Here is a 115343-nt window from a genome sequence, read left to right on the forward strand (position 1 = left end):
TGTTACAGATATTGATCCTGATGCACAGGTAAAAGAAGCCATGAACCGTATTAATGCCTCAGAACGCGAAAAAATAGCAGCACAATTTGAAGGAGATGCTGCAAGAATTTTAATAGTTGAAAAAGCAAAAGCTGAAGCCGAAAGTAAGCGTTTACAAGGGCAAGGTATTGCAGATCAACGACGCGAAATTGCACGTGGATTAGAAGAGTCTGTAGAAGTATTAAACCGCGTTGGGATAAATTCACAAGAAGCCTCTGCTTTAATTGTTGTAACGCAACATTACGATACATTGCAGTCTTTAGGTGAAGAAACCAACAGTAATTTAATTCTACTACCAAATGCACCACAAGCGGGAAGCAATATGCTTAACGATATGGTTGCAAGTTTTGCAGCTAGTAATCAAATAGGTGAAGCTATGAAAAATGCCAAAAAGAATAAGGAGTAAAACCCCCATCTTAATAATAACAAGAGGCTGTCTAAAAAGTCATTATAATTTCATTTGTCAGGTTGAGCCTGTCGAAACCGATATTGATTATCAGTAAGTTAAAAATATTTCGAGAAGCTCAATATGACATCGAACTTACTTTTTAGACAGCCTCTTCTTTTTTAAATCTACAACTTCTTAAAATTGGGGTTCTTTTTTTTCGGTTCCTCCTCTACTTCACTATTTATACTTCCTGGAAAAGATAAAGATGTACTAGCAAAAGTAGACCCAAAATTAATATTTGCGTAATACACTTGGCTCACTGCGTCTTTTACTTGGTCTTCAGACAATTCCTTTAAAGGGTGAATAAATACAACCCATAAGACGCCATCTGAAACAGCATATTTAACATCTAGAGCTGTATGAAAGTTAGCAACTAGAGCAGCTTTAAGCAATTTGTCGCTTACACCATTTGAGTCTGCAATTGGAGAAATTATACGCATTCTATTGTGATTAGCATCAGTTATAGACATCATAGGGATATCTTGTATATAAAATTGCCATGCACCCAGATTTCCATGAATAGAATCACTAACCGTAGTGTAAATGGTTTCTAGCTTTTCATTATCCATTTCTTGCGAAAAAAAGACCTGCGGTAAAATTGCCAAAAGGAATAATAACTTCTTCATAGTGTTTGATTTATATATTAAGTCGATAAAAACTAATAATCTAACAATACGCTAAGTCAAATTAACTAAAAGGATGCCTCTCCTCCCACTTTTGAATGGGGTTCATGTACTTGACTATACATCTTAAAATAGTGTTCGCTACAAAATTATTGGTGTGTTTCAAGTAAATGTGCATGGTTTTGGGTTTAGCACCAATTGAACTTTTAATCTCCATGGCTGTTCTAGCATAAACAATAGATTTAAACTTGTTCTCAATACCAAAAAAGGCCATATCAAATATCATGTTTAAATACATTTGATGCTGATTTTGTAAATTTTTATTATAACCTAAAAAATACGTTTCTAATATTTCATTATTAAGTATTAATGTATAAAAGCCAACCAATTCTTCATTTATAAAGTACCCAAACACTCTAAATCTATCTTTTAAATGGTTTTTTAGACATGTAAAATGATGTTTTTGAAGTTTAAAAGAATTTACCTTGGCATTATCTGAAACAGTCTCATATAACTCAAAAATAGTTTTAGAATTAGTTTCTATATATTCTGCATCTAACTCTCTGCTTTCAATGTTAGCAAACTTCTTTCTAGCAGTTTTATAGCGTCTCCTATATTTTTTATTAAAGGCCGTAATATAATCCTCTGGATGCTTCCATTCCTTATCAATTGACAACACCATATTAGGCTGAACCATAGCCCTATAAAGATTATTTTTCTTGAAAAATTGATAACTTTTGTGAATATTATCGTCTTCAAAATAATCCTTAAAGGCTATGATACGTATTTTTTTATTGAACCTTGTTCTAATATGCAACGTTAACTCTTGAATAGCTTTTTCAAGTGTATTTAAAAATTGATCTTGACTTAATTTTTCTATTTCGAAATAAAAACCATGCTGTCCAGTATGCATTAAATTACCAATTACTAATGCGTTTCCTTTTACTATTTTTGAAACCAACTGTTTAGCTAATTGTTTTAACCTATTATTTGAGCTTTTTCTAAATATATCGTCGGCATACATTTCAACTCGCTGGATAATCGCTACACCAACTAGCTCATTCGATTTAAAAATACCAATGTAATATGAAGAAATGTTCTTAGGAGCCGATTTTTCGAGGCCTCCTAAAAAGCTGGTTTTTAAAAAAATGTCCCTTGTGGAAAGTTCATCCCATGACACTGGAAGACTCTTAACTGTGTTATATATTTTATAATCTATCAATAGAAAAAAGAAAAGACTGAAAATTACAATTCTCAGTCTCTAAATATGTTAAAAGTTTACAAAAAGTTTATTTCCATCCACAAATTATAGTTCCCATTACACCAAGGGTAACAACCCAGTAACCTGCATTTATAAATATATACTTCGCTCCTTTTCTCTCAAACAAAGCATTTGTGCCAATAATAGGTAGTGCTATAAAAACTCCTGCTAATACACCATGTAATGCCCCATGCTTGAAGGTTCTAAACGCGTCACCATAATCAGCCATAAATGCAGCATAGGAAGGAAGTGCCTTAGTAGAATCGCCCCCAACTAAACTTAAAGCTCCTGTTTGATGAATACTCATCTGCATCATAGTCATAGCAAGTAGAAAAGCAAAAATAAAGGCAAGAATAAAGATTTTTGCCATGTTACCTCCTTTAACCTGTTCATCTGTCATGCCTGCCGCTTTCATCCAAGCGGTCCCAAATACCTTTGGGTTATACCAAATAAAACCGACAACTAGTGCCGAAACTGCTGCAACAAGAATTGCAGGAAAATTCAAAAAATCCATATTAATTAGTTTTAGGTTGAAGTTAAATATAATTAAAATACCAATAAAACTTGTTTTTTTAACATTATGATTAATGGTAGAATCTTTTAATTACTCATCCATAATTTGAAAAAAAACACTTTTGCTTTTATTGTAATAAATATTTTTAACCTCTAATAAATCCAATAAACTATGATACAATAAATCAGTTGTAAACCGTTTATTTTTATTATTCTTTAAGGCTTTTATCTTATTTGGAAATCTCTTTTGAAACTCATCAGAATACCATACTATTGCAGCAGGATTTTTACTAAATTCACTCTCTTGAGCATGTAACCATTTCCCTTCTTCTCCTAAAACCTCTCCATGATCTGATAAGTAAATTAAAATAGATGGATAGTTCTTTCTATCCTGAATTTCTATGACTTGATTTAGAAAATTATCGAGATAATATATAGTGTTGTCATAAGAATTTATTATTTCTTCCTTACTTAAGGAAGGGATGTACTTAGAGTCAATAACTGGCTTAAACTTTCTATGCGACGGTGAATATCTATTTTCATACCACCAGTGGCTTCCCAACATATGTAACGAATACAATGCATTAGCTTCATTTTCTAAAAAACTGTTTTTAAAAGGAACCAAAAGTTCTTCATCTAAAACTTTTTTAAAGCTCATATAAGACCTCAAACTATCTATTAACACTATCTGTTTATTTGTTCTTGTAATGCTTTCAAAACTGATTTCCAATTCTTGATTTCCAAACCAAATGGTTTCATATTTACAAGCATTAAATACATCAAAAACTGAAGTTATCTCTTTTAAATTTTCATCTTCAACACTTGCATTAGTCATAATTCTGGGCAAACTAGCCCCTGTGTATGTGTATGGTGTAAAAACATTTGGAAAACTCACGATTTTGTTTCGTTTACTTAATAAAGGGGTTGTTTCTCTACTATATCCATTTATTTGTAAATGATCCGCCCTCACTGTTTCTCCTAAAACAAAAACAATTTTTAAACTATCAATAGGGCTGTATACTGTTTTAGGTATTTCATTTAAATTATATTTATCGGAGACTAAATATTCCTTAATGCCAAAAAATACACTATATGGTAATCTCGTTTTTAGTGTATTTGGTCTTCGGCTTTCTATTGTATTATATAAAAAAATAGATGCCATAGTTAAAACAATAAATGGGATATTAATCTTAACTGGCAAAATTGCTTTATACATTTTAGCTATCACAAATAACATAATTATAACAAAAAAAATAAAGATTATATAGTGAACTGACAATAGATCAAAGACAATTGATGATTTCGTTTCAATAACAGCTTGTATTAAAGATTTAGTGACTGAAATATCTTGTACATAAACCCAAAAAGAAAACAATGAAAGGATAAAAAAACAAGGAATAAAAAGAAACCTAAACAACCATTTATTAAGTGTTAATATGTAAATATACCCAGCAATTGATGTTTGTAGTAGAATAAGGTGGGCTGCATATAAAAAACGATCCTTATAACCAGAAAGAGGTATGTGTATGTATGAAGAAAAAGTAATAAATAGGACAAAAAAAGTATTTAAAAACAAATAGAATATTATTTGTTTTTTATTGTCTTTTATAAAAAATCTTACGCTATTTTTTATTCCTACCATTCAATATTGGCATATATTTATTTACAAAAATAATAACAGGTATAATTAATAATACTTGCACAAATGCTAATATAAGTTTTATAGGTTCGCTAAATGTAAAAGTATTAATTCCTATAACTATCAATATAAGCTTTATAATGGTTAAAGATCTAAACTGAAGAGCCAATAAAGGAATTGTATTTCTTCCTAAAAAAGCTACTATTTTAGGGAATTTAACCCATTTAAAAAGAAATAGCACAAACAATGTTCCCATAAAACCATTTAAAATGAATAGTGCTATATTTCCATACTGTGATCTATACATATCAATCTTTGAATTAACCATAGACATTGAAACACTTAATAATAAGCAACAAACCGTTAGTAGAAATAATTTCTTAGCTGAACGGAGTTCTATTAATCTATTTTTAAGAAAGCTCCCTGCCGAATAAAAAATTAATGAAACACAGGCAACATCTATACTCCAAGGTAATTTAAATTCGAAAAAAACAGGGTAAACAAGACCTAATGTTACTAAAATTATTAAAACAAAACCCTTTAGCATATCGAATCTAATTTTGTTTACAAACGAAAAGAGCAAAAAGGTTAAAAATATACAAGGCAAAAACCACATAGGAATTCCCCAATCCATAAACTGAACATCCCCTTGCGCATAAAAAACACCTATAAACCCTTGTAATGGATCTAAATTATAATTTGTACTGTTTCCAAAATGTCTGCCTAAAAACAGCCAAAATATATATAACAATAAACTCCATATAAAATAAGGTATTAAAATACTTTTTGCGCGTTTAACAATTGAATATTTAGTAATATTTTTTGGGTGAAACATTCCTGCTATAAAGAAAAATAGCGGCATATGAAAACTATAAATATACGATTCCAAAAAGGGGTAATTATGCCCATATATAACTAAAAAGATACCTAAACCTCTAGCTTGATCTACCCATTCGTACCTATCGTTCATTTAATTTCTCGATTTAAGCTGGCTAACCTCAGCAACCAATAAATCGTTTTTGTCCTCTAAGGCTTTATTTATAAACGCATTTATTTTATCATTTTTTGTTAGCCCGTTCTGCAACAACACATTTAATGTAAGTACAACAGCAATGCGTGTTCCAACCTTTTTTACAGCCGTATTAAATAAAGGCTCTAAGTCAATATAACTTACATCTTTTGCAAGTTCTTGTATTTCAGCTTTTACCTTTTGTTGTTTTGGCTCAGGTAAATTTGTGTATTTCTTACCTAGTTTCTGAATAACATCAATAGCCTTTCTTTGTGGTTGTTGCTTGGGTTTTTGCAGATTATTATTCTGATTTGGTTGTTGTTTTGGTTTAACCTTAGCCCAAGAATCTCTAAGTCCAACCGTTTTATTAAACACTAATTTATCTGAAGATGAATCGTCATCCACATTAAAATATCCTAAACGTTGAAATTGAAACCTCTCGCCTGCTTTAGCATTTTGTAAACTAGGTTCTAAATATGCTTCAATAATTTTTAAGGAATTCGGATTGATAAAATCCATAAAGTCCTTGTCTTGGTGGCTATCTGGAGCTTCATCCATAAACAACCTATCATATTCTCTAACTTTAGCTTTTATAGCATGTTTAATGGATACCCAATGTAGCGTCCCTTTTATTCGTCTTGAAGTATCTTCAGAATAAGTACAGTGAATTTCTTTTACCTCCCCTTTTTCATCCTTTATTACACTCTCTGCTTTAATTATATAAGCGTTTTTTAATCTTACTTCTCCGCCAAGTTTCAGTCTAAAAAACTTATTACCAGCTTCCTCTTTAAAATCTTCCTTTTCAATATATAATTCGCGTGAAAAAGGCACTTTTCTAAATCCTGCACTTGCATCTTCTTGATTATTCTCGGCTTCTAACCATTCTTCTTTCCCCTCTGGGTAATTAGTGATAACCAATTTTACTGGATCTAAAACCGCCATAACACGAGGTGCCGTTTTATTTAAATCTTCACGAATGCAAAATTCTAAAAGCGATACGTCTATTACATTATCTCTCTTAGCAACACCAACGGTTTCAACAAACTTCCTAATTGCTGTTGGTGTGTACCCTCTTCGTCTTAAACCAGAAATTGTCGGCATTCTGGGGTCGTCCCACCCATTAACAATACCATCTTCTACAAGTTTTAAGAGCTTCCGCTTGCTCATAATGGTATAGCTTAAGTTTAAACGCGCAAACTCGCGTTGTTTAGGTCTAAGCAGAGTTGGATTAATAACTTGATCTAAAAACCAATTGTATAACTCTCTATGGGGTTTAAACTCTAAAGAACAAAGCGAATGTGAGATTTGCTCTATATAATCGCTTTCGCCGTGTGTCCAATCGTACATAGGGTAAATACACCAGTCGTTTCCTGTTCTATGATGATGTTTCTTTAAAACACGATACATAATAGGGTCACGCATTAACATATTGGTGTGTTGCATATTAATTTTTGCACGCAAAATATGTTCTCCTTCGTCAAACTCTCCTTCTTTCATACGTTCAAATAAATCAAGGTTCTCAACAATACTCCTGTTTCTAAATGGGCCATCAACCCCGGGTTGGGTTGGTGTTCCTTTCTGTTCAGCCATAGCTTCGCTAGATTGTGAGTCTACATAAGCTTTTCCTTCTTTTATAAGTTGAATCGCCCAATCATACAGCTGTTGAAAATAATCTGAAGAAAACAATTCCTTATCCCATTTATATCCTAACCAAGCAATATCGCGTTTAATAGCATCTACATATTCTTGTTCTTCTTTAGCTGGGTTGGTATCATCAAATCTAAGGTTTACTGGTGCATTGTAATATTCGCCTAGACCAAAACTAATTCCAATAGCCTTTGTATGTCCTATATGCAAGTACCCGTTTGGCTCTGGCGGAAACCTAAAACGCAGTTCGTTTTTAGACATTCCATTTGCCAAATCCTCCTCAATAATTTGTTCAATAAAATTTAATGATTTTCTATCTTCAGACATTCTATTCTTTGTTTCATCAAAATAAGCCTCAAAATTACGGAAATTCCATTTATTTTATCATAATAACTTGAATAAGCGTAACAAATAATAATTGAAAATGACTTATATATTAAAAGTTACAAATCTTTAAAATATTTATAATATGCAAAAAATAAAATATGTCTGTCCTAAATGTGCTAATACGACATGTGAGGTTGGTGAAATGCGTGCTACAGGCGGTACACTTTCTAAGATATTCGATGTTCAAAATAAAAAATTTACATCGGTAACATGCTTAAGATGTACTTATACCGAATTTTATAAAACAAAAACTAGTGCTATTAGCAATATTTTTGATTTCTTTACAGGCTAATGGGAACAATTAAAGTTGAAAATATTCGCGTATTTGCCTATCATGGTTGCTTAAAAGAAGAAACCAAAATAGGCAGTGATTATCGTGTTGATTTAGAGGTGAAAGCAAACTTGCAAGCATCTGCAGTGTCTGATAAACTAACAGATACTGTTGATTATGTTTTTTTAAATCGCATTATAAAGGAGGAGATGAATACCCCTTCTCATCTACTTGAAACAGTATGTAGGCGTATCCTTGATAGGATTTTTAATGAAGATGATTTAGTAAAAAAAGCTACTGTTTGTGTGAGCAAATTAAACCCCCCTATTGGTGGTGATGTAGAACGGGTAACTATAAAAATGAGTGATAAACGTAAAAAATAGTTTTAAGGCTTAAAAAGTGTTATTTTTTTTTACATTTGCACTAGTTTCCCGATGTCTCGGGAATAACAAATTTAAATGATACATCAAAGCTTACTTTGATGTATTTTTTCAAAAGGCGTCATGGCCGAGTGGCTAGGCAGAGGTCTGCAAAACCTTCTACAGCGGTTCGAATCCGCTTGACGCCTCAAAAAAGAGATACTATTTTAGTGTCTCTTTTTTTTGTTTTTTTTTAAAAATTATTAAACTTGTTGTAGCGATTGGAATTAAGGCAGCGCCTCAAAATAAGCTTCTTATTTTATTGGGTTTATTTGCTCTAACTTCTCTTTGTTTTTCTCGTATACATCAGGAAATAACCCTTGTACAAAAAGTAAAACACCAAAACCTAGTATTACCATAGCAATTACTTTCTTTGTTTTAAATATAAGTCTTGGGGTTAATTTTGCTTTAAGCTTTTTGGCAACTACTATTTTAAATAAATCAGTTACAAAATAAGCTGTCAACATTGCTATAATAAATATGATATCGCCATTTTTTGAAGTGGTAAGCGAGTCTCCAAGAACCATAAACCCTAGCCAACCTAACAATACACCAATATTTATAAAATTAAGTAAAAAGCCTTTTACAAAAAGCTTCCCATAGTCTTTTTGTATTTCTACCTTATGATACTCCTTAACAATAGCTCTAAAAGATTTTGATGTTTTTATAAATGAAATAACACCATACACCATCAATAAAACACCTCCAAAAATTAAAAAATTAGGGTCGTTCCCTATTTTGCCTCTAAGGTTATTTGTACTATAGAATGCAATAATAATAAAGATAATATCTGCTAGAATAACACCCAAATCAAATATTAAAGCGCTTCTAAAACCTTTTGTTGCGCTTGTCTCTAAAAGTACAAAAAAGACTGGACCTATTGTAAATGCTAGAATAATACCAAAAGGAATGGCTGTTAAAATATCGTCAAACATAAATTTGTGATGCTTTTCACAAAGTAAAGAAATATTTTAAAATAGGGGAGAGTCTTTATAAAGTAAAAAACCTCGGAGCAAGCCACGAAGTATTTAACCTGAGATCCCGCTATAAAAGCGGGATTAGTTCAAATAACTATTTTAAGCTTGTTGCTTTGCAACTTTTAAAACAGAGTTTCTCTAATAAAAAAAGGCGCTTTTATAAATAAAAACGCCTTTTGCAAACAACTAAACTAAACAGTTTTACTGCTTAATAAGTTTTAAACTACTTATACCAGAAGCTGTTTTAATTTGAGCAAAATATAAACCTTTATTTAAACTAGCTCCGTCTATTGTTGCTTCGCTTGTATTAGGTGATAACGACAATACATTTTTACCTAATACGTCGAATACTTTAATGGAAGAGATATTAGCACTCTGTGTTTTTACTGTCCAACTATCTTGAGTTGGATTAGGAAAGATTTTAAATGAAGCTTTCGCTACGTCGTCTATACCTAAAACACATTCTTCGCCTACTGTATAAACAAAATCTTCAGTCACACCAAATCCACCATCTGCCCATACAAATTTAGCTCCATATGTAATATCAACGCCAGGTGTAGGTGCTATAATCGTTTTCGTATATGCTTGTCCTACGTTGCTATCAAAATTACCTTCTGAAAAAGGATCTCTATTTTGAATATAAGCAACTAGTCCAGCTACAGGATCACCTAACAAGGTGAATGTGATTTCTACATCTCCATTACCTAAAGTCTCAAACTTATATGCGTAACCATTTGGAAATGTTCCTTCTTTAACACCAAAAGACTGTCCTTCACACTCATTACTTGGATCTGCAATTGTAGTACCTCCCACTGTAATAGCATTATTTGCTGCAGAGTTTCCCGATGCATCACTAGCTGAGACATCAAAACTATACATAGTTTCAGGTGTTAGTCCACTTATTATATAGGAAGTTTCAACTCCTGAAGCTCCTATTGTTTGTGCGGTAACATCCCCTGCTATATCATAAGTTATATTGGCCGATGTTTCATCGGTAGCTGTTAACAACAATTCAATTGAAAACGGGTCAATGGCACCTATTGTTGCAGTAAAACCTGATGGTGCTGTAACATCGCAAGGAGCACAGACACCGCCACAATCAACTCCTGTTTCGTCTTGATTTTCAATACCATCAGAGCAGGTTTCAGGGTCTGGGCCAGGTGCAGAGATACTATGAACCCAATAAGTGCCTGTACTTTGATTATTACTACTACCATCACCAAAAGTGCCACTATCTGTGTAAAGTTTCATATTTCCATAACTACCAAGGTTAGACGGGAAATTTAATTCTACAGTTGTTAGTTCTTTACCAACTGTTTCAAAATTTACCTCCGCAACATTACTCTGAAAACCCAAACCATGTTGACGTACTTCAAGATCAGGGCAATCTCTACATTCCATAACTACAGTAATTGTATTGTTCACACTATTACTTAAATCAACAGGTACGGGAAAATTTATTTGTGCGTTATCCCAGTTGTTGGAAGCACCTACAATTTGTAGAACATCATTAGTTGTACTGCCATCGTCAATAATTGTAACAGTTGCTCCGCCATCACCTAACATTAACTGATTTGGATTTTCAAAATCAAACGGTAATTCTTGAGAATATCCTAATGATACAACCAAAAGGAAAAATAATAAAGTAATTTTTTTCATCATAAAATTGTTTTAACCAATAATTTAAATACTAAATTATTTCGTAGTTTCTTCAAGGTAGAGCCAATCCTTGTTAAATCGCTAACAACGACCCATACAAGAAACATACACTAGGAAATTATAATGTTTCGTTAGTTGTTTTATAAAAGAGTGAGTGATACCAGCACTTCTAACGTTATCTTGTAACCAAAACAATATTAGAGAAATTAGGAAACTTAGAAATGTAGGGGTAATGTAGTGGTGCGGTCTCTAAGTTTAATGATTATTTAAAAAACTCTAGGGCAATCTAGCAGCTATTGAGTCAGAATGACTCAAGAAAAACAAAGAATAAGCAATGAAAATCAGTTATTTCTCCAGCCTAAAGGTAGATAAAGGATGGTTGTTATTAGCAACAAGAATAATGCTCTTGTTCCCCGAACTTAAATACTTAACATCTCTACTATCGAAAGGAACATAAAATCCGCTTTGTAAAGCATCTAAATATTTAAAATTATTATTACCATCACCTAACAATACGGCTCCAATGCCAGCATCATAACGTGTGGTTTCAACCTCAACACCAAAATGATTGCCTACGGTAATAATATCCTTATTACCATCGCCATTAACATCCAAAACTAAAGCAGACTTAATTGGGGCAATTTGTAATTCGTTGGGCAATACTACCTTCTTTAAACTACCATTATCGTTAATCAATAAAATACTTTCAAAACTTTTTATTTCACGTACAACGGCATCCTCAACTTTGTCTTCTGGTAGTATTTCAACCAATTTAGAAGATGCAAATGTGTGATAGTCTTTAAATTTTTCGGCTACATAAGGCATCTGCTGACTTGTACATTCACGGCCTCTTACAGGCACATAATCGTCCTTATAAAACTTTGCTAAAACGACGTCATTCGTGCCATTGTCATCAAAGTCGTTCACATATAATTTAAAAGGATGTTCTTCTGAAGCTTTAAATTTATTATTTAAACCTAAGTTACCTATAATATAATCGTCGTCCCCATCATTGTCAAGGTCGCTAGCGGTAATAGACCACCAGATACCTGTTGAATCTTGAAGTCCAAATTTGGCTGTACTATTTTTAAAAATCCCATCTTCATTAATTAACACTTCAATGCCCATCCATTCGCCGACTATCATAAGATCTTCGTCTTCATCATTATCAATATCCGTAAAAACAGCATCTGTTACCATCCCTTTATTTTCTAGACTTGGTGCGATATTAGAAGGGGCTTTGGTAAACCTACCAGCGTTATTAATAAGTAAATAACTGGTAGGAGGGAAGCCATACTTTCCAGATATTAAACGTGTGCCAACAAAGACATCTAAATCGCCATCTTTATCAATATCTGCTGTTTTGATGCATTGCGAGCTTTCAAAAATATTAGGCAAGGCATTGGCACTTTTTGTAAATGAGCCCGTGCCATCGTTTAGGTACAGCCTATCTTTTAACAACACATTACCTCTTTTATATTCGCTTCCTCCACTAGCCACATACAAGTCTAAATCGCTATCCTTATCGGCATCAAAAAATAGGGCTTGTAAATCTTCTGAATCTTTATCTGATTCCCATGGTTGCGATTTTGCTTCAACAAAACCACCGTCCTGGTTTTGTAGATATAAAATTCCGCTTTGTCCCGCGGCTCCACCTATAAACATGTCTTGCAAACCATCATTATTAACATCTTCAACAGCCATAAATGGTCCGTTTTGAGATATGTTATGTGGTAACAGTATTTCATCTTGATATTCTTCAAAAGGATTTTCTTTGTGTGTAAAATTTATTCCTAAATCTTCTGGTTTTGCATGTAATAGGAGCGTAGTAGAAGTAGTTTCATTTTTATTAGCCTGAACCGCCTTGGAGTACTTTGCTTCTAACTCAATATTAGCGCTCACATTTTCAAAAATATTTGATTTGCCATCAGGCCAAATGACTTCAACTTTATCAACTGTTGTTTCCTTGCCCAACCCAAAAAACAACCCTGGTTCTACAGAAGATAAATAACCTCGGCTAACTGTGTGGTTTGCTATTTGCTTCTTTCCGTTATAATGAATTACAGCCTTTGCACCGTATCCAAACCTATTATTTTGAGATCCTTCTAAATCAATTTTCAAAAAGTTTCCAGTGGCATTATTTTCATAAACAAAAGCAGCAGACTCCATATTATTGATGACAATGTCTAAATCGCCATCATTATCTAAATCGCCATAGGCCATTCCGCTCGAAAAACTAGGCATATCGAAACCCCAATCTTTTGTTACTTTCTCAAATTTTAAATCACCGGTGTTCTTAAAGGCATAATTTGCAAGTGGTACAGAAGGTGCTTTTTTAGCAATGGCATAAAAATCTTGAGAACCCTCTGCAAGTTTTGCATTCACGCCTGTTAAAAAATCATTATTCCTAACATCCTTCTTAACACCATTTGAAATTATAATATCTCTATTTCCATCATTATTCAAGTCTACCAGAAGTCCCGCCCAACTCCAATCTGTTTTTGCAATACCAGCAATATTAGAAATGTCTGAAAAACTTTTGCCACCTATATTAATTTGTAAGGTGTTTGTCATGTATTGGTGGTGATCACCAATAGAAACCATTTCATTAAATTTTTCTGAGCTCATAGAACCCATATTAGTTTTAGATCTGTAATGGTCTGCAGCAGCCATATCTAAAGTAATGAAGTCTGTAAAGCCATCGTTATTAATATCTCCAGTATCTGTTCCCATACTAAACTGCGAAATGTGTTTTACTTTTTCGTGAATCACATTTCTAAATGTTCCGTCCCCATTATTGTAATACAAGAAATCTGGATCATCGTAATCGTTGGCTATGTAAAGGTCTTCCCATCCGTCATTATTAAAATCGTCTGCACTAACACTTAAGCCATAAGACAACTCTCTAGAAATACCTGATACCGCGGAAACATCAACATACCTACCCCTTTCATTTTTGTACAGCTTATCGGAATAATACTTTTCACGCTCCTTAGGAATGTTTATATACCGACTAAAAAGTCTTGCATCTGGAAGCTGATTTACTTGGTACATGTCTAAATCGCCATCATTATCCATATCGAAAAATACAGCCTGTGAAGAGAACCCAGCATCGGCTAGCCCATAAGCCATAGCAGATTCCGTAAAAGTAAGATCTTGATTATTGATATATAATTGATTTTTTCGCTCTTCAGGTACCATAGACTCACCGTTTCTTGAAACATATATATCTAAATAACCATCTGAATTTACATCTGCCATGGTAACGCCCCAAGACCAACCTGAGTTTCTTGCTGCTCTTGATTTTTTTGTGATGTCTTCAAACTGAAAATTTCCTTTATTTAAGTATAATCTATCTGACACCTGATTTCCGCAGAAAAAAATATCTGATAAGCCATCATTATTGATGTCACCAATGGCTACGCCCGCGCCACTATATATTTGATTATAATAGAGATGATTTACTTTTTCAGACTCCACAATGGCATTATTGAAGTCGATTCCAGTATGCTTTGAATCGTGTAAAGTGAATCCTTCGACAAGAGTTTCTGGGTATAAATCGCGTATTGGCCCTTCACAAGAACTTAAAAAAAGAACTAATAATACACCTATTTTGTATTGAATGCTATTCATCTTCATTTTTAAGGTTTAATTGAAAATTAGGCTATTTATAATATTAAAATAATCCGAATAAAACCATAAAGGTTATGAGGCAAAAGTACTCTTAAAGAAATAATTTGCTGCCTTTTAATTTAAGTCGATTTGTATAAAACTTAGGGTTTTCATCTTTATCCCAAATACCCCAATATGCCCCTACATCTCCCTCGGTTCCAACTTTCCATGACTCATCAAAAGATGAAAAGTAAAAAACGTCTATCTCTTCTTCTTTGGACCATAACTGCGTATTGATAAAATACTTTATGGCGTTTTCTTTTGAAGGAAATGCGCCATTTAAACCTTCTCCTTCACTAGGCCACCCTGTTTCGGTGATAATAACCTTTTTACCTTTTCCTGCCTTAACCGCTTGGTGGTACATATCCTTCATGTAGATTAGGGAATATTCGATACTGCAACCTTCCCAATATGGATAACAGTTTGCTAAAATAACATCGCATGCCTCAGTAATTTTAGGCCTGTGGGCAAACTCGTAATAAGCATCTACGTAACCTACGGGCACATTTGTAATGTCTTTTTTAACATCGTAGATGAAATCTAATAACTCATCTTCTGTTAAATCACCTCTGTACATCACTTCATTTCCAACAGCTGCAACATCTACAAGTCCTTCATTTGCTAATCTCTTTAATCCTTCTATTTCCTTTGCATTAATCTTCGCATTGTCTCCTAACCATGCACCCACCATGGTTTTCATACCCATTTCCTTGGCGATCTTGGGTATTAGTTCATTGCCATCTGTACATGAAAAAGACCGCACCCATTCCGTATAGGGCTTAATAAGTTTCAAACGTCTTCTTATCTGTTTTTCGGTAAGCTGATCTCCAGGTTCTTGTCCTTCTTCATAAGGACTAAAGCCTATGCCATGCATACCTCTTTTTAAAATTCTTTTGAATACGTTCTCTAATCCTTTTGGTGTCTTGTTATCTAAATCATATCCAGATAATGACAGCATTTTATGTGATCTGTAAGACGACATTTTATTCTGTAATTATTATATTATATTTCGTTTTTTCTTTTATCTAGTTCTGCTCTAATCTCATTGGCGCGTTCTTCGGTAACATCATAATTACGCATAATATACATGGCAACAAGCGTGCCTGCCATAGGAAAAAAACAAAAGAAAGCATGAAGCCCATTCACAGCCAATTGTTGGTCTGTGGTAACAAGATCTGGATTGAACCCAACAATTGCAATAATAACACCGCTTAGACCTCCTGCAATGGCGAATCCTACTTTAACCATCCACCAATATATGGCGCCAAATATACCTTCTCTACGCAAACCCGTATTTAATTCGTCAATATCTATTACATCGGCAGTCATTGACATCATTATAGTAAATAAACTTCCAATTCCAAAGGAAAAAAAGGGTAGTGCTACAATGTATAACCATGGTTTGCCTGGAACAAATAAAAACCAAAGCATGATATATCCTATAACCGATATTCCTTGAGACACCAAGAAAGCTTTTTTCTTTCCCATAACCTTAGACATCCTCGTTACTACTGGTATAACTATAAATGTAGTGCCTAATGCGCCTAAACATCCAAATAACGACACCCAGATACCACTAGCACCCGTGTCTCCATTAAACAGTTTATATACAATGACAAAAAAAGTAAGTGATGCAACAGTATTGAATGCGTTAAATACTAAAAATGTCGCTGCACACAATTTCCTGAATGCTTTAATCTTAAATGCTTCAATAAAACTAATATATATGTTTTTTAAACTACTTCCTATATTCGATAAATTTAATGGCTTATAATTTTCATTTAAGGTAGATTTGCTCTTTATGAATATTGCAGGCACCATGGCACAAATGGTACAAGGTATAGCAACCCATACTGCCAATTGTCTGACAGCTACTTCTGCCGATGGGAACCATTCTGGATCATACATAATAATCCAAAATAAAGGCGCTATTACCCAAGCCCATTGTCCAATCCATTGTGCCACCGCCATAATACTTGTGCGCTCATGAAAATCGTCACTCATTTCATAACCCATAGCTACATATGGAACACTAAAGAGTGTAAGTCCTAAATAAAAAACTACAGACCAAATAAAGAAATACCAAAAATTAAATTGTAATGTGTTCTCTTTAAAAAGTTGCCACATAAATATGTAAGCAATGCCCATCATTATTCCGCCAATTAAAACATATTGTCTTCTACGACCCCATTTTGATTTTGTGTTATCAGAAATATAACCCATTATTGGGTCTGTAATGGCATCAAAAATTCTTGGGAAAAAATAAATAAGAGACCACATCCAACCTGTAAAGCCTAAATCTTGCACTAAAACAACCATAAATATCCCTAAAATTGCAGGAAACATTTGGTTGGCTAACATGCCTACTCCAAATGCTACTTTTTGCCCTAAGGGAACTTTATCTTTTGATGTTATATTTATTAGTGACATGAATTAGTATTAGTTAGTCTATACTTAAAATTTCAGATTCTCATGTTTATCCCACAACCCCCAATAAGCACCAACATCTCCTTCATCCCCAGTTTTCCATGACTCATCAAATGATGAGAAATAAAATAAAGGAATCTTATTTTCTTTAGTCCATCTTACTGTGTCTATAAAGTATTTCATAGCTGCAGTATCGCTAGCAATAGCCCCATCAAGACCTCCGCCTTGACTTGGCCACCCCGTCTCTGTAATAATTATAGGCTTTCCTTTTGCTGCATCTACAACAGAGCCAAACATGGCTTGCATATGCCCTAATGCATACTCTATTGGACATCCTTCCCAATAGGGGTATAAGTTAGCCAAAACAACGTCTGTGCTTTCAACTAAAATAGGGTGTCTAGAAAATTCGTAATAGGCATCTACATAACCCACTGGAATATCTAATCCTGCTAAAGCTTCTTTAACACGATTGATATACCCTACTAACTCATCCAAAGTCAAATCGTTTCGATATAACACTTCATTACCTACAGCTGCAACATCTACATTGCCCGCCTTAGCCAGTGTAATTAAACCTTGTATTTCTCTTTCATTATCTTCTTTATCATCACTTAACCATGCGCCAACTAATGTTTTAAGGCCATGCTTTTTTGCCATTATTGGTACATATTCATTTCCTTCAATACAAGAAAACGAACGGATAGCACCTACATAAGGTTTTAATATTTTTACACGTTGCTCTACCTGCTCCATACTTATGTCATCTCCTGGCGATTGCCCGTCCTTATACATGCTAAAACAGATACCATGAAACCCTTCTTGTATGGTTTTATGCCATAAAACTTTTAACTCCTCTAATGAATAATCTGAAAGATTAATACCTTGGGTAGCTATTTGGCTGTATTTTGATTTATAATAAGACTCTTCTCTATAAGACATGCTTTTCTTGTTTATTTATTCAATTTAAAAACCAACTATTTAACTACTTTTTGTAAAAAACTATGAGCATCTAAAAGACGCCTCTACAATTTTTTCTTGTATATATTTTTATTTTATCTACTTCCTTAGCTCCAGATGGTATTTCTTCAAGTTTTAATCCTGGATAGTCTTCAGTTTCTTTCCATTTTGCTATCGTAGAACTAAAAAATGATGAAGCCGTAGAATCTGCTTCGTAAATAATCAAATCATAGGCCTCGCCTTTATCTCCACCAAAACGTGTAACAACTTGCCATTGACCATCTCTTTTATAGGAGGTATTTGTATGATCTGATTGCGGGTAATAACGATCGTCTGTTGGGCGAATTAACACCCAAATATCATTTTTATTGGACTCTGGATAAACCCCCATTGTTAATATTCTACAATCAACAGAATCTTTATCTATTGGAGACACCACTTTCACAGCATTTACTGGTTCGCTAATTATTAACTTATTTCCTGTTGAAACTTGTTCAATTTGGCTATTATAATTGACTAAATCTGACGAATAACTACCAAAAATCATCATTAAAATACCAAGGATTCCTAAAGGGATTCCTAATTTGGAACTGCCTTTTTTACTTGCGAGTAGCGCAAATAAGACAAATAAAACGCCTATTATTAGTATTACTATTTTAGTTGACATATTATTATTTTTTTAGTTATATAAATTCACTTAACAATTCAAGATTGTTATAACACGCCTCTTCTTTCTTCTAGCTGCGCTTTAATATCTTTTGCTCTTTCTTCAGATAAGCCATACTTCCACATAATCCAAATAGCTAAACCTGCAGTTACAACAGGAATAACGATATCTGCAATTCTTAACTTTGTTAAAGTATCCACTGTCTGTGTAGCTGCATTGCCGTCAAAGCCTATTAGTTTTAATACTAAACCTCCTAATACGAGAGCTAATCCTTGTCCAAGTTTTACAACCCACCAGTATAAGGCACCAAAAGTCCCTTCTTTCCTTGGCATTCCATTAACCAGTTCGTCTAAGTCACAAACATCGGCAGTCATACTCATCATTAGTGTAAATAAACTTCCTAAACCAAATGACATTAGTGGTATTGGAACAAAAGAAAGCCAAATATTGTCGGGAGTAAAAGCCCACCACTTCATGGCGTATCCAACTATAGAAAGCGCTGTTGAAATAAGGAAGGCATTCTTTTTTCCCCATTTGGTTGCCATTTTTGAAACAATTGGAATTACTAAAAATGCTGAGACTAGAGCTCCTATAGAGCTAAACCATGCTGGCCACGTTGAGGTAGCTTCATAACTTCCATTAAAAATATAAAAAACAAAAATGAAAAAACTGAAGGAAGCTACAATTTGATAACCGTTAAATATTAAAAAAGTAGCACCACACAATTTCATAAAAGGTTTGTTTTTTACAGCTTCTTTTATACTGACTATCAAATCTTTTAAATTACTAAATACAGTCTTAAAACTTAATTTCTTTCTATTTCCCATATTAGCAGAGTCCATACCTCTACAAAAAATAGCAGGTAAAAGCCCTAGAAGCAAACAAGCAACTCCAACATACAAGGCCATTGTTCTTACACCTTCAGCTTGATTGCTAAAAAAATTTGGGTCAGCAATAATTACCCAAAACCAAGGCACTATTACCCATGCTAATAGTCCAACCGTTTGAGAAAACGCCATTAAACGAGTACGTTCGTTATAATCTGAAGTCATTTCGTAACCTAAACCAACCAAAGGCGTAGCGAACATGGTATTTCCAATAAGAAAAACCATGGACATAATTAGAAAGTACCAAAAATTGTAGTCTGCTGAATTATTTTCATCAAGTTGCCAAAGTAGAACAAATGTGATAGCACTTAAAACACCTCCTACCAGAATGTATGGTCTTCTTCTTCCCCATTTAGAGCTAGTATTATCGGAAATAAATCCCATAATTGGGTCGGTTACTGCATCAAAAAATCGAGGCAGTCCTCCTAAAAGCCCCGCTAGAAATGGATCCATTCCAAAAGCTGTTAGTAAAAAAAACATAAAGAAACCCAAGGCTCCTGGATATAAATTCAAAACCAAATGGCCAGCTCCAAAAGCTGCTTTTTGACCAAGTGGTACCCTATTTGTTGCGGCTGTTTTTACGTTTGACATAATTTTATTTTTTTAGTTAGTTAGGTTAGTTTATGATTTAGGAATGACAATAGTTTGAATAGCTTTCGCATCTATTGAAATGTCTATTGCTTTTTCGTTTAATGATAGGCTAATACTTATTGGAGTTTTATATTGATTAAATAACACCACTGCAATAGTCCCATCTGGGTTTTGAGCTGCTGTAGCCATAAGCGAATTATCAGAACTCTCTAACCCAATGACTTTAGCATTTGGTCTTATGTACTTACTAAAATGTGCCATGGTATAATACAAAGGTGTAAAGTAAACTTCATCAGTATCTGGGTTAACAATCACAGGCGCAATACACCAGTTTTTAAACCAATTAGGACCTCCTTTTGTATCTAACACCATATTCCAATCTACCCATCCGTCAACCCAATTATTTAGGCAACCAATGATATCTCTAGCGTATCTATTAACTGGTGCATACTTGGGGTGCCTGTGCTTATCTTCTTCTGGAGCCCATTGAAAGCCCCAATCAGTCGCTTCTTTTTTCCAATACCATGCATCGTCTTCCCAAACAGGAACTTCGGCATCCACACAAGCTTCAGATTGAATTAAAAGTTTATTTGGTGCTTTATTATGGGCATATTGTAATTCTTCAGGAAACACTTCAAAAGTACTTGCATACCAATGAATAGCTGTTCCATCAAAATACTTTGATGTTTCTTCATTTTTATATTGAGAGTCAACCCATTCTTTTAAATGTTCTCTATTTTGGTCATATCCTAAAATTTTCAAATCGCCTTTACCGTCTGCTTCTAGTTTTGGTCCCAAATGATTTTGAACAAAATTGGTCATTTCGTTTGGTGAATAATGCATGCTTTCCCAGTTATTGCCATTACCTAAAGGTTCATTTTCAACTGTAAAACCCCATATATCAATCCCTTCTGCTTTGTAAGCATCTACATATTTTGAGAAGAATAACGCCCAGGTATCATAATATTCTGGTAGTAGTTTGCCGCCAACCCATTTGTTATTATCTTTCATCCAAGGAGCTGCTGTCCAGGGAGAGCCAAAAATTTTAAATCCATCTGTGGAAGCCGCCATAGCTTCTTTTATAAATGGGATTAAATCCTCTTTATCTTCTTCAATAGAGAAATGCTCCAAATTTTTATCCCCTTCAACAGGTGTATATGAATAATTACTTACTGAAAAGTCGCAGGAATTCATGTGTGTTCTTGTTAATGAATAATGTGCACCATCTTCACTAAAATAAGCGTCAATAATCTTCTTGCGATTTTCTTTACTTAGCTTATTCAATAAATATGCTGAAGACTCTGTAAACGCTCCTCCAAAACCTGTAATAGTTTGAAATGTTTGTTTTGGATTTAATTTGATAGTTACTAAACTATCGGTTTTTACAAACTCAGAAACTTTTGTTAGTTTATTACCTTTTGCTGAAGTTTCATATACATCAATCTGTAAATTATGGTTTGCTTGTTTATTAGTTTCTTTACAACTCATAATGACTAAAAAAAGACAGGCTATATTTATTTTTAAAAACTTCATTTTATACATTTTTTAATGAGATTGATTAATTTCTGCCACAGTTGGAGGCACTAACACCTCTTTCATTAAAGCTTCTTTATCTCCATTATATGTTTTTGTAATTGGATTGCCATTTCTTGTTAATCCTTTAAAAGTGCCATTATCTACTTCATTCCAAAGCGCATATTTTGCTTTACCATCTACTGTAAATAATCCAAAATGCTTTTCGGAATTCCCTGGATTATCGCCACCTTTCCATGGTTCGTCAAATCCTTCAAAATAAAAACACGACATACCAGCTTCATTGGTCCAATCTCTCATGTGTTTGTAATACAATGCTTCTTTATACTCATCGCATGCTTTGGAACCCTTTGCTCCATATTGCCCAGAAGAAAAGCTTGCCCATCCTGTTTCGCCTATATGAATTGGTTTATTAACACCTAGGCTCTCCATGTATTTCTTTACATTTCCTGCTTGCATTATGGCATAATCTTTTGCGCTTAACATGGCTATTTCAATTTTTTCCATATCGGTTTTACCTTCCAAACCTTCTTGATTTAACCAAAATTCTGGTTGATAGTGTGTATCATGCATAGGGTAGGTGTGTACCGAAAGAAAATCTACTGCTTTGATTAATTTATTTAAATCTTCAACGTGGTATTCTTCGCCACCGCCACCCCAAGAGGCAAAATTATCAGAGCTTGTTACCCATAAATCTTTAGGTAGCTTTCCTTCTTTCTTTAAATCTTGAAGGTGATTAACCCATTTTAAGATTACCCAAGGTTCCACATAATAAGTTGCAGCCCATTTAACCATAGCCTCGTTACCAACCGCAATAACTTTTACGATATCTGGGTATTGATTTGTTAATGCCACTACTTTTTCAATTTGTGGTTTGTTGTCTTCGCTTTCTTCGTTATGAATAGGCTCTTGATCTGTCCAAGCGTTTTTACAGTCTATCCAAGCTCCAAGCATGACATACATTTCAAAATTTGAGTCTTGTTGTTTTAACTCATGAATCACTTTCAAAAGATTTTCAGCCTGAGGTAAATGCACTTTATACGTACGAAGCATCCTAACACCTAAAGCATGTAAAAGTTTTACATCTTCTTGTAACTCTTCTAATGTAGGTTCTATACTATGATCTGCATGTCGGTAAGCCCCAAAAGACATGGCTAAATAATCTGGGTTTCCTAAAATATCTTTGGCAGAAACTTCTTTATTTGAAAGGTCTTCTTTCACGTCGTTCTTTTTAACTTTACCACAAGACCATGCTATACAGATTAAAACAATCAGCAAGCAATTTCTTATGATTGATCTATAATTTTTCATAATTAATAATTTAACTAATTACTGTGCTAACGGAGGAACAAGAGCCTCCAATAGTAAATCTTCTTTAACACCCATAAACGTTTTAGATATAGGTTGTCCGTCTCTAGTTAAGCCTTTAAACACACCTTTGTCAACTAAATCCCAAATAGCATATTTTGCTTCTCCTTTAAGGTTTATTAATCCGAAATGATTTTCAGAACCTTTTTCGTTTTCTGCATCCTTCCATTGTTCATCAAAAGCCTCGAAATAAAAACAAGTCACTTTTTCTTTATTACTCCAATCTCTAATGAGCTTAAAATACTTTCCAGACTTATACTCGTCAGCAGCTTTAGATCCATCGGCTCCATAAGAATCATTAGAAATTGTTGCCCAACCCGTTTCTCCGATATGAATAGGCTTATCTACTCCTAAGCTTTTAACATAGTTTGTAACATCCTCATATTGCTTTGTAGCAAAGTTTAAAGCGCGTTGCATACTAGACTCCATTTTCTGATTATTGGACAACCCGATTTCATTATTAGGAACCAACCAAAAGGCAGGATTATAGTGAGAGTTATGCATTGGGTATGTATGCATAGAGATATAATCTACTGCCTTAATTAGGTTAGTTAAGTCTTCACAGTGATAACTCGGATCGCCAGCGCCCCATGATGAAAAATCATCGGAACTTGTAATCCATAAGTCTTTTGAAAGCGCTCCTTTATGTTTTAATTCTTGTAAATGATTTACCCATTTTAAAATTACATTAGGACGCACAAAATAACTTGTTGCCCAACGTACCATAGCTTCATTACCAACCGCTATAATTTTAACAATGTCTGGATACTGTTTAGCCAAAGCTACTGCTCGATTAATTTCTCCAGCATTCTGTTCGCTTTCAACTTCATGATTAGGTTCTAATCCTGTCCATGCATTTTTGCAATCAATCCAAGCGCCTAACATGACATACATTTCGAAAGAAGTATTTTCTTTTTTTAACTCCGTTATAGCTTTTAACACATTTGATGCCTGAGCTAATTGAACATTATATGTTCTTAATATTTTAATCCCCATTGCAGCAAGGATTTTCATATCTTCCTTTAACTGCTTTATTGTAGGTTGATCATCACGCGTTTTACTACGGTAACCTCCATAAGAAATAGCTTGGTATTCTGGATTTCCTAATATTTCGGCTGCTGTCATTTAATCTACTTGTTTACTGAAACTATAATTTGATTTACTGCTCCTTTTCTTTCAAATATTGAACTCGAAGTTTCTACATCTAAGCTCGAACTGTCTATCTTTTTAATGTTTCCATTATTATAAATAATTTCTACACCCCTATCTGAGGCTTTTTTATAAATAATGGGTACTTGGCAATAGGTAAAACCAAGTGTATCATTATGCAAATGAATCTCTTGCGATTCACCTTGAGCATTAGTTAATTTAAATGTTGAAGGCGTGTTTAAAAATTCTTTTGTTTGAAGTAAACTTGGATTGAAAATTAACTTTCCATCTTCTACAAAGACCCCTAATTCACCAAAACGACTCAAAATGTCTTCCTTAACCTGCCCTGTCATTCCTGGTTGCTGAGCGCCTTTGGTTGCTGGTGTATGCGAATACGGGTCTGTTGGGAAAGCACCGTAAAGCTCAGGTGATTTATGCACGCCTATGCCAGCATTTATTTCGTAATAATGATCCAACAGTTTCCCAATTATTGCTTCGCTTTCTCCAGTATTAATTGCTAACAAACAGTTTTCTTGCACAGCGAGTAATAGCTTTGAAACCATGTGCCAATAAATGGATCCAAGACCTTCATAGCCAAAGAATGTTCCTGAGCGACCTGTAAATGATTTGTGGTCGAAAATATCCTCAAAAATTTGAAGCACTTGTTCTTCTTCCAAAGCAATTAAGTTATCGTATTTCGAGTCTAAATTATCTAATGCCTGTTTTAAACTACTCGCGTTGTTGAAATTGCTATTAAAATGATAGTCTCCTTTAATGTCTTGCTCTACAATATGACGATTTCCATCTGCTACAAGTTGTTTAAGAAGGTTCGAGTTTTCAAGTTTTTCTTTCGGAATATTATTCTTTTTTGTGAACCTTGGCAGGTCTTTATCTGGATATAAAATATAGCTGTATTGGTCGTCTCTAAAAAGTGCGCTGTTTTTGAGTCCATCTAACAAACTTAAGGCTTGAGTAGGAGAGAGGTAGCCCGCACTTAATGCAGCCACTTGGCCTTCCAACATTTCGCTTAAGTAGGAAATGGACACTTCTGTATCACTTTCAACGGTCATTAAGTTATAAGCATGATACATACTATCGTCACGCTTATTAGCATCAATACTTTGCTCTAAATACGCCTTAGTTACCTCAATAAACTGAGCAACATCTTTAAGAGCTATTGACGATTTTCTATTTTTAAATCCGTTGTTATAAATAGTGGTTCGATAATCGCTACCCGCTTTACCTAAACCATCTAATACTGTTTTTCGGTCTGTATCTGAAATAGCTCCAGATAATATATGTGCATTATTATTCAAGGTATTCACGATGCTATCAAAAAACGTCTTTAGTTCTTCTGAAATCTCTACGTTATCAAGATTAGACTTCGCAACTACTTTTTCAAAGAAATCTAAAAATCTATATAAATAGTAAAGCGTTACCATAGACACCCCATTCCCAACAAGGGCGTTATTAGCGTCGTTCCATTCTGGACGTTGCGTGTTTAACCAAATACCACCTTCTGGAATAAAGTTTGATACTTTAGAAAGTACTGTTGCCAGTAATTTTTCAATAAGATTAACACGATAAATAGCATTGTTCTTATCCATTAATAAGGCGCCATCTACACCAATTTCAGTTCTTCTTTCATTTATTTTATGGTCTAATTCATGATTAAAATCAATCGTATCTTTAGGGTTTTTTAAGGTATCTTCATAACTTTTAATCACATATGGCACATTTGCATAAACAAATAGGTCTTGATTAAATCGCTTTTCTAACGCTCTTGGGTAGTGGTCTTCTATGAATTCTAAGAACTTAAGCAAGTATATTATTTGATGATCTCCCCAATACCCAATGTAAGACCATGGATCGTTTTCTTCAATCACTTCCCAATCGAAACCGCCTTTAGTCACACGATACGGATTGTAGCCCTCAAAAGTTGTGGCATTTAAAAACTTATGAATCATGCCTTCTATATACTCGGGATAGGCATGTGCTAACGCTTCCCAATTTTGGAAAATATCTCTCCAGTTTCCTTCGTAATCCAAAACCTTAGAGCCATCTATTTCACTTCTTGTATTAATAGAAAACTTATTCCATGGTCTGCTTGGATCGCCATGTCGTCTACTGAATTTTAATGGTAGATACTCAAAACATAACCGTTGAAAATCTTTATTCTCATCATCTTCAGCAAGTTTTTGAATTTCTTCCAATGTAAAGGTGTCTCCTAATCTATTTAAAAGGGAAACCTTTTCTTTAAAAACCTCTTTATTTGCTTTGGAAATATATTTAACAAAATCACCCTTTTCAATAGTATAAGCATCGTCAAAAATACCACCTCGCATGATATTAAACAGCGTATTTGAGAAATGCCTCATATTTGTTAGCGGATCTTCTGTAAGCTGTAAACCATCTGAAGCTGCTGTTAATTCTATAAGATTTTTTGTTCCTAATTCAATATCTTCTTGGATTAATTGCTGAATTTTATTGTTTGCTTTTATAAGTTCAGAAATTTTCACTACATCTGAAATGGACTGATTTACATTCATAACAAACATCCAGTCTTCTTTTGCTCCAGCAAAAATTTCTATATCTGTTGAAACAAAGTAAGCCCCTTTTTCAGCTTTAATATCAACCTCTTGCTTTACTGTTTCACCTCTTCTAAAATTATCTAACTGTAATGATGACAATAAATAAGTTGCATTAGTTATGCCCGTAGACCAAACAATATTGGACTTTAAAGATTCACTTGGCTCCGCTTTATCAACAATAACGGCACTTAAGGCATAAATACCCAAACCAACCTCTTCTTGTAGCTCGTTTCTCTTGTAGGCGTCTACTAAATTGCTTCTACTATTCTGTAAATCGGAAGTTACGTTGCTAGGTAGTATGTTTTGAACACCATCCAAAATCCTAATCTGAACTGAAACATCTGATTCGTTAATTAAAGTCGACTTCTTAACAAACCCAAATTTATTACTTGAGTTCCACTCGTAGCGATAGCTTAATGCTAAATCTAAATTCTTTTCTTCAAAGACAATTTTATTCCCGTAGATGTTTTTATAAAGATTTATTTCCGTTTTATAGATCCCCATTTGTCGAATTGAAAACGGTTCCCAAAGCTTAATACTCCCTTCTTTTTTAACTTGAAAAACAGCTTTACACCCTGTGGTTTCTGCCATTTCATTAATTTTATCATCTGTATAATAAGGAAATAGTGAAGATTCCGCATTTTTTCTTCCTGCGGTTAAGCCTCCATTACTTGAGATAAACATCCAATGATTAGAATCGCTTACAATGCTCATAAAAAATGGGCGCATCAAGTTGCTATTGGAAATCTTATAGAATCGTTCTCCGTTAAGATTTACTAATTTTCCCTTTACCTCTCTCATTTGGTTAGAAAATTTTGGTTTGTCTTTAAAAATTGTTGTACTCATTATAATTTTGGTGAAAAAAGGCTAGCCAGTTAACTTGAGCTAGCCTTTTTTTATATATTCATTTGATTAATTATTATTACTCCAATCTTATATCATCGAAATAGTGAATAGCGCCTACACTCACCGTATCGCTTCCTTCATCATCTGGCTTAATAACAAAATTGTTATGACCTCCAGGAGGGACATTAGGAAAAGTAACCTGTACTTCTGTCCATTCATTCGCATTTGCAACAACTATTGGAATTCCTGCTGGGTTTCCAACACCATTATCGTTTGGATCATTAGAGATTTCAAATACATATCTTACATTCGGTTTTGTTGTATAAATCTTCACCTTAAATGTTAATGAAGAATCAAAATCTGTAGGAAAGCCATTTTGAACTCCTTCCCAATGGCTTGCTCCTGCTGGTTTATCAACTTTTAACACAAAATCTGATGTATTAATGCCAGATTGTGAAGGATTAGCAGCTAATTCTGCACTAATAGCATCCCCAAATTTAACAGATCCGTCTGTAGCCATAAAAGTTTCACATCCTTCAAAGTTTACTGGAAAACCAGTAGCGCTAACAAGTGTACCAGTACATCCGCCGGTACCACCTCCACCACCGCCGCCTCCACCTCCGGAGCCACGGTTAAGTTTCAAGTCATCGAAATAATAGGTGTTTCCATTCTGAGTTTCTAGATCAAAGAATATAACAATTCTATCGTATTCATCACTCTTTAATTCTCCAACATTAAATGTTAGTTCCTCCCATTCATTGGTTTTAGTTGTAGCTGATGTTGATGGTATATCGCCAGAATTTATGTTTTGCCCATCTAATTTGTTTTCAAGCTTAATTGTTACCTTATAACCAGACTGTGGAGAATATACCTTCATAGTGATATTATCGCCAGACGAAAAGGTAAATTTATCAGCAAAATTCATTTGTAAATTATCCCAAGCGTTCTGATTACCATTTGTTACTTTACCTACTTTACATGAGGTATTTACACTTCCGCTAAAATCTGGATTGTCAGCATATTCATAAACAACATCGTCTTGAAAAAACTGATTAACGCCATTATCTTTATCTGCAGTAGTAGCTGGATCAGACATAAAGGTTATATCCAGATTCGAAGAATTTATTTCCTGCATAGTCTCTGGAACGCAGTTGCCTCCACCACCTCCACCGCCGGAGTTTAGTTTTAAATCATCAAAATAATAGGTATTTCCATTCTGAGTTTCTAAATCAAAGAATATGACAATTCTATCGTATTCATCACTCTTTAATTCTCCAACATCAAATGTTAGTTCCTCCCATTCATTGGTTTTAGTTGTAGCTGATGTTGATGGTATATCGCCAGAATTTATGTTTTGCCCATCTAATTTGTTTTCAAGCTTAATTGTTACCTTATAACCAGACTGTGGAGAATATACCTTCATAGTGATATTATCACCAGACGAAAAGGTAAATTTATCAGCAAAATTCATTTGTAAATTATCCCAAGCGTTCTGATTACCATTTGTTACTTTACCTACTTTACACGATTTGTTTACATCGTTATCTACATCTGGATTATTGACATACTCATAACCAACATCGTCTTGAAAAAACTGATTTACACCATTATCCTTATCAGTGGTAACACCTGGATCAGTTAAAAATGTTATGTTAAGGCCTGCTGCACTTAGGGTTTGTTCTGTATCATCCTCACATGCTATAGCCGAAACGATAACCGTTCTCTCAACTTCTATTGCTGCGTTACCTTGTGCATCAGACACATTATACGTTATTACATAAGTACCCTCTGTACTAGTGTCTACAGTATCGCCTCCAACAACGATATTTGCCGTTATATCACCATCAACTTCATCAAGAGCTGTAGCGCCTGGATCTGTAAAAGTATCGCCTAATGTCAAATTTATTGTTGCATCTCCTAATAAAGCAATTAGCGGTGCATCTTTGTCTAATACCATTATTGTTGACTCAAACGTGTCAGATGAACCTGCGACATTGATTGCAGTTAATTTTACCGTGTAAGATCCAACAGCATAAGCAAAAACAGGATCAATTAAACTTGAGGCAGTATTGTTTTGATCACCAAAACTCCAAGTATACTTATTAGCATTCTCTGATATGTTAATAAATGTAGCTACCCCTGCATCGCTTAGCGTATAAGTAAATCCTGCAGTAACTGTTGGTAAAGCCGCATCGTCATCTTCGCAACCAATAAAAGCTATCGCCAAAATTAGTATTGAAATTTGTTTAAATTTTCTAAATAATTGTTTCATTGTTCTTTTTTTTAGTTGTTACTGTTTGTATACTCGTACATAATCCACAAGCATTGTTTGTGGAAATACTGTTTCGTCGTTAGGAGCACCCGGTAAAGCACCGCCTACAGCCATATTTAATATGATATGAAAAGGTCCTCTGTTAAACACCCATTCTCCAGGAACATCTTCTGGCGTAATTTGGCTATATAAATCGCCATCTACATACCAATTGATATAATCTGGACCCCATTCTATTCCAAAAATGTGGAAACCAGCATCAAACCTGTCCCCTTCTAATTCATAAGATTTACTTATTGATTCACCTCCAGAGTATCCCGGTCCATGTACTGTGCCAAATACTGTAGTAGGTTCATCTCCTACGTATTCCATAATGTCTATTTCGCCAATTTGTGGCCAAATCTCTGTACCATTGGAATCATCGCCTAAAATCCAAAACGCTGGCCAAATACCTTTCCCATTAGGTAATTTAATTCGTGCTTCAAAACGTCCATACGTTTGCTCGAAATTTCCTTTAGTAAGTAATCTTGCTGAAGTATAGCTTGATCCTTGAAATTGCTCCTCTTTGGCAGTTATAATCAACACACCATTTTGAACTGTTACATTTTCTGGGCGATCTGTGTAGTATTGCAACTCATTATTACCCCACCCGGCTGGTAAACCATTTGCTGTGCCGTCTCCAATATCATAATTCCAAATAGCACTATTAGGCGCACCGTCTACATCAAACTCATCTTGCATAACAAGATTGCTAAAAGTGGCAACCGTTTGTGTTTCATCTGTTTCACAACTATAGATAACTAAAACTGCTACCAATAGAAAAGACATAAACAGCAAGGTTTTTTCTTTTATTTTATATTTTATTGTTTTATTCATCTTTTATCTTTTTGAATTTTATATTATCTAAGCTTATTCTTTGTAGAAGTAAATGTTATCTAAAATGAAGTCTGGTCCTCCAGCTAATATTAATGCTCCAAGATTATTTCTTTGCGTGGCTAAATCCCCATCTAATGGAATATCTATAGATGTCCAAGCTCCAACAGTTAAACCAGTAGCATCAAATCTTTTATCCTTATCATCTCCATCTGGGAAACCAGTAAAAATATTTGTTTCTATTTCACCGTTAGCTCCAACATCTCTAATTTGTATGTTGATATTGGTTCCCGGTTCCTCTGTATAAATATCTACATGCATGTGTGTTAGAGTTGTGGCGTCTACCGGATTATTAAAGATAATTCCTGTAAAATTATTATTGGCATAAACTTGAACCAACTGTCCTGGAGGTCCAACCTCTGTAACCTCTGTGGTTGAACCGCCAAAACCAGGGTTAAAACTACTTTCAGTGACCACTGTATAAGCATCACTATATATAGATTTAACATTGGCAGCTGGTCTCATTGGCACTGGAGCTAGAGGCAACGCACCGCTAGAGGTTACGGTTAAAGAACCTTCTGCTTCTACACCTGTTAGCTCTGCTGTTATTTCAGTCGCTCCTTCTCCTATAACATTAGCAATACCAAATTGGTTTACAATAGCAACGTCTGTGTTTGAGGAAACAAAATTGAAATAAGCAGGAGCCCCACTAACTTCTATATTTTCCCCAGCAACATCATATTTTATTGATAGACCTTGCGATACAATATTTATTTCGCTTCCAGTAAACGTTTGTTGCGCTATATTTTGACCATTGAAGATGATTGGTCTTGGTTGAGAAACCGTTCCTAGTTTTTCAAATTTTAACTCATCGATCCAGAATGTCCAAGCTATTTCATTTCCATTAGGGCCATCTCCAAGAGGGTCAAAACCGCCCGCAGCAAAGAAGAACATTCCTGTTTCTTGAATTAACTTTGAAGCATCTGGTATTGGAATGACATACTTCTTCCATCCAGATGTCATTTGTACAGAGGTAGCAACATCGTAAGAAGGCTCACCTTCCAATGTATCAAAATCGGTTCCAAAACCAACTGCTATGGTTCCAGATGTAGTTCCTTGTGCCCAAAACGTCAGTGCGTCGTATCCTGTAAGGTTTCTTCCTGCTCCACGGTCTTCAAAAACCCCTCCTATAAAGTTTCCATTAGGGTCATTAGAAGAAGGTACATCAATTCTGATAGACGTAGTTCCTTCGTAGAATGTATTATTATCCACTCCAAAACCGCTAGTATTTGCGCCCGCTGCCGGATCAAAAGATCTAAAAAATTGATCAGTAAGCCCTACTGGAGCATCTATAAAAACTTCTGCTGTTGTTGGAAATGTGGCAAATGTTGCTTCATCTGAAAGTTCTCTATCACAACTTAAAACAAGAGCAAATACACATCCTAAAAAGAATGTTAATTTTATATATGTGAGTTTTATATTTTTCATTTTCGTCTTATTTTCCAATGTTAATATGTATGTATGTTCTAATCTCCCACTCGTTTCCATCATCGAATCCAACAGGGCTTAAAACCGGAAGTGCTGGAACCGTATTTGGTGGAACTGCAGTAGGTGCATATCTTGGCGAGAACTCATCAAGTGATCTCCATATACCGCGAATACCAATTTTGGTCGCTGGCATAATAAACCAATCTGGTTTGCTAATTGAGGTGGAAATATCAATCATGTTCTGCACAGGGAATGTTAAGTTGAAATCACGATGGTAATCGAAAGGTCCCCAATCGTTAATTTTACAACTATATTCTACTTTCCACTTTTTGTAAATCATTTTAATATCACCTCCAAAGCGATCTATAGTTCTATCACTATCACCTAAGGCCTGTGCTGTACCACCATAGAAATTACCAATAATTCCAATATCTGGACTTATTTTAGATACCATTCGTGAGCTTATCTCCCATAAATCTTGTGCCGGAGCTGCCTGTGGAAACGCAAAAAACTGTCGATTGGCCAAAAACCCAATATGTGCATCTTGTGCTGTTGGATGGTGTCTGTAAACAAAACCAAGATTGAAAGCAAACTTAGCATCTTCCGCTCTATCGTTATCCCATTCGTAGAACCATGATCCTGGTGTTGGGTCGAAGGTTAAAAGTAACTCTCCTGCTGTTGTCTCTCTATTTCCTCTTACTGCAAAAGGGTCGTCAATAAAGTTTCTTAATCTTCCTGGAGCAGAAACATCACTTGGCATTGGGTCTACCAAAGGTTTTTGCCAAAGGAAGTTTGGCGCTATTTGCCAATTACCTGTTAAAAATGTGAAACCTGTAAGGATATTGGTTTGGTTTCCGCTTCCAGAATCCTTTAGTTTCCAACCAGTAAATGTTCTTGTTGCATCTGCTCCTCCGCCTGCAACTAAGCCCATATAAGCCGCTTGCCCATACCAGTTGAACTTTCCTCCTTCATAAGTTATCTTTGCTTTCCCACCCCAGTTATCGTCTGAGTTTATTTTATCTTGATACACCACATAGTTGCCTGGGCCTCCCGTGACATCTTGGAACGTACTCCCATTTAAAGGGCTTCCTCCCCAAATACCACCAAGCGAAACACCAAATTTGCCAAATTCCTTTTCAATAGCTATAGTTGCTCGTTCTGTTGGCCATGGTGGAATCACACCTGATCTAACCTGATTTGCGTCCAAAATTCGACGACCGTTTTCGTCAAAACTTAACGAAGTATTTAAGTCTCTGTGATAAATCCCTGTGATATCCCAGTGTTTAAAATGTGTACGGTATTTTAACAGAACCGTTGGATTTGCACCCCACCATAATTGAGGACCAAAGGCCGCTTTTAAGCCTTTAAAAGCACGCTTTCCGTCTATTTCCACACCTAAAATCTCACCGTTATAAATATCTAAATTAGGACCGTAATTAGCTTCTGGGTATAAGCCAAAGAAATCCCCTTCATAACCCCAATGGTAATGACCTGTTCGGTAAAACCCTCTAACATCGGCATGTTTTGTTTGCCAATCAAATTCGGCATTGTATACTCTTAAGCGATTGTTATCTGTAATGACAACTTCTTCACCATTACTATTAACCACACTAACAGGGCGCCCCACATTTTCATAGAAAATTTCATTTATGGGATTCTGAGCCACATTGCCCAGAATGTTGAAGTTGACCTCGGCTGTCATATTTGACGTTGGCTTACCTTCAACACCTACAAAATAAGATTGCATGTGATCGAAACCAAGCTGATTAGGAAATGTATTTGCATCAGGACCCACATTGTCTGGGGTAGTAATTAAGCTCCCTCCTGTGTTAAATGTTGTAAACTCTGCTCTAAGATTGCTTAGTTTAATTTTTGCGCCATCCTTAGCATCAAGAGCTGCTTTATCACCTCGGGCTCTTAAAACGGCATCCATTAATTCAATACCATTAAAATGATTTTGAATAAAATCGGCATCAACGCCTTCTCTGTAAGGATCTAATTGATGTGCTTCTTTTAAGGCATAATATGCTGCACGCGGATATAAATCGTATAAACCTCTTGAACTTGTTGGGCCTTTGGCACAAATACCAAACCACTCCTCATTCATGTTATTTTCACCTGGCGCCAAATCAATACCATATCCTCCGTTAGCCCATGATGCATTATTATCGTGTACATCTGCATTTTCTCTTTTATCAAACCCATATTTCCACCAGCCATCACTAAACTGAAAAGTAAAACCACCAAGGGAATTTTGTGCTTTTCCTAAACCGGCTGCATTTGCATAAATCTCTCTCCAATTCTCAACCATATAATAAGCCTGTGCTTTTTGATCTTCCTTGTCCTCAACAGCATTATAAGCATCTGCACCAAATTCTGTAAACATGATAGGCTTGTTAAGCTTCTTTTTTACTACATCGAACATATCGGTAAAAGAGGCTCCACGATACGAGTTAACCCCATAGATATCTACATCCTTACATTCTTCTGCAACGATGTCAATAAATAGTACATCTCCATTACATATAGCAACAGGGTGTGAAGGATCCATTTCCTTAATCATTTTAGACACCTCGTTCATCAACCTATACATGGGCCGCCCTCGACTTTCCCCTATAAAATTTATTCGACCTTCATCATCTGGAAAATCTTCGGTTTCTGCACCTGCCCAGAACAAGCCATAATTGTTTTCGTTTCCTAATAAGTAGAGTAGTAGTCCTGGTGTGTTTTTATAACCTTCAACCAAATTCTTCATGTCTGTTACTAATTGATCTTTAGTAACGGGGTCGTCGTAAATGGTAACAGGTGTCCAAACCCCATTCAACGTTAATCCGTAACGACCAAACGAATGGTTAAGCATGGTATAAATACCATATTTTTCGTAGATGTATTTAATCCATCTTGCTGGCACACCAGTATATTGACGAATTACATTTACATTCATATTTTTTAAAAGCGACATTTCGGTATCTAATCCCGCTTTTATAACATCGTCTGATTTGTTCCAAAAATCAGCATTTACAGTATTGGTTCCAATAGGGATATAATCCCAGTTCATACCATTAATCATGAAGTCTTTGCCATCGACAACCAATTTCTGGCCTTCTTCATTATTAACAACCTCTACCTTACTTGCCTGAGCAAAAACAGCACATGTGAACAAGAAGAAAAAGAATCTTAGAAATTTGTTTTTCATAGTTATAGTTATTTTAAGTTGTTCGTTTTTAATGAATATTGTAATTCCCAATTATATCTATTAATTGAAATTATATAGCTTGTTAAAACTATCTTAAAAATTTAAGGATTCCTTAAAAAACACCACAACAAAAAACATACATCGCAAAAAAAGAGACGGTAAATTGTTAGAACCCTAATAAAAACACTATTTGTTAGTTACTTGATTTATAAAAACACTACATGCTTTAGAAGCAAAAAGCACGTTTTGTATTGGTGTTGTATAGGTATATTACTACTGTGTTGTGTTCTTAAAATGAACTGATTATATAAAAACATCTAGAAACAATGATGTTTTACCTATTATCTTAAAACCATGTTGCATATCTTATATTTTCAAAAAAAGTGTTTACCCCTATTGACTTGAGAAATAAAAGGATAGAGACAGTAAAAATATTTTTGTTGTGTCTTTAAATAAACAAGGAGGAGCTAGTTAATAATTCCTCCTTGTTCGTTGATCTTAAATTTAGTTTAAATAACTTAACTTTTACCGTACTGGTTTCTCCGTTTGAAATTTGCAATACCATGCATTATCTGTAACAGCAGCGTCTAATACTCTCACTTCAAGTGTTGATGATGTTAATTTTATAATTTCAAACTTACTAACACCTGAATACCAAGACATAAAACCATCATTCGAAAAACTCATGGTTGTCCCTCTATACTCTCCATCAATAGTTGCTACAGAAGAAGATGGAATCATAGTTACCGTTTTTACTCCAACAAGAGACGGCGCTACATCTTCACCATGACAAGACTCTCCATCAACTCCAATCGTTGCGGCAAAATCTCCAGGGGTATAAGCAGATCCTGCTGTTTGTTCGTATAATAGCTCTCCTTCTGTAATCTGTGAAAAAACAAATTCTGCATCATACATACACAATTTATCTTCGTGCCATGGATTCGATCTAAACCTTTCAGGGAAAGTATGTCTGTTTTCAATGTCTGGTGTATTCGTACCCAAACCAATATTTACTGCTTTATCTGCAGCCCAATACCATGTTTTACTAAAACCCGTTCCACCACTTAGCAAATCTTTAGCTTCTTGGTCTTCAAATGTACTAAGAACATCTAATTGCATTGATTGGCTAGAAGTAATACCGCCTGCCCCAAAAGCTAATGCTGTAACGGTATATGTATTAACGCCTAATTCGGCAAACACAAAACTTGCGTTTCCCTGAGGTGCAGCAATTCTTTCTCCATTTATCATGTATTGATAAGAAAGCGCATTATCTGCAGTAACACTAAAGTTTACCATGCCGCTTCCGTCTCCGTTAGGATTGCTAGCATCTGCACCAACAATACTTGACGTTATTTGAATATTTGTAGGTGCTACAATATCACCTACTTCATAATCATCTTCTTGACATCCTATAAGAGTTCCTGATAATAAAATAAGCGCCATTAAAATATTAATATTTTTCATAATAATTAGTTTTTAAATTAATTTGTAAGTTTAAACTCATCAAAATAATAGACCGTACCGTCTCCTGGGTTATTAGGGTCGAAATCAAAGAATAATACAATTCTATCATAGTTAAAAGACTGAGCATCTGTAAAATCGAATACTAATTCTTCCCAAGAATTTGCTACCGTTGTAAGAGCATCTATTTCATGAAATTCATCACTATTGTTCGAGTTTTCTATTTTTAAACGAACATTTACTCCTGTTCTTGGCGACCATGTTTTAACACTTATACTTTTGAAGGTGTCTAAATCTAATGGTTCTGCTAACCCAAAAAACGTTCCTCCCCAAAACTGAGCCCCTGAAGACTTAGTAAACTGTGCTACATTAGCACTTGAGTTTATTCCTGAAGCATCCGGATTCGCTATTACCTCGGTTGGCGCGATATCTCCAAAATCGGTAAAAGCTGGTGCAACTCCTTCAAAATCTTGTAAAGGAAAATCTAATACTGTTGCTACGAGTTGTATTTCATCAAAATAATAAACCGTACCGTCTCCTGGATTATTAGGATCGAAATCAAAGAATATTACTATTCTATCATAATTAAAAGGTTGTGCATCTGTAAAATCGAATTCCAATTCTTCCCAAGAATTTGCGACCGTTGTAAGTGCATCTATTTCATGAAACTCGTCTGAATTATTCGAGTTTTCTATTTTTAGACGAACATTTACACCTGTTCTTGGAGACCAAGTTTTAACACTTATGCTTTTGAAAGTATCTAAATCTAAAGGCTCGCTTAAACCAAAGAATGTACCTCCCCAGAACCGAGCCCCTGAAGACTTTGTAAACTGTGCTACATTAGCGCTCGTATTAATACCTGAAGCATCTGGATTTGTTATCACCTCTGTTGGAGCTATATCTCCAAAATCTGTGAAAGCTGGTGGAGTTCCCTCAAAATCTTGAAGCATCTGAGACACCACAACGCCAGCGAAATCTTGTTTAATATTATCTACATAGAACGTCCAATCTGCACTTCCATCACCTGCTGTCCCAAAATCAAAGAACCAAACTAATTTTTGATATGTTTGAGATGTGTCAATATCGCTAAAGTCTATAGTAACCTCTTCCCAGGCGCTATTACCTGTTAATGTAACTTCTTTTTCAATAAAAATATTGGCATCGTCAAGGTTTTCTAGCTTGAACAGTAATTTGCCTCCAGCTCTTGGGGACCAAACATTTAATTTAATAAGCTTCTTAACACTAAAGTCTATAGGAGCAGAAGCTACAATTACGTTACCAGCCCAAACTTCTGGCCCTCCCTTAACTATTTTTGCCACTTTAGCTGATGAATTACCATTTGTATCTGGGTTATCTATAACTTCTCCTGAAGCACCATCAAAGCCAAAGAATACAGTGGTGTCAAAAATTTCAAAATCTATTGGTAATTTTGTTGGTGTTGTAACTGAAATCACAACTTCTACTTCCGTGGTTTCAACGCCACCACTTAAAGCAATAACTTTTATAGTGTAATCGCCCACCAAAGGATACTCAAAGCTTACTGTTTCGCCTAAAGCTAAATCTGTAGCTACTTCGTCTACATTTGATGCGTCGAAAAACACTTGAAAAGCGGCTGCATAATCTGCAGTAGCAGACACGTTAACTTGAAATGGGTTAGCAGGGTCTATCTCTGCTTTAATTTCTAGGTTCTCTGGAGCTCGAAAAGAAACTACTAGTTCTTTAGTAACTTCTTCACTAACCAAACCTGTTATACCGACTGCAACAAAACTAACGGTGTAAACTCCTTCTTCATAAATGTGCTCAGCAGATTCGCCTTGCATTACGACTTCGCTTACATCTGAGCCATCACCAAATGAAGTTATGTTATAAGATGCAGCACCCTCCGCATTAGGTGTTATTTTTACAAGTCCTGAGTTGTCTGGTATTAACCTAAAGTCTACTGATACATTTGTAGGCGCAACAACTTTATCGACAAATCCTAAATCGTTATCATCTTCGGCACAACTTACAAGAAAAACCAAAGCTAAACTTAATATGTATTTTAATGTTTTCATATTGTCTTTTTTTAAAATTAGTAATTAGGGTTTTGCTCCCATCTATTACCTGCTAATTGAATTTCAATTAATGGTATTGGAAATACTTCGTGCTTTCCAGACACAAATCCGTCTATTTCATTTGCAGCTCTTCCTGTGCGGACTAAATCAAAGAAACGATGGCCTTCACCAACTAATTCTACACGACGTTCTTTATATATATCATTGGTTAAATTAGATCCTGAAGTAGAAACAGCTTCAAGCATAGCTCTTGTTCTTACTCTATTTAGATAAGTTCTAGCTCTTTCGTCGCTAATACTCCCTCTATTTAATGCCTCTGCAGCCATTAACAAAACGTCTGCAAAACGAATAGCTCTATAATTATTGGGGTTTGTTAAGTTGGCGTCTCCCGTATTTAGGTCGCCTTGGCGCGAAATGTATTTTCTATTAAAATACCCCGTATGTTCATTGCCTTTCCCAAAAGTAGCGCCAGTTTCTAGTGCCCATGCCTCAATATCTAATATGGAATACTCTAAACGGATATCTCCGTCTTCGAATGCGTTAAACGCCTCCTGCGTTGGTACATTGAAACTAAATCCAGATTCGAATTCTGGACCATCATATTTTCGTATGCCATTAAAACCTACAGCAACATTACCTTCGCTACATTGTAAACACTCAAAACTTGCTCCTTCTTCATCAGTATATTGTACCTCGAAAACAGATTCTATGTTATTTTCATTGTTGTTTTCAAACATAGTTTTTGCTAGTTCTGATGACAATAAATCCATAGGTATTGAGGGTGCGTTGCCAATTAAATCCTCAAGTACTGTTCCTGCCTCGGTAAATTTATCTTGGTATAAATAAGCTTTACCCAACAACGCTTGTGCTGATGCCTTAGTTACTCTACCTTTTTGAGCTTGCGTATAAGGTAAGTTTGACACTGCAAATTTTAAATCGTCTTCTATTAGAGCATAAACATCTGCTTTAGGCGATTTATCAATGGTGGTTTCTTCTCCAAATTGAACTCTTTTATCAATAATTAATGGAATGTCACCAAACCATTTTACTAATTCAAAATAATAATAGGCTCTTAAAAACCTTGTTTGAGCTAGCACATTATTTTTATTAGGAAAATCTGTTTTGTCTTGAAACTCCATTATATAATTAGTTCTACTAACTCCACCATACATCCACGTCCAGATATCTCTTAATTGTGCATTTATTGGAGTGTGAATCATATCGTCTATTTCTTGAATTCCAGGAACATCTGTTGCGCTCTCACCGCCTGCAAGTGTATTGTCTGAAGCAATCTCACCAAGCATAACATTTAGGTAGGTTGATTGCAACACATCATACGCACCAATTAAAGCATTTTGATAATCTTCTTCTGAATTGAAGAATTCATCGGATATCTCGTCTGGAGATGCTACATCTACAAAATCGTCACTACATGAAAATGTAAGAACAAAGACGATAAGTATATATTTTAGTTTTAAATTTTTCATAACTAATATTAAAATTTTAAGTTAATTCCTAATAAGAATGTTTGTGCGCTAGGATAAAAACCTTGATCTACACCGCCGCCAATTGGAGCACCTGATGATGCTGTTGGATCGTAACCTCTATATTCGGTTAAAGTCACCAAATTGCTTGCAGACACATATAACCTTAACTTACTTATTTTAGAATTCTCCAGAGCTTTGTCTGAGAAATTATACCCCAATTGTACATTCTGTAATCGAACAAAAGACCCATCCTCTACAAAATAATCTGAAAACAAGGTGTTTGAAGTAGCCGCTGTTGTTACTCTAGGTGTGGTGTTTGTTGTGCCCTCACCGTTCCATCTATCTAAGAAATAAATAGGTTTATTTACCTTGTTTTGATTTCTTTCATAATTACGAACAATTTCATTTCCTAGAGAAGCAAATGCATAAGCAGCGAAATCGAAGTTTTTATAATCTAGCGAAATATTAAGACCCATAGTGGCGTCTGGAATTGGATCTCCAAGGTATACCCTGTCGTCTGCATCTATTATATTATCACCATTTTGGTCAACAAAACTTAAATCTCCAATTTGAGGCGGGTTTTTTTCTGTTGGTACAGAGTTGTTAAAATCTTCTTGGTTTTGAATTACACCATTCGTTTGTAAACCATAGAAAAAGCCAATTGGAAACCCTGCTTCCATTCTTGATGGTCCAAATTCTTGACCTACTCCAAATGTACCTCCTTCAATAAAACCACCATCACTTGTTACTGAAACAACCTGATTGTCTATAGCTGTCACATTGTATTTAATGCTAAATTTAAAGTTGTCACTAAAATTATCTGAATAACCAATAGCAAACTCTAATCCTTTATTTTCAACTATTCCCGCATTAACAAATGGAGATGCAGACCCTGGAGCAGAAGCCCCTAATATACCTGATACTTGCGGTTGTACTAACAAGTCTTCTGTTCTCTTGTTAAAATAATCTATCGTAATATCTACCTTGTTGTTTAAAATTCGTGCATCTAATCCTATATCTAAAGTTTTTTGTTTTTCCCATTTAATTTCTGGGTTTGAAAGTCCGCCAATAGATGATCCGAACACCACTTCATCGTTATTATCAAAGGTATAAGTAGCCTCCCCATTATTAAGTGATACAAATCCATAATCATCGATTCTGTCATTACCAAGAACACCATAAGAAGCTCTAAACTTTAATAAATCGAATACAGCGCTGTCTTTTAAGAAATCTTCATCTGAAACGACCCAACCAATAGATCCTGAAGGGAAAAAACCAAACTTGTTTTCTGGTCCAAATTTTGTAGAACCATCACGACGAACCACGGCTGATAAAAGATATTTTCCTTTATAGTCATATTGAATTCGCGCGAAGTATGATAACAATCTTGAATCGAAAATAGCATTTCTTCCCGTAGCTTGATTAATGTTTTCAATCTCAGAAGCTTCTTCAATAGAGGCGTTAATGATATTGTTGTCTATTATATTAAAACCCTTAAGTCCAGTAAATTCACCTGTTGTTTTAAAGACAGACATACCTAGTAAAACGTTAATCTTATGAGTGTCATTTAATAGGTTGTCATATTTAAGAAACGCATCGAACGTATAATCCCTAAAATAATCTAGTCCTTCAAAAACTTCGCTTCTGTCATTATTAAACACTTTGCCGCTACCATAATCAACTTCAGGACTAAATACCTTTGATGACACTTCAGAATAATTAAACTGAATATTAGATTGTGCTGTAAAGTGCTCTAAGAAATTATAAGATAATCCTGCATTACCACTCAATCTAATAACTTTACCTCTATTGTAGGTGTTAGCCATCTGAGCTACTGGATTTATTACTTCATTGCCTAAGCCTTCTGCAATTGTAAACGCTCCAGTCTCATCTCTAACGCCTTTGGTTGGATCCATATTTAATGCATTAAATAGAATAGATCCAAGATCATTTTCGAGAAGATTTCTTTTATTCGTTCTCATTAAGGTTAAACCAGAAGTTAGCTTAAAGTTTTCAAGAAAATCTAGATTGTATGTTACTGCATTAGTAAAACGTGTAAAATTTGATTTGCTTCCCCCTACAATACCATCTTGAGTTAAAAATGAACCACTATAAGAGTATGATGATTTTTTACCACCTGCTTTAAATAAAATACTGTGATTTTGTATTGGTGCACTTTCAAACACTTGGTCTTGCCAATCAGTTCCTTGCCCTAAAACAGATAAATCAGGAAAAGGAAGCGCGCTTCCCCCTGAAGCAAAAGCTTCATTTATAATTACTGCATATTCTGTGGCATTAAGCACTGGTATTTTTCGTGTAGTTTCCTGAAAACCTCCATATGCATTATATTCTACCGTAAGAGGCATGTTTTGACGCCCTTTTTTAGTGGTTATTAAAATTACACCGTTTGCAGCTCTAACACCATAAATACCAGCAGTCGCATCTTTAAGAATGTTCATGCTTTCAATATCGCTAGGGTTAATAACACTTAAGTCCTCAATAACATTGCCATCAACAAGTATTAATGGTCGGCTATCTCCATTTGTAGACACCCCTCTAATACTAATAGTTGCTGCTCCACCTGGCGACCCTGACTGCTGAGTTATATTTACACCCGCAACCTGACCTTGTAATGCTTGTTCAACTCTAGTTGGTTTTAGCGCTTCAATAGTTTCTGCGCCAACTACAGATACAGCACCTGTAATCTCTTTTTTGGTTTGTGTACCATAACCAATAACAACAACTTCGTCTAGTTGCGCAAGGTCTTCTTCTAATTGAATGGTTAATGTTGAGCTATCTGTTATCGCTTGCTCGTAGGTTGTATAACCTATATAACTGAAGGATAATATTGAGCCAATCTCAACATCTGAAATTGTAAAATTGCCGTCAAAATCTGTAACAGCTCCTTTACTTGTGTTTTTAACTATAATGTTTACTCCAGGAATAGGAAAACCTGTATTATCTTGAACAACCCCAGACACACTAACATTCTGTGCGCCTGAATATGTAATAAGAAAAAACATTAAGATTTTAAAAAATGTGTGTTTCATATGAGTTTAGTTTTTTAGTTTGATTAAAACTAATATTTATAGATGTGGAATTCTTATTATAAACCTCAACAAAAAACATACATCATAAAAAAAACAATAAAGTTTTTTGAAAAACCTAATATTTACAAGTGCTTTTTACGAATTTAATAGTAGATAAAATAAAGAAACGTGCTAAAAAAACTATAAATGTTGTGGTATTGTATAGGAAATTTTGATACCTGTATTGTGGCTATTATAATTTTATATTTCTAAAATATAGTCCGTTAGGCTAGATTTATGACTTAGGTCTATTTTTTTTCTTAGTCTATAGCGTTTAACCTCTACGCTTCTAGGAGATATGTTAAGAAGTGGTGCTATTTCTTTAGATGATAAATTCAATCTTAAGTAAGCACATAACCTAAGGTCGTTTGAAGTTAGGTTAGGATGTAGTTCTTTTATTTTTTTAAGAAAATCTTTATCTGCATTGTTAAAAGCCTCTTGGAATAAATTCCAGTCATCATTATTATTTAGATTTCTATCTATTATTTTAACAATCTGTTTTAGGCTTCTTGTTCCATCTGAATCCATTAATTCTTTTTTAATAGATCCTAAAAACTCATTCTTCTTTATTAGATTCATGGTTGAAATACCCAATTCTCTGTTTTTATTCTCTATGTCTTCTCTAAGTTTTTCATTTCTAAAACGCATGAGTTGTTGCTTGTTTTCTAACTCCTTCAATTCTAACTCCCTACTAGCCTTTTGCATTAATCTTTTACGTTGGTTTCTATAATAGGTTGTGTAAATTTTGTGTGTTAAAAATGAAACTACAATAACACCTAATAGGTATAGCCCAATGGCAACATTTGATAAAAACCATGGTCTATTGATACTAAAAGAATAGCTTTCTGTGTTTAAAGTTGTTTCATTGCCTACGCGACCATTTACAAAAAAAGTATACTCTCCATAGGGTAAGTTTTCAAACAGCACACTACCTGTTGTTGTCCACTCACTCCAAGATTCATAAATTCCTTCTAGTTTGTAACGATATTCTGGTTTTTGGGTTTTTGAAAATTCTGAAATACTATAAGAAAACTTTAAATTATTTTCATTATTCTTAAGCTCTACGTTTTTTGTTAAATCGACTAAACTACTTTCGCTATCACTTTTAAGCTTACTAACGGTTATTTGATTGATATTTATTTTGTGTTTATGCTTATTATTTTTGTTTAAATTAAAAATAATATAGCCCGCAGAAGACCCTAATAAAAATTTTTCGTCTTCTACATGTGTTACACTTTCGTATCCTATTACATCTTTCCTAATATCTACAGGAAAAGGAATTCTAATAATCTTTTTTTCTCCTATTAGATTAGACTCGGTTAAAAAATTTATTCCTTTAGAAGAAAAACTCCATAATTTTTTAGTTTTTTCTTCCCAAACTAATTTTCCAGATGTAAAATGTTCTTTATCTATAAGCCTACTTAAAATCGTGTCTTTTTTAAATTGCTTTGAAACATAATCAAACTTAAATATTCCTTTTCTATTTGTGTAAAGTAAATCTTTATTGCTTTTTATTAAACTAGAATACAACCCTTTTTCTAATTGCTTGTCTTGATTATAAGTTTCTACCTTAGTTAATTCTTTATCTACCTTTAACTTAAAAAGCCCCTTATATTCATGATTAACATAAATTTCTTCTTTGTTTATAAATTCGAAAAAACGGCTTGAAATATTAAAACCTTCTAGTTTATTTCTCAATTTCCATTTTCCGTCTAGTTTATGAAGTATATGTAAGCCGTTATAATTTCCTTGAATTAACAAATTTGTGTCGCTACTCAATTTTTTAATTAGCCACGCACCTTGAATATCTACAATCTTTTCGGCTTGCGTATCATTAATAACGAAAGTCCCTGAATTATGTCCGCAAAAAAGAACCCCATCAATTACCTTTAAAAACCAAACTTGACCTTGAGTATTTTCAATAAAATTAAACTTATTTTTACTATATAAATCTCTATAAAACAACCCTTGATTTGTTCCTAAGTATAAAACACCATTATTAATTACTGAAGTATAAACACTCCCAATATCTCCATTAGTGTCATAATAAATATTATATGGTGATTTAATATTTATACAATTAATCCCATTATCTAATCCTAACCAAATATTATTATCTAGATCCTCATGTAAAAATAAAACGGTATTGTTGCTTAAACCATCAGACTGATTTATTTTATAATTAATTGTACCATCCGTTTTAAGGTGTATTATTCCATCAGAAATGGTTCCTAACATAAAACTTCGGTCTCTCATCTCAATAGCACTAAATACACTTACTTTTGCTAAATCTGACTTAGCTGATATATCCCATGGTGATAAACTATTGTCTGTAAGATTATAAAAACCACTGTCTTGAGTTAATATTAAAATACTATTAGTGTGGTTAAAAATATTAACTATTACATTGTTTCTTATTACCTCATCTTCTGAAACCAAAATTTCTGTTCCGTTTTCAATTCGATATAAGCCATTATTTAAGCTTTGGAAAAAAAACATTTCATCAACCTTAAATAATCTGGAAATTTTAGTTTTAGAATTTACAACGCTGTAAACTTTTGTTTCTTTATTATAAATATGAATTCTGTCTAATGATTGAAAAAGTATCCAGTTTTCATGATTTAAGATATTCCAAAACTCTTCATCTTCGAGAAATTTAATATCAAGTACATCTGAAAGAGAGGTATAATTTAACACACCATAATTATCTTTTTTCCAGTAACCAAATTCATGATAACTACCTGTGAAGATTAAATTATCTATTACTTTTACTGCACGAATAATCGTTTTATTTGGTGAATTATATAAGGTCCAATTTGCACCGTTAAATTCTAAAAGGCCTTTATTATTAGCAGCATAAATATATCGATCCTTTGATTGAGAAATAGACCAATTTTGAGATTCTCCATGATAATCGCTAGGCAAAAAAACATTTATAGGGAATCTTTCTTGTGTATGTAGTATAAGTGAAACACACGCAAATAACCAAAACAGATGTCGGTGTATAGGTTTCAAATTATTCTTATTTATTAGTTGTTGCGGTACTAATGTACTAAAAATAAAGACTCAAATGTAAATTGTATGGGTTATGTATGGGTTTAATACGATTTTTAGGAACAAAAAAAACCACTATAAATAGTGGTTTTTTTACCTTAAGATATTTATGTTATTTATTTTTTTATACGTTTTATTCTACCTCCAAGAACTCTATTTTCATTTACTATTTCTGGGTCTCCATAAATAAACACATCACCTCCAGCTCTAATTTTGACATCAACTAATTTTGACGCATTAACATATGCCTCTCCTGCTGCATTAATAGAAACTTCTGTCTTATGGGTTAGAAGCTCTGCTCCTTTATAAACACCACCTGTACTTAATACTATTTTTTGACTTTCTGATTTTCCAGATGTTTTAACTACACCCCCAGTAACTGATTTAATATTTGCATAAGTTACTTTTAAATCTAAATTAATATATCCGCCTTCTTGAGCTTTTAAGTCAATTTCAAACTGTTTTAATTTATCTTTAGAATGTACCTTAGCGCCTTCATTTACATCAATAATATCAACTCCTGAATAATATAATACAACCTTTGTCTTATTACCATCAAAAATTTCTTCAAGATTCATTTTTATTTTTAACTTACCATTTTTGTTATTAACTAGAACATCATTTGCGTTTTCTCCTGTAATAACCACTTTGTTTTCTTTAGACTTAACGAGTTCTACTTCGATTAAATCATAAACCTTAAGTTCACTAAACTCGCCTATAGATTTTTCAATTGGATTTTGTGCTGTTAATACTATTGATATTAAAAATGTGAGGGATACTAATAATTGTTTCATCTGTTTGATTGTTTTCTTAATAAAACGTAAAATTATCAATAATTATTCCGTTATACTTTTTCTTTATGAAAATATTATAATTATTAAACAACCTTTACAGCTGTTCCTGTAATAGAAACAAAAAAATACGAAGTAGACGAAGTTTCAATATCTATTGAAATACCTACTACAGCATTAGCTTTTAGTTTATTAGCATTTTCTTTTAAACTCTGAAAAGCTTCTTCTTTTGCTTGATTAATAAAATCTTCGTAAAGCTTTTTGTTTTTTGTTGTTTTAAATGAAAAAGAGGTTTTTACATTCGTAGAAACCCCAGTAACAATACCCAAATAATCTTGAATTGGATGTCCCTCAATAGAGTTTGTTGTACTTAGTATCATAATATTGTTTATTTATTGGTATTAAAAGTATTTATAATGTTACGAAAATAAATCAATTAACATCTCATCAATTCTAATTGAGTTTATGTCTAACATATTAAAATTTATACTTCTAAAAATTTCCTTTATTTTTATAGGATGGATTTATTCAACTATATCTCAATTGCCTTTTCTTTTGTTTATACAGCTGCAGCGCTTAGGCTTCTTGGTGGTATATCTTCAGCTACTAATAAACAAAGTAGATACTTAGTTCATTTATTATTTATCGTAATCCAGTTAATTAGCATAATCACCAGTTTTTGGGGTGCTTGGGCATTAAGAGATTTAGAAGGTTGGAAGCTTTATAAATTTCTTATTGTTTTAATGGATGGAGCATTGTATTATTTTATTGCTACAGTATTAGTCCCTGAAAACCCAAACGAAATTAAATCTTGGAAAGACTACTATTATAAAAACAAGCATAAGTTATACTATGCTATACTTACATTTTTAGTATATATTCAATTAAATGCGTATGTGTTGACTGACCAAAAACTTTTCCATCCAGCACAATTTTTCCATTTAATTGGACTCTTTCCTATTTATTTTGGCTTGAAAAGCAAAAACCATAAAGTTCATGTTGTAATTTCTCTTTATTATTTAATACTAGTTTTAACAATGATGTTTACTGTTGCTTCTAAACCTGGATGGATAGACCAATTATAAAATAACGAAAGCACAACAACATATTAATAGATATCAACTCTCAAGCTTCCTAACTAAATTAAAATCTAAGTGTTTTTTAACCAAATCGGTGTTTTTAACTTTTACAATTACTTCATCTCCAAGTTGGTAAATTAATCCATTGTTTCTACCAACCATAGCATATAAATCTTGATCAAAGGCATAATGGTCGTCTTTCATATCTCGAACACTTACCATTCCTTCACATTTATTGGAAATAATCTCGACATAAATTCCCCAATCTGTAACACCTGAAATTACACCTACAAACTCTTGGTCTTTATGGTCTTCCATAAAACGAATTTGCATATATTTTATAGAATCACGTTCAGCTTTTGTTGCTAAATTTTCCATATTACTAGAGTGGTTGCACTTTTCTTCGTAATCTTCTTCATTGGCTGATTTCCCACCATCTAAATAGTGCTGTAATAAACGATGTGCCATGACATCTGGATAGCGACGAATAGGCGACGTAAAATGACTATAATAATCAAACGCTAATCCATAATGCCCAATATTATGCGTGGTATATTCGGCTTTACTCATACTTCTAATAGTAAGCGTATCTACTAAGTTTTGTTCCTTTTTACCATTTACTTCTTGCAATAAGTTATTTAATGAAGCTGTGGTACTCTTTCTATCTTTAAAATTAAGTTTATACCCAAAACGACTTACTACATTTTGTAATGATGCTAATTTACTTTCGTCTGGTTCATCATGTACACGATATACAAAGGTTTTTTTCGGACTTTGCTTTCCTATAAATTCAGATACTTTTCGGTTTGCTAAAAGCATGAATTCTTCAATAAGCTTATTAGCATCTTTACTAGTTTTAAAAAACACACCTGCTGGATTGTTATCTTCATCCAAATTGAATTTTACTTCCACTTTATCAAAAGAAATAGCACCATCTTTCATGCGTTTTCTTCGCATAATTTTAGCGAGTCTGTCTAGTGTTAAAATAGCTTTTGCTAACTCTGGTGTGGTATTGTATGGTTTTCCTGTAAGCGCAACTTCTTGAGGAATTTGAGTGTTAATTTGAGACGTTTCGATTGCGCTCAACGTGACATTTGTATTATTTTCTATAACGGCTTGAGCTTCTTCGTAAGCATAACGTGCATCACTATAAGTTACTGTACGACCAAACCACTGGTTTTTAATTTCAGCTTTATCATTTATTTGAAAGACAGCAGAAAATGTATATTTCTCTTCATGCGGACGTAATGAACAGGCATTGTTTGATAATACTTCAGGAAGCATAGGTACTACACGATCAACTAAATATACTGATGTTGCACGTTCATAAGCCTCATCATCTAAAATGGTACCTTCTTGTAAATAATGAGATACATCGGCAATATGGATTCCTATTTCGTAAAGTCCATTATCTAAGACTTCAAAAGACAATGCATCATCAAAATCTTTAGCATCTTTTGGGTCGATGGTAAAGGTTAAGTCTTTACGCATATCGCGCCTGTTTTTAATTTCTTCTTCTTTAATAGAAGTATCAATTGTATTAGCAAAAGCTTCAACCTCATGAGGAAATTCATGAGGTAAACCATACTCAGCTAAGATTGCATGAATTTCGGTATTATGATCTCCTGGTTTTCCAAGAACTTGCACCACTTTACCATAAGGCGAATCTGCTTTTTCTGGCCAATCTTCAAGCTTTACTAAAACTTTATCACCATCTTCGGCTTTATTAGTTTTATTAATAGGTACAAAAATGTCTTTATACATTTTATTACTATCTGGTACTACAAAAGCAAAATTCTTATTATTCTGCATTTGAATTACACCAACATATTCCGATTTAGCGCGTTTTATAATATTTGTAATTTCGCCTTCTAATTTACCACGTCTTCTTCGTTTGTATGCATAAAATTCTACTTCATCACCATGTAATGCTTTATTAATATTGTTTGAAGCAATAAAAACATCATCTTCAAAATCATCACTTATAACATATCCTGATCCTTTAGCTGACATATCTAAAATACCTGTATGATATTCTGTGTTTATAACTGCCTTAAACTTACCGCGATCTACTTGTATAATTTCTTCTTTAGCAGCAAGTTTAGCTAAGGTTTTTATAATTTGATTTCGACTACTAGCGTCGTTAACCCCGAGTTTAGCGGCAATTTGTTTATAATTAAAAGCTTGATTTCTATCTTTTTTTAAAATACTTAAGATTGTATTTGTAAAGTTGGAAATACCATTCTTTTTGGATTTCCCTTTTCTTTTTTTACTCATTTAATTTTTGTAATCATTTTCAATTCCTAAAGTATAGGAAATTTTATTATTAAATAGCATTGTACAGGTGAAGAAATTGCTATTTGTTTTTACAAAGCTACAATTAATTATTTTAATCATATTTATTCAGTGTTAAATTGAAGTTATCCACATTATATATAATACAATCATTTTTCTTTTAAAATTTAAAAAAATAAATGATGGTTATTATTGTTTGTGAATAACGGTATAACTTTTTTATAATTTATTTTGATATATATCTTATATAATGTTGTTGATATATAATGAACAGTTTTTAAATGATTAACTTGTTTAAATAGAAGTATTTTATAAAATCTATTAACAATTGTTAGAAACCTATATTAACAAGTATTTTTAATAAGTATTATAAATAATATGATTAACAACTATACTTTTTAGTGCTTATAAATTAACTAAAAATTTACGTTAACTTATTTGCATGTTAATTAAATGTTATGGATTGAAAAATTAATTTAATTCTCCTAATTTTAATTTTAGAAACTAATAAACAGTTATTAACAACTAATGAATATACTAATACACATTGTTTATAATTACTACCTTTGTAAAAGGATATAATTATAAATAAAATCATGACAATTTCTATAGGAAACGACCACGCTGGTACAGAATATAAATTTGCAATTAAAGCATTTTTAGAAGAAAAAGGAATTACCATTAATAATTACGGTACTGATGCTAATGATAGCGTTGATTATGCTGATTTTGTTCATCCTGTTGCAGATGATGTTGAAAACAATAAAGCCACATATGGTATTTTAATTTGTGGAAGCGCTAATGGTGTTGCTATGACAGCTAATAAACACCAAAAAATACGTGCTGGTTTATGTTGGACTAATGAAATAGTAGAACTTATAAGACAACATAATAATGCTAATATATTATGTATTCCTGCTAGATTTACCGCTATCCCTCAAGCATTAAAAATGGTAGAAACTTTTTTAAACACAGAATTTGAAGGAGGTCGCCACCAAAATAGAATAGATAAAATTCCTTTATCTTGTTAAATGGGTCACAACCATTCTCATAATCATTCACATTCTCATAACGATTTAAAAGGTCGAAATCTTTTCATATCTATTTTATTAAATATTCTTATTACGGTTTCGCAAGTAATAGGTGGTGTAGTTTCTGGTAGTTTAGCACTTTTAAGTGATGCTTTACATAATTTTAGCGATGTTCTTTCTTTAGTTGTAAGTTATATTGCTAATAAACTGTCTAAAAAAAAAGCATCTATCCATAGAACATTTGGTTATAAACGTGCAGAAATTTTAGCTGCTTTTATTAATGCATCTACATTAATTATTGTTGCGGTATTATTAATTATAGAAGCTATAAAGCGTTTTCAAAACCCACAAGAAATAGAATCTAATTTAGTTATTTGGTTATCGTTAATTGCTATTCTAGGAAATGGTTTTAGTGTGTTGTTGTTAAAAAAAGATGCTGAAGCTAATATGAATATGAAAAGTGCTTATTTACATCTTTTTACAGATATGATGGCTAGTGTTGCTGTTTTAGTTGGAGGATTATTAATGAAATACTATGGCATGTTTTGGGTTGATAGTGTTTTAACTTTTGCAATCGCTATATATTTAATTTGGATGGGTTTTGATTTATTAAAAAACTCAACGAAAGTACTTATGTTATTTACTCCAGACGATATACCTATACAAAAAATTGTAGACGAAATTAACGCTTTTAAGAGTATAAAAAATGTTCATCATGTGCATGTTTGGCAATTAAACGAAGATGAAATTCATCTAGAAGCTCACATCGATTTTAATAATAATATAACTCTTTCAGAATTTGATATTATTTTACATAAAATAGAAAATTTAGTTTTTAATAAGTATGATATTAACCATGTAAATATTCAACCTGAATTTGGAAAGGACGACGCTAAGGAGGTTATTGTACAAGATTAATTTCTTTTATAGAAATTAATTTTTTTTAGTTAAGGTGTTTATTTTTTATAGGATGATAAAAATTAAAGTAAAATCTTTTGATGAACTCACAAAACAAGAACTATACGATTTATTACAACTTCGTAGCGAGGTTTTTGTTGTAGAACAAGATTGTGTATATCAAGATATTGATGGTAAAGACCAAAAAGCATTACATGTTTTAGGTATAAAAAAAGATAAACTTATTGCTTATACACGTATTTTTAAACCAGGCGATTATTTTAATGAATCAAGCATAGGAAGGGTTGTGGTTTCTAAACAAGAACGCCAATATAAATATGGGTATAATATTATGATTGCTTCTATTGAAGCAATAAAAAAATATTATAACACAACACTTATTAAAATTTCAGCTCAGTGCTACTTAAAGAAGTTTTATTCTAATTTAGGTTTTAAAATAATAGGAGAGGAGTATTTAGAAGATGGTATTCCGCATATTGCGATGATAAAACACTAGTTTTATTTTACATAAGTAATTAATATTTCTACTCGTCTATCAAATTTAGGGTCACCACCAAGTGGAAATTTACGACGCATTCCCACATATTTCATACGTTTTTTATCAACACCTTTTTTAGCAAAATAATTATAAACATATTTAGCTCTTGCTACAGAAAGGTTTCTTTTTTTTGTTTTCTTATCAATAGCGTCTCGACTAAATTTAGTACAACACACATGCCCTTGAATGGTAAAATAAACATCTTTGCGATCCATTAGAGACTTTGCTATATTCTCAAGTGTTTTTTTAGAGTCTTTAGTAACAGTACTGTAACCAGTTTTAAATAAAATATTATCGAAAACAATTTTATCGCCAATTTTTAATTCACCTTTAATAATTTCTGGAATATCTCTCTTTTTTTCAACCTCTTTTAGTTTTCCTTCCTTGGTTTTAGGTGGTTTTGGTTTTACAATAATTTCAACCTTTCTATTAAGACCTCTAATTTTTGCAATGTTTTTTTCATTAACTATTTTTAATAAAACCTCACCTTTTCCGTCAACATTTGTTATTAGAGATTCGCTTATTTCATTATTAGAAAAAATAGTTTTTATAGCATCTGCACGTTGTTGTGAGAGATTTAAATTATAAGTATCAGCACCTCTATCATCACAAAAGCCAAATATTGAAATGGTTTCAATATCTACATCTACTAAATTAGAAATAAAAAGCAATAAGCGGTTTTCCTCTGTTATAGGCACCTCGTATTTATCAGTATTAAAATAAACTTCATGAACTAGTTTATTTTGAGAAAAAACAAAACATGTATCTAAAATTAATATTAAAGAAATAATTAATTTTTTCATCGAGCTATTAATGGAAATAAGTTTTTAAATATACTCTTTTTTAGTGTTACTAAAAACACTTCGTTATCTTAAGTAATTTAAATAAGCAAGTGGATTATTCAATATTTCTGTTGCTTTTTTAATAGGATCGTCGTGTGTTTTATAGTAATCATATAAACCTTCTCTGTAAACATATCGTTTTACAATTTCGTCTGTTAGCGCTTTTAATAAGTATGCTTTATTTTCATCAATAATACTGTTTTTTGAAATGTTTAAATTTTGTATTAAGGTTTGAAAATCTTTTTCTATATCATCATCTAATTCTTCTTTTTGGGCAGTTTCAAGTGCCTTGTAAAGGCTTTTTTCTGTGTCAGTTTCAAAAGAATAGTTATTTGTTTTTAAGTAGCTTTTAAAATTAGAAAAATCGGAAGAAGAAAGCTTAAAGCTATTTATGTCTTCAATTTTATGGTTGTAATAATAATTGGTTGCATAGTTAAAAATTAGGTTTTCTTTTTCGATGGAGTTAACAATTGCAGCATTTTTAGATGCGCCTAAATTCACATCTGGAAAAACACCACCACCATCAAAAACCTTACGCCCGTTTTTTGTTTTAAACTCATTATAGTTTTCTTGTTTTACCCTTACCGCTTCACCTTTATTGTTTCTATTCCAATAATCTAAAGCTTGAATACAACGACCAGAAGGTGTGTAATATCTAGAAATGGTAATTTTAACTTGAGTACCATAGGTTAGTTGTTTTGGTCGTTGAACCAAGCCTTTTCCAAAACTTCTAGAACCAACCACAACCGCACGGTCTAAGTCTTGCAACGACCCTGAAACAATTTCGCTAGCCGAAGCGCTTCCTCCATCAATTAAAACTACAATAGGAATCTCTGTATCAATAGGGTTGTTTTTTGTGTAATAGGTTCTATTATATTTTTTTACCTTAGATTTTGTGGTTACTACCAACTGGCCTTTTGGAACAAAAAGGTTTACAATGTTTACTGCTTCATTTAATAAACCACCAGGGTTTCCTCTTAAATCTAATATAATACGTTCTGCGCCTTGAGCTTTTAAATCACGAAGTGCGTAACTAGTTTCAGAAGATGCTTTTCTGTTAAAGCGACTTAAAACAATGTAACCAGTTTTTTCGTTAACTAAAGAGAAATGAGGCACTGCTTTAATTTCTACCTCGGCTCGTTTAATAGTGGCAGTTTGTTGTTTACCTTGTCTGTTAAAGGTCACGTTTATTGACGATCCAGGAGTACCTTGAAGCAAATTACCAGCTTCGTCTTTATAGGTTTCTACAACAACATCACCAACCTTAACAATCTCGTCTCCTGCTTTTAAACCAGCTTCATCGGCAGGATATCCTTTGTATGGTTCAACAATAACTAACTTATCTTTAAATGTTCTTACTTTAGCTCCAATCCCAGTATAATCACCAGTATTATTAATTCTTGCAGCTTCCACATCCTGTTCATTCATAAATCGTGTATACGGATCTAAACCATCAAGCATACTTTTAATAGCATGATCCATTAAATCACCAGGATTTGTTTCATCAACATAATTCATGTTGAGTTCTTTAAACAAGGTGGTAAAAATTTCTATTTGTTTTGCGATTTCAAAAAAATCGTTCTTGAATGCGGTTGTGCTTAAAAATATAATTCCAGCAAATACAGGAACTATAATTCTTTTCTTAAGTAGTAATTTCATAAGCTATAAGTATTATGATTTGGAAGTTTTATTTAAAAACTTTTCAAACAACGTATTCATTTTAGTTTCAACCTCAACAAAAGAAGGTTTGTCTTTGCCAATGTACAAAATCATAAACGCATATTGTGTTGTAATGTTGTTAAAATACACTGATTTATTTAAGCGATAAGCCTCTCTTAATAAACGTTTTATACGATTTCTATCAACAGCACTTTTAAAGTTTCGTTTACTTACCGAAACGCTAGTTTTAGCAATTATATCTTCCTTAAAATCTGTTGGTAAGTAAACTAAACGAAGCGGGAAAGTAGAAACAGATTGTCCATGAGTAAATAACGCATCGATAAGCTTTTTGCTTTTTAACTTTTCTTTTTTAGAATATGTTTTAGACAATGTTTTCATGCAGTTACAAAAGTAGCAATAAGAATTAACAACATTGAGGCTTCTTGTTGGTATGATAAAAATCATAATTTATAAAGCTGCAATAGAGTAATTTCATATCCTAAAAACACCTAAAAAATAAGGCGTCATGGGAGAATTAAATGTAACCAAGCTTTCAAAAAAGAAAGATCGAGCAAATTACATTCATCATTTATTAAATGATATTAAGGCACTTGATATTATGATTAATAAAGGTATGATTGAAGAAGCCCCAATAAGAATAGGAGCAGAACAGGAGTTTTGCCTTGTTGATAATACATTTTTACCTCATAATAACGCGCTAAAAATATTAGAAAACATTAATGATGACCATTTTACTACCGAGATAGGAAACTATAATTTAGAAGCAAATTTAGACCCACTAAAACTTGAAGGGGATTGCTTTAGCAAACTACATAAGCAGTTAAATTTGTTGATTAAAAAAGCTAAAACAGCAGCTGAAAAAGAAGACACAAAAATTGTATTAGCAGGAATTTTACCGTCATTAACTTTAGACAGTGTTAGTTTAGATAAAATGACACCAATAAAACGTTACGAAGTATTAAATGAAGCCATAAAAGGAACTAGAAAAGAAGATTTTAATATTCATATAAAAGGGGTCGATGAAATTAATTTTTTACATGATTCTGTGATGCTTGAAGGCTGCAATACTAGTTTTCAAATGCATTTACAAGTTAACCCTAAAAATTTCACAGATACATATAATTGGGCGCAAGCAATTTCAGGACCTGTTTTGAGTGCTTGTACAAATTCACCTATGTTGTTTGGTAAAGAGCTTTGGAACGAAACAAGAATAGCCTTGTTTACGCAGAGTATAGATACGAGAACAAACTCATTTGTTTTAAACGAAAATCAATCGCGTGTAAGTTTTGGAAATAAATGGCAAACAGGAAGCGTTACAGATATATTTAAGGATAATATTTCAAGATTTCGAAGTTTTTTAACCACAGAGTTTACAAAGAATAGCGTGGATATGATTGACAAAGGAGAAATGCCAAAACTTAGAGCTCTGGGTCTTCATAACGGAACGGTGTATCCTTGGAATCGTGTGTGCTACGGTGTTTCTAAAAACAAGCCACATTTACGTATTGAAAATAGATATATTCCAGCTGGACCAACAACAGCCGATGAAGTTGCAAACATGGTGTTTTGGGTTGGAATTATGCAAGGAAAACCAAAACGCTATAACAACATTCATAAAACATGGGATTTTAAAGACACTAAGTCTAATTTCTTTAATGCTGCGCGTTATGGAATGGCGACCCAATTTTATTGGGATGGCAAATACGTGTCAAGTCATAATTTAATTTTAGATGAGTTATTACCTATGGCATATAAAGGGTTATACAGCATGGGTGTTTCTCCAAAAGATGCCGAGTATTACTTAAAAATTATAAAAGACCGTGTTAGGGGTTTAAATGGTTCGGAATGGTTAATTAGAAGTTATCGTCATTTAAAGAAATCCCATAAGCGTTACGAGGCTATGCAAATACTTACCTCTAAGTTACACGAAAAACAAGAAAGAGGTTACCCTGTTTCAACTTGGCGTGTGCTTGACGAAAGAGAGGATTTACCTTCTGAAAAAGATCGTATTGTAAAACATATTATGAATACCGATATTTTTTCAGTCGATAAAGACGATAGTGTTGAACTGGTATTAAATATGATGCAATGGAAAGAGATTCATCATTTACCTGTTATTAATCAGGAAAAAGAAATTATTGGCGTATTGTCTTGGAGTGATGTGAAACCACTTTTAGATCAAAAAAGTAAACACGACATGTCTGTTGGTAGAATTATGAAGCAAGACTTAGTAATCATTAAAGAAGACTGTTCTGTAAGTGAAGCAAAACAACTTATGAAAAACTACGACATTAATTTTCTTCCAGTAACAAAACATAATAAATTAATAGGGCTTATAACCAATAACGATTTATAATAATTAGGTGAATATAAATTATACACAAACGAAGAAAGAAGAAGCTTCTGTGAAAAGAATTATCAAAGAAATTCATGGTGAAGAAAAAGGGCCAACCTTGGTTTTTTTTGGAGGTATTCATGGCAATGAAAAAGCAGGTGTTATTGCATTACAAGAGGTTTTAAAAAACATAAAACCAGATGAATTAAACGGTTCTATTTATGCTATTTCTGGTAATTTGAAGGCTTTAGAAAAAAACCAGAGATACATTAATCAAGACTTGAATAGGCTATGGACTAGAGATAATATAAACACCATTAAAAACAAAAACACTTTAAATAACGAAGAAAAAGAGCTTTTAAAACTGCTCTATTTTTTAGAGCGTATTTTAAAAATTAAATCTGGACCATTTTATTTTTTCGACCTGCATACAACTTCAAGTAAAACACTGCCATTTATAACTATTAACGATGCTTTAATAAATCGTAAGTTTTCTAAATTATTTCCAGTACCTATTGTTTTAGGAATAGAAGAATATTTGAATGGGCCCCTTTTAAGTTACATCAATACATTAGGCTATCTCTCGTTGGGTTTTGAGTCTGGCCAGCATGTCGATGTTCGTTCTATAGAAAACAACTTAGCGTTTATTAATTTAGTATTGCATTACACAGGCGCAATAAATAAAGCAGAAGCATACAATCTTGAGTATTATAATCAATTAAAAGAGGAAAGTAAATCGTTAAATCGTTTTTTTGAAATCACACACTTGCACAGCATAAACAAAAAAGACTCTTTTAAAATGTATGAAGGCTTTAAAAGCTTTCAAAAAATTAATAAAGGGGCTAAAATAGCCAGAAACAATAAAGAGGATATCTATTCAAAACACGATGCGCGTATTTTTATGCCACTATATCAAAAAAAGGGAGCCGAAGGCTTTTTCATTATTAGAGATATAAAACCATTTTACTTAAAAATGTCTATTTTTTTAAGACGCATAAAAATTGACAACTTACTAGTGTTGTTTCCAGGTATTTCTTGGCAAAATAAAAGAGAAGGTGTTTTAAAAGTTAATTTGAAGGTGGCAAAGTTTTTTGCGAAACCCATATTTCATGCATTAGGCTACCGAAACAGACAAGTAACTAAAACACATATGAATTTGTATAATCGAGAACGAGTTGCTAAAACTAGGATGTATAAAGAGGAATCTTGGTATTAAGTAATTGGCTTAAATGGTTTTATATATAAATGATTAAGTCTACTTTTTATTATTTTCTCTATTAACATCCGCCATTAAATGATTAGGGTCAATTTCAACAGATTTAACCGCTTTTGAAGTTTCAAAAGTATAGGTTGGGTATGCCCACGCCCAATCTTTAATTAGGGTTGCTGTGGTTGGTTTTTCTCCACGCATTATTTGTAATGGGATATAAAAATTTTCAGTAGAATCATCTGTATAAGTTACTTTTAAATCTATTGGCATTGGCATTAACCCCAAACGCTCTAAAGTAACAGATTTGTCTTCAACAGTTTTTACGCCATAATCAATAGTATTTGTGGTTTGTGTCCAATCAATTAAATACCAATCTAGTTCTAAGCCTGAAACTTTTTCTGCTGTACGGATAAAATCAATAGGTCTTGGGTGTTTAAATGAAAAATCTGTAAAATACTGTTTAATTGCTTTTTCTTGATTTTCTTGACCAATCACATAAGCCAATTGTTTTAAAAACACATAACCTTTGTAGTATGCTGAAATAGAATAGGCCTGATTAAAATTATATCTATCGGAATGAGTAGTTTGTGGCTGCTCTTTTCCTGATTTAGCTAAATAGGTATAAATCCCAAATACACGTTTTGAAAGCTCTTCAAAATCTCTATTGAAAATATGACTTTCAGCAAGTGTCCCAATATATTCTGTAAAACCTTCGTCCATCCAAGAATGTCTTGCTTCGTTAGTGGCTAATACGAATTGAAACCATGAGTGCCCCATTTCATGAGCTGTAACTCCAAATAATCCTTCAAAATTACCTTCACCTAAAATAAGTGTACACATACCGTATTCCATACCGCCATCACCACCTTGAATGACAGAGTATTGTTTGTAAGGATACATACCAACATGCTCACTATAAAACTGCATTAATTCTACCGCTTTAGGTTGTAAGTTTTTCCAGTTTTCTAACTTTTCCTGAGGCATAGTACTTTTATATAAAAAGTGAAGTAACGGGCCATCTGGAACTTGTGCAGAATCATGAATATAATCTGGGTCTGCAGCCCATGTAAAATCGTGTACGTTAGGCGCTACAAAATGCCATGTTAGTTTATCTCCAGAAGGACGATTTACTTCTCCTGTTTCATAACCATGACCTATTTCGTTTGGGTTTTGTAAATAGCCTGTACCACCAACTACGTAGGTTTTATCAATGGTTAGTTTTACATCAAAATCGCCCCAAACACCATGAAATTCACGTCCTATATAGGGGTCTGCATGCCAACCTTCAAAATCATATTCTGCTAATTTTGGATACCATTGTGCCATAGATAATGCCACGCCTTCTTTGTTATTTCTTCCAGAACGACGAATTTGAACAGGTACTTGCGCCTCAAAACCCATATTAAAAGTTACTTTTTCTCCTGGCTGAATGGGTTTAGCGAGTTCAACTTCTAGAACAGTTCCAACCGTTTCATGTTTAAGAACAACGCCATTTTGCTTTAAAGAATTTACACGAATATACCCAATTTCGTTGGGTTGTAACTTGCCAATTCTATCACCAATTCTGGCGTCTGAATCAGGAATATTTTGCGCTCTAGTATCCATTTCGCTACCTGGTTGGAAAGCGTTTAAATATAAATGATAGAAAACCTTGTTTAAAACATCGGGTGAATTATTTGTATACACCAACGTTTGTTTTCCTTTGTATTGATAGGTGTTAACATCCATATCAATCTCCATTTTATAATCAACATGCTGTTGCCAGTATCCAGGTTTTATAACATTATTATAATGAGTCTGACTAGAAACAGATTCGTTTTGAGTTATACAGGAATTAATAACGCTTGTAAACCCTATTAAAAATAGAATAAGACGTTTCATAAATTTATTTAGAAAGTTTTTGTGCCATAACAAGAGCATTATAGGCGTTAACCATTTTACCCGAACGTGTTAATTCGGAGAAAGGTTTAATGTTTGATGTGTCGCCACCTACAATAACTTTGGTTTTTACCTCAAGACCAGAATCCATTAATATTTTTTTCACCTGTGCAGCACTTAAGCTAGGGTAATATGATCTTATTAATGCAGCCACACCCGCAACGGCTGGAGCCGCCATAGATGTTCCTCCTTGGAATTCATATTCATTTTCTGGCATTGTTGAATAAATTTCTCCTCCTGGCGCAAAAACATCTACATTCTGTTTTCCATAATTAGAGAAATTAGCGACCATGTTTGTACCATATTTTGGTGCTAATGCGCCTACTCTAATATAGGTGTTTGAAATTTCAACTCCGTTTACATTATCATCTGGAAAATTAGGCTTCACATCTATATTATTACTATCATTACCTGCTGCATGAACAAAAAGTACATCTTTATCGCTTGCATATTTAATAGCATCTCGAACCCAATCGCTATGTGGTGAGTAACTTTTCCCAAAACTAGCATTGATAATTTTAGCTCCATTATCAACAGCATATCGAATAGCTAAAGCCACATCTTTGTCATATTCGTCTCCTCGAGGCGTGCTTCGAATAGACATAATTTTCACATTGTTAGCAACACCTTTAACCCCTTTATTATTTTTGCGTTCTGCTGCAATAATACCTGCGACATGTGTACCATGGCTTTCATCTTTTTTCTTAGGTTTCACATTACCATCACCATAAGGACGATCATTATAATCGTCTGGATTGTCACCTGTTAAACGCCCTTTATGATTAACATTTAAATAATAGTTTAGACGGTCATTAAATTGTTCTACTCCATCTTTAAGTTGTTGTTTAAATTCACTTACAGAACCAGCGTCTAAACTGTAAACATATTGAATTATGGACTTAGATTGTTGTAGCCCTTTGTCTTCTGTTTTAATAGCATTAACTTCTGCTTTGGTGTAGTCTTTTTTACCTAAATGCTTTGAGATGGTCTCGTCGGCGCTTGATAATTGCAGTAAAAACTGATCGTAATTAGTTTTAAGTTCAAGATACTTTTGACGCTCTGTTTCCAGTTCTGCTTTTGCTTCTTGGAATCTCGGATTACTTGTGTCTCCACTTGCAATAATACGCACATATTCCAGTTGCTCGTTATAGCCATCACCAACAAAATTCCATCCATGTACATCGTCAACATATCCGTTATTGTCATCGTCTTTTCCGTTATTAGGAACTTCGTCGGTGTTTGTCCAAATAACATCATCTAAATCTTCATGATCGATATCAATACCTGAATCAATTACAGCAACAATAACTGTTTTTCCTTTTTTGTTTTTTATAATTTCAGAATACGCTTTATCGACACTCATACCAGGAATAGTATCTCGCACAAGGTCTAAATGTCCCCATTTCTGTTTTTCGGTTTCTGTAAGCTCAGAAACTTTTAAAGGAAGTGTATCAATATTTTCTACTGGAGTTGCTAAAATATCTGCTGTACTTCCGCAGCTTGAGACTAAAATAGCAGCAAGGGCTAATAAGGGTAAAAATTTTATTGTTTTCATTTTTAAAATTTAAATAAATATGTCTTTTGTAGTGTATGTGTCTTTTAATCTGACCCCTTTTTCGGTATGAGTCACAGTTATAACTTCATTATGCGCATCGTGTTCTAGGAATAGATAATAATTTTTGTCTGCGGCTAAATTTAGAAACTTTTCTTTTTCATTTAAGGTAAGCAAAGGACGCGTATCGTAACCCATAACAAATGGTAGCGGTAAATGCCCAACGGTTGGCAGCAAATCTGCCATGAAAGCAATAGTTTTTCCCTTGTATTCAATTAGCGGAATCATTTGCTTTTCGGTATGGCCATCGGCGAAAAAGATATCAAAACCTAATTCGGAATTTCTTAATAAATCATTCTCAGGGATTTTGGTGAATTTTAATCGCCCAGTTTCTTTCATAGGTAGTATATTTTCTTTTAAAAAGGACGCCTTTTCTCTTTTATTGGGTTGTGTTGCCCATTGCCAGTGATTTTTATTACTCCAAAAGTTTGCGTTTTTAAAAGCTGATTCGGAGCCTGTTCTGTCTTTATTCCACTTTATGCTTCCACCACAATGATCGAAATGCAGGTGCGTCATAAACACATCGGTAATATCGTCAGGATGAAACCCATATAGTTTTAATGAGTTATTTATAGAATCGTTTCCCCATAAGTGATAATAGCCGTAAAATTTTTCGGATTGTTTATTTCCCATTCCTGTATCAATCAGGATAAGGCGGTTACCATCTTCAATAAGCAAGCAGCGCGCTGCAATATCAATCATATTATTTGCGTCTGCTGGATTCGTTCTTTGCCATAAAGATTTTGGTACAACGCCAAACATGGCACCACCATCTAGCTTAAAATTGCCTGCATTAATTGGGTATAAATTCATAGGGATTGCAAATTAAGAAATCTCTTTAAAACACTACGAATTGTTAAGAATATATTAAGAGTAGTATTTGTAACTTTATCTTATAATAAAAAGTTATGTTGTAGCAATAACATCTTTAAGTCGCTTACCGAAATCGAATAATGCCTTTATTTCCTTAACACTTGCTAAACGTTCTTTTCCAAAAATTAATAATGCGTCACCATTAGATTCAACATGGAAATAAGGATTACTTTCAAAAAAGTGGGTAACATCATCATTAAAAAAAGCACCGATTTCTGCTACATTTTCACCTAATAGATAAAAACGTTTAGAAAAATCTTCATGATTTTCAATGGGGATATCTTTAAAGCCAGCAAATGCAGAAACTTTTTCTAAAAAGCCTTCTCTGTCTAAGGTGAATTCTGGAATGCTCTGTTTTAAATCAATATAAAGCATAGTTGTTCGCACAACTTCTTTCGCAATAAATTCACCTTCAGAAAATTCAATATCAAATAGCTTTATCGCTTTATCGTTATGTGATAATTCGTTGTATATATGATTGATTTGTTTGGTTCTAAAAAAGAAAAAATTATTTAAAAAAGACACTTCTTTTTTCTTTTCGGCTCGATAATTTAGATCATAGTCTTTTGCTAAAACCTCCATACTTGTTTGGCGTCTTGTAAGACTGTTTTTTATAATCTTAGGTACTGGTAGCAGACGTCTGGACGCGAAAGGATGTTTAGAATCGGTATCGTGTAAGTCTAAACCAATAACATCGAAATGACCACCACGTTTTGCAAATAACTCCTGATAGTTATTAATATTTTCCATGATGGTATCGTCCACAAACTCACACATTGAAAAATCAACGATGACATCCTCATTTTCTGGAACAGCATCTAAATGTTTTTTTAATCTAAAATAGTTTAGAAAACTACAAAAGTGTTTAACACTTACATAGAAGTTGCCGCCCGCTTCTTCTTTAAACATAAGTACATTTGGCTTTAATACATTTCTTAAAAATAATCCTGCGCTTTTATTTAAAACAATGTGAATAATAAGTGTTGTTATAACGCCAGCAACAATACCTGTAATTAAGCCAATTTTTAAGGTAACAATAAGGGTTGCAAAGAATATGATAAGCTGTTCTTTTCCTATAGAAAACATTTTTGTAACAACTTTAGGTGATGCTAGTTTGTAACCAGTATAAACTAAAATTGCCATTAAAGCAGGAAGCGGAATTCTAGTTAACTGTGTGCTAAAAAAGATTATAAATATTACTAAAAACAGAGCATGAAAAAAATTGGAAGAACGGTTGCTTGCACCATTATTAACGTTTACCGAACTACGTGCAATAACCGTTACCACGTTTAAGCCACCTAAAAACCCGCTACCTATAGTTGCGACGCCCAGAGCTTTTAGATCTTTATTTACATTAGAACGTCTTTTTTCGGGGTCTAACTTATCAACCGCCTTAATACTAAGTAGTGACTCAATACTAGATATTAATGTGAGAGCCAGAACGCTTCCTAAAAAAGATAAACTTAAAATGCCACTAAAATCTGGACTAGGTATATCTGCAATAATTTCTTGAATATTTGGAATACCAGAAATCATATATTCTTGCGATATAGGGTTAGGTTCGTGAAGCCCTAATTCGAAATAGTAACTAAATCCAATAGAAAGTATTACTATCCACATGGGTGCAGGAATAAGTTGTAGATATTTGTTTCTAATTTTAGAATAAAACATCATAATAGTTAAACTCAAAACACCAGCTAATGCAGCATATATAAGACTTTTATTTCCATAATGAATCGCGTCGTTTATGGTGTATGGAATTTCTAAAAGATAATCTACTGTGTCCTCTCTATTTATTTTATGCGCTAACATAATATGAAATTGTTTGCCGAGAATAATTAAGCCAATAGCCGCTAACATGCCTTGAATTGCTGAAGAAGGGAAAAAGTCTGCTAAAGCCCCCATTCTAAAAAAACCTAATAATAAAAGTAAAACACCAGAACAGATAATAGCTACGTAAGCAGTTTCTAACCCTAAAGTGGTAATAGCAACAAGTAATACGCCAACAAGACCGTTACCAGGGCCAGAAATTGTAACATGGCTACCACCTAATATAGAAACAACAATACCACCAACAATAGCAGCAATAACACCAGAAATAGGTGGGGCGTCACTAGCCATAGCAAGGCCTAAACCCAAAGGCAAAGCAATAAGGCTCACCACAAAACCAGAAAACATATTTTTAGGCAAGGACTTAAAAAAGTCTTTTATGTTGTTTTTTCTTGGACTCATTGAAGAATTAGTACGTCGGTTGGTAATTCGGTTAAAATATGCTCTATATCATGTGGAAATAGTCTATCCCAAAATGTCATTTTTGACGGTGCATTCATTACCAATAAATCTGCACGAGTTATTTGAGCATAATGACCAATAGAATACCCTTTTTTGCCAAAAATAGGTTGTAATTTTATGGTTTTTTTATTTGTGAACTCTTCTGGGATATGACTAATAATTTCCTTTATTCTTGAATTTTCTCGTAGCTTTATACGTTCTTTTATAATATTAGCCCGCCTTAAAGATTTATCATCTTCGACCTTTACAGAAATTTGTTCCTCCTTAATCTCTTCAACAATGGTAATTTTTTCAGAATTCAATTTATTGGCAACATAAAAAGCAGCTTTTATGGTTTGTTCGGTTTTAGGATCTTTTAAACCGTTTACAACAATATGTTGACAAGCTATTCGGTCTACAGAAGGTTTAATAAGAAGTAATATCGAGCAATTAGCACGACGTGTAATTTTTCGAGCAATAGAACCTACATAGTATCTTAATAAGCGCTCTCTTTGTACGGCACCTAAAATCAATAAATCAATTTTTTTTTCTTCGGATGTTGATAAAATAACATCAACAGGATCACCAGTTTTAAAAACAACTTCGTAATCTAAATTATCTTGCTTAAACGTGTTAAGTATAACCTTTAATGCTTTTATTTTATCTTCGGAAGACGCACCAACATGTATTAGAAATAGTTTCGATTGGAAAAATACCGATAGTCTTGCTGCTTCATAAAGGTTTGCTTTTAGATTTGGTGAAAACGCAATCCCAATCCCGATACTATTAAATGGTTTTAAAGACACACTATATTCTTTTGTTGGAAAAGTTGAAAGATAGCATTTTTTAAAAACATGGAATCATCTGTTTTGCGTAAATTGGTCTTTTAAAAATAAAAACAGCTTATGTTAGAGTTATCGGGCATCATTATTTTAGGAATATTAGCACAATGGGTAGCTTGGAAATTGAAAATCCCTGCTATTTTACCTTTAATATTAATAGGGTTATTAGTAGGGCCGGTAGCGGCTGAATTTTTATCTGAAGATGGTACAAAATGGATTGAACCCATTTGGAATGGTGAAAAAGGATTGTTCCCTGGCGAAGGCTTATATTATTTTGTTTCATTAGCAATTAGTATTATCCTTTTTGAAGGAGGGCTAACATTAAAACGATCAGAAATAAAAACTGTGGGACCTGTAATTACAAAATTAATTACACTAGGCTCTGCAATTACATTTTTTGGTGCAGGTTTGGTTGCGCATTTTATATTTAACTTAAGCTGGGAGTTATCTTTTTTGTTTTCGGGATTAATAATTGTAACAGGACCAACGGTTATTACGCCTATTCTAAGAAACATTCCACTTAAAAAAGATATTTCAACCGTTTTAAAGTGGGAAGGGATATTAATAGATCCAATAGGTGCTTTGGTAGCTGTTTTAGTATTTGAATTTATTAGTGTTGAAGGTGATAGTGGCTTCACCAAAACAGCCTTAATGGAGTTTGGTAAAATTATTTTATTTGGAACCACCTTTGGTTTTACATTTGCTCATGGTTTAGCATTTGCAGTTAATAAAAAATTAATTCCTCATTATTTATTAAATGTTGTATCGTTGTCAACGGTATTATTAGTTTTTGTTGAATCTGAAATTTTTGCGCATGAATCTGGACTATTGGCGGTTGTGGTTATGGGTATGGTTTTAGGAAATAGTAAATTGGAAAATATAAAAGAACTTCTATATTTTAAGGAATCTTTGAGCGTGCTACTAATTTCTATTCTTTTTATTTTATTAGCAGCCAATATTAATATTGAAGATTTGCTACTATTATATACTTGGAAAACGGCTATTATATTTGCTATTATTGTTTTTGTTATTAGGCCATTAGGTGTTTTTTTAAGCACATCTGGATCAAAACTAAAGTTTAATGAAAAGCTTTTTATAAGTTGGGTTGGACCACGAGGAATTGTTGCTGCAGGTATCGCATCTCTTTTTGGAAGTAAACTAATTAAACAAGGGGTAGAAGGTGCAGAATATATTACACCTCTAGTTTTTACAATTGTATTAGGAACCGTTTTGCTTAATGCAACAACGGCTCGTTTGTTTGCGAAATGGGTTGGTGTGTTTCTTAAAAAATCTGAAGGCATTTTAATTATTGGAGCTTCAAAAGTATCTCGATTGTTAGGGCATTACTTGGTTACCAATAACAGGCACGTGGTACTTATAGACAGTAATGAGTCTAATATTGAAGCTGCTAAAGAGCTAGGTTTAGAAGCTATAAGCACCAATATATATTCTGAAACGCTTACAGATAATATAGAATTGAACGATGTAGGATATTTAATGGCGTTAACAGGAAATCCAGATATTAATAAATATGCTATAAATAAGTTTAGTGAGCAATTTGGTGAAAACGGCGCTTTTAGATTAGTGAGTGCTAAAGAGATGGAAGACGATAACAATAATCCAAAGGAAGGTTTGTTTTCGCATACAGATGATTATAATACATTGCTGGAGTTAACAGAAAAATATCCTTCGATAAATGAAATAACCCTAGAAGACAAGGAGCATTACCTAAGGTTAATTGAAATAACTAATAAGGATAAGGATATTATCCCTCTATTTATAAAAGACACGGAAGGCGAATTACATATAATTTCCTCGTATAATTTAGATGTTGAAACTATTGAGGAAGGTTTTCAATTGGTTTACTTAGGAAAACTTTTTGATGAACAATAAGCCAATAGGTTTAGATAAGTTTCTGTATAAGCTGTTTTATGTCAGCAATAGCTTTTCCTTTTATTATCCACGAAACCCCAAAGGCTATAACAGCAAATGTTTCAAAAATGTAAACATAATGCCTAAAAAACCAGCCACTTAGTTCTACTCCAAGTTTTTCAAGACCAATTAAAGAAATTATTATTCCCACAGAAAGAAAAACTATAGTGCCACAGATACGATATAGTTTATTATTTGAGTCATCTGGATTTCTGGTGAATTTATATCTTGACATCCAACCCATTGCAAGAACAAAAACGCCGGCAGCACCAAGGTGAATTCCACTTTTACACATAGAATTATGCCCAAATAACGGATAATTTCCGCTTTTGCATATCAAATCTATTGCAATACTTGTACTATCCATACACCTGGTTGGTATAAATACAACTACAAGTGCGGCTAAACCACCTATGTTAGTAATGAAATCATCACTTATTACTTCGGTAGTTGCGTCTTTTTTATATCCTTTATAAGACAACAGGAATAAACCAAATGCCGATAAAATAATTATAAAAAACAAAGACGAAAGCGTACTGTAGTAATAATGGCTTATAGAAGCTAAAACTTCGCCTTTGGCAATAAATAATATGAAGGGAAGACACAAGCCTAAAACACCCACTAGTTTTCTGATTCTATAGTCTGAGTTTTGAAGTTCTTGATGTACCATTAGAGTTTTATTATGTTGGTTATAAATACAATATAGAAAAAGTTTTTTGCAATAAAAAAGCCTCGCTTTATAAAAACGAGGCCTTAAAATATTAAAAGCAAATTGTCTTAACCAATAATATGAAGTTCTGAAAATTCTTTAGTAAGAACCAGTGTATTGTCGCCATTAAGTTTTATGTCTTTAAAAGCAATTTCTTCATTATCGATTTGCACTTTAGAAATTTTAAAAGGCAATCCGTGTAAATTCAATTTGAACGTTTTATAAGTAGTTTCAAACTTTCCAGATTTATGTTGCTGGATAATAAGCTCATCTTTTTTACCGTGTAGTTTAAAGTTTCTTAAACTATAACGCCCTTTGATATAGTCGTAACCGTCAGTAGCATCTTCATAAACCATCGATGTTTCTTTGCCTTGTTTATAGAACACATCAAGTAACAACTCGTCAATAATTTTTTCGCCAACATATTGTTGGATTGGATATTTAGGAATAATAGCGCCTTCTTTTACAAAAATTGGCATACTATCTAAATCTGCCTCTACCCATTGTTCTGTTCCGCCTTCAACCAATTCATCAGTCCAGAAGTTATACCATTTCCCAAGAGGAATATACATGCGCCTTCCTTTTTGGTTTGGCCCTGTTATTGGGCAAGCTAATATTTTTTCACCAAAAATAAACTCATCATTTCTGTAATGCGTTTGAGGGTCTGCCTGATCGTAAAGCACTAATGATTTTAAGATTGGAATACCTTCTTCTGCATATCGCCAGAAAGCTGTGTATAAGTAAGGTAATAATTGATACCTTATTTCAATAAACTTTCTTACTACATCTGTAATGGTTTTTCCAAATGCCCAAGGTTCTTGGTCTCCATGATCTCCAGAAGAGTGTGTTCTACAAAATGGATGGAAAATACCTAATTGAATCCAGCGTGCGTATAATTCGCCATTAGGCTGTTCAGCAAATCCACCAATATCAGACCCAATAAAAGAGAACCCAGACATGCACATACGTTGTGCTTGTAAGTTTGCAATGTTTAAATGATCCCATGTAGCTACATTATCTCCTGTCCAGCTAGAGGTATAACGTTGCGTTCCAGAATAAGCAGCTCTTGTAATTACAAAAGGACGTTTTGGGTACGAGAATTTCTTTAACCCTTGGTATGTAGCACGAGCCATTTGCATGCCATAAATGTTATGTGCTTTTCTATGACTACAAGGGTTTCCGTCGTAATCGTGTCTTACATCGTTAGGGAATGTTTTCCCTGGAACGTCCATTACTGCTGGCTCGTTCATATCATTCCATACGCCTTTAACTCCTATATCTTCAATAAGTTCCTTAAATAAATTAGACCACCAATCTCTTACTTCTGGGTTTGTAAAATCTGGAAAATAACATTCCCCAGGCCAAACCTTGCCTTTCATATATGGTCCATCTGCTCGTTTACAGAAATAATCTTTATCTAGTCCTTCTTTAAACACAGAATACTCCATGTCTATTTTAATTCCTGGATCAATAATAACAATAGTTTTAAATCCATCGTCAGCAAGCTCCTTCACCATTCTTTTCGGATTAGGGAAATACTCATTACTCCATGTAAAACACCTAAAGCCTTCCATGTAATCAATATCTAAATAAATAGCATCGCATGGAATTTGCAATTCTCTAAATTTAGCAGCGACTTCTTTAACGTTTGATTCTGGATAATAACTCCATTTACATTGGTGGTAACCTAATGCCCAAAGAGCTGGCATTGCATGTGGCTTGCCTGTTAAATCTGTATAATTTGCTACAACATCAGACATTTCTGGGCCATAGATGAAATAGTAATTCATTTCGCCTCCGTGTGCCCAAAAACTAGTGATATTTCTGCGTTCACTACAAAAATCAAAAAACGATCTAAAAGTGTTATCGAAAAATATTCCGTAAGCCTTTTTGTTGTGTAAAGCAGTATAAAATGGAATTGTTTTATAAATAGGATCGGTATCTCTACCATAGGCATAAGAATCTGTTACCCAGTTTTCAAAACGTTTCCCTTTTAAGTTGTTATCTACAGGCTTGTCTCCTAAACCATAGTAGCTTTCACCTGGTTGAGCCGTTTTAGACATTTTAACAACATCACCACCATATTCATAACTTTCTTCCCAATGAAAACCAAGTTCGTCTTCACAAATTAAACTTTTGTCTTTGGCATCAAAAATGGATATTCTTAAATCTTGTTTTGAAACTTTACAGATTAACTTTTTGGTGGTTATTATATAATTATTATCATCTTCGGTTACTTCAAGATGGTTATAACCTCTACTTGCATATTTTGTTATGGCATACGAAAAATCATTCTCAAAAATTCCAGTGGTAGTATATCTAAACCTTAAAATACTATCTCTTCTTACAGTAACCTGTAAAAGAACACCATTTTCTGCTTTAAAAGACAGGACGTTTAGGTTTTTTTCGTACTTAATTATTTTAGAAGGAAATAGATTTCCCTTATATTCTAATTCGGTATTTAATATCATAAACTTGTAAATTTATCAATTAACGAAAATAACAAATATATTAAGCTTAAAGAGTTTATTTTATGCAAAAATACCATTGATTGTTTGTGTAAAAACCAAACAATCAATGGTATAATTATAAAATCGCTAATTTATGTAATTATAGAAACTTGAATACGGCTACAGCTAATGGCGGTAGGGTTATTTCAGCAGAATAATCCTTTCCATTCCAAGATTCTTTTTTAACCGTAATTTGTTTGGTATTAGAAACACCGCTACCCCCAAATTCTTTGGCATCACTATTAAAAATTTCTTTTATTTTGCCTTTAACAGGAATACCTATTTTGTAATTCTCTCTTACCGTTGGTGTTAAATTACAAACAACTGCGACATAGTCTTTAGGGTCATTTCCTTTTCTAATATAGGAGATAACACAATTTTGGTGGTCGTCGTAGCTAATCCACTCGAATCCTTCTTGACTAAATTGCTTTTCAAAAAGCGCAGGTGTTTCTCTATAGAATTTATTTAAACTTTTAAAGTAATTTTGGAAACTTTTATGAGAATCATATTCTAGTAAATTCCAATCTAAGCTACCCTCGAAATCCCATTCGCTATATTGTCCAAATTCACCACCCATAAAGAATAAGTTGGTACCAGGGTGTGTAAACATGTAACCATAAAGTAAGCGAAGGTTTGCAAAACGTTGCCACTCATCGCCAGCCATTCTTCCTAAGATAGAGTTCTTGCCATAAACAACTTCGTCATGAGACAGCGGAAGCATGAAATTTTCCGTAAAAGCATAAGCCAAACTAAAGGTGATGTCGTTTTGATGATATTGCCTATAAATAGGATCTTTTTTAAAGTATTCTAAAGTATCGTGCATCCAGCCCATCATCCATTTCATACCAAATCCTAGACCGCCTAAAAATACGGGTTTAGAAACTCCAGTAAAAGCAGTAGATTCTTCGGCAATAGTTTGTGTGTCTGGGAATGATTTATAAATTTCTTCATTAAGCTCTTTTAGAAAAGCAATGGCATCAAGATTTTCTCTACCACCATAAATATTTGGTTCCCACTCGCCCTCTTCTCTAGAATAATCTAAGAAAAGCATAGACGCTACCGCGTCAACACGTAAGCCATCTGCATGATATTGATCCATCCAGAAAGCTGCATTACTTATTAAGAAAGATTTTACCTCGTTTCGACCATAATTAAAAATTAAACTTTTCCAGTCTTGATGATATCCTTTTCTTTTATCTGGGTGTTCATATAAGTTTGAACCATCAAAAAACCCTAGCCCATGAGCATCCTCTGGAAAGTGAGATGGTACCCAATCTAAAATAATTCCAATGTCGTTTTGGTGTAATTTATCTACTAAATATTTGAATTCTTCTGGATAACCAAATCTTGATGAAGGAGCAAAATAACCCGTAACTTGATAACCCCATGATGGGTCATAAGGGAACTCCATAATTGGCATAAGCTCTACGTGTGTAAAGTTCATTTCTTTTATATAGTTAACCAGCTCATCTGCAAGTTCGAAATACGAAAGAAAACGATTTTCTTCTACATGCCTTTTCCAGGAGCCTAAATGAACTTCGTAAACAGAATAAGGAGCGTCTAAGGCGTTGTGGTCTTTACGCTTTTTCATCCATTTTGTGTCTTTCCACTTATAAGTGTCGTCCCAAACTATCGAGCCTGTTTTTGGCGGGTGTTCTGCACGTCGGGCATAGGGATCTGCTTTTTCCGTTTTTATATCATTATTGTGGCTTTGAATTTTGTATTTGTAAATATCGCCTTTTCCAACCGTAGGAATAAAGCCTTCCCAAATACCACTTTCGTCCCAACGAACATTTAATTGGTGTTCACCTTCAATCCAATAGTTAAAGTCTCCAATTACAGAAACTTGCTTTGCGCTTGGCGCCCAAACTGCAAAATAGGTACCTTCAATACCATTTACGGTTACCAAATGCGAACCAAATTTTTCATAAAGACGATAATGTTTACCTGCTTTAAAAAGGTTAATATCGAATTCTGAAAATAAACTGTGAACTTTTACTTGTGCCATATTAGTTTAGTTATTTTTTTATAATTGTTTAGCAGTTTATGCTAAATGTTATTATTTGTTAATTTTGAAAATATGAAAGGGCAATGTTGGGTGTAACTCTACAAAGTTCCATTCGTTATGCCAATTGTATCGGCTATCTGTAATTAAATCATGCATTTCAAGGTTGTGACCTGCAGGAACACCTAGTTCGTATAATGGTAATTGTACGGTTCCTTGTTGTGAATTGTATGCATCTAAACTAATAATGACGAAAATTCCATTCGTTCTGTCATCATTCCACTTATAAAACGCCAAAAGGTTATCGTTTTCTATGTGACAAAATTTAATATTATTGGTTTGTTGTAATGCTTCATTGTGATTTCTTATATAATTAATCTTAGCGATTATAGTAATAAGTTTATTTTGAAGCGACCAATCATAATTTGTTATTTGAAATTTTTCAGAATTTAGGTATTCTTCTTTACCTAGCAGAGAATCTGACAACATATATTCAAAAACAGGCCCATAAATTCCTATACTGGAACTTAATGTTGCAGCAAGAGCATAACGCTGAATATGTTTGGACTCATTAGAACCTTGTAAATGATAAGGGTTTATATCTGGTGTGTTTGGCCAGAAGTTAGGTTGCATATATTCTTTTAACTCGCTTTGAGTAAGTTCGGTAATATATTCAATTAGTTCGTGCTTAGAATTACGCCATGTAAAATACGTATAAGACTGTGTATAACCTTGCTTTGCTAATTGCTGCATTACTTTTGGAGCAGTAAACGCTTCAGCTAAGAAAATAACATCAGGATGGTTGGCTTTTACATTTTTAATAATCCAGTTCCAGAATAGGAAAGGTTTTGTGTGCGGATTATCGACTCTAAATACTTTAATACCGCAATCTATCCAGTATAACAAAATATCTAAACACTCGTTCCAAAGTGCTTTATAATCTTCACTTTCCCAATATATTGGTAAAATATCCTGATATTTTTTTGGTGGATTTTCTGCATATTGAACAGTACCATCTGGTCGCCATTTAAACCATTTTGGATGATCTTTAACCCAAGGATGGTCTGGAGCGGCCTGTAACGCATAATCCATCGCAATTTCTAAGTTATTTTCTTGAGCTTTTTGAATTAAGGATTTAAAATCATCAAGAGAGCCTAATTGTGGGTGGATATCTTTATGTCCTCCAAATCTAGACCCAACACCCCATGTGGAGCCAACGTCTCCTTCTTTAGCTTCGGTAGTATTGTTTTTACCCTTTCTATTAACTTCACCTATTGGATGAATAGGGGGTAAGTAAACAACATCGAATCCCATATTTTTTACTCGAGGAAGCAAACGTTCGCAATCTTTAAACGTTCCATGCACACCTTCTTTTTCTGAAGCAGAACGAGGGAAGAATTCATACCAAGTACTAAATCGTGCTCGTTTTCTATCTACATAAACCTGGTATTCTGCTGATGTATTGTCAAGGATTTTTATTGGATTATCATAAAAAAGTTGATATAGTTTCTCTGAAGCGGCTTCGGTTATGGACTCACCATAATGAGTTTCATTTTTAAAAATGTTATACAAGTGATCCAAATAGGTTTTATTCTTAGCACTTACTTTTTTTGAGATAGCTTTTACATACTCGGCCCCTTCTAATAACTCTGAAGACACATGTTGCCCGTCTTCAATTTTTCTAATAAGCCCATGCCTCCAATTAAGTGCATAATCTACCCATGCCTGAACCTTATAGCTGTAAAAGCCTTGTGTCTCAACTTTAAACGAAGCTTTCCACTCATCATTTGAATCAAGTGACATTCTAACTTCTTTCCAGCTTTTGCCACTCTCATGCTTAAATAAAACAGAGACTCCAAGCACATCGTGTCCATCTGCAAGAATATGAGCTTCTACATTAAAAATTTCGTTAACTACACGTTTTACAAAAAATTTACCACAATTAACACTTGGCGACACATAATCAATAACAACTCTTTTTTGGTCTTTCATATTTAAATTGGTTATGCTTTAAAAATAAAAGTTTATATAACAGTTCCTCTAGGTATTGTTGCGTCTTTCTTGATTACCACAATACCATCTTTAATTAAATAGGTGTCCGTTTCTGTATCTTCTAAATGCTTTCCGCCATTTATTCTTACATCATCACCAATACGACAGTTCTTGTCTATAATGGCGTTCTTTATAAAGCAGCGTTCTCCTATACCCATAAGAATATCTATTTTGTTGCTATCAATTTCTGCTAAGGTTTCGTAATAATCACTTCCCATCATGTAGGTATTGATTATTGTAGATTCGTCTCCAATTCTTGAACGGATACCAATTACAGATTGTTCAATTTTTGCAGCACTAATAATACATCCTTCAGAAATCACTGCTTTTTCTAACATGGTTCCAGAAACTTTTGTGGTTGGCAACATTCGCGCTCTGGTGTAGATGCGTTTTTTCTTATCGTATAAATCAAATTTTGGGATATCATTGGTTAAGCCAAGATTGGCTTCGAAAAAGGAGTCAATGTTTCCAATATCTGTCCAATAGCCTTCATATTGGTAACTTACAGTTTTATGTTTGTCAATAGCCTGAGGAATAATTTCTTTGCCAAAATCATTTGTGTCAGGGTTTTTCATTAAGTCTGTTAACAAATCTCTATTAAACACATAAATACCCATAGATGCTAAGTAGTGACGCCCTTCGTTTTTCATTTCATCACTTACATCTGATGTCCACTCTGGCAATAAACTAGCATCTGGTTTTTCTATAAAGGAAGTGATGACATTTTTATCGTCAGATTTTAAAATACCAAATTCTGTAGCGTCTTTTGCATTAACAGGGATGGTGGCTATAGATATTTTGGCTTTGCTTTTTTCGTGTTCATTAATTAAATGGTCATAATCCATTTGGTACAATTGATCACCAGATAGGATTAAGAAATAATCAAATTCATGACTTAAGAAATGATGCATACTTTGGCGAACAGCATCTGCTGTTCCTTGAAACCAGGTCTTGTTATGTGGGGTTTGTTCTGCCGCAAGTACATCTACAAACGCACTGCTAAAAAAACTAAAGTGATACGTGTTTTTTATATGTTTATTTAAGGACGCCGAATTAAATTGTGTTAAAACAAACATGCGTTTAATATCTGCATTAATACAATTAGAAATTGGGATATCCACTAATCTGAATTTCCCTGCTATGGGAACTGCGGGTTTAGATCTTTGCTCTGTTAATGGATATAGTCTAGAACCTTGACCGCCACCTAAAATTATGGCTAAAACCTTATTATTTATCATGTTTTTTTAGTTTTAATTAGTGTAAATATTTGTTGTTTTATAGTAGTGTTTTATATAATTCTTCTACTTGTTTCGCAATGGCAACCCAGTCAAAATAATCTTCTACGCGTTTTCTGCCATTTTTTGCCATCGATTCCCTGAGTTCTTTATTGTCGATTACTTTATTGATTCCTTCGGCTAAATCTCTTGAAAATTTATCAGGGTTTATGGGTTCAAAAGGCGCTTCTTTTTGTTGTTCTAACGGTATTAAAATACCTGTTTCGCCATCTACAACAACTTCCTTAATGCCTCCAACAGCACTAGCAACAACTGCAGTATCGCACGCCATAGCTTCAATGTTTATTATCCCGAAAGGCTCATAAATAGAAGGGCAGCAAAACACATTGGCATGAGAATAAAGTTGTATAATTTCTTCTTTGGTAACCATTTTATCAATCCAAATTACATTGTCGCGAGTCTTTTTAACTTCGTTTACAGCGTCCTCCATTTCAATACCAATTTCAGGCGTGTCTGGGGCTCCTGCACACAATACAATTTGAGTGTCTGGGTCTATATATTTAATAGCATTTACTAAATGAATGATACCTTTTTGGCGCGTTATTCTTCCAACAAACAGCACATATGGTTTGGTTTTGTCAATATAATACTCGTCTAAAGTAGACGTCTCTGAAGTTGTTATGTATTGCTGAAGATTAATACCGTTGTAAATAACATGAACTTTGTTCTCGTCAACATTAAAATGTTTAATAACATCTTCTTTAGTTTCTTCTGAAACTGCAATAAGCGCATCTGCCATTTCAATTGCAGTTTTTTCAACCCATGAAGAGGCATCATAACCTTTTCCTAGTTGCTCACGTTTCCAAGGTCTTAAAGGTTCCAAAGAGTGTGTTGTTATAACAAGTGGGGTTCCGTAGCATAATTTTGAAACAATACCAGCAAAATGAGAATACCAAGTGTGACAGTGAACAACATCGGCATCTATTGGTTCTGCATTCATATGAATACATGTGCTTAAGGTTTGAAAAACCGATTTTAATTTGCCGTCGGCCTCATTAAAAATTGAATTATCATAAGGATATCCTTTAACTGTTGGATTACTCGATGTTTCATCTTGATCACCAAAACACCTCACATCCATCTCCATTAATTTAGCTAATTCTTCGGCTAAATATTCAACATGAACTCCTGCGCCACCATAAACATAAGGCGGAAATTCTCTAGTGTAAAAAAGTGCTTTCATTTAGTTGGTTTTGTAGTTATTTTTTTATTTATAACAATTAAGTATTCTTAAAACAGATGCGTAATAATAAGCAATTTGTTAAAAAAATGGATAAATTCACATCAAAAAAAAGGAATTCTTTAAACAAAGGACACTCTTTTTTAAGTCTAATTTAAAAAATTGTAAAAACCGTTTTTTGAGTGGCATTTTATTGAAAATCAATCAAAAGACCGTCTCAAAATCTAATTATTGTTAATAACAATTACATGATTTTAAAATACAATTTACTAAACTAAAAATCACTAAAACTTAATAGTTTTAAGGGTTTGGTGTAAGTTTAGTAAAAAGTTTTGCTTGTAATGTTATAAACATACAAAATAATTGTTAACAAATTTTAACCTTATTTATTTTTGAAGAAAATAAGGCGTAATCGCTTTTAAAGGAAATATTCAATAATAATTTTAATAGAAAACCCGATTTTAGTTTTAATCACGCAACTAATTTATAGCAAAAGGCTGGTAGGTACTATTATGGTTTTAAAAAAAATAGGAAGGCTTTTTAATCATTCAACTTCAAAACCGCCATAAATGCTTGCTGAGGTATTTCAACATTACCCACTTGGCGCATACGTTTTTTACCTTTTTTCTGTTTTTCAAGTAATTTACGCTTACGCGAAATATCACCACCGTAACATTTAGCCGTAACATCTTTACGTAATGCTTTTACGGTTTCTCTAGAAATAATTTTAGCGCCAATGGCTGCTTGAATGGGAATATCGAATTGTTGACGTGGGATAAGCTCTTTTAACTTTTCACACATTTTTTTACCAATGTTGTGCGCATTATCAGCATGAATTAATGCCGAAAGCGCATCTACAGGTTGGGCATTCAATAAGACATCTAAACGCACTAATTTAGAGACCTTCATACCAATTGGATGATAATCAAAAGAGGCATAGCCTTTTGAAACTGTTTTTAATCGGTCATAAAAATCGAATACAATTTCAGCTAGAGGCATCTCAAAAATTAACTCAACACGTTCGGGCGTTAAATAGGTTTGATTAATAATCATACCGCGTTTTTCAATACAAAGCGACATGACGTTTCCAACAAAGTCAGATTTTGTAATGATAGTAGCTTTAATATAAGGCTCTTCAACACGATTTACTGAAGAAGGTTCTGGTAAATCTGAAGGGTTATTTACTATAAAAGCTTCATCTGGATTTTTATTGGTGTAGGCATGATAGGATACATTGGGAACGGTTGTAATCACCGTCATATCAAATTCACGCTCTAAACGCTCTTGGATAATTTCCATGTGTAGCATGCCTAAAAACCCGCAACGGAAACCAAAACCTAATGCCGCAGAACTTTCTGGAGCAAATACTAAGGAAGCATCATTTAATTGTAATTTTTCCATAGAATTACGAAGCTCTTCGTAATCTTCAGTATCAACAGGGTAAATACCTGCAAAAACCATAGGCTTAACATCTTCAAAACCTTCAACAATATTTGTGGTTGGGTTTTCAAAATCTGTAATAGTATCTCCTACTTTTACCTCTTTAGCGGTTTTAATTCCTGTAATTAAATAGCCTACATCACCAGCTTTAACACTTTGTTTTGGAACTTGATTGAGTTTTAAAGTACCTACTTCATCAGCAAAATACTCTTTATTTGTAGCTACAAATTTTATTTTTTGTCCCTTTTTAATTTCACCATTAAATACTCTAAAATACGTTTCAATACCTCTAAAAGTGTTGTAAACCGAATCGAAAATTAAAGCCTGTAATGGTGCATTTGGATCACCTTTTGGAGCTGGAACACGATTAATAATAGCTTCTAAAATATTATCAACACCAAAACCTGTTTTTCCACTAGCATGAATCACTTCTTCAGGGTCACAACCTAATAAATCTACAATATCATCAGTAACCTCTTCTGGATTGGCACTTGGTAAATCTACTTTATTTAAAACTGGGATAATCTCTAAGTCGTTTTCTAAAGCTAAATATAAATTAGAAATCGTTTGTGCTTGAATACTTTGGGCGGCATCAACAATTAATAAAGCACCTTCGCAAGCAGCAATAGACCTTGAAACCTCATAAGAGAAATCTACGTGTCCAGGTGTATCAATAAGGTTTAAAACATATTTTTCGCCATTAAGCTCATAGTCCATTTGAATGGCATGAGATTTTATAGTAATACCACGTTCGCGCTCCAAATCCATGCTATCCAGTAACTGTGCTTGTTGTTCTCTAGCGGTTACAGAGCCTGTAAAATCTAATAAACGGTCTGCGAGTGTACTTTTCCCGTGATCTATATGTGCAATAATGCAAAAATTTCTGATGTGCTTCATAAATGAATCTATACCTAGATTTAAGGTGCAAATATAGATAATTTCTAAAGCTAAAACCCTTATGATTATTAGGGATTATTCAATTCTTTAAAAAAGATGTAATTTTGCACCAAAATTAATTATTTTTTGATAAAAATAGACAATATACAGCTACCTGATTTCCCACTTCTTTTAGCACCTATGGAAGATGTAAGCGATCCTCCATTTCGTGCTTTGTGCAAGGAGCAAGGAGCCGATGTTGTATATACTGAGTTTGTTTCTAGCGAGGGCTTAATTAGAAATGCTGCAAAAAGCGTTATGAAGCTAGATATTTATGAAAAAGAACGACCCGTAGGCATCCAAATTTTTGGAGCTAATCTAGATAGTATGCTTCAAACCATTGATATTGTTGAAAAATCTAAACCAGATATCATCGATATTAACTTTGGTTGTCCTGTAAAAAAAGTAGTGAGTAAAGGCGCTGGCGCAGGTATTTTGAAAGATATCTGTTTGATGGAAAAACTCACTGCGGAAATGGTAAAACGTACCAAAATACCTATTACTGTAAAAACCCGATTAGGTTGGGATCACGATTCTATAAAAATTGTTGAAGTAGCAGAACGTTTGCAAGATGTTGGTTGTAAAGCGATAGCTATACATGGGCGTACGCGTACGCAAATGTATAAAGGAGATGCCGATTGGAAACCCATTGCAGCAGTAAAAAACAATCCGCGCATGCATATTCCTGTATTTGGAAATGGCGATGTAGATACGCCTGAAAAAGCTGCTTTAATGCGCGATGAATATGGATTAGATGGCGCTATGATTGGTCGTGCGAGTATAGGTAATCCATGGTTTTTTAAACAAGTAAAACACTTTTTTGAAACAGGGGAACATTTAGCACCTATTTCTTTAGAAGCACGTGTCGAGGCTGCTCGCCGCCATTTACAAATGTCAATAGACTGGAAAGGCGAAATTTTAGGTGTTTTTGAAACCCGTCGCCACTACACAAATTATTTTAAGGGCATTCCGCACTTTAAAGAATACCGTATGAAAATGGTAACCTCTGATCGTTCAGAAGATGTTTTTGCTGCTTTTGATGAGGTTTTAGAAAAGTTTTCAGACTACCAGTTTACTACATAGAATATTATATTAACTTGTTCTAACCAAGTTTTTGGTAATTCTAGAAGAGGCTATTTTTGAAGCTATTATTCCAAGTACAGAAATCGTAACAAATACTATCAGTAAACTACTAATTTTCACTTTTACAGGATAAGGGAGTGATGGCGTAATAAATATTTTTAATGTTTCTGGCCCATAAATTTGATTTAAAGTTAGCAAAAGCCCAACACCAATACCAATCATTCCACCTAATACACTCATTAAACTACCTTGGTAAAAAAATATTTTTCTAATATCTTTAGTAGTAACACCAATATTAAAAAGTGTATTTAGGTTTTTCTTTTTATCTAAAATCATCATGATTATAGAGCCTATAACATTAAATAACGCAATTATTAACACTAGGGTAAAAATAAGATAGACAGCTAAATTTTCGGTATTTAGCATTTTATATAATGCATCATTAAGTTGCGCTCTATTTTTTATGATTACTGAATCTCCGAGAATGCTGTGAATCTTTTCTCTAACTATAGCTTCATCTACTCCTTCTTTTAGTTTAAATTCTATAGCAGACACTTGATTGGTGTCGTAGCCTAAAAGATGTTGCGCCAATTCTATAGGTGCAAAAACATAAGTATCATCTAATTTTTCGTTTATCGAGAACACACCAACATTAATAGCCCCAACAGTTTTAAAAGCTTTTTTTGTTGAGGTTATAGCTCCTTTCCCTGGTTTTGGCACATAAATATTAATTGATTTAGCGTAATCTAAAACACCAAAGGACAGATTTCTTGAAATGCCAGAGCCAACAACTATTTGATTTGTTTTCTCGCTTAACCAACTACCTTGTTCAATAATAGAATCAACAGGGTTCACTTTTATAAAATTAGCATCTACTCCTTTAATAAATGCACTAGGATATGTCTTATCGTCTGCTACTATAATAATCCGTTCTTCAATAATTTTTGAAAACAATGCAACTTCGTCAATGCTTTCGAGTTTTGAAATGTTTTCCTCGGTTAATAAAAATGATTTTCCTGAAGCAGCTTCAGCTTTTAAATCGGGATCAATAATAGTAGAAAATTGAAGTGTAAAATCTTTTAATCCCGCAAAACCTGACAACACGATAAATAAGGAAGCGGCACCTAAAATAACACCTACAATAGCTATAATGGTAATAAAATTAATAGCATTGTTACTGCTTTTAGATTGCAAATAACGTTTCGCTATGTACAATGAAAAATTCAACTAAGATTTTTTTCTTTTGTCAAGTAAGTCTGGATTAATAAGTGGGTTTTCTTTTCCTTTTAAAGACTGCTCAATTTTGTCAATGTACTCTAGAGAATCATCAATAAAAAATTCTAATTGCGGCATGCGCCTTAATTGATGTTTGGTTCGTTGAGCCAACTCATGCTTAATAAGAGAGCTATTAGACTTTATTCCTGTTAGGATTTCGGCACCTTTATCATTTGGAAAGACACTCAAGTAAACTTTTGAAACAGATAAATCTACTGTAACTTTTACTTTGGTTACAGATATTAATATGCCTCGCATACCACCTTGAGTTGCTGCATTTTGAAGTACTTCCGCTAAATCGCGCTGTAATACCGATGCAATTTTTCGTTGTCTTTGACTTTCTTCCATGATGCAAAAATAACGGATATTTAAGGATTATGTTACTTTTGGTTCGGTATTTTCATATCTTGATAAAGAATTTGAGTTAAAAGATAAAATTTTTGTTAACCCAAAAAAAATATTGATGAAAAAAATAGAACACATTGGGATTGCTGTAAAGAATATTGAAAACTCCAATGATTTGTTTTCTAAGTTATTTGGCAAACCTCACTATAAAACAGAGGTTGTTGAGAGTGAAGGCGTAAAGACCTCTTTTTTTAAGGTAGGCAGCAATAAAATAGAATTACTAGAAGCCACGAATAAGGAAAGTCCAATTGCTAGATTTATAGAAAAAAAAGGAGAAGGAATACATCACATAGCTTTTGAGGTTAGTGATATTGAATCTGAAGTAGAAAGACTCACAAACGAAGGCTTTATTGTGTTAAACGATAAACCAAAAAAAGGAGCCGATAATAAGTTGGTAGTTTTTTTGCACCCAAAATCCACTAATGGTGTTTTAGTTGAGCTGTGTCAAGAGATAAAGAAATAGTTTTTTCTTGCTAACAATTAAAATAAGTATTAATATTGCACTCCAATTTCGGGTCCTATAACTCAGTTGGTTAGAGTATCTGACTCATAATCAGAAAGTCCCTGGTTCGAGCCCAGGTGGGACCACTAATAGAAATTGTAAAGCCTTGTAGATTTATAGTTTACAAGGCTTTTTTATTGTTGATTTATTTTCTCAAAAAATATCTTATATTTATCCTAAATAAATAGCTTTATTTTTTCTCCCCTAAAAAAAGAATCTTTTTTAATAGCAAACAGAAGGATACTTAATATTAATTTAATTGATATGTATTAATTAAATGATATATTTGTTAAGTAATTGTAAAAAAAGAGGGATTACTTTTTTATCAAGACAAATCTTTTTGTTGAATAATGTTGTTTTATAAAAAAATGACCATTAACATTAATAAAATCGCATTTCGTCGATAATTGATGTTTTTTTGTCGATGTTTTTTTTATGAAAAGCGATGAGATTTTTTAGTTAGACCGCTTTTTTTTATACTTTTGCTACCCCATGACGCTACAAAATAAAAGAATATTTGCCTCAATCTTATTTGTATTAGTAAGATTTGTGTCTATCGCTCAATGTTCGGGTTGCCCAAATGGAAATCCTTGTGCGCCCTGTTGTACTTTACCAGGAGGCTGCGGAGGTGGACCACCACCACCACCACCAGGTTTGCCTATTGATAATCTTGTTATTGCTTTTTTGCTTTTAGGAATCTCTTATGGAGCCTATAAATATTACCAATTCGCTAAGAGAAGCAGTTAATTATTAAGTTGCTGTAACCTAACGACATACTTGCCAATCATATCAAATTCTAAATTAACAGTTGTTCCTATTTCAAATTGATTGAAATTGGTATGCTCAAAAGTGTAAGGTATAATAGCAACACTAAATGTGTTTATTCCAGAATTAATTACAGTTAGACTCGTGCCGTTAATTGTAATGGAGCCTTTTTCAATAGTTATATTATTGAGACTAGCATCATAGCTAAAGCTAAACAACCAGCTACCGTCAGTAGGTTTTATGTTTGTACAAGTAGCCACTTGATCGACATGTCCTTGTACAATATGGCCATCAAGTCTGTCGCCTAGTTTCATGGCGCGTTCTAAATTCACACCATCACCAATTTTTAAAAGGCCTAAATTGGTTTTATCTAAGGTTTCTTTTATTGCTGTAACAGTATACTCATCCGTATCAATCGAAACAACCGTTAAGCACACACCGTTGTGAGCTACGCTTTGGTCAATTTTCAATTCAGAAGCCATATCGCTTTTAATAGAAATATGAAGATTTTCCAATTCGTATTCCAATCGTGTTACAGTACCAATAGACTCAATAATTCCGGTAAACATATTATTATCTGTTTATTTGGTTAAATTTGCCACATCAAAATTACAAACAAAACTTATCATTTTTAATGGAGAAAGCAGAAAATATTATTGTAGGAATATCTATAGGCGATTTAAATGGTATTGGTGGCGAAATAGTTTTAAAAACTTTTGAAGACCAACGAAGCTTAGAATTTTGCACCCCAGTAATTTTTGCTTCAATAAAAACGATGACCTTTTTAAAGCGCCATTTTAAATCTGAAATTAATTTTAACAGCATAAATGCTATAGAGCAATTAGTTCAAGGGAAAGTGAATGTACTTAATTGTTGGAAAGAACCTGTTAGTATAGATTTTGGCAAAGAGGACACTAAAATTGGTGAATATGCTATAAAGTCTTTAGAGTTTGCCACGAAAGCCCTTAAAAATAAAGAGATTGATGTGCTTGTAACAGCCCCAATTAATAAACACAATATACAATCTAAAAAGTTTAATTTTCCTGGGCATACAGATTATTTAGCAGAACAATTAGAAGGAGAAAGCTTAATGTTTATGGTTACCGATACTTTACGAGTTGGATTGTTAACAGACCATGTTCCTGTTAAAGATGTTTCACATCACATCACAGAAGATCTTATAGACAGAAAACTTGACATTGTCTATAAGTCACTTCAAAAGGATTTTAGAATTAGAAGACCTAAAATAGCAGTACTTGGTATTAATCCGCATACTGGAGATAATGGCGTTATAGGAAATGAAGATGATGATGTTATGAGACCAGCGTTGAAAAAAATTCAGGAATCAGGAAAATTAGTTTACGGACCATATGCTGCAGACAGTTTTTTTGGTTCCAATAACTATAAAAATTTTGATGCCGTTATCGCTTCATATCACGACCAAGGTTTAATCCCATTTAAAACACTCTCATTTGGTCAAGGAGTTAATTTTACAGGAGGTCTTAATAGAGTTCGTACTTCTCCAGATCATGGCACTGCTTACGAAATTGCAGGAAAAGGAATTGCAGACGAAAACTCCTTTAAAGAAGCTGTTTTTACCGCAATAAAAATATTTAAAAACAGATTTGATTTTGAGGAACTTACTTCAAATCCGTTAAAAAAAGCACCAAGAAATATACGCAAAGAAAACCGGTAAATAGAGGCTTAAAAGATATAAACAAAAAAATGTTTATAAGTAATGTATCGTAAATAAAAATTTATATATTTGCAGGCTCAAAATAGATGTGATGAAGAAGGCATTGAAAGAGTTTACAATTCCATTTGTAGGGCTTAAAGAAGCGACACATTATTTTGAGTATAAGATAAAACAATCGTTCTTTGAACATTTTGAGTATGAAGACTTTAACAATGTAGAAGTTAATGTAAAAGTTGCTTTAATAAAAAAATCAACTTTATTAGAACTGCATTTTAAAGTATCTGGAGCAGTTAATATTAATTGTGATGTAACTAACGAACCGTATAATCAAAACATAGAAAATGAGTTTGATTTGGTTGTAAAGTTTGGCGATCAATATAATGATGACAATATAGATATTCTTATTGTGCCACATGGTACTTACGAAATCAATATTCAGCAATATATTTATGAACTGATTATTTTAGCAGTACCAATTAAGAGAATTCATCCTGGTGTTGAAGATGGCACCTTGGATTCAGACATACTTGAAAAATTAGAAGAATTAAGCCCAAAGCTTAAAGAAAATAGAGAAACCAAAGAAGATATAGATCCTCGATGGGATACATTAAAAAAATTATTAACGGATAAATAAAGACATAAAATGGCACATCCTAAAAGAAAAATCTCGAAAACAAGAAGAGATAAGAGAAGAACACATTATAAAGCAACTGCGCCACAGATTGCAACATGTCCTACAACAGGAGAGGCTCATTTATACCATAGAGCGCATTGGCACGAAGGGAAGTTGTATTACAGAGGTCAAGTATTAATTGACAATTCTGAAGAAATAGAGAATTTAGCATAATTATTATGCAAGCATATTACAAAACGCTCACATGTGAGCGTTTTTTTTATGAACAAATTTTCAAAAAGACAAAAACGCATAATTTTGCGTATTATTACGTTAAAATTTAGTAGTTTTCACAAAAATTTGGGCAGTCTAGCCCAATTTTTATGATTTTTTGGTCAAATTAACTATAAGTTATGAGTAAAATCTCAGCGGCAATTACAGCTGTAGGCGCTTATGTGCCAGAATATATATTAACCAATCAAATACTTGAAACGATGGTTGATACTAACGACGAATGGATTACTTCTCGTACGGGAATTAAAGAGCGTCGAATCCTAAAAGATGAAGGCAAGGGAACTTCTTTCTTAGCAATTCAAGCAGCAAAAAATCTTATAAATAAAAAGGGAATTGACCCTAAAGATATAGAATTGGTTATTGTGGCTACTGCTACACCAGATATGAAGGCAGCCTCAACTGCTTCCTATACTGCTTCAGAAATTGGAGCTACAAATGCATTTTCATTTGATATGGATGCCGCGTGTTCAAGTTTTTTATATGGTATGTCTGTAGCTGCTAGTTATATCGAATCTGGCAGGTATAAAAATGTATTGCTTATTGGAGCAGATAAGATGTCATCTATAATTAATTATAAGGATAGAGCAACATGTATTATTTTTGGAGATGGAGCAGGAGCTGTTTTATTCGAGCCTAATACTGAAAATTTAGGATTCCAAGATGAGTATTTAAGAAGTGATGGTACAGGAAGAGAGTTTTTACAAGCTACATACGGTGGGTCTTCATTTCCCATTACACATGAAGCCATGGACGAAGGAGGTCAATACGCTTTTCAAGAAGGAAGAACTGTTTTTAAAAATGCTGTTTTTAATATGGCAGATGCCGCAGTTAAAATATTAGAACGTAATAACTTAACCAAAGATGACGTGAATTGGCTAGTTGCTCATCAAGCAAACAAACGAATTATTGATGCAACAGCACAACGTATAGAACTAGAAGAAGAAAAGGTAATGTTGAACATACATAAGTATGGTAATACCACATCGGCTACTTTACCATTACTTTTAAGTGATTATGAATCTCAACTAAAAAAGGGCGATAATTTAATATTTGCTGCTTTTGGAGGAGGATTCAATTGGGGTTCCATTTATTTAAAATGGGCATATAATTAATTTAACTAACCATTAACTAATTAGCATAATTATGGATATTAAAGAGATTCAAAACTTAATCAAGTTTGTCGCAAAATCTGGGGCAAGTGAAGTTAAATTAGAGATGGATGATATTAAAATCACCATAAAAACAGGATCTGATTCAGAAACAACAATCCTTCATCAAGCTCCCGTAGCTCAGATGCCACAAATAGCAGCACCAGCGCCTGTAGCAGCAGCACCTGAAGCAGCACCAGCATCGCCTGCAGCTAGCGGACAAGACGATTCAAAATATATTACAATTAAGTCACCAATCATTGGTACTTTTTACAGAAAACCAGCTCCCGATAAACCTTTATTTGTTGAGGTAGGGCAAACTATAGGCGAAGGTGATGTGTTATGCGTTATTGAAGCTATGAAACTTTTCAATGAAATTGAATCTGAAGTTTCAGGTAAGATAGTTAAAGTATTGGTTGATGATTCTTCTCCAGTAGAGTTCGATCAGCCTTTATTTTTAGTAGATCCATCTTAATATAAATCCCAATTTTCAATTCCCAAATTCCAGTATATAGATTTTGGAATTTGTTTTTTGAATATTGAAAATTTGAAGAATTTATGTTTAAAAAAATATTAATAGCCAATAGGGGAGAAATAGCACTACGTGTTATAAGAACCTGTAAAGAAATGGGCATAAAAACAGTGGCTGTATATTCCACTGTTGATGCAGAAAGTCTACACGTTAAGTTTGCAGATGAGGCCGTTTGTATTGGGCCAGCTGCAAGTAGCGAATCTTATTTAAAAATGTCAAACGTTATATCTGCTGCAGAAATTACTAATGCAGATGCGATTCATCCAGGATACGGATTTCTATCAGAAAACGCCAAGTTTTCAAAAATATGCGAAGAGCACGGAATAAAATTCATAGGTGCTTCCGCAGAAATGATTGATAGAATGGGAGACAAAGCTAATGCTAAAGAAACCATGAAAGCGGCAGGTGTACCATGTGTACCAGGTAGTGACGGAATTATTAAAGATTTTGCTGAGTGCGAAAAATTAGCGAAAGAAACAGGTTACCCAGTAATGCTTAAAGCTTCTGCAGGAGGTGGAGGCAAAGGTATGCGTGGCGTTTTTAAACCAGAGAATCTTAAAGATGCATGGGATTCTGCAAGACAAGAATCTAAAGCAGCCTTTGGAAATGATGACATGTATATGGAGAAGCTTATTGAAGAGCCAAGACATATCGAAATTCAAATAGTTGGAGATTCTCGCGGTAAAGCATGTCATTTATCAGAAAGAGATTGCTCAGTACAACGTCGCCATCAAAAGCTAACCGAAGAAACACCATCACCATTTATGACGGATGCGCTTCGAAAAAAAATGGGAGAAGCCGCAGTAAAAGCTGCAGAATATATAAAATATGAAGGCGCTGGAACTGTCGAGTTTTTAGTTGACAAGCACCGTAATTTCTATTTTATGGAAATGAATACGCGTATTCAAGTAGAGCACCCTATTACCGAGCAGGTTATAGACTTCGATTTAATACGTGAACAAATATTAGTAGCTGCAGGTGTTCCAATTTCTGGAAAGCATTATACACCAAAATTACACTCTATTGAGTGTCGTATTAATGCCGAAGACCCTTATAATGGGTTTAGACCATCTCCAGGTGTTATCCATACATTACATGCTCCAGGAGGTCATGGTATTCGTTTAGATACTCATGTTTACGCAGGGTATGCAATTCCACCTAATTATGACTCTATGATTGCCAAGTTAATAACCACAGCGCAAACTAGAGAAGAGGCTATAAATAAAATGAAGCGTGCTTTAGATGAGTTTGTAATAGAAGGGATTAAAACTACCATTCCTTTTCACAGACAACTCATGGATCATCCAGATTATTTGGCAGGTAATTATACCACGAAATTTATGGAAGATTTCAAGATGAAACCACAAACAGAAGATTAAACAAGAACTCCGGAAGTAATTTCGGAGTTTTTTTATGGTGTTACCACGCCCAAAAGCGCGGTCAGGCTATCCATTATATCTTTCTTGTGCTTAACTTGTTTCAGTATCTTATCAAGTATTTTCTATATACCAAATAATAGTTCAACATTAAACTTTAGGTTAAGCACAAAAAAGGATGCCATTTCTATCCTTAACACAGTGTAGAACTTCAATTTAAAATTTTAACTTAGCTCAATGAACTTTTCATATTGGGAAATAAAAACATGGCTCTCAAAAACCAATTTCTGTATAGTTGGTAGTGGTATTGTTGGACTTAATTGCGCCCTACATTTAAAAGAACGGTTTCCAAAAGCTAAGATTCTTATTTTAGAAAAAGGAATGCTGCCACAAGGAGCAAGCACAAAAAATGCAGGATTTGCTTGTTTTGGAAGCCTTAGCGAGATTTTAGATGATTTACAATCGCATTCTCAAGAAGAAGTAATAGAATTGGTTAAGAAGCGGTACAAGGGGTTAAAGTTGCTAAGACAAACATTAGGCGATAAAGAAATAAATTATCAAAATAATGGTGGTTTTGAACTCTTTACCAAAGAGGATGTCGAGTTATTTGAAAGTTGCACGGAAAATAGAGAAGCAATTAATAAGATGCTATTTCCAATTTTTAAAGAAGATGTATTTAGTTTAAAAGAGAATGTTTTCAATTTTAAAAATATTAAAAACCAATATATTTTCAATGCTTTCGAAGGTCAATTAGATACGGGGAAAATGATGGAGGTTTTGCTACAAAAAGCGCAATTAAAAGGGATTAAAATTCTAAATAATATAGCCGTAGAAGAATTTATAGAGAATGGAGGTTCGGTAAAAATAAAAACGAATCAATTTGATTTTTCAACAACTAAGCTTCTAATTGCTACCAATGGCTTTGCATCACAACTCATTGGTCAAAAAGTTAAACCAGCAAGAGCCCAAGTTTTAATAACAAAACCCATTCGAGATTTGCACATAAAAGGCACATTTCATTTAGATAAAGGGTATTATTATTTTAGAAATATTAATGATAGAATTTTATTGGGTGGAGCACGAAACATCGACTTTATTGGAGAAGAAACAGTAGAGTTTGGATTAACAGACCTAATCCAAAACAAACTAGAAGCCCTTTTAAAAACTACAATTCTTCCAGAAACTCGTTTCGAAATAGATCATAGATGGAGTGGTATTATGGGAGTTGGTAGTAAAAAGGAAGCTGTTGTAAAGCAAATTAGTAATCATGTGTATTGTGGGGTACGACTAGGCGGTATGGGTGTTGCTATAGGTAGTTTGGTTGGTAAAGAATTAGCAGATTTAATATAATGTCTATAAAGCAAACATTATATAATCAATGTCTAGAGTTTATAGATAATCGTCTAGAAACGGTTCAAAATACCATTAAAGACGTTCAAAAATCCTTATTGTCTGAAACCAAAAGTAGCGCTGGCGATAAGCATGAAACAGGTCGAGCTATGTTGCAACTTGAACGTGAAAAAGCAGGCCACCAATTAGCAGAAATTACTAAAGTAAAAGAAACGCTTTCTAGAGTTAATATAGAAAAATCTTCTGAAATTATAGGCTTGGGTAGTGTTGTTTACACATCTAGCACAAACTATTTTATCGCTATTAGTGCTGGAGAATTAATAGTTAATAACGAAACATTTTATGCCATTTCGCCAAGTACACCAATTGGACAATTATTAATTGGGAAACAAGCTAATGATGTCATTATTTTTAGGGAGCAGAAGTTTATTGTTAAGGAGTTGTTTTAGTTGAGTTACTTTAAAACAGAAAGACAAAGACATAATGCTTTAAAAAAATTATCTTTATGGGATAATAGTTGCAAAAAACTTATTATATCCTAACTATTTACAGCATACGAGTAATAAAAGTTACTATATAACAATTTGCCATCAATTGGTAATCACATATGAAGAATAGGATAATATAATACCTAATTATGAAAAAATTTATATTAACTGGTGTAGTAATTGCATTCGTACTGGTAAGTTGCAATGACATAGATAAAAATGAAAATACGAGTTTTGAAAAACAGAAAATAAAGGACTTATTTTAAACTTGGGTTAAAGAATTTTCTGAGAGCGAAGACCCTGAATCCTATTTCAGATTTGTGACAGATGACTTCATTTTATCTGAGCCAAATTCTATTGACATGACTAGTAGAGATTCTATTAAATCTAGAGTAAAAAATATTTTAACCAATTATAGAGTCCGACTTAAGGACTGGAAGTCTATAGATATCATAATTAGAAATGACATAGCCATTCACCGACATTCAGGAGTGTTAGTTTTAATGCCAAAAACAGATTCTACAGAAATTGATATAAGTCTAAAATATCTGGATATTTTAAAGAAAAACGAAAACGGAGAGTGGAGAGTTTACATACATTCGAACATGCCTGACAAATAAAACATCGCAGACAAACAGTTGGCAATAAAGCTCTAGAAAGACTTGAGTTAATATTTGATGCCGACCCTAATTCTAAACAAGGGGATGAAACTGAAATATCATCGTTATTAATTCATAATTACGAAAACAAATACTACCCTATTGAATCACCCAATCCAATTGAGGCTATCAAGATTCGAATGGAAGAAATGAACCTTAAACAAAAAGATTTAGTTGGAGTTATTGGAGGGAAAAGTGGAGTTTCTGAAATCTTAAATAAAAAGAAAAAAATGACTGTTGAAATGATTAGAGAATTAGAGCTAATTTTACACATATCTGCATCTGTACTTGTGAGTAATTACAAACTCGTGAACTGAAAAAATAACAAAGAGTAACACGAGTATATTACTAATACTTAAAACTTTTTTGAGCAGCAACGTTTAAATGTTATTTGACTATTGAAAGACAAATAGACAACCCTTTTTTTAATTCTTTATCATGTTCAAAAAACACCGTTTTACCATCCAAATTGGCTTCAATTAAATAATAACGCCCTTTGTAATAATAACGTTTTACAATAGCTTTTAAATTAGACTTTTCAACCACTTTTAATTGATGTGCATAAACAAAACTAGCAGATTTCAATTCGTTAAACTCACCAAAAAAAGAAGCGATAAGTTTGTCTTTTGGATTGTTGTATAAGTGTTCGGGAGTGTTGTTGGCTAAAATTTCATTATCATGCAAAACAATCATTTTATCTGCAAACCCTAGCACATCTTCCTTGTCATGCGTTGCTACAATACAAGTAATTTTTTTATCTTTTAAGTATTTAAAAACACTACGTCTAAGGCTTTGTTTTTTAAAATTATCAATATGGCTAAAGGGTTCGTCTAGCAATATAATTTCAGGTTCTTTAGCCAAGGCACGAGCTAGAGCCACACGCTGTTTTTGGCCACCACTTAAAATTTTTACTTTCGTTTTTGCAAAAGAGGTAAGTTCAACAACTTCAAGTAATTCCTCAGTACGCCTTTGTTTTTCTTCAGGATAAAAATTAGAAAGGAATTTACCGATATTTTCTGCAACACTTATAAAAGGCATCAAATCAAATTCCTGTGCAACATATTTCATAAAGTCGTAGCCAACAACTAAGTTGTATTTAGGCCCTAAAACTTCTTGATTTTTCCAAAAAATATGCCCTTGGTCTAAATCGTACTCACCATACAAAACTTTTAAAAGGGTGCTTTTCCCAGAGCCACTTTCGCCTATAACAGCTATGTTTTCGCCTTGTTTAGCATTAAAAGAAATAGCTTTTAAAACAGGTGTTTTGTGATATGAAAAACTTAGGTTTTTAACGTTCAACATGGTGTTGCAAAAATAATATAAAAAAACACGCTACTAATAAAGAAGCGTGTTTTAAACTAAAGATTTTATATCTCTTATCCTTTTATTTTGTTAGTGGCTTTATTTGGCAAAACTTTAAATCCCATGTTGTATAATGTAAATCCAAAAATGTCTGCATATTGTTCGATAGTTTTACTAACGGGAGTTCCAGCGCCATGACCAGCGTCTGTTTCAATGCGAATTAATGTAGGGTTATTTCCTGCTTGTTTACTTTGTAATTCTGCTGCAAATTTAAAACTATGTGCTGGCACCACACGGTCATCATGGTCTCCAGTAGTTACTAAAGTTGCAGGGTATTGTACGCCAGATTTCACATTATGAACTGGGGAATAATTTTTTATATATTCAAACATCTCTTTACTGTCTTCGGAAGTTCCATAATCGTAAGCCCAACCTGCTCCAGCTGTAAATGTGTGATAGCGCAGCATGTCTAAAACTCCAACGGCAGGTAATGCAACTTTAGCTAAATCTGGACGTTGGGTCATAACTGCACCAACTAACAAACCACCATTTGAACCACCACGAAGCGCTAAATAGCTTGATGAGGTGTAATTATTTTCAATTAAATATTCTCCAGCTGCAATAAAATCATCAAACACGTTTTGCTTTTGCATTTTTGTTCCTGCATTATGCCATGCTTTGCCATACTCACCACCACCACGTAAATTTGGAACAGCCAAAATACCACCTTGTTCCATCCAAACAGCATTAGTAATACTAAAGCTTGGGGTTAAGCTAATGTTGAAGCCACCATATCCGTAAAGAATCGTTGGGTTTTTACCATTAAGCTCTAAGTCTTTTTTATGGGTAATCATCATGGGTATCTTGGTCCCGTCTTTTGATGTGTAAAATACTTGATTACTTTCATAATCATCACTATTAAAAGCTATGGCTGGTTTCCAGTATTCTTCTGATTTACCAGTTTCAATATTCAATTTGTAAACACTAGGTGGTGTATTATAATTTGTAAACGAGAAATAATCTGTTTTCTCTTCTTTTTTGCTTCCAAATCCGCTAGCAGTTCCAGAACCAGGAAGTGTAATGTCTCTAACTAAAGTTCCGTCATAATTATATTGTTTTACTTTCGAAATAGCGTCAACCATATAATGAGCAAACAAATAACCCCCACTAGTTGATGGAGATAGGACATTAGTTGTTTCAGAAATAACATCAACCCAGTTTTCTGGTGTTGGATTAGACACATCTACCGAAACTATTTTTTTGTTTGGCGCATTTAAATTGGTAACTAGAAATAATTTACTAGCATCATTATCTAAGATATATGTGTCACTATTTGTATGATCTAAAATCGTAATTAAAGGACTATTAGGGGTCGATAAATCTTTGATAAATAGCTTGTTACCAGAGGTTGATACACGTGGTGTTATAACCAAATAGTTGTCGTCTTCAGTAACATTTGCATAGATATAACGATGTTTTTCCTCTGGAGTTCCACCATAAATTAAGGTGTCTTCTTTTTGAGGCGTTCCTAATTTGTGATAATATACTTTATGTTGGTCTGTTTTTGCAGAAAGCTCACTTCCTTTAGGCTTATCATAGCTTGAGTAATAGAAACCTTCGTTTTTATACCATGATATCTGCGTAAATTTTATATCAATTAGTGTGTCTTCGATAATTTCTTTTGTTTCAGTATTCATGATTAGAATTTTTCTCCAATCACTACCGCCTTCAGAAATAGAATAAGCTAATATTTTACCGTTTTTTGAAAAACTCAAACCTCCTAAGGATATGGTTCCATCTTCTGAAAAAGTGTTAGGGTCTATAAATATTTCGGCATCACCTGTTTCTTTTTTTCTATATATAACATTCTGATTTTGTAAGCCATCATTTTTTGAAAAGTATGTATAATCGCCTTCCACAAAAGGAGCGCCTACTTTTTCATAATTCCATAAACTAGATAAGCGTTCTTTTAAATCTTTGCGAAAGGGAATCTGGTTTAAATAACTATAAGTTGCTTTATTTTGTGACCTTACCCAAGCTTCTGTTTCTTTGCTTCTGTCATCTTCTAACCAACGATATGGATCTTTTACTTCTACGTCAAAATAGGTGTCTACAGTATCTACGGATTTTGTTTGAGGGTAATTCACAGTTATAGTATTTGAATTCTGAGTGTCATTTTTGCAGGCTACTAACAAAGCGAAAGCAAAAATGACGATTGCAATTTTTTTCATGATTGATGAGTTTTTTAATGTATCAAAAATAAACAAAAAAAACTCCTGCATTTTAATACAGGAGTTTCTAATATAAAATCTAAGATTCTAAATAATTACACTAATTTATTTTCGATTAAATATTCAGCAATTTGGATTGTGTTTGTTGCAGCTCCTTTGCGTAAGTTATCGGCAACAATCCACATATTTAATGTATTAGGTTGTGTTTCATCTCTGCGAATACGCCCTACAAAAACATCGTCTTTTTCATGAGCATAAATAGGCATTGGATATGTGTTAGTATCTGTATTATCTTGAACCACTACCCCTGGTGTTTGACTTAATAATTCGCGAACATCTGATAAATCGAAATCATTTTCAAACTCGACATTTACAGATTCTGAATGCCCACCAGCAGTCGGAATTCTAACTGCTGTTGCAGAAACAGAAAACGTGCGGTCGTTCATTATTTTTTGAGGCTCTCTAGCTAATTTCATCTCCTCTTTTGTGTATCCGTTTTCTTCAAATACATCGCAATGCGGTAATGCATTTCTACCAATTGGATAAGGATAAGCCATTTCGCCATCAACACCAGCAATCTCGTTTTCTAATTGCCTCACAGCCTTAATCCCTGTACCAGAAACCGACTGATATGTTGAAACCACAACACGTTTCATTTTGTATTTTTTGTGAAGCGGATTTAGAGCCATTACTAATTGAATAGTTGAACAATTAGGATTTGCTATAATTTTATCTTCTTTAGTTAGTTCGTTTGCATTGATTTCTGGAACTACTAATTTTTTAGTAGGATCCATTCTCCAAGCAGAAGAATTATCAACTACTGTTGTACCAACTTCGGCAAATTTAGGAGCCCATTCTAACGAGGTGCTTCCGCCTGTAGAAAATAAGGCAATATCTGGACGCATAGAAACAGCGGTTTCTAAACCAACAACTTTAAAATCGGTTCCTTTATAGTTTACTATTTTACCCACAGAACGCTGTGAAGCGACAGGGATTAATTCTGTTACTGGGAAATTGCGTTCTTCTAGAACTTTTAGCATCACTTCGCCTACCATTCCTGTGGCACCAACAACTGCTACTTTCATTTTATTTAATTTTAATCAAGTTTCGTTGAACAAAACTAAGTATTAATTCTAATTTACAATCTAAAAAAAGCCCTTGTTTTATAAAAACAAAGGCTTTTTAACAACAAATAACACAAAGTTATTTAATTAACACATTGTTATTTTTTTAACAAATCTCTAATTTCTCCTAATAATTCTTCTTGAGTTGGACCTGCTGGAGCCTCTGGAGCTGGTTCTTCTTTCGTTTTCATTCTATTGACCGCTTTTACAATTAAGAACATTACAAAAGCAACAATGATGAAGTCAATAACGTTTGTTAAGAATGCACCCCATAGTACTGAAACCTCACCTTCAATTGCACCATCAGCATTTGCTACACCTTCTTTAATAATGTATTTCATCTCTTTGAAATCTGCATTGAAAATTAATCCTATTAGTGGAGAAACAATGCCTCCCGTAAAAGCAGTAACCACTTCTTTAAAAGCAGCACCCATAACAAAACCAACAGCAATGTCGACAAGATTGCCTTTCATTGCAAATTCTTTAAATTCTTTTAACATAATTATAAATTATTAGTTAGTAAGTCTCTAAAATAAGGAAAAAAGATAAGGTTAACATTTTTAAGAAACTTATTTAATGAAGATTCTTTTAACACGCTGAGATATGGACGTAATTAACTCGTAAGAAATAGTGTTTACTACTTCGGCTAAGGCTTCGGCAGTTGCTTCTTGTCCAAAAACAATAACCTCGTCACCTTCTTTACAATCAATGTTGGTAATGTTTACCATAATCATATCCATACAAACATTTCCAATTATAGGTGCTTTTTGCCCATTTATGATAACAAAACCTTTACCGTTACCATATTGTCTACCAATACCATCGGCATGACCAATTGGAAGCGTTGCTGTTTTAAGAAAATTATTGGATTTAAATGCACGGTTGTACCCAACAGATTCGCCTTTTTCGATTTGATGAATTTGAGAAATAATCGTTTTTAATGTGCCAATTGGTTTAAGGTGTTTGTTTTCTTTTTTACAATTGCCAAAACCATATAAACCAATGCCGCTTCTAACCATATTTAAATGTGCTTCAGGATAGTTTAAAATACCTGAAGTATTACACAAATGTAGCACAGGTTTATAATCAATAATATTTAAGAAATTATCTGTAATTGATTTAAATGTTTTTATTTGATTTAAAGAGAATTCTTTTTCTGTTAAATCTTCGCTTGCTGCTAAATGAGAAAAGATTGAAGCTACTTTTATTGTTTTCGTTTGTTTCAATTTAGAAGCAATAAACGCTACATCATTTTCCCAAAAACCAAGACGATTTAATCCTGTATTAAATTTTATATGTACAGGGTAATCGGTTTGATTTTTCTTGGAAGCGATTGCAATAAATTCGGTTAAAACTTTAGGATTGTATAAACTCGGTTCTAAGCAATTGGCAATAAGCTTTTTAAAATTTACGGTTTGCGGGTGTAGAACGAGAATTGGTTTAGTAATGCCCGCTTCTCTTAAAAGCACACCCTCATTTACATAGGCTACTGCTAAATAATCGACTTCTAGTTCCTGGAGGTGTTTTGCTATTTCACAAGCATCACTTCCGTAACCATAAGCTTTAACAACCGCTAAAAATTTAGTCTCTGGTTGTAGTTTAGATTTAAGATAATCAAAATTATGTTTGAGAGCGTTTAAATCTATTTCAAGAATGGTTTCTTGTGCTTTAGGCATTCGGTTTTTTTGTTTTAGAAGTAATTTCTTCTGCATCGTTCACTTTCATATTGCGAACTTTATCTCGCATAGTGGCTTTGTAATAAGCTGCTCTACTTAAAGGCTCATATTCGTCTACTTCACCCAGTAGAACTAGGCTGTCATTTTTAGATTTCCGATAACTATATTGGGCTAAGTTCCCTGTTCTAGTACAAACAGCATGTACCTTGGTAACATATTCAGCGGTTGCCATAAGGTTTGGCATTGGTCCGAAAGGATTTCCTTTAAAATCCATATCAAGTCCAGCGACAATAACACGTACACCTTTATTGGCTAAGTCGTTGCATACACGAACAATCTCATCATCAAAAAACTGTGCTTCATCAATGCCAACCACATCACAACCATCAGCAAGAATAGGTATGTTTGCTGCGGCAGGGACTGGTGTAGAACGAATTTCGTTGGCATCATGAGAGACTACCATGTCTTCATTATATCGTACATCAATAGCAGGTTTAAAAATTTCAACTTTTTGCCTTGCAAATTGAGCACGCTTAAGCCTTCGGATTAATTCTTCCGTTTTTCCAGAAAACATAGAGCCACAGATAACTTCTATCCATCCAAATTGTTCTTTATGATTTACCGTATTTTCAAGAAACATTTCGTAATTTTAACACTAAAAGAAAGCAATTATTCGTTTGTATAAAGGTGGCGTAAATTTATTAAAAATCAAAAGCCTAAAACGCATTTAATTTTAAAAATTGTAAATAATGAAACATTTATAACTAGCCCCAATAGTTATCGGGATAAAACACAAGAACGGTGTTTATATGAATGTTATATGTGATTATAAAAATATTAAAAACAAACACATGAAAAAGAAGCTAGAGTCTGAGTTAATTAGCATCGCGCATAGAATATTGAAGCTTAAAGGAAAAGAAGATGTTCTTAAAATGCACACAGAAGTTGCTGCTCTCTACGAAAAGATATCGGTATTAAAATTTGCTCACGAAAACTTTGAAGACGATATTCCAACTATTGGGAATGACTCATCATTTTTTGACATGTTAGATACTGCTTTTAACAATAAAGTAAGCGATAATATTGAGCGTGAAGATAAAATTTACATTAATTTAGATGAAGTAGAGGATGACGATATTATGGAACCAGTAATGGAAACTATTAAAGATATGGTTGCCCAAATGCCACAAGAAGCGCAGCAAGTCGACACTATTTTTGAAGAAGCCATTCCAAGAAAACAAGTAAGTAAAAGTAATTTAGAAGATATTACGGCAGGGTTTAATGAGATGCCTGTTTTCGAACCTATTTCTGAGGTTCAGAAACGGCAATCGAATGAAAAAAAATCGCTTAATGATAAACTAAAAAGTGGCGGATTAAACATTGGGCTGAACGATAAAATAGCTTTTATTAAACATTTGTTTAATGGCAAGAATGAAGACTACGAGCGCGTAATCTCTCAATTAAACACATCAGAATCGTTTAAAGACGCCAAGCGTTTTATTGAAGATATTGTTAAACCAGATTATAATAACTGGATAGATAAGGAGGAGTTTGAAGAGCGCTTTATCGCTATAGTTGAAAGTAGATTTAGCTAATGAGTAAACTGTATATTGTACCAACGCCTATTGGGAATTTAAAGGACATTACTTTTAGAGCGATTGAAGTTTTAAAGGAAGTCGATTTAATTTTAGCTGAAGACACACGTACCTCTGGAAAATTACTTAAACACTTTGAAATTTCAACCCATATGCAATCGCACCACATGCACAATGAGCATAAAACGGTTGAAGCCATTATTCAAAAGTTAAAAAGCGGCACAACGGTTGCTTTAATAAGTGACGCTGGAACACCAGCAATTTCAGATCCTGGCTTTTTACTCTCGCGGGCATGTATTGAAAATAATATTAAAATCGAATGCTTACCTGGGGCGACTGCATTTGTGCCAGCATTAGTGAACTCAGGATTACCAAACGATAAGTTTGTGTTCGAAGGGTTTTTACCAGTAAAAAAAGGAAGGCAAACGCGACTATTACTTTTAGCCGAAGAAACTAGAACCATGATTTTTTATGAAAGCCCACATAAATTAATAAAAACTCTTGGGCATTTTTGCGAGTACTTTGGTAATGAGAGACCTGTTTCGATATCCAGAGAACTCACCAAATTATTTGAAGAGACTATACGCGGAACAGCCAAAGAGGTTTTAGAGCATTATACCAATAAACCACCTAAGGGAGAGATTGTTATCTGTGTTGGTGGGAAAAAGTAGTTTCTAATAAATATTTAATTATTTGTTGTTAGTAATAATTTATGAAAAAAGTCAGAAATATTATTTTGATTTTTGTTCTGATATTTTTGGTTGGTTTGTTCATTCATCCTAAAAAAGTCATATATGCGCCAAAAATAATTGGACAAGTAGTTGACCAAAATGGAAACCCAATCCAATACGCAACAGTCGTGCGAATTGAAAAAAATGAAATAGAGAACAAAGAATTTGGATATTATGAACACAAGCAATTCAAATCACAAATCATTAAGACTGGTATAAATGGGGATTTTGTGCTTACCGAAAAGTCTAAAATTGATTGGTTGCACACACCTATTGATTTACCATTTGTTTGGTGTTATGCAAATTTTGAGGTTTCAAAGGAAGGATATGAAACCTATAAAACTGAATATAATGCGAATAAAAACAGTAAGTTCAATGATAATCAGAATGCTTGTAAAGACATTGAATTTAATCCAAGAATAGTATTAAAAAAGCTATAGCTAACAAAGAACTGAGTTAAAAACCACACTATTCTTATACGTAACCGTTCTATTATCAAGCTTTTGCTTCATGCATCGAGAGCAATATCATTTAATGAAAAGATTACTTCAAGACATAAAACAATGCACCATCTGTAAAAAACATTTAGCTCTTGGTCCGCGACCTGTGGTATCTGCTCATCTAGATTCTAAGATTGTAATTATTGGACAAGCACCAGGAACAAAAGTACACGCTTCTGGTGTTCCATGGGATGATGCTAGTGGTAAACAATTGCGAAAATGGTTAGATGTTTCTGTTGAAGATTTTTACGATGAAACAAAGTTTGCTATTATTCCTATGGGTTTTTGCTATCCAGGAAAAGGAAAAACAGGCGATTTACCGCCACGTCCAGAATGTGCGCCTCAATGGCACAAACCTTTATTTGACGAACTTAAAAATGTCGAGCTAGTTGTTTTAATTGGTATGTATGCTCAAAGCTATTATTTAGGAAAAGAAGCAAAGAAAACTTTAACGGAAACAGTCCGAAATTATAATGAGTACTTGCCTAAGTTTTTTCCATTACCGCATCCATCACCACGAAATCGGTTTTGGTTGACTAAGAACCCTTGGTTTGAAGTTGAGGTTTTACCGAAATTGAGGACAAAGGCGAAAGACTTGCTTCATTAGCTTATAACTCCTGCATATATTGAAAATATTTCATAGCTTCTTGCGGGTTCGCTTTAACATCAATACGTTTTATCTCTTCTCCATTTTCATTAAGTTCTATTAAGAAACTGTTATCATCATCTTCCAACATTCTTAAATAAACATTCAAGGAGCCGTCTTCATTATAAAATTTCATAGCTTCAAAATCATCGTATGTTGACGAAATCTGTTCAGAATAAACTTTACCGCTTTTAATTTGTTGGGTAATCTTTCTGCCTTCTTTAATAAACATTTGAGAAACTATTTCGCCTATAATATTATAGGATGTAGATTCTATAATCTGTTCATTCTCATACATAGATTCAGATTGTATTTCACCGCTCTCAAAGTATGTTATTTTCTTTCCATAAGGCACACCTTGTTTATATGTTTTAAGGGACTTTAGCTTTCCAGAAAGGGAATACATTTTTTCCTTACCGTGTAGTTTACCATTTAAGTATTGGGAATGTGAAAAAATCTCGCCATTAGAATGAAAAATAATATAATCGCCATTTAGAACACCTTCTTTTACACTAAATTCTTCCCATTTAGACGTTTTATTACCAATTACATAATACCCATCCATGACTTTGTTTGAGTCATTAAATCGGTAAATACCAATATCATTATAGGAATCTACATAATAAGAATTCCTAGGAAGTAACTCAAATTCTGAAGCTTTATCTTTTGGTTCTTGCTTACAACTTGAAGAGACAATAATTAAGCATCCAAGAAAAAAGTATTGAAGCTTTGCTAATTTTAAAACCATAATATTAAATGTGCTTTCCTTTTTCCCAACCATGCTTGCCTAAATATTGGTTACCGCTTTCTACTGCGCCACCTTCAATAGAAGTACCCATGCTATCATTCCAGCGGTTGAGGTATCCAAATAATGAAATAACACCTAACATCTCTACTATTTCACCTTCATTCCAGTGTTCGTATAAACGCTTTTTTATAGAGTCGTCAACTCCATTAGGCACTTGACTCGCTAACAATGAGAAGTCTAGAGCCGCACGTTCTGCTTCACTAAAAGCAGGGTGGGTTCGGTATTCCCAAATATTATCTAATTGCTCTTGTTCGGCACCATAGCGTTCCGCAGCTCTAATAGCGTGTGCTTGACAATAACGACACCCTGTTGAGTTACTAGACACCCATGCAATCATGCGTTTTAAGGCCGAAGTTACTCTACCTTCATTAGCCATAACGGCTTTATTTAAATTAATAAAAGCTTTGCTAATAGCTGGACGACGCTGCATGGTTAATACCGAATTTGGACAAAACCCAAGCGTTTCATTAAAAAACTCAGCAAGCTTTTTTGTTTCTAAATCATGGTGGGCAGATAATGGTGTTACTAAAGGCATAATTTTATTTTTTAAGTAGTATTTTTGAATTTACAATTAACAAAAATATTTCTATATAATGGCAGTTAAAGTTTCTACAAAATGGCTTGGTAATATGCGATTTGAAAGCACAAACCCATCTGGACATAATTTATTTATTGATACAGGCGAAGAAAACGGAGGCAAAGGAGAAGGGTATCGCCCTAAGGCTTTAATGTTATCTGGCCTTGCAGGTTGTGCTGGTTTAGATGTGGCCATGCTTATAAAAAAAATGAAGTTGAAGGTTGATGATTTTAATATTGAAATTGAAGCAAATTTAACAGAAGAGCATCCTAAATATTATGATAAAGTAGCGATGCATTTTCATTTTTTTGGGAGTGATTTAAGCGAAAAGAAGCTGCAAAGAGCCGTAGACTTGTCGGTTGAAAAATATTGTGGTGTCATGGAGATGTTTCGTCAATTTGCTGATGTGAAAGTTGAAGCACATTTTCATAAAAACTAGAACAATTCAAATAGGTTTTTAGAATATTTTATGCGTTGGACACTCAAACCAAAACCAGATTCGAATAAAGTAGAAGTAATAAAGAATGCGTTAAAGGTAGACGAAATTACAGCAGCTTTATTGGTTCAACGAGGGATTGAAAATTACGATCAAGCAAAACTTTTTTTTCGCCCTAGTTTAAGTGATTTGCACAATCCATTCTTGATGAAAGATATGGATATTGCAGTAGCTAGAATTGAAGCGGCGTTCCTTCAAAACGAGAATATTTTGGTTTATGGCGATTATGATGTAGATGGTACAACTTCAGTTGCTCTTATGAGTTCTTATCTTAAAACAAGAACAGATAATGTCGCAACCTACATCCCAGATCGATATGACGAAGGTTATGGAATTTCATATAAAGGAATTGATTTTGCTAACGATAATAGTTTTTCATTAATAATAGCGCTTGATTGTGGTGTTAAGGCTATTGATAAAGTTAAATATGCAAAGGAAAAAGGCATAGATTTTATTATTTGCGATCATCATAGACCTGGAGAAAGTATTCCTAATGCGATTGCTGTTTTAGACCCAAAGCGAGAGGATTGTAATTACCCATATAAAGAACTATGCGGTTGTGGAGTTGGTTTTAAATTAGTGCAAGCCTTAGCCTTTAAAGAAGGCAAAACACCAGAAGATTTAACCGAGTATTTAGATTTGGTAGCTACTGCCATTGGTGCAGATATTGTTCCAATTACAGGCGAAAATCGTGTATTGGCCTATTTTGGGCTTCAAGTCATTAATCAGAACCCAAGAATTGGGATTAAGGCTCTTATAGCGCAAGTAAAGAAAAAAGAATTCACCATTACCGATGTGGTTTTTATAGTGGCACCAAGAATTAATGCTGCTGGACGCATGAAACACGGGAATTATGCGGTAACACTCTTAATTGAAGAAGATTATGCTTTAGCTGAAGAATATGCTTCTGAAATAGAAACTTTTAATACAGATAGACGTGAGGCAGACAAACAAATTACTGAAGAAGCTCTCAAACAAATTGAAGAACAAAAAGAACAGAAACGTTTTACTACTGTTGTTTACAATGAAACTTGGCATAAAGGTGTTATTGGTATTGTGGCTTCTCGACTAACAGAAACTTATTATCGCCCTACCTTGGTTTTTACTAAAAGTGGTAATATGCTTGCGGCATCAGCACGTTCAGTTTCTGGATTCGATGTTTATAATGCTTTGGAAGGATGTGCCGAATATATCGAACAATTTGGGGGGCATAAATATGCTGCAGGATTAACGTTGAAAGAAGAAAACTATCAAAGTTTTAAGAATAAATTTGAAGCAGTTGTTAAAGACACCATCGATGCTAATTCACTTGTTCCAGAAGTTAGGGTCGATTATAAAATTGATTTAAATCAAATAGATGCCCGTTTATGGCGAATTATTCGTCAGTTTGCGCCCTTTGGACCAGGTAACATGACGCCCGTTTTTATGACTGAAAACCTTTTAGACACGGGTTACGGTAAATGTGTTGGCGAAGAGGATAAACACTTACGAGTTACCGTTACTCAAAGAGACACTAACAATAAATTTGTTTGTATAGGTTTTGGAATGGGCGATAAAATAGATTTAGTTTCTAATAGAAAACCATTTGACGCAGTCTATTCAATTGATGAAAATGAATGGCAGGGACGTGTATCGCTTCAGCTTAAATTAAGAGATATTAAAGGGTAGTTATGGCTAAAAATGATCCATATGCAGCATTAAGAATAAAAGAATTTAATGTTTTTTTATTAGTGCGATTTTTATTGGTTTTTGGGTGGTCTATGCAGTTTATTGTTATTGAGTGGCAAGTGTATAGTTTAACAAAAGACCCATTATCTCTTGGAATAATTGGATTGATGGAAATTATTCCTGCTTTTTCAATGGCTTTATTTGCAGGACATATTGTTGACCAAAAAGAGAAGCGGAATTTGTTTGCGCTTTGTATTGCAGCGTTTTCATTAATTAGTTTAGGGCTGTTTTTACTGACTTGGGAAAAAATAATAGGTGATTGGGAAACTAAATGGATTTTGTATGCAATTTACGCGTTAGTGTTTTTTGGTGGTTTTTTACGCTCCTTTTTTGGGCCAACTATTTTCTCATTAGTTGCGTTAATAGTTCCCAAAAAAATATATCCTAATGCCGCAACATGGAGTACAAGTACCTGGAAAACAGCGGCTGTTTTAGGGGCTTTATTTGGCGGATTTTTTATTAGCTGGATTGGAGTAGATATGACCTTGTGTGTTGTTTTTGTGTTAGTAATGCTATCTTTAATTTTAACTTTTTTAATAAAAAAGAAACCTATTTTAAATAAAAATATAGGAGAACCTTTAAAAGAAAGTCTAAAAGCAGGTGTTCGTTTTGTATTTAAAAATAAGGCTATTTTAGGCGCATTAACCTTAGATATGATTGCAGTTTTGTTTGGCGGTACCATTGCTATTCTAGCTATTTTTGCACAAGATATTTTAGAAGTAGGAAGTCAAGGTTTCGGAATTTTAAATGCATCAATATCTATGGGTAGTATTGTGACTATGTTTGCTACTACGTATATCCCTATAAGCAAAAACACAGGTAAAAAATTACTCATTTCGGTGTTTGTTTTTGGTCTAAGCATTATAGCTTTTGGATTGTCTTCAATTTTTTGGGTAAGTGTATTAATGCTATTTATTAGCGGTGCAGCCGATGGTATTTCTATGGTAATTAGACAAACTATCTTACAATTAAAAACACCAGATAATATGCGTGGACGTGTGTCTTCTGTTAATTCTATGTTTGTCGGGTCGTCTAATGAACTAGGAGCTTTTGAAAGTGGGTTGGCTGCAAAATTAATTGGACCAGTCGCCGCTGTTGTTTTTGGAGGGACGATGACTTTAGTAACTGTTTTTGTAATTGGAATTAAAAACCCAGTGCTTCGCGATTTAGATTTAACCGAAGATGTGGAAGCGCATGAAAGTGATGCTTAATATTCCTTTAATTCCAAAGTATCACCATCAAAAACGCCATAGGTGAAGTATTGAATCCAGTCTCCAAGGTTGATGTATTTAGAATTTCTGTTGAGGTCTATATTTAAGGGAAGGTGTCTATGACCAAAAACAAAAAAATCGCGATGCTTATCTTCTAATTTTCTTTTACAGTATTGTACGAGCCACTCATTGTCTTCACCTAGAAATATGGCATCATCATCACCAGAAATAAGTTTGTTTTTAATAGACATATATTGTGCTAATCTAACGCCTAAATCGGGATGAAGCCATCTAAATAACCATTTTGAAAACGGATTAGTAAAGACTTTTTTCATACGTTTATATCCCTTGTCTCCTGGACCTAATCCATCTCCATGACCAATAAAAAACGTTTTGTTATTGAATACAAACTCTTTTGGTTTATGGTACACAGGAATACCTAGTTCTTCTTCAAAATAACCATTCATCCATAAGTCATGATTGCCAACAAAATAATGAATTGGAATACCAGCATCTGAAATTTCGGCAAGCTTTCCTAAGGTTCGTGTAAAACCTCGAGGGACTACTTTTCTGTATTCCATCCAAAAATCGAATAGGTCGCCTAAAAGGAAAATTGCAGCAGCATCTTCTTTTATTTCGTCCAACCAAGCCACAAACTTCTTTTCACGAGGTAAAGAGGCTTCTTTTGTTGGGGCACCTAAGTGGTTATCTGATGCGAAATATATTTTTTTGTCTTTCGGAATTTGCATGTTGTAAATATAGTTTTTTTAGACAGAAGTTGGAAGACCGCAAATAGGAGAGAAAGATTACGAGTTTAGAAATTAAAATTACAGATAATTGCGTTAGGGATTACGTATTGGTTTTTATTTTGAACAAAATGAAATCATGAATGCAGAGCATTTGAGGTATTGTTGAAGCTCTTTTTGCGTTGTTGCACCTATGCAACACAAAAAAGCGACTACCTAAAGTCCGATTCTTGTGGGAACCTGCCTGCCAGCAGATACTCTAAATATTATCGTAGGCAAACCATTCTGCAAATGAACTTTCTGTTTCTTGAAGTTTTAACGAGTGTAAATTAATGTGATTTGGCAAACGCTTTTTAATTTTTTTTGCGAAGTCTATAACCATCATCTCGCTAGTTGGCTGATAGTCTACAAGCAGTACATTGTGCCCGCGATCTTGTAATTCTTTGGCAAGCTCTACATGTGGTGTATTTTTATTAAAAACGGTGGCGTGATCGAAAACATTTACGATTTCTTCTTTCACGATTTTTTTTAAATCGCTAAAATCGATTACCATACCGTACTTTACATTGCTATTATCGCGAATAGGTTGTCCAATTACAGTAACATCTAGCTTATAACTGTGCCCATGTACGTTTTTGCATTTACCATCGTAACCGTATAATGCGTGACCAGTTTCGAATGAGAATTGTTTTGTGATACGAATGTTATTGCCCATTATTTTCTTTTTCTTCTATTTACTACGTAAACAATTATTAAAACTAAGGCTAAAAGCAGAAAGAGTCCATTTCCGCTTAAAAATGATAAGATATCCATAATGTTGGTTTATTGATTCTTTTTTTTGCTATGCCGATACATTAAATAAGCTAATAAAACAAGAACAACAAACGGAATCATGGTCCCAATAAAAACACCAATCTCATATCCTTTATCTGGCGCGTTTTGTATTTTTTCTTCGATATCTACTTGTTGCAGTATAACGTTAAATAGACTCATGTTAATTTGTTGTGCTGTATTGCAAAGTTAATTGTTTTGGGCTAGTGGCATAAATATTTTTCTAAATTTTATAATTAGCGGAATGCCTCTTGCTATAATCCAGAATGTAATAGCGATAAAAATACCATGGAGTTTATAGCCTGAATTATCTAGCCAAAAAAGAATGGGTATAAAAATAATGAATGTTGAAAATAGCAGAACGTTTCTGAGGTATTTCATTTTTCCTAAGCCCTTAAAAATGCCATCGAAAATAAAAGCAAGTGTACAAAATGGTTGCATAACAAGCACAATCCAGAATATATTGTAAAAGACTTTTAATACTTCGGGGTCTTTAGTAAAAATACGCCCAATAGGATAATAAAATATCCCGCCAACAATACCTAAAACAATACCGATTATAACACCGTATTTTATGAGTTTATTACTTAATACGATTAAGGTTTTATAGGCTTTTGCACCAAATAGTTTTCCTGATAAAATATTGCCTGCACTGGCGTAACCATCGACTATAAAGGCTCCTAAAAACCATAAATTAATGGCTATGGTGTAGGCTGCAATATATTCTGCGCCATATTTTGTAGCATAGGCACTTGCAAAGTATAGCGTAACATTAAGTGCGATGGTTCTAACAAATAGATTGAGAATCATTAAAACGAATCGCTTTATCTCTGGATTAAAAGGAAAGCTTGGTTTTAATGGAATAGATGTTTTTTTAAGAAGGAAATAAGCAGAAAACCCTGCCATTAGTATTTGAGCAATAACACTGGCATAAGCAGCGCCTTTAATATTCATTGCAGGGAGGTACCCTTCAATACCATATACCAAAATAATATCTAAAACAATGTTTGATGCTGCTCCTATTATAGCAATTATCATAGGATGAAAAGTGTTTTGCAAGCCTCTAAAAGCGCCAAAAATGGCAATAGTAAACAGCGTAAATGGAAACCCTAAAACACGTATTTTATAATACACAACGCTGTAATCTAAAATTAAATCTGAAGCATTATAGAGTTCGAATATTTGTTTGGCTATTGGGTATGTACCAAGTATAATGAACAGACTTAAGGAAGTTATTATAAAAATAGCTTGTGCTGGTAGATTTTTTATTTTATCGAGTTTATTTGCGCCAACATATTGCGAAACTATGGATGAAATAGCACTCCTAGTTTGTCCCAATACCCAAATAAGCATGGATATGAATGTGGTAACTATACCAACGGCCGCCAAAGATTCGGTGGCGTTTAATTGGATATTTCCAACTATGGCGGCATCTGTTAATGATAAAATAGGCTCGGACACTCCAGATATGAGTGCTGGAATAGCCAATTTGTTTATATGTTTAAAGCTAATGTTTGTGCTCACAAGACAAGTTCATAACAATAAAATGGGTATTCACTTTGCTTAGGAAAGTAAATATCGCCTAACTTTTTATACCCTCTTAATTCATAAAATCTCTGATTTCTTTTGTTTTTCGAAAAGGTATCTAATCTAACGGATTGACACTTGCTTTTTAGTGCATAATTTTCGGCTAATTGCATAAGTTGTTGCGCATACCCTTGTCCTTGATATTTTGGATGAATGGCTAATCGATGGATGTAAATATTGTTTTTATTAGGTGTTAACCAAGAGATTGGGATATATTCTTCGTCCATAAACGTAGAGACTGTAACAGAACCTACGATTTTATCTTCAACTTCCAAAACATATAATTCACCTCGTTTTGCATCGTTTACAAATGAAGCTTTATTAGGATAAAATTCATTCCATTGAAAAATACTTTGTGCAACCATATTTGCAGCACAAGCCTTAGTAACTTCCATAATTTTCTTTATATCCTCCTGTGTTCCTTTTCGAATCATTTAAATGTTTTACTTTTGCTTCAAATTTATTGTAAATTTAGCTTTAAAATTTATAGGTATGAAGAATATTTTAGTTCCTGTAGGATCGTCAAAAAATGCATTGAGCCACTTACAATATGCTGTAGATTTTGCTGAAGCTTTTGGTGCAAAACTTTTTATAGTACAAGTATATAATGTTTACACAAAGGCGGGTACTATGATTAAAGTAGATCAGATAATTGAAAGAGAAAGTAAAACTTTTTTAGAAGGGTTAGTTTCTAAAATAAATACTAAAAATGTTGAAGTTGTTGTAAAGACTTTAAAAGGAAAGTTAATTAGTACTCTTGAATTAGCGTGTAGAGCAGCAGATGTTGATTTGGTTTTGGTTGAACCTAGAACAAACTCTATTAAAGACGAAGTATATTTAGGAAAAACTTCTGGTAAAATTATTAAGCAAATGGATGTGCCCGCTTTAATTGTTCCAGAAGGGTATGTGTTTTCTAAACCAGAACATATTTTAATGGCTATAAAATCGGCTATTATTAAAAAGGAGGGTGTTTTACAAAAATTGATTGATATAAAAAGTAAATTTAATGCTACAGTTGATTTGTTATTGGTTAAAACACCTTACCATAAGGAAGGAGATTTTAATGTAAATGATGAGCTAAATTCTTTAATAAGAAACAGAACAGAAACAGTTAACGCAACAACATTTCAAGGTGTTTTAGAGCATTTTCAATCGCATAGTCCAGATATGCTTTGTGTTGTAAGACGAAAAAGAGGCTTCTTTGCTAAGAAATGGGAAAAGGATACGATATTAAGAAAAGACTTTTTTATAAAAACACCTGTTTTGGTCTTAAGTGGATTGAAATAAAAAGGGGCATTAGCTCATTTGGCTAGAGCGCTACGCTGGCAGCGTAGAGGCGATCGGTTCGAATCCGATATGCTCCACAAAAACTTAATAAAATCTGATAATTTTTTGTCAGATTTTTTCTTTATTTGTAATCAAGTAAATTATTTCCCATGAAATTAAAAACCTTCCTATTTTTATCATTAGTTACTTTTTTATTTGGCTGTTCAAAAGATAATGAACCAGAGACTCAGACTGGAGGTATTGAAGTAATTGTTCTTATAAAGAATGATAACGAACCAATATTTGATGTCATTGTTTCAATAAGTTCAATTTCAAAAGAAGAACTAACTGATATAGAAGGAACTGTTTTTTTTAGAAATATAGAAGTAGGTAGTTATGAAATTTCAATAACTGATCCTTTTAGAAATATTCCTATAAAACAAATCGTTGATGTTGAAAATAACAAAACAACTAAGGTTGTTATATTTGTAGATGGTCCTAATGTTGTAACACCTAGCGTTTTAGATATAGACAAATGGGTCGATGCTTCTTTTAGTAGTTTAGTAGCTAATAATATTTTTGGAGCTAATGGGTATGCTTCAATTTGGGGAGAAATAGGTTCAGATATTTTAACAGCTAGTACCTCAAATTCTTTACTTCGTAAGTTAGATAATTATGAATTTAGCCCAAATGATAAGATTATTGAAGACATATGGGCAAATCATTATAAGGTAATTAGAAATGCAAATATAGGTATTGAAGCTATTGAAAATTCAGACTTTATAAGTGAATTAAACAGCAATGTAAATGAAGTTGAAGCTCAATTTAAATTTTTAAGATCTCTTGTTTATTTTAACCTAGTAAAACTATTTGGAAACCCAGTATTAGTAACATCAACTGATATTTCTCAGTTAAACAATCCCGCAATTCAAGACCGTTTAAAAGTATATGAACTTATTGAAGAAGATTTAATTTTTGCAGAAAATAATTTAGAAGATTCAAATATAAAAGGTAAAGCATCTAAGTCTGCTGCTCAAGCCCTTTTAGGCAAAGTATATTTACAAATGGCTGGTTTTCCTTTGTTACAAAATGATAAATATGCTAAAGCTTTAAATTTGTTTGCTAAACTTGATGGGAAATATACACTTGAAACAGACTACAAGAATAATTTTGAAATTGAAAAGGGAAGTACTAATAATGAAATTATTTTTACAATTGATTTTAACATATTTGGGGATTCAAATAATTGGAAATGGTTCAATTGGGGACCTTTAGATGTTAGTGAAAAAGATTTTTATTTATTAACTACAAACTTTATTGAAAGTTATTTTAAGTCCTTAAATGATTTAGCAAGTCCAATTACATTCCCTTTGAGCACAAAAGACAGTAGATTTTTTGAAAATATAGCGCCTTTTAAAATTCAAAACGGTGTAACAAGTAATGCACAGAATATTGATGATTGGCGACCATATAAATTCAGTGAAAATTATCAAAATGGAGGGATGTTTCATTTACCATATTTAAGATATTCAGATGTATTATTAATGATTGCTGAAGCTGAAAACGCAATTAATGGTCCTACGGTAAAAGCATATGAAGCTATTAATCTAGTTAGAAGAAGAGCTTTTGGAAATACTGATAACGACCTAAGCGCTGGACTTGACCAAGAAGAATTTTTAGATGCCATTCTTAACGAAAGACGGCTTGAATTATGTTATGAAGGTCATCGAAAAGATGATTTAATTAGAACACAAAAATTACAAAGTGTTATAGATGCGTATAACATAAATCATCCTCAGAATACAAAAAAATATCAATCACATAAGTATATATTCCCGATTCCTCAATCAGAAATACTTCTTAATTCTGGTATAATACAAAACCTAGATTATTAAGGTTAGTGTATGCAAACACAAATGAGAATTGAATTAGTGATAAAAATGCTACATGATTTTTAAACTCTCTTTTAAATGATGAAGTATTCCGTTATTATAAATAACGTTTCTGTTTATGATTTGTGACGTGTTTAAGCAATAAAGTTAGCAAATAAATCACAGATAGAAAATCCGCGAGGATTTTCGTAAGTAGACTAGAACTAGCCATTAATTATACACATTGTTGTAGGTAGACTTTTTATAATTCTATTCTATGTTTTTCGGCATATTTTCGATATAAATCTCTCATTGAGCCATCTGGATAATTTGAAAATTCACTATCAAGTTTTTTCATTAATTTTTCAGAGTTTTCGTCTGAACTTTCATAAAACCAACTACCATTTTCAGGAAGTAATTCAATCGCCTTTTTTATAATTTTAGATGATTTAGTAGCTCCAATTTCATTCAGTGATTTAATGACTTTTTCATTCTGTTGAGGAAACCATTCTTGTAAAAAAGTCAAAATACTATCTGCTTGACCTGCATTTTCCAAATGCATACATAAAAATAAATTCAGTTCAATCTCATTTAGTGAATTAGGTTTTTTTTCGTTTCTATTTACAAGTATTTCATATAGTGCAATTGAAAAATCAGAATTATCATTTAAAGAAAATAAACTTTCAATATCTTCTTTTTCAACAATTTTATTACGTAAATTCATTTCGTTTTTTATTTAAAATCTTCATCATAATATGTTGTAGCATCTTTGAGTGATAGGTTTAATTTTTCTATCTCGCTTTGTGTTTTATCAACATCCCAATTTAAATAATTTGAACAGTCTTTAGAAATAATATTCATATACTTTTTTACACTTTCAATATCAAAATATAAACGCCCTGTTCGTCTTATAAAAAAATCGTTTAAAGTGTTTATCATTTCATGATGGATACCGTACCAAAGTTCGGCCCTAACTAAATTTTCTAATGCATTATTAGATTTAAATGCTTTTGCCTTTTCAACAATAATATCTGCTTGTTTCCCATATGATGAAGCTAAGTACCATGCGTAATAACCGTCTGTAATGCCTTGATTAGATAATAATTTTTCGATTTTAAGTTGGTATGCTATTACCTCATCTTCAGATTTAAGTGGTGGATTTACCAAAGCAATTGTTTCGGTTGTTGATGCTTTAAAATCTGACACCTCTTCTTTTGTATGATATGTTTTCAAAACGGCTTCTAAGGCTCTGTATGCCATTTTTCTATAGCCTGTAAGTTTTCCGCCAGCCATGGATATCAAACCACTGTTTGAAACAAAAATTTCGTCTTTTCTAGATAACTCTGAAGCCGATTTATTGTCT

95 protein-coding genes and 3 tRNA genes (2 of these 98 running past the window's edge) are annotated in these 115343 nt (G+C 33.4%); 35 read left to right on the forward strand and 63 right to left on the reverse strand.

Features of this window, described 5'->3' with window-relative positions:
- Positions 1-445 carry the final stretch of an SPFH domain-containing protein gene (locus Q0739_RS03085; RefSeq protein WP_298237229.1) on the forward strand. The gene continues 476 nt to the left of window position 1, outside the view, so 445 of the gene's 921 nt are visible here — the last part of the coding sequence; its start codon lies beyond the left edge, outside the window; the stop codon is at positions 443-445.
- Positions 446-612: 167 nt separating this feature from the next.
- On the opposite strand, the gene Q0739_RS03090 is transcribed toward Q0739_RS03085, so the two are convergent.
- The 6 genes from Q0739_RS03090 to Q0739_RS03115 all read right to left on the reverse strand — a co-directional run bounded on the left by Q0739_RS03090 (position 613) and on the right by Q0739_RS03115 (position 7506).
- Positions 613-1113: a hypothetical protein gene (locus Q0739_RS03090; protein ID WP_298237230.1), complete on the reverse strand. Its 501-nt coding sequence runs from the start codon at positions 1111-1113 to the stop codon at positions 613-615.
- A gap of 61 nt (positions 1114-1174) precedes the next feature.
- Positions 1175-2332 (reverse strand): GNAT family N-acetyltransferase, encoded by a 1158-nt coding sequence (locus Q0739_RS03095; protein ID WP_298237231.1) that lies wholly within the window; start codon positions 2330-2332, stop codon positions 1175-1177.
- Positions 2333-2399: 67 nt separating this feature from the next.
- Positions 2400-2885 (reverse strand): DUF1761 domain-containing protein, encoded by a 486-nt coding sequence (locus tag Q0739_RS03100; protein WP_298237232.1) that lies wholly within the window; start codon positions 2883-2885, stop codon positions 2400-2402.
- 90 nt (positions 2886-2975) lie between these two features.
- The gene (locus Q0739_RS03105; RefSeq protein WP_298237233.1) at positions 2976-4100 is read right to left on the reverse strand and encodes a phosphoethanolamine transferase; all 1125 of its coding nucleotides are present in this window, start codon (positions 4098-4100) and stop codon (positions 2976-2978) included.
- Positions 4101-4506: 406 nt separating this feature from the next.
- The gene (locus tag Q0739_RS03110) at positions 4507-5493 is read right to left on the reverse strand and encodes an acyltransferase family protein (protein ID WP_298237234.1); all 987 of its coding nucleotides are present in this window, start codon (positions 5491-5493) and stop codon (positions 4507-4509) included.
- On the reverse strand, positions 5494-7506 hold the full coding sequence (locus tag Q0739_RS03115) for a glutamine--tRNA ligase/YqeY domain fusion protein (RefSeq protein WP_298237235.1): 2013 nt from the start codon (positions 7504-7506) through the stop codon (positions 5494-5496).
- A 142-nt stretch (positions 7507-7648) separates the two neighbouring features.
- On the opposite strand from Q0739_RS03115, the gene Q0739_RS03120 reads away from it, so the two are divergent.
- The 3 genes from Q0739_RS03120 to Q0739_RS03130 all read left to right on the forward strand — a co-directional run bounded on the left by Q0739_RS03120 (position 7649) and on the right by Q0739_RS03130 (position 8405).
- Positions 7649-7858 carry a zinc ribbon domain-containing protein gene (locus Q0739_RS03120; RefSeq protein WP_298237236.1) on the forward strand — a complete coding sequence of 70 codons (210 nt, stop codon included), beginning with the start codon at positions 7649-7651 and terminating at the stop codon, positions 7856-7858.
- Entirely contained in the window at positions 7858-8220 is a 363-nt protein-coding gene (folB, locus tag Q0739_RS03125; protein WP_298237237.1) for a dihydroneopterin aldolase, read from the forward strand. The genes Q0739_RS03120 and folB overlap by 1 nt, the downstream gene beginning before the upstream one ends.
- 114 nt (positions 8221-8334) lie before the next feature.
- Positions 8335-8405 (forward strand) — tRNA-Cys (locus Q0739_RS03130).
- A gap of 105 nt (positions 8406-8510) precedes the next feature.
- Here the strand turns inward: Q0739_RS03130 and Q0739_RS03135 are convergent.
- From Q0739_RS03135 to Q0739_RS03245, 23 genes are all read right to left on the reverse strand, one after another.
- On the reverse strand, positions 8511-9191 hold the full coding sequence (locus tag Q0739_RS03135) for a LysE family transporter (RefSeq protein WP_298237238.1): 681 nt from the start codon (positions 9189-9191) through the stop codon (positions 8511-8513).
- A gap of 243 nt (positions 9192-9434) precedes the next feature.
- Positions 9435-10895 carry a T9SS type A sorting domain-containing protein gene (locus tag Q0739_RS03140; protein WP_298237239.1) on the reverse strand — a complete coding sequence of 487 codons (1461 nt, stop codon included), beginning with the start codon at positions 10893-10895 and terminating at the stop codon, positions 9435-9437.
- Between the two features lie 342 nt (positions 10896-11237).
- Positions 11238-14531 carry a VCBS repeat-containing protein gene (locus Q0739_RS03145; protein WP_298237240.1) on the reverse strand — a complete coding sequence of 1098 codons (3294 nt, stop codon included), beginning with the start codon at positions 14529-14531 and terminating at the stop codon, positions 11238-11240.
- A gap of 85 nt (positions 14532-14616) precedes the next feature.
- A complete protein-coding gene (locus Q0739_RS03150) occupies positions 14617-15522 on the reverse strand; it encodes a glycosyl hydrolase family 17 protein (RefSeq protein WP_298237241.1) in 906 nt (301 codons plus the stop codon).
- A gap of 44 nt (positions 15523-15566) precedes the next feature.
- Complete coding sequence (locus tag Q0739_RS03155) at positions 15567-16994, reverse strand: MFS transporter (RefSeq protein ID WP_298237242.1); 1428 nt, start codon at positions 16992-16994, stop codon at positions 15567-15569.
- A 24-nt stretch (positions 16995-17018) separates the two neighbouring features.
- Positions 17019-17930: a glycosyl hydrolase family 17 protein gene (locus tag Q0739_RS03160; RefSeq protein ID WP_298237243.1), complete on the reverse strand. Its 912-nt coding sequence runs from the start codon at positions 17928-17930 to the stop codon at positions 17019-17021.
- Positions 17931-18000: 70 nt separating this feature from the next.
- Complete coding sequence (locus tag Q0739_RS03165; protein WP_298237244.1) at positions 18001-18615, reverse strand: hypothetical protein; 615 nt, start codon at positions 18613-18615, stop codon at positions 18001-18003.
- A 47-nt stretch (positions 18616-18662) separates the two neighbouring features.
- Positions 18663-20093 (reverse strand): MFS transporter, encoded by a 1431-nt coding sequence (locus tag Q0739_RS03170; protein ID WP_298237245.1) that lies wholly within the window; start codon positions 20091-20093, stop codon positions 18663-18665.
- 30 nt (positions 20094-20123) lie between these two features.
- Positions 20124-21626 (reverse strand): glycoside hydrolase family 30 protein, encoded by a 1503-nt coding sequence (locus tag Q0739_RS03175; RefSeq protein WP_298237246.1) that lies wholly within the window; start codon positions 21624-21626, stop codon positions 20124-20126.
- 12 nt (positions 21627-21638) lie between these two features.
- Positions 21639-22937, reverse strand: a complete 1299-nt coding sequence (locus Q0739_RS03180; protein ID WP_298237247.1) for a glycosyl hydrolase family 17 protein — start codon at positions 22935-22937, stop codon at positions 21639-21641.
- A gap of 18 nt (positions 22938-22955) precedes the next feature.
- Positions 22956-24119, reverse strand: a complete 1164-nt coding sequence (locus tag Q0739_RS03185) for a glycosyl hydrolase family 17 (protein WP_298237248.1) — start codon at positions 24117-24119, stop codon at positions 22956-22958.
- 5 nt (positions 24120-24124) lie between these two features.
- The gene (locus tag Q0739_RS03190; protein WP_298237249.1) at positions 24125-27580 is read right to left on the reverse strand and encodes a hypothetical protein; all 3456 of its coding nucleotides are present in this window, start codon (positions 27578-27580) and stop codon (positions 24125-24127) included.
- A gap of 76 nt (positions 27581-27656) precedes the next feature.
- The gene (locus Q0739_RS03195; RefSeq protein WP_298237250.1) at positions 27657-29852 is read right to left on the reverse strand and encodes an immunoglobulin-like domain-containing protein; all 2196 of its coding nucleotides are present in this window, start codon (positions 29850-29852) and stop codon (positions 27657-27659) included.
- An 18-nt stretch (positions 29853-29870) separates the two neighbouring features.
- Positions 29871-30728, reverse strand: coding sequence for a glycoside hydrolase family 16 protein (locus Q0739_RS03200; protein WP_298237251.1), 858 nt, complete (start codon positions 30726-30728; stop codon positions 29871-29873).
- Positions 30729-30761: 33 nt separating this feature from the next.
- Positions 30762-32213: a glycosyl hydrolase family 16 gene (locus Q0739_RS03205; RefSeq protein WP_298237252.1), complete on the reverse strand. Its 1452-nt coding sequence runs from the start codon at positions 32211-32213 to the stop codon at positions 30762-30764.
- 7 nt (positions 32214-32220) lie between these two features.
- Complete coding sequence (locus Q0739_RS03210; RefSeq protein ID WP_298237253.1) at positions 32221-35409, reverse strand: glycoside hydrolase family 2 TIM barrel-domain containing protein; 3189 nt, start codon at positions 35407-35409, stop codon at positions 32221-32223.
- Positions 35410-35934: 525 nt separating this feature from the next.
- Positions 35935-36873 carry a hypothetical protein gene (locus Q0739_RS03215; protein ID WP_298237254.1) on the reverse strand — a complete coding sequence of 313 codons (939 nt, stop codon included), beginning with the start codon at positions 36871-36873 and terminating at the stop codon, positions 35935-35937.
- Between the two features lie 17 nt (positions 36874-36890).
- On the reverse strand, positions 36891-38924 hold the full coding sequence (locus Q0739_RS03220; RefSeq protein WP_298237255.1) for a hypothetical protein: 2034 nt from the start codon (positions 38922-38924) through the stop codon (positions 36891-36893).
- Positions 38925-38941: 17 nt separating this feature from the next.
- The gene (locus Q0739_RS03225; RefSeq protein WP_298237256.1) at positions 38942-40411 is read right to left on the reverse strand and encodes a RagB/SusD family nutrient uptake outer membrane protein; all 1470 of its coding nucleotides are present in this window, start codon (positions 40409-40411) and stop codon (positions 38942-38944) included.
- Between the two features lie 8 nt (positions 40412-40419).
- A complete protein-coding gene (locus tag Q0739_RS03230; RefSeq protein ID WP_298237257.1) occupies positions 40420-43461 on the reverse strand; it encodes a TonB-dependent receptor in 3042 nt (1013 codons plus the stop codon).
- Between the two features lie 240 nt (positions 43462-43701).
- Entirely contained in the window at positions 43702-46515 is a 2814-nt protein-coding gene (locus Q0739_RS03235) for a triple tyrosine motif-containing protein (protein WP_298237258.1), read from the reverse strand.
- A gap of 155 nt (positions 46516-46670) precedes the next feature.
- Positions 46671-47348 carry a head GIN domain-containing protein gene (locus tag Q0739_RS03240; RefSeq protein WP_298237259.1) on the reverse strand — a complete coding sequence of 226 codons (678 nt, stop codon included), beginning with the start codon at positions 47346-47348 and terminating at the stop codon, positions 46671-46673.
- Positions 47349-47431: 83 nt separating this feature from the next.
- Complete coding sequence (locus Q0739_RS03245; protein ID WP_298237260.1) at positions 47432-47725, reverse strand: heavy metal-binding domain-containing protein; 294 nt, start codon at positions 47723-47725, stop codon at positions 47432-47434.
- 138 nt (positions 47726-47863) lie between these two features.
- Between Q0739_RS03245 and Q0739_RS03250 the strand changes: the two genes are divergently transcribed.
- Positions 47864-48430 (forward strand): hypothetical protein, encoded by a 567-nt coding sequence (locus Q0739_RS03250; RefSeq protein ID WP_298237261.1) that lies wholly within the window; start codon positions 47864-47866, stop codon positions 48428-48430.
- Between the two features lie 33 nt (positions 48431-48463).
- On the opposite strand, the gene Q0739_RS03255 is transcribed toward Q0739_RS03250, so the two are convergent.
- Complete coding sequence (locus Q0739_RS03255; RefSeq protein WP_298237262.1) at positions 48464-50701, reverse strand: VacB/RNase II family 3'-5' exoribonuclease; 2238 nt, start codon at positions 50699-50701, stop codon at positions 48464-48466.
- Between the two features lie 614 nt (positions 50702-51315).
- On the opposite strand from Q0739_RS03255, the gene rpiB reads away from it, so the two are divergent.
- Genes rpiB through Q0739_RS03270 form a run of 3 tightly spaced genes read left to right on the forward strand, consistent with a single transcriptional unit; the run spans position 51316 to position 53164 of the window.
- On the forward strand, positions 51316-51750 hold the full coding sequence (gene rpiB / locus Q0739_RS03260) for a ribose 5-phosphate isomerase B (protein WP_298237263.1): 435 nt from the start codon (positions 51316-51318) through the stop codon (positions 51748-51750).
- Entirely contained in the window at positions 51751-52668 is a 918-nt protein-coding gene (locus tag Q0739_RS03265) for a cation diffusion facilitator family transporter (RefSeq protein WP_298237264.1), read from the forward strand.
- Positions 52669-52720: 52 nt separating this feature from the next.
- Positions 52721-53164 carry a GNAT family N-acetyltransferase gene (locus Q0739_RS03270; RefSeq protein WP_298237265.1) on the forward strand — a complete coding sequence of 148 codons (444 nt, stop codon included), beginning with the start codon at positions 52721-52723 and terminating at the stop codon, positions 53162-53164.
- Between the two features lie 2 nt (positions 53165-53166).
- Here the strand turns inward: Q0739_RS03270 and Q0739_RS03275 are convergent, their stop codons facing one another.
- From Q0739_RS03275 to rnpA, 3 genes are all read right to left on the reverse strand, one after another.
- Positions 53167-54009 carry an OmpA family protein gene (locus Q0739_RS03275; protein WP_298237266.1) on the reverse strand — a complete coding sequence of 281 codons (843 nt, stop codon included), beginning with the start codon at positions 54007-54009 and terminating at the stop codon, positions 53167-53169.
- 63 nt (positions 54010-54072) lie between these two features.
- Complete coding sequence (locus Q0739_RS03280; RefSeq protein WP_298237267.1) at positions 54073-55707, reverse strand: S41 family peptidase; 1635 nt, start codon at positions 55705-55707, stop codon at positions 54073-54075.
- Between the two features lie 12 nt (positions 55708-55719).
- Positions 55720-56097 carry a ribonuclease P protein component gene (gene rnpA / locus Q0739_RS03285; protein ID WP_298237411.1) on the reverse strand — a complete coding sequence of 126 codons (378 nt, stop codon included), beginning with the start codon at positions 56095-56097 and terminating at the stop codon, positions 55720-55722.
- A 136-nt stretch (positions 56098-56233) separates the two neighbouring features.
- Between rnpA and Q0739_RS03290 the strand changes: the two genes are divergently transcribed.
- Entirely contained in the window at positions 56234-58084 is a 1851-nt protein-coding gene (locus Q0739_RS03290; RefSeq protein WP_298237268.1) for a CBS domain-containing protein, read from the forward strand.
- Between the two features lie 49 nt (positions 58085-58133).
- Positions 58134-59279 (forward strand): succinylglutamate desuccinylase/aspartoacylase family protein, encoded by a 1146-nt coding sequence (locus Q0739_RS03295; RefSeq protein ID WP_298237269.1) that lies wholly within the window; start codon positions 58134-58136, stop codon positions 59277-59279.
- Positions 59280-59318: 39 nt separating this feature from the next.
- Here the strand turns inward: Q0739_RS03295 and Q0739_RS03300 are convergent, their stop codons facing one another.
- The 5 genes from Q0739_RS03300 to Q0739_RS03320 form a co-directional block, all read right to left on the reverse strand.
- Positions 59319-61154, reverse strand: coding sequence for a M1 family metallopeptidase (locus Q0739_RS03300; protein ID WP_298237270.1), 1836 nt, complete (start codon positions 61152-61154; stop codon positions 59319-59321).
- A 4-nt stretch (positions 61155-61158) separates the two neighbouring features.
- A complete protein-coding gene (locus tag Q0739_RS03305) occupies positions 61159-62766 on the reverse strand; it encodes a S8 family peptidase (RefSeq protein WP_298237271.1) in 1608 nt (535 codons plus the stop codon).
- 9 nt (positions 62767-62775) lie between these two features.
- On the reverse strand, positions 62776-63636 hold the full coding sequence (locus tag Q0739_RS03310) for an MBL fold metallo-hydrolase (RefSeq protein WP_298237272.1): 861 nt from the start codon (positions 63634-63636) through the stop codon (positions 62776-62778).
- Positions 63637-63729: 93 nt separating this feature from the next.
- A complete protein-coding gene (locus Q0739_RS03315; RefSeq protein ID WP_298237273.1) occupies positions 63730-65928 on the reverse strand; it encodes a SulP family inorganic anion transporter in 2199 nt (732 codons plus the stop codon).
- Positions 65925-66773, reverse strand: a complete 849-nt coding sequence (locus tag Q0739_RS03320; protein WP_298237274.1) for a universal stress protein — start codon at positions 66771-66773, stop codon at positions 65925-65927. The genes Q0739_RS03315 and Q0739_RS03320 overlap by 4 nt, the downstream gene beginning before the upstream one ends.
- A 99-nt stretch (positions 66774-66872) precedes the next feature.
- Here Q0739_RS03320 and Q0739_RS03325 point away from each other — a divergent pair, with 99 nt between their 5' ends.
- On the forward strand, positions 66873-68702 hold the full coding sequence (locus Q0739_RS03325; protein WP_298237275.1) for a sodium:proton antiporter: 1830 nt from the start codon (positions 66873-66875) through the stop codon (positions 68700-68702).
- A gap of 10 nt (positions 68703-68712) precedes the next feature.
- Here Q0739_RS03325 and Q0739_RS03330 read toward each other — a convergent pair whose 3' ends face one another.
- From Q0739_RS03330 to lepA, 7 genes are all read right to left on the reverse strand, one after another.
- Positions 68713-69411, reverse strand: a complete 699-nt coding sequence (locus Q0739_RS03330; protein WP_298237276.1) for a hypothetical protein — start codon at positions 69409-69411, stop codon at positions 68713-68715.
- 107 nt (positions 69412-69518) lie between these two features.
- Positions 69519-71921 (reverse strand): glycoside hydrolase family 31 protein, encoded by a 2403-nt coding sequence (locus Q0739_RS03335; RefSeq protein ID WP_298237277.1) that lies wholly within the window; start codon positions 71919-71921, stop codon positions 69519-69521.
- 139 nt (positions 71922-72060) lie between these two features.
- On the reverse strand, positions 72061-73968 hold the full coding sequence (gene glgB, locus Q0739_RS03340; protein ID WP_298237278.1) for a 1,4-alpha-glucan branching protein GlgB: 1908 nt from the start codon (positions 73966-73968) through the stop codon (positions 72061-72063).
- Between the two features lie 51 nt (positions 73969-74019).
- The gene (locus tag Q0739_RS03345; protein WP_298237279.1) at positions 74020-75957 is read right to left on the reverse strand and encodes an alpha-1,4-glucan--maltose-1-phosphate maltosyltransferase; all 1938 of its coding nucleotides are present in this window, start codon (positions 75955-75957) and stop codon (positions 74020-74022) included.
- A 32-nt stretch (positions 75958-75989) separates the two neighbouring features.
- A complete protein-coding gene (locus Q0739_RS03350) occupies positions 75990-77255 on the reverse strand; it encodes a glucose-1-phosphate adenylyltransferase (RefSeq protein ID WP_298237280.1) in 1266 nt (421 codons plus the stop codon).
- A gap of 37 nt (positions 77256-77292) precedes the next feature.
- Positions 77293-78495 (reverse strand): glycogen synthase, encoded by a 1203-nt coding sequence (gene glgA, locus Q0739_RS03355; RefSeq protein ID WP_298237281.1) that lies wholly within the window; start codon positions 78493-78495, stop codon positions 77293-77295.
- Positions 78496-79032: 537 nt separating this feature from the next.
- Positions 79033-80829: a translation elongation factor 4 gene (gene lepA, locus Q0739_RS03360; protein WP_298237282.1), complete on the reverse strand. Its 1797-nt coding sequence runs from the start codon at positions 80827-80829 to the stop codon at positions 79033-79035.
- 126 nt (positions 80830-80955) lie between these two features.
- Here lepA and dusB point away from each other — a divergent pair, with 126 nt between their 5' ends.
- Positions 80956-81951, forward strand: a complete 996-nt coding sequence (dusB, locus tag Q0739_RS03365; protein ID WP_298237283.1) for a tRNA dihydrouridine synthase DusB — start codon at positions 80956-80958, stop codon at positions 81949-81951.
- Positions 81952-81960: 9 nt separating this feature from the next.
- On the opposite strand, the gene Q0739_RS03370 is transcribed toward dusB, so the two are convergent.
- Together Q0739_RS03370 and rbfA are read right to left on the reverse strand one after the other, a co-directional pair.
- Positions 81961-83178, reverse strand: coding sequence for an FtsX-like permease family protein (locus tag Q0739_RS03370; RefSeq protein ID WP_298237284.1), 1218 nt, complete (start codon positions 83176-83178; stop codon positions 81961-81963).
- Positions 83179-83574, reverse strand: coding sequence for a 30S ribosome-binding factor RbfA (gene rbfA, locus Q0739_RS03375; protein WP_298237285.1), 396 nt, complete (start codon positions 83572-83574; stop codon positions 83179-83181).
- A gap of 115 nt (positions 83575-83689) precedes the next feature.
- Here rbfA and mce point away from each other — a divergent pair, with 115 nt between their 5' ends.
- The 3 genes from mce to Q0739_RS03390 all read left to right on the forward strand — a co-directional run bounded on the left by mce (position 83690) and on the right by Q0739_RS03390 (position 84880).
- Positions 83690-84094 (forward strand): methylmalonyl-CoA epimerase, encoded by a 405-nt coding sequence (mce, locus tag Q0739_RS03380; protein WP_298237286.1) that lies wholly within the window; start codon positions 83690-83692, stop codon positions 84092-84094.
- Between the two features lie 51 nt (positions 84095-84145).
- Positions 84146-84219, forward strand: a tRNA-Ile gene (locus Q0739_RS03385).
- Positions 84220-84625: 406 nt separating this feature from the next.
- On the forward strand, positions 84626-84880 hold the full coding sequence (locus tag Q0739_RS03390) for a hypothetical protein (RefSeq protein ID WP_298237287.1): 255 nt from the start codon (positions 84626-84628) through the stop codon (positions 84878-84880).
- On the opposite strand, the gene Q0739_RS03395 is transcribed toward Q0739_RS03390, so the two are convergent.
- Entirely contained in the window at positions 84877-85467 is a 591-nt protein-coding gene (locus tag Q0739_RS03395) for a riboflavin synthase (protein WP_298237288.1), read from the reverse strand. The genes Q0739_RS03390 and Q0739_RS03395 overlap by 4 nt on opposite strands.
- 65 nt (positions 85468-85532) lie before the next feature.
- Here Q0739_RS03395 and pdxA point away from each other — a divergent pair, with 65 nt between their 5' ends.
- From pdxA to Q0739_RS03445, 10 genes are all read left to right on the forward strand, one after another.
- Complete coding sequence (pdxA, locus tag Q0739_RS03400) at positions 85533-86594, forward strand: 4-hydroxythreonine-4-phosphate dehydrogenase PdxA (protein ID WP_298237289.1); 1062 nt, start codon at positions 85533-85535, stop codon at positions 86592-86594.
- Positions 86595-86685: 91 nt separating this feature from the next.
- Complete coding sequence (locus tag Q0739_RS03405; RefSeq protein ID WP_298237290.1) at positions 86686-87228, forward strand: DUF177 domain-containing protein; 543 nt, start codon at positions 86686-86688, stop codon at positions 87226-87228.
- 9 nt (positions 87229-87237) lie between these two features.
- Positions 87238-87441 carry a 50S ribosomal protein L32 gene (gene rpmF, locus Q0739_RS03410; protein ID WP_298237291.1) on the forward strand — a complete coding sequence of 68 codons (204 nt, stop codon included), beginning with the start codon at positions 87238-87240 and terminating at the stop codon, positions 87439-87441.
- 179 nt (positions 87442-87620) lie between these two features.
- Positions 87621-88613, forward strand: a complete 993-nt coding sequence (locus Q0739_RS03415) for a beta-ketoacyl-ACP synthase III (RefSeq protein WP_298237292.1) — start codon at positions 87621-87623, stop codon at positions 88611-88613.
- A gap of 31 nt (positions 88614-88644) precedes the next feature.
- Positions 88645-89124 (forward strand): acetyl-CoA carboxylase biotin carboxyl carrier protein, encoded by a 480-nt coding sequence (gene accB, locus Q0739_RS03420; RefSeq protein WP_298237293.1) that lies wholly within the window; start codon positions 88645-88647, stop codon positions 89122-89124.
- An 83-nt stretch (positions 89125-89207) separates the two neighbouring features.
- Complete coding sequence (gene accC / locus Q0739_RS03425) at positions 89208-90560, forward strand: acetyl-CoA carboxylase biotin carboxylase subunit (RefSeq protein WP_298237294.1); 1353 nt, start codon at positions 89208-89210, stop codon at positions 90558-90560.
- 234 nt (positions 90561-90794) lie between these two features.
- Entirely contained in the window at positions 90795-91907 is a 1113-nt protein-coding gene (locus tag Q0739_RS03430) for an FAD-dependent oxidoreductase (RefSeq protein ID WP_298237295.1), read from the forward strand.
- Positions 91907-92356, forward strand: coding sequence for a 3-oxoacyl-ACP synthase (locus tag Q0739_RS03435; protein WP_298237296.1), 450 nt, complete (start codon positions 91907-91909; stop codon positions 92354-92356). Before Q0739_RS03430 ends, Q0739_RS03435 begins: the two co-directional genes overlap by 1 nt.
- A 401-nt stretch (positions 92357-92757) precedes the next feature.
- A complete protein-coding gene (locus Q0739_RS03440; protein WP_298237297.1) occupies positions 92758-93015 on the forward strand; it encodes a hypothetical protein in 258 nt (85 codons plus the stop codon).
- Positions 93012-93371 (forward strand): transcriptional regulator, encoded by a 360-nt coding sequence (locus Q0739_RS03445; protein WP_298237412.1) that lies wholly within the window; start codon positions 93012-93014, stop codon positions 93369-93371. The genes Q0739_RS03440 and Q0739_RS03445 overlap by 4 nt, the downstream gene beginning before the upstream one ends.
- 70 nt (positions 93372-93441) lie before the next feature.
- On the opposite strand, the gene Q0739_RS03450 is transcribed toward Q0739_RS03445, so the two are convergent.
- The 6 genes from Q0739_RS03450 to Q0739_RS03475 all read right to left on the reverse strand — a co-directional run bounded on the left by Q0739_RS03450 (position 93442) and on the right by Q0739_RS03475 (position 100027).
- A complete protein-coding gene (locus Q0739_RS03450; protein WP_298237298.1) occupies positions 93442-94356 on the reverse strand; it encodes an ABC transporter ATP-binding protein in 915 nt (304 codons plus the stop codon).
- Between the two features lie 74 nt (positions 94357-94430).
- On the reverse strand, positions 94431-96587 hold the full coding sequence (locus tag Q0739_RS03455; RefSeq protein WP_298237299.1) for a prolyl oligopeptidase family serine peptidase: 2157 nt from the start codon (positions 96585-96587) through the stop codon (positions 94431-94433).
- A 95-nt stretch (positions 96588-96682) separates the two neighbouring features.
- Complete coding sequence (locus Q0739_RS03460; protein WP_298237300.1) at positions 96683-97672, reverse strand: aspartate-semialdehyde dehydrogenase; 990 nt, start codon at positions 97670-97672, stop codon at positions 96683-96685.
- A 137-nt stretch (positions 97673-97809) separates the two neighbouring features.
- Entirely contained in the window at positions 97810-98211 is a 402-nt protein-coding gene (gene mscL / locus Q0739_RS03465; RefSeq protein WP_298237301.1) for a large conductance mechanosensitive channel protein MscL, read from the reverse strand.
- A gap of 69 nt (positions 98212-98280) precedes the next feature.
- Positions 98281-99387 (reverse strand): alanine racemase, encoded by a 1107-nt coding sequence (gene alr, locus Q0739_RS03470; protein WP_298237302.1) that lies wholly within the window; start codon positions 99385-99387, stop codon positions 98281-98283.
- The gene (locus tag Q0739_RS03475) at positions 99380-100027 is read right to left on the reverse strand and encodes a thymidine kinase (RefSeq protein ID WP_298237303.1); all 648 of its coding nucleotides are present in this window, start codon (positions 100025-100027) and stop codon (positions 99380-99382) included. The genes alr and Q0739_RS03475 overlap by 8 nt, the downstream gene beginning before the upstream one ends.
- Before the next feature lie 211 nt (positions 100028-100238).
- Here Q0739_RS03475 and Q0739_RS03480 point away from each other — a divergent pair, with 211 nt between their 5' ends.
- The 4 genes from Q0739_RS03480 to Q0739_RS03495 all read left to right on the forward strand — a co-directional run bounded on the left by Q0739_RS03480 (position 100239) and on the right by Q0739_RS03495 (position 102820).
- The gene (locus tag Q0739_RS03480; RefSeq protein WP_298237304.1) at positions 100239-100982 is read left to right on the forward strand and encodes a hypothetical protein; all 744 of its coding nucleotides are present in this window, start codon (positions 100239-100241) and stop codon (positions 100980-100982) included.
- Positions 100982-101653, forward strand: a complete 672-nt coding sequence (gene rsmI, locus Q0739_RS03485; RefSeq protein WP_298237305.1) for a 16S rRNA (cytidine(1402)-2'-O)-methyltransferase — start codon at positions 100982-100984, stop codon at positions 101651-101653. Before Q0739_RS03480 ends, rsmI begins: the two co-directional genes overlap by 1 nt.
- 41 nt (positions 101654-101694) lie before the next feature.
- Positions 101695-102153 carry a hypothetical protein gene (locus Q0739_RS03490; protein ID WP_298237306.1) on the forward strand — a complete coding sequence of 153 codons (459 nt, stop codon included), beginning with the start codon at positions 101695-101697 and terminating at the stop codon, positions 102151-102153.
- 94 nt (positions 102154-102247) lie between these two features.
- A complete protein-coding gene (locus Q0739_RS03495) occupies positions 102248-102820 on the forward strand; it encodes a uracil-DNA glycosylase family protein (RefSeq protein ID WP_298237307.1) in 573 nt (190 codons plus the stop codon).
- Position 102821: 1 nt separating this feature from the next.
- Here Q0739_RS03495 and Q0739_RS03500 read toward each other — a convergent pair whose 3' ends face one another.
- Both Q0739_RS03500 and Q0739_RS03505 read right to left on the reverse strand, forming a co-directional pair.
- Positions 102822-103640, reverse strand: coding sequence for a hypothetical protein (locus tag Q0739_RS03500; protein ID WP_298237308.1), 819 nt, complete (start codon positions 103638-103640; stop codon positions 102822-102824).
- Positions 103612-104202 carry a carboxymuconolactone decarboxylase family protein gene (locus Q0739_RS03505; RefSeq protein ID WP_298237309.1) on the reverse strand — a complete coding sequence of 197 codons (591 nt, stop codon included), beginning with the start codon at positions 104200-104202 and terminating at the stop codon, positions 103612-103614. The genes Q0739_RS03500 and Q0739_RS03505 overlap by 29 nt, the downstream gene beginning before the upstream one ends.
- Before the next feature lie 58 nt (positions 104203-104260).
- On the opposite strand from Q0739_RS03505, the gene Q0739_RS03510 reads away from it, so the two are divergent.
- The 3 genes from Q0739_RS03510 to Q0739_RS03520 are packed head-to-tail and all read left to right on the forward strand — an operon-like array spanning position 104261 to position 107679.
- Positions 104261-104683, forward strand: coding sequence for an OsmC family protein (locus Q0739_RS03510; RefSeq protein WP_298237310.1), 423 nt, complete (start codon positions 104261-104263; stop codon positions 104681-104683).
- Between the two features lie 30 nt (positions 104684-104713).
- On the forward strand, positions 104714-106408 hold the full coding sequence (gene recJ, locus Q0739_RS03515; protein WP_298237311.1) for a single-stranded-DNA-specific exonuclease RecJ: 1695 nt from the start codon (positions 104714-104716) through the stop codon (positions 106406-106408).
- A gap of 2 nt (positions 106409-106410) precedes the next feature.
- Positions 106411-107679: an MFS transporter gene (locus Q0739_RS03520; protein ID WP_298237312.1), complete on the forward strand. Its 1269-nt coding sequence runs from the start codon at positions 106411-106413 to the stop codon at positions 107677-107679.
- Here the strand turns inward: Q0739_RS03520 and Q0739_RS03525 are convergent.
- The 5 genes from Q0739_RS03525 to Q0739_RS03545 all read right to left on the reverse strand — a co-directional run bounded on the left by Q0739_RS03525 (position 107676) and on the right by Q0739_RS03545 (position 111277).
- Complete coding sequence (locus Q0739_RS03525) at positions 107676-108428, reverse strand: UDP-2,3-diacylglucosamine diphosphatase (protein WP_298237313.1); 753 nt, start codon at positions 108426-108428, stop codon at positions 107676-107678. The genes Q0739_RS03520 and Q0739_RS03525 overlap by 4 nt on opposite strands.
- A 256-nt stretch (positions 108429-108684) precedes the next feature.
- Complete coding sequence (locus tag Q0739_RS03530) at positions 108685-109140, reverse strand: 6-carboxytetrahydropterin synthase (RefSeq protein ID WP_298237314.1); 456 nt, start codon at positions 109138-109140, stop codon at positions 108685-108687.
- A 107-nt stretch (positions 109141-109247) separates the two neighbouring features.
- On the reverse strand, positions 109248-109418 hold the full coding sequence (locus tag Q0739_RS03535; protein WP_298237315.1) for a hypothetical protein: 171 nt from the start codon (positions 109416-109418) through the stop codon (positions 109248-109250).
- Positions 109419-109445: 27 nt separating this feature from the next.
- Complete coding sequence (locus tag Q0739_RS03540) at positions 109446-110780, reverse strand: MATE family efflux transporter (protein WP_298237316.1); 1335 nt, start codon at positions 110778-110780, stop codon at positions 109446-109448.
- Positions 110777-111277 (reverse strand): GNAT family N-acetyltransferase, encoded by a 501-nt coding sequence (locus Q0739_RS03545; RefSeq protein ID WP_298237317.1) that lies wholly within the window; start codon positions 111275-111277, stop codon positions 110777-110779. The genes Q0739_RS03540 and Q0739_RS03545 overlap by 4 nt, the downstream gene beginning before the upstream one ends.
- Positions 111278-111335: 58 nt before the next feature.
- On the opposite strand from Q0739_RS03545, the gene Q0739_RS03550 reads away from it, so the two are divergent.
- The 3 genes from Q0739_RS03550 to Q0739_RS03560 all read left to right on the forward strand — a co-directional run bounded on the left by Q0739_RS03550 (position 111336) and on the right by Q0739_RS03560 (position 114004).
- Positions 111336-112130 (forward strand): universal stress protein, encoded by a 795-nt coding sequence (locus Q0739_RS03550; RefSeq protein ID WP_298237318.1) that lies wholly within the window; start codon positions 111336-111338, stop codon positions 112128-112130.
- 3 nt (positions 112131-112133) lie between these two features.
- Positions 112134-112207 (forward strand) — tRNA-Ala (locus Q0739_RS03555).
- Between the two features lie 72 nt (positions 112208-112279).
- Entirely contained in the window at positions 112280-114004 is a 1725-nt protein-coding gene (locus tag Q0739_RS03560) for a RagB/SusD family nutrient uptake outer membrane protein (RefSeq protein WP_298237319.1), read from the forward strand.
- 238 nt (positions 114005-114242) lie between these two features.
- Here the strand turns inward: Q0739_RS03560 and Q0739_RS03565 are convergent, their stop codons facing one another.
- Both Q0739_RS03565 and Q0739_RS03570 read right to left on the reverse strand, forming a co-directional pair.
- Complete coding sequence (locus Q0739_RS03565) at positions 114243-114704, reverse strand: hypothetical protein (protein ID WP_298237320.1); 462 nt, start codon at positions 114702-114704, stop codon at positions 114243-114245.
- A gap of 8 nt (positions 114705-114712) precedes the next feature.
- Positions 114713-115343, reverse strand: partial view of a glycerol-3-phosphate dehydrogenase/oxidase gene (locus Q0739_RS03570; protein WP_298237321.1) — the 3' portion only. Its footprint extends 1046 nt past the window's final position; only the last 631 of its 1677 coding nucleotides appear in the window; its start codon lies off the right edge, out of view; its stop codon occupies positions 114713-114715.

The organism is uncultured Algibacter sp., from assembly GCF_947487605.1.
Lineage (GTDB): Bacteria > Bacteroidota > Bacteroidia > Flavobacteriales > Flavobacteriaceae > Algibacter_D.

Coding starts and splice junctions, on each gene's coding strand:
- Q0739_RS03180 (WP_298237247.1), bottom strand. CDS start 22,937: ATGAAAAATTATAGATCAATCATAAGAAATTGCTTGCTGATTGTTTTA.
- Q0739_RS03430 (WP_298237295.1), top strand. CDS start 90,795: ATGAACTTTTCATATTGGGAAATAAAAACATGGCTCTCAAAAACCAAT.
- Q0739_RS03190 (WP_298237249.1), bottom strand. CDS start 27,580: ATGAGTACAACAATTTTTAAAGACAAACCAAAATTTTCTAACCAAATG.
- Q0739_RS03155 (WP_298237242.1), bottom strand. CDS start 16,994: ATGTCACTAATAAATATAACATCAAAAGATAAAGTTCCCTTAGGGCAA.
- pdxA (WP_298237289.1), top strand. CDS start 85,533: ATGGAGAAAGCAGAAAATATTATTGTAGGAATATCTATAGGCGATTTA.
- mce (WP_298237286.1), top strand. CDS start 83,690: ATGAAAAAAATAGAACACATTGGGATTGCTGTAAAGAATATTGAAAAC.
- accB (WP_298237293.1), top strand. CDS start 88,645: ATGGATATTAAAGAGATTCAAAACTTAATCAAGTTTGTCGCAAAATCT.
- Q0739_RS03090 (WP_298237230.1), bottom strand. CDS start 1,113: ATGAAGAAGTTATTATTCCTTTTGGCAATTTTACCGCAGGTCTTTTTT.
- Q0739_RS03220 (WP_298237255.1), bottom strand. CDS start 38,924: ATGAAAACATTAAAATACATATTAAGTTTAGCTTTGGTTTTTCTTGTA.
- Q0739_RS03520 (WP_298237312.1), top strand. CDS start 106,411: ATGGCTAAAAATGATCCATATGCAGCATTAAGAATAAAAGAATTTAAT.
- rpmF (WP_298237291.1), top strand. CDS start 87,238: ATGGCACATCCTAAAAGAAAAATCTCGAAAACAAGAAGAGATAAGAGA.
- Q0739_RS03530 (WP_298237314.1), bottom strand. CDS start 109,140: ATGGGCAATAACATTCGTATCACAAAACAATTCTCATTCGAAACTGGT.
- Q0739_RS03545 (WP_298237317.1), bottom strand. CDS start 111,277: ATGATTCGAAAAGGAACACAGGAGGATATAAAGAAAATTATGGAAGTT.
- Q0739_RS03350 (WP_298237280.1), bottom strand. CDS start 77,255: ATGATAAATAATAAGGTTTTAGCCATAATTTTAGGTGGCGGTCAAGGT.
- Q0739_RS03525 (WP_298237313.1), bottom strand. CDS start 108,428: ATGCAAATTCCGAAAGACAAAAAAATATATTTCGCATCAGATAACCAC.
- Q0739_RS03160 (WP_298237243.1), bottom strand. CDS start 17,930: ATGTCTTATAGAGAAGAGTCTTATTATAAATCAAAATACAGCCAAATA.
- Q0739_RS03495 (WP_298237307.1), top strand. CDS start 102,248: ATGAAAAGATTACTTCAAGACATAAAACAATGCACCATCTGTAAAAAA.
- Q0739_RS03300 (WP_298237270.1), bottom strand. CDS start 61,154: ATGAAACGTCTTATTCTATTTTTAATAGGGTTTACAAGCGTTATTAAT.
- Q0739_RS03450 (WP_298237298.1), bottom strand. CDS start 94,356: ATGTTGAACGTTAAAAACCTAAGTTTTTCATATCACAAAACACCTGTT.
- Q0739_RS03290 (WP_298237268.1), top strand. CDS start 56,234: ATGGGAGAATTAAATGTAACCAAGCTTTCAAAAAAGAAAGATCGAGCA.
- Q0739_RS03140 (WP_298237239.1), bottom strand. CDS start 10,895: ATGATGAAAAAAATTACTTTATTATTTTTCCTTTTGGTTGTATCATTA.
- Q0739_RS03310 (WP_298237272.1), bottom strand. CDS start 63,636: ATGAATTTATACCCAATTAATGCAGGCAATTTTAAGCTAGATGGTGGT.
- Q0739_RS03170 (WP_298237245.1), bottom strand. CDS start 20,093: ATGTCAAACGTAAAAACAGCCGCAACAAATAGGGTACCACTTGGTCAA.
- Q0739_RS03110 (WP_298237234.1), bottom strand. CDS start 5,493: ATGAACGATAGGTACGAATGGGTAGATCAAGCTAGAGGTTTAGGTATC.
- Q0739_RS03475 (WP_298237303.1), bottom strand. CDS start 100,027: ATGTTTCTTGAAAATACGGTAAATCATAAAGAACAATTTGGATGGATA.
- Q0739_RS03505 (WP_298237309.1), bottom strand. CDS start 104,202: ATGCCTTTAGTAACACCATTATCTGCCCACCATGATTTAGAAACAAAA.
- Q0739_RS03185 (WP_298237248.1), bottom strand. CDS start 24,119: ATGACAGCAGCCGAAATATTAGGAAATCCAGAATACCAAGCTATTTCT.
- accC (WP_298237294.1), top strand. CDS start 89,208: ATGTTTAAAAAAATATTAATAGCCAATAGGGGAGAAATAGCACTACGT.
- Q0739_RS03390 (WP_298237287.1), top strand. CDS start 84,626: ATGACGCTACAAAATAAAAGAATATTTGCCTCAATCTTATTTGTATTA.
- Q0739_RS03500 (WP_298237308.1), bottom strand. CDS start 103,640: ATGGTTGGGAAAAAGGAAAGCACATTTAATATTATGGTTTTAAAATTA.
- mscL (WP_298237301.1), bottom strand. CDS start 98,211: ATGTTAAAAGAATTTAAAGAATTTGCAATGAAAGGCAATCTTGTCGAC.
- Q0739_RS03395 (WP_298237288.1), bottom strand. CDS start 85,467: ATGTTTACCGGAATTATTGAGTCTATTGGTACTGTAACACGATTGGAA.
- Q0739_RS03480 (WP_298237304.1), top strand. CDS start 100,239: ATGAAAAAGAAGCTAGAGTCTGAGTTAATTAGCATCGCGCATAGAATA.
- Q0739_RS03145 (WP_298237240.1), bottom strand. CDS start 14,531: ATGAAGATGAATAGCATTCAATACAAAATAGGTGTATTATTAGTTCTT.
- Q0739_RS03195 (WP_298237250.1), bottom strand. CDS start 29,852: ATGAAACAATTATTTAGAAAATTTAAACAAATTTCAATACTAATTTTG.
- Q0739_RS03120 (WP_298237236.1), top strand. CDS start 7,649: ATGCAAAAAATAAAATATGTCTGTCCTAAATGTGCTAATACGACATGT.
- rsmI (WP_298237305.1), top strand. CDS start 100,982: ATGAGTAAACTGTATATTGTACCAACGCCTATTGGGAATTTAAAGGAC.
- Q0739_RS03455 (WP_298237299.1), bottom strand. CDS start 96,587: ATGAAAAAAATTGCAATCGTCATTTTTGCTTTCGCTTTGTTAGTAGCC.
- Q0739_RS03535 (WP_298237315.1), bottom strand. CDS start 109,418: ATGAGTCTATTTAACGTTATACTGCAACAAGTAGATATCGAAGAAAAA.
- Q0739_RS03275 (WP_298237266.1), bottom strand. CDS start 54,009: ATGAAAAAATTAATTATTTCTTTAATATTAATTTTAGATACATGTTTT.
- Q0739_RS03335 (WP_298237277.1), bottom strand. CDS start 71,921: ATGATATTAAATACCGAATTAGAATATAAGGGAAATCTATTTCCTTCT.
- Q0739_RS03200 (WP_298237251.1), bottom strand. CDS start 30,728: ATGAATAAAACAATAAAATATAAAATAAAAGAAAAAACCTTGCTGTTT.
- rbfA (WP_298237285.1), bottom strand. CDS start 83,574: ATGGAAGAAAGTCAAAGACAACGAAAAATTGCATCGGTATTACAGCGC.
- Q0739_RS03255 (WP_298237262.1), bottom strand. CDS start 50,701: ATGAGTAAAAAAAGAAAAGGGAAATCCAAAAAGAATGGTATTTCCAAC.
- Q0739_RS03560 (WP_298237319.1), top strand. CDS start 112,280: ATGAAATTAAAAACCTTCCTATTTTTATCATTAGTTACTTTTTTATTT.
- Q0739_RS03265 (WP_298237264.1), top strand. CDS start 51,751: ATGGGTCACAACCATTCTCATAATCATTCACATTCTCATAACGATTTA.
- Q0739_RS03435 (WP_298237296.1), top strand. CDS start 91,907: ATGTCTATAAAGCAAACATTATATAATCAATGTCTAGAGTTTATAGAT.
- rpiB (WP_298237263.1), top strand. CDS start 51,316: ATGACAATTTCTATAGGAAACGACCACGCTGGTACAGAATATAAATTT.
- Q0739_RS03115 (WP_298237235.1), bottom strand. CDS start 7,506: ATGTCTGAAGATAGAAAATCATTAAATTTTATTGAACAAATTATTGAG.
- Q0739_RS03305 (WP_298237271.1), bottom strand. CDS start 62,766: ATGAAAACAATAAAATTTTTACCCTTATTAGCCCTTGCTGCTATTTTA.
- recJ (WP_298237311.1), top strand. CDS start 104,714: ATGCGTTGGACACTCAAACCAAAACCAGATTCGAATAAAGTAGAAGTA.
- Q0739_RS03460 (WP_298237300.1), bottom strand. CDS start 97,672: ATGAAAGTAGCAGTTGTTGGTGCCACAGGAATGGTAGGCGAAGTGATG.
- folB (WP_298237237.1), top strand. CDS start 7,858: ATGGGAACAATTAAAGTTGAAAATATTCGCGTATTTGCCTATCATGGT.
- Q0739_RS03230 (WP_298237257.1), bottom strand. CDS start 43,461: ATGAAACACACATTTTTTAAAATCTTAATGTTTTTTCTTATTACATAT.
- Q0739_RS03270 (WP_298237265.1), top strand. CDS start 52,721: ATGATAAAAATTAAAGTAAAATCTTTTGATGAACTCACAAAACAAGAA.
- Q0739_RS03325 (WP_298237275.1), top strand. CDS start 66,873: ATGTTAGAGTTATCGGGCATCATTATTTTAGGAATATTAGCACAATGG.
- lepA (WP_298237282.1), bottom strand. CDS start 80,829: ATGAAGCACATCAGAAATTTTTGCATTATTGCACATATAGATCACGGG.
- Q0739_RS03315 (WP_298237273.1), bottom strand. CDS start 65,928: ATGAGTCCAAGAAAAAACAACATAAAAGACTTTTTTAAGTCCTTGCCT.
- Q0739_RS03215 (WP_298237254.1), bottom strand. CDS start 36,873: ATGAAAAATATTAATATTTTAATGGCGCTTATTTTATTATCAGGAACT.
- Q0739_RS03250 (WP_298237261.1), top strand. CDS start 47,864: ATGGATTTATTCAACTATATCTCAATTGCCTTTTCTTTTGTTTATACA.
- Q0739_RS03245 (WP_298237260.1), bottom strand. CDS start 47,725: ATGATACTAAGTACAACAAACTCTATTGAGGGACATCCAATTCAAGAT.
- Q0739_RS03550 (WP_298237318.1), top strand. CDS start 111,336: ATGAAGAATATTTTAGTTCCTGTAGGATCGTCAAAAAATGCATTGAGC.
- Q0739_RS03565 (WP_298237320.1), bottom strand. CDS start 114,704: ATGAATTTACGTAATAAAATTGTTGAAAAAGAAGATATTGAAAGTTTA.
- Q0739_RS03345 (WP_298237279.1), bottom strand. CDS start 75,957: ATGAAAGACCAAAAAAGAGTTGTTATTGATTATGTGTCGCCAAGTGTT.
- Q0739_RS03105 (WP_298237233.1), bottom strand. CDS start 4,100: ATGTATAAAGCAATTTTGCCAGTTAAGATTAATATCCCATTTATTGTT.
- Q0739_RS03135 (WP_298237238.1), bottom strand. CDS start 9,191: ATGTTTGACGATATTTTAACAGCCATTCCTTTTGGTATTATTCTAGCA.
- Q0739_RS03440 (WP_298237297.1), top strand. CDS start 92,758: ATGACTAGTAGAGATTCTATTAAATCTAGAGTAAAAAATATTTTAACC.
- Q0739_RS03405 (WP_298237290.1), top strand. CDS start 86,686: ATGAAGAAGGCATTGAAAGAGTTTACAATTCCATTTGTAGGGCTTAAA.
- Q0739_RS03150 (WP_298237241.1), bottom strand. CDS start 15,522: ATGCTGTCATTATCTGGATATGATTTAGATAACAAGACACCAAAAGGA.
- Q0739_RS03240 (WP_298237259.1), bottom strand. CDS start 47,348: ATGAAACAATTATTAGTATCCCTCACATTTTTAATATCAATAGTATTA.
- alr (WP_298237302.1), bottom strand. CDS start 99,387: ATGCCTAAAGCACAAGAAACCATTCTTGAAATAGATTTAAACGCTCTC.
- glgA (WP_298237281.1), bottom strand. CDS start 78,495: ATGAAAGCACTTTTTTACACTAGAGAATTTCCGCCTTATGTTTATGGT.
- Q0739_RS03510 (WP_298237310.1), top strand. CDS start 104,261: ATGGCAGTTAAAGTTTCTACAAAATGGCTTGGTAATATGCGATTTGAA.
- Q0739_RS03100 (WP_298237232.1), bottom strand. CDS start 2,885: ATGGATTTTTTGAATTTTCCTGCAATTCTTGTTGCAGCAGTTTCGGCA.
- Q0739_RS03280 (WP_298237267.1), bottom strand. CDS start 55,707: ATGAAATTACTACTTAAGAAAAGAATTATAGTTCCTGTATTTGCTGGA.
- Q0739_RS03205 (WP_298237252.1), bottom strand. CDS start 32,213: ATGAAAAATATAAAACTCACATATATAAAATTAACATTCTTTTTAGGA.
- Q0739_RS03210 (WP_298237253.1), bottom strand. CDS start 35,409: ATGAAAAACAAATTTCTAAGATTCTTTTTCTTCTTGTTCACATGTGCT.
- Q0739_RS03330 (WP_298237276.1), bottom strand. CDS start 69,411: ATGGTACATCAAGAACTTCAAAACTCAGACTATAGAATCAGAAAACTA.
- glgB (WP_298237278.1), bottom strand. CDS start 73,968: ATGGCACAAGTAAAAGTTCACAGTTTATTTTCAGAATTCGATATTAAC.
- Q0739_RS03165 (WP_298237244.1), bottom strand. CDS start 18,615: ATGTCAACTAAAATAGTAATACTAATAATAGGCGTTTTATTTGTCTTA.
- Q0739_RS03490 (WP_298237306.1), top strand. CDS start 101,695: ATGAAAAAAGTCAGAAATATTATTTTGATTTTTGTTCTGATATTTTTG.
- Q0739_RS03415 (WP_298237292.1), top strand. CDS start 87,621: ATGAGTAAAATCTCAGCGGCAATTACAGCTGTAGGCGCTTATGTGCCA.
- Q0739_RS03175 (WP_298237246.1), bottom strand. CDS start 21,626: ATGAAGTTTTTAAAAATAAATATAGCCTGTCTTTTTTTAGTCATTATG.
- Q0739_RS03225 (WP_298237256.1), bottom strand. CDS start 40,411: ATGAAAAATTTAAAACTAAAATATATACTTATCGTCTTTGTTCTTACA.